At 37.6% G+C, this 107,034-nt stretch carries 161 protein-coding genes, 3 tRNA genes and 1 pseudogene (2 of these 165 only partly in view); 16 read left to right on the forward strand and 149 right to left on the reverse strand.

Going from position 1 to position 107,034, the window contains the following annotated elements:
* A protein-coding gene (gene mfd, locus BMY21_RS02185) for a transcription-repair coupling factor (RefSeq protein WP_074640452.1) crosses the window boundary here: on the reverse strand, window positions 1-991 show its beginning. It extends 2,645 nt beyond the left edge of the window; 991 of the gene's 3,636 nt are visible here — the first part of the coding sequence; the start codon lies at window positions 989-991; its stop codon lies off the left edge, out of view.
* Between the two features lie 208 nt (window positions 992-1,199).
* On the opposite strand from mfd, the gene BMY21_RS02190 reads away from it, so the two are divergent.
* From BMY21_RS02190 to BMY21_RS02220, 7 genes are all read left to right on the forward strand, one after another.
* Window positions 1,200-2,183: a hypothetical protein gene (locus BMY21_RS02190; protein WP_074640454.1), complete on the forward strand. Its 984-nt coding sequence runs from the start codon at window positions 1,200-1,202 to the stop codon at window positions 2,181-2,183.
* Window positions 2,183-2,770, forward strand: a complete 588-nt coding sequence (locus BMY21_RS02195) for a hypothetical protein (RefSeq protein WP_074640456.1) — start codon at window positions 2,183-2,185, stop codon at window positions 2,768-2,770. Before BMY21_RS02190 ends, BMY21_RS02195 begins: the two co-directional genes overlap by 1 nt.
* A complete protein-coding gene (locus BMY21_RS02200; protein ID WP_074640457.1) occupies window positions 2,754-3,170 on the forward strand; it encodes a zinc ribbon domain-containing protein in 417 nt (138 codons plus the stop codon). Before BMY21_RS02195 ends, BMY21_RS02200 begins: the two co-directional genes overlap by 17 nt.
* A gap of 46 nt (window positions 3,171-3,216) precedes the next feature.
* Window positions 3,217-3,300: transfer RNA gene (locus BMY21_RS02205), tRNA-Leu, on the forward strand.
* Between the two features lie 96 nt (window positions 3,301-3,396).
* Entirely contained in the window at window positions 3,397-4,509 is a 1,113-nt protein-coding gene (locus BMY21_RS02210) for a tyrosine-type recombinase/integrase (protein WP_074640459.1), read from the forward strand.
* A 3-nt stretch (window positions 4,510-4,512) separates the two neighbouring features.
* Window positions 4,513-5,286 (forward strand): hypothetical protein, encoded by a 774-nt coding sequence (locus tag BMY21_RS02215; protein WP_074640461.1) that lies wholly within the window; start codon window positions 4,513-4,515, stop codon window positions 5,284-5,286.
* 9 nt (window positions 5,287-5,295) lie between these two features.
* Window positions 5,296-5,826, forward strand: a complete 531-nt coding sequence (locus tag BMY21_RS02220; protein WP_074640463.1) for a hypothetical protein — start codon at window positions 5,296-5,298, stop codon at window positions 5,824-5,826.
* Window position 5,827: 1 nt separating this feature from the next.
* Here the strand turns inward: BMY21_RS02220 and BMY21_RS02225 are convergent, their stop codons facing one another.
* The 99 genes from BMY21_RS02225 to BMY21_RS02690 form a co-directional block, all read right to left on the reverse strand.
* On the reverse strand, window positions 5,828-6,241 hold the full coding sequence (locus tag BMY21_RS02225) for a CHAP domain-containing protein (protein ID WP_074640466.1): 414 nt from the start codon (window positions 6,239-6,241) through the stop codon (window positions 5,828-5,830).
* On the reverse strand, window positions 6,238-6,456 hold the full coding sequence (locus BMY21_RS02230) for a hypothetical protein (protein WP_074640468.1): 219 nt from the start codon (window positions 6,454-6,456) through the stop codon (window positions 6,238-6,240). Before BMY21_RS02230 ends, BMY21_RS02225 begins: the two co-directional genes overlap by 4 nt.
* Window positions 6,434-6,700, reverse strand: a complete 267-nt coding sequence (locus BMY21_RS02235) for a hypothetical protein (RefSeq protein ID WP_074640470.1) — start codon at window positions 6,698-6,700, stop codon at window positions 6,434-6,436. The genes BMY21_RS02230 and BMY21_RS02235 overlap by 23 nt, the downstream gene beginning before the upstream one ends.
* Before the next feature lie 11 nt (window positions 6,701-6,711).
* Entirely contained in the window at window positions 6,712-7,002 is a 291-nt protein-coding gene (locus BMY21_RS02240) for a hypothetical protein (RefSeq protein ID WP_074640472.1), read from the reverse strand.
* 314 nt (window positions 7,003-7,316) lie between these two features.
* Entirely contained in the window at window positions 7,317-7,691 is a 375-nt protein-coding gene (locus BMY21_RS02245) for a hypothetical protein (protein ID WP_074640474.1), read from the reverse strand.
* Between the two features lies 1 nt (window position 7,692).
* Window positions 7,693-8,058, reverse strand: coding sequence for a hypothetical protein (locus tag BMY21_RS02250; RefSeq protein ID WP_074640475.1), 366 nt, complete (start codon window positions 8,056-8,058; stop codon window positions 7,693-7,695).
* Complete coding sequence (locus BMY21_RS02255) at window positions 8,055-8,387, reverse strand: hypothetical protein (protein ID WP_074640477.1); 333 nt, start codon at window positions 8,385-8,387, stop codon at window positions 8,055-8,057. The genes BMY21_RS02250 and BMY21_RS02255 overlap by 4 nt, the downstream gene beginning before the upstream one ends.
* Window positions 8,388-8,516: 129 nt before the next feature.
* Complete coding sequence (locus tag BMY21_RS02260) at window positions 8,517-9,137, reverse strand: hypothetical protein (protein WP_074640479.1); 621 nt, start codon at window positions 9,135-9,137, stop codon at window positions 8,517-8,519.
* A 276-nt stretch (window positions 9,138-9,413) separates the two neighbouring features.
* A complete protein-coding gene (locus BMY21_RS02265) occupies window positions 9,414-9,845 on the reverse strand; it encodes a hypothetical protein (protein WP_074640480.1) in 432 nt (143 codons plus the stop codon).
* 126 nt (window positions 9,846-9,971) lie between these two features.
* The gene (locus tag BMY21_RS02270; RefSeq protein WP_074640482.1) at window positions 9,972-10,211 is read right to left on the reverse strand and encodes a hypothetical protein; all 240 of its coding nucleotides are present in this window, start codon (window positions 10,209-10,211) and stop codon (window positions 9,972-9,974) included.
* Window positions 10,212-10,338: 127 nt separating this feature from the next.
* On the reverse strand, window positions 10,339-10,581 hold the full coding sequence (locus BMY21_RS02275) for a hypothetical protein (protein WP_074640484.1): 243 nt from the start codon (window positions 10,579-10,581) through the stop codon (window positions 10,339-10,341).
* Window positions 10,582-10,621: 40 nt separating this feature from the next.
* Window positions 10,622-11,164: a hypothetical protein gene (locus tag BMY21_RS02280; RefSeq protein ID WP_074640486.1), complete on the reverse strand. Its 543-nt coding sequence runs from the start codon at window positions 11,162-11,164 to the stop codon at window positions 10,622-10,624.
* A 12-nt stretch (window positions 11,165-11,176) separates the two neighbouring features.
* Window positions 11,177-18,841 (reverse strand): TipJ family phage tail tip protein, encoded by a 7,665-nt coding sequence (gpJ, locus tag BMY21_RS02285; protein ID WP_074640488.1) that lies wholly within the window; start codon window positions 18,839-18,841, stop codon window positions 11,177-11,179.
* Between the two features lie 271 nt (window positions 18,842-19,112).
* Window positions 19,113-19,508 carry an NlpC/P60 family protein gene (locus BMY21_RS02290; RefSeq protein ID WP_074640490.1) on the reverse strand — a complete coding sequence of 132 codons (396 nt, stop codon included), beginning with the start codon at window positions 19,506-19,508 and terminating at the stop codon, window positions 19,113-19,115.
* A complete protein-coding gene (locus BMY21_RS02295) occupies window positions 19,490-19,969 on the reverse strand; it encodes a hypothetical protein (RefSeq protein ID WP_074640493.1) in 480 nt (159 codons plus the stop codon). The genes BMY21_RS02290 and BMY21_RS02295 overlap by 19 nt, the downstream gene beginning before the upstream one ends.
* Complete coding sequence (locus BMY21_RS02300; RefSeq protein ID WP_074640495.1) at window positions 19,966-20,319, reverse strand: hypothetical protein; 354 nt, start codon at window positions 20,317-20,319, stop codon at window positions 19,966-19,968. The genes BMY21_RS02295 and BMY21_RS02300 overlap by 4 nt, the downstream gene beginning before the upstream one ends.
* Window positions 20,319-23,294, reverse strand: coding sequence for a hypothetical protein (locus BMY21_RS02305; protein ID WP_074640497.1), 2,976 nt, complete (start codon window positions 23,292-23,294; stop codon window positions 20,319-20,321). The genes BMY21_RS02300 and BMY21_RS02305 overlap by 1 nt, the downstream gene beginning before the upstream one ends.
* 472 nt (window positions 23,295-23,766) lie before the next feature.
* A complete protein-coding gene (locus BMY21_RS02315) occupies window positions 23,767-24,204 on the reverse strand; it encodes a hypothetical protein (protein ID WP_074640502.1) in 438 nt (145 codons plus the stop codon).
* An 85-nt stretch (window positions 24,205-24,289) separates the two neighbouring features.
* Window positions 24,290-24,505: a hypothetical protein gene (locus BMY21_RS02320; protein ID WP_074640504.1), complete on the reverse strand. Its 216-nt coding sequence runs from the start codon at window positions 24,503-24,505 to the stop codon at window positions 24,290-24,292.
* A gap of 190 nt (window positions 24,506-24,695) precedes the next feature.
* Window positions 24,696-24,768 (reverse strand) — tRNA-OTHER (locus tag BMY21_RS02325).
* 149 nt (window positions 24,769-24,917) lie between these two features.
* Window positions 24,918-26,120, reverse strand: a complete 1,203-nt coding sequence (locus BMY21_RS02330; RefSeq protein ID WP_074640506.1) for a phage tail tube protein — start codon at window positions 26,118-26,120, stop codon at window positions 24,918-24,920.
* A gap of 57 nt (window positions 26,121-26,177) precedes the next feature.
* Window positions 26,178-26,627, reverse strand: coding sequence for a phage tail terminator-like protein (locus tag BMY21_RS02335; protein WP_074640508.1), 450 nt, complete (start codon window positions 26,625-26,627; stop codon window positions 26,178-26,180).
* Window positions 26,624-27,058 carry an HK97 gp10 family phage protein gene (locus BMY21_RS02340; RefSeq protein WP_074640510.1) on the reverse strand — a complete coding sequence of 145 codons (435 nt, stop codon included), beginning with the start codon at window positions 27,056-27,058 and terminating at the stop codon, window positions 26,624-26,626. The genes BMY21_RS02335 and BMY21_RS02340 overlap by 4 nt, the downstream gene beginning before the upstream one ends.
* Before the next feature lie 174 nt (window positions 27,059-27,232).
* Window positions 27,233-27,580: a hypothetical protein gene (locus tag BMY21_RS02345; RefSeq protein ID WP_074640512.1), complete on the reverse strand. Its 348-nt coding sequence runs from the start codon at window positions 27,578-27,580 to the stop codon at window positions 27,233-27,235.
* 3 nt (window positions 27,581-27,583) lie between these two features.
* Window positions 27,584-28,027 carry a hypothetical protein gene (locus tag BMY21_RS02350; protein ID WP_074640514.1) on the reverse strand — a complete coding sequence of 148 codons (444 nt, stop codon included), beginning with the start codon at window positions 28,025-28,027 and terminating at the stop codon, window positions 27,584-27,586.
* A gap of 2 nt (window positions 28,028-28,029) precedes the next feature.
* Window positions 28,030-28,548, reverse strand: coding sequence for a DnaT-like ssDNA-binding protein (locus BMY21_RS02355; protein WP_074640517.1), 519 nt, complete (start codon window positions 28,546-28,548; stop codon window positions 28,030-28,032).
* Window positions 28,549-28,563: 15 nt separating this feature from the next.
* Window positions 28,564-28,737: a hypothetical protein gene (locus tag BMY21_RS15745; RefSeq protein WP_177177695.1), complete on the reverse strand. Its 174-nt coding sequence runs from the start codon at window positions 28,735-28,737 to the stop codon at window positions 28,564-28,566.
* Between the two features lie 40 nt (window positions 28,738-28,777).
* A complete protein-coding gene (locus tag BMY21_RS02360; RefSeq protein ID WP_083379640.1) occupies window positions 28,778-29,872 on the reverse strand; it encodes a major capsid protein in 1,095 nt (364 codons plus the stop codon).
* A gap of 68 nt (window positions 29,873-29,940) precedes the next feature.
* Window positions 29,941-30,675 carry a hypothetical protein gene (locus BMY21_RS02365; RefSeq protein ID WP_074640521.1) on the reverse strand — a complete coding sequence of 245 codons (735 nt, stop codon included), beginning with the start codon at window positions 30,673-30,675 and terminating at the stop codon, window positions 29,941-29,943.
* Window positions 30,676-30,848: 173 nt separating this feature from the next.
* Window positions 30,849-31,847, reverse strand: coding sequence for a hypothetical protein (locus BMY21_RS02370; RefSeq protein ID WP_074640523.1), 999 nt, complete (start codon window positions 31,845-31,847; stop codon window positions 30,849-30,851).
* Window positions 31,848-32,114: 267 nt separating this feature from the next.
* On the reverse strand, window positions 32,115-32,342 hold the full coding sequence (locus BMY21_RS02375; protein ID WP_074640525.1) for a hypothetical protein: 228 nt from the start codon (window positions 32,340-32,342) through the stop codon (window positions 32,115-32,117).
* A complete protein-coding gene (locus tag BMY21_RS02380) occupies window positions 32,329-34,152 on the reverse strand; it encodes a structural protein (protein ID WP_074640527.1) in 1,824 nt (607 codons plus the stop codon). Before BMY21_RS02380 ends, BMY21_RS02375 begins: the two co-directional genes overlap by 14 nt.
* On the reverse strand, window positions 34,145-34,324 hold the full coding sequence (locus BMY21_RS02385; protein WP_074640531.1) for a hypothetical protein: 180 nt from the start codon (window positions 34,322-34,324) through the stop codon (window positions 34,145-34,147). Before BMY21_RS02385 ends, BMY21_RS02380 begins: the two co-directional genes overlap by 8 nt.
* Window positions 34,321-34,776: an S-ribosylhomocysteine lyase gene (locus tag BMY21_RS02390; protein ID WP_074640535.1), complete on the reverse strand. Its 456-nt coding sequence runs from the start codon at window positions 34,774-34,776 to the stop codon at window positions 34,321-34,323. The genes BMY21_RS02385 and BMY21_RS02390 overlap by 4 nt, the downstream gene beginning before the upstream one ends.
* Complete coding sequence (locus tag BMY21_RS02395; RefSeq protein ID WP_074640539.1) at window positions 34,766-35,701, reverse strand: stealth family protein; 936 nt, start codon at window positions 35,699-35,701, stop codon at window positions 34,766-34,768. The genes BMY21_RS02390 and BMY21_RS02395 overlap by 11 nt, the downstream gene beginning before the upstream one ends.
* Complete coding sequence (locus BMY21_RS02400; RefSeq protein WP_074640543.1) at window positions 35,701-37,089, reverse strand: DUF4055 domain-containing protein; 1,389 nt, start codon at window positions 37,087-37,089, stop codon at window positions 35,701-35,703. The genes BMY21_RS02395 and BMY21_RS02400 overlap by 1 nt, the downstream gene beginning before the upstream one ends.
* 40 nt (window positions 37,090-37,129) lie before the next feature.
* On the reverse strand, window positions 37,130-38,413 hold the full coding sequence (locus BMY21_RS02405) for a PBSX family phage terminase large subunit (protein ID WP_074640547.1): 1,284 nt from the start codon (window positions 38,411-38,413) through the stop codon (window positions 37,130-37,132).
* Window positions 38,403-38,768, reverse strand: a complete 366-nt coding sequence (locus BMY21_RS02410; RefSeq protein WP_074640551.1) for a terminase small subunit-like protein — start codon at window positions 38,766-38,768, stop codon at window positions 38,403-38,405. Before BMY21_RS02410 ends, BMY21_RS02405 begins: the two co-directional genes overlap by 11 nt.
* Before the next feature lie 35 nt (window positions 38,769-38,803).
* The gene (locus BMY21_RS02415; RefSeq protein ID WP_074640554.1) at window positions 38,804-39,421 is read right to left on the reverse strand and encodes a class I SAM-dependent methyltransferase; all 618 of its coding nucleotides are present in this window, start codon (window positions 39,419-39,421) and stop codon (window positions 38,804-38,806) included.
* Window positions 39,414-40,013 (reverse strand): hypothetical protein, encoded by a 600-nt coding sequence (locus BMY21_RS02420; protein WP_074640558.1) that lies wholly within the window; start codon window positions 40,011-40,013, stop codon window positions 39,414-39,416. Before BMY21_RS02420 ends, BMY21_RS02415 begins: the two co-directional genes overlap by 8 nt.
* Before the next feature lie 2 nt (window positions 40,014-40,015).
* Window positions 40,016-40,699, reverse strand: coding sequence for an IbrB-like domain-containing protein (locus tag BMY21_RS02425; RefSeq protein WP_083379641.1), 684 nt, complete (start codon window positions 40,697-40,699; stop codon window positions 40,016-40,018).
* Between the two features lie 2 nt (window positions 40,700-40,701).
* The gene (locus BMY21_RS02430) at window positions 40,702-41,835 is read right to left on the reverse strand and encodes a phosphoadenosine phosphosulfate reductase domain-containing protein (protein ID WP_074640562.1); all 1,134 of its coding nucleotides are present in this window, start codon (window positions 41,833-41,835) and stop codon (window positions 40,702-40,704) included.
* On the reverse strand, window positions 41,832-42,392 hold the full coding sequence (locus BMY21_RS02435; RefSeq protein ID WP_074640564.1) for a methyltransferase domain-containing protein: 561 nt from the start codon (window positions 42,390-42,392) through the stop codon (window positions 41,832-41,834). The genes BMY21_RS02430 and BMY21_RS02435 overlap by 4 nt, the downstream gene beginning before the upstream one ends.
* Window positions 42,389-43,234 (reverse strand): ParB N-terminal domain-containing protein, encoded by an 846-nt coding sequence (locus BMY21_RS02440; RefSeq protein WP_074640566.1) that lies wholly within the window; start codon window positions 43,232-43,234, stop codon window positions 42,389-42,391. The genes BMY21_RS02435 and BMY21_RS02440 overlap by 4 nt, the downstream gene beginning before the upstream one ends.
* 1 nt (window position 43,235) lies before the next feature.
* Window positions 43,236-43,892 (reverse strand): ParB N-terminal domain-containing protein, encoded by a 657-nt coding sequence (locus BMY21_RS02445; RefSeq protein WP_074640567.1) that lies wholly within the window; start codon window positions 43,890-43,892, stop codon window positions 43,236-43,238.
* On the reverse strand, window positions 43,889-44,509 hold the full coding sequence (locus tag BMY21_RS02450; RefSeq protein ID WP_074640569.1) for a hypothetical protein: 621 nt from the start codon (window positions 44,507-44,509) through the stop codon (window positions 43,889-43,891). The genes BMY21_RS02445 and BMY21_RS02450 overlap by 4 nt, the downstream gene beginning before the upstream one ends.
* A gap of 116 nt (window positions 44,510-44,625) precedes the next feature.
* Complete coding sequence (locus BMY21_RS02455) at window positions 44,626-45,306, reverse strand: hypothetical protein (protein WP_074640571.1); 681 nt, start codon at window positions 45,304-45,306, stop codon at window positions 44,626-44,628.
* Window positions 45,307-46,014 carry a hypothetical protein gene (locus BMY21_RS02460; protein WP_074640573.1) on the reverse strand — a complete coding sequence of 236 codons (708 nt, stop codon included), beginning with the start codon at window positions 46,012-46,014 and terminating at the stop codon, window positions 45,307-45,309.
* Complete coding sequence (locus tag BMY21_RS02465; protein ID WP_074640574.1) at window positions 46,011-46,190, reverse strand: hypothetical protein; 180 nt, start codon at window positions 46,188-46,190, stop codon at window positions 46,011-46,013. The genes BMY21_RS02460 and BMY21_RS02465 overlap by 4 nt, the downstream gene beginning before the upstream one ends.
* Before the next feature lie 16 nt (window positions 46,191-46,206).
* Window positions 46,207-46,506 (reverse strand): hypothetical protein, encoded by a 300-nt coding sequence (locus tag BMY21_RS02470; protein WP_074640576.1) that lies wholly within the window; start codon window positions 46,504-46,506, stop codon window positions 46,207-46,209.
* On the reverse strand, window positions 46,499-46,987 hold the full coding sequence (locus BMY21_RS02475; RefSeq protein ID WP_074640578.1) for a DUF3846 domain-containing protein: 489 nt from the start codon (window positions 46,985-46,987) through the stop codon (window positions 46,499-46,501). The genes BMY21_RS02470 and BMY21_RS02475 overlap by 8 nt, the downstream gene beginning before the upstream one ends.
* Before the next feature lie 10 nt (window positions 46,988-46,997).
* Complete coding sequence (locus BMY21_RS15750) at window positions 46,998-47,150, reverse strand: hypothetical protein (RefSeq protein ID WP_177177696.1); 153 nt, start codon at window positions 47,148-47,150, stop codon at window positions 46,998-47,000.
* A complete protein-coding gene (locus BMY21_RS02480; protein ID WP_074640580.1) occupies window positions 47,150-47,986 on the reverse strand; it encodes a DUF7192 family protein in 837 nt (278 codons plus the stop codon). Before BMY21_RS02480 ends, BMY21_RS15750 begins: the two co-directional genes overlap by 1 nt.
* 10 nt (window positions 47,987-47,996) lie before the next feature.
* Complete coding sequence (locus tag BMY21_RS02485) at window positions 47,997-49,100, reverse strand: AAA family ATPase (RefSeq protein ID WP_177177697.1); 1,104 nt, start codon at window positions 49,098-49,100, stop codon at window positions 47,997-47,999.
* A gap of 26 nt (window positions 49,101-49,126) precedes the next feature.
* Window positions 49,127-49,369, reverse strand: coding sequence for a hypothetical protein (locus tag BMY21_RS02490; protein WP_074640583.1), 243 nt, complete (start codon window positions 49,367-49,369; stop codon window positions 49,127-49,129).
* 139 nt (window positions 49,370-49,508) lie between these two features.
* Window positions 49,509-49,742, reverse strand: coding sequence for a hypothetical protein (locus BMY21_RS02495; protein ID WP_074640585.1), 234 nt, complete (start codon window positions 49,740-49,742; stop codon window positions 49,509-49,511).
* A complete protein-coding gene (locus BMY21_RS16005; RefSeq protein ID WP_256210225.1) occupies window positions 49,739-49,861 on the reverse strand; it encodes a hypothetical protein in 123 nt (40 codons plus the stop codon). The genes BMY21_RS02495 and BMY21_RS16005 overlap by 4 nt, the downstream gene beginning before the upstream one ends.
* A 90-nt stretch (window positions 49,862-49,951) precedes the next feature.
* Complete coding sequence (locus tag BMY21_RS02500) at window positions 49,952-50,218, reverse strand: hypothetical protein (RefSeq protein ID WP_074640587.1); 267 nt, start codon at window positions 50,216-50,218, stop codon at window positions 49,952-49,954.
* The gene (locus BMY21_RS02505) at window positions 50,215-50,613 is read right to left on the reverse strand and encodes a hypothetical protein (RefSeq protein ID WP_074640589.1); all 399 of its coding nucleotides are present in this window, start codon (window positions 50,611-50,613) and stop codon (window positions 50,215-50,217) included. The genes BMY21_RS02500 and BMY21_RS02505 overlap by 4 nt, the downstream gene beginning before the upstream one ends.
* Window positions 50,613-51,260 carry a hypothetical protein gene (locus tag BMY21_RS02510; protein WP_074640590.1) on the reverse strand — a complete coding sequence of 216 codons (648 nt, stop codon included), beginning with the start codon at window positions 51,258-51,260 and terminating at the stop codon, window positions 50,613-50,615. Before BMY21_RS02510 ends, BMY21_RS02505 begins: the two co-directional genes overlap by 1 nt.
* Before the next feature lie 12 nt (window positions 51,261-51,272).
* The gene (locus BMY21_RS15755; protein ID WP_177177698.1) at window positions 51,273-51,449 is read right to left on the reverse strand and encodes a hypothetical protein; all 177 of its coding nucleotides are present in this window, start codon (window positions 51,447-51,449) and stop codon (window positions 51,273-51,275) included.
* Window positions 51,450-51,465: 16 nt separating this feature from the next.
* Window positions 51,466-51,717: a hypothetical protein gene (locus BMY21_RS02515; protein ID WP_074640592.1), complete on the reverse strand. Its 252-nt coding sequence runs from the start codon at window positions 51,715-51,717 to the stop codon at window positions 51,466-51,468.
* The gene (locus tag BMY21_RS02520) at window positions 51,718-52,080 is read right to left on the reverse strand and encodes a hypothetical protein (protein WP_074640593.1); all 363 of its coding nucleotides are present in this window, start codon (window positions 52,078-52,080) and stop codon (window positions 51,718-51,720) included.
* Window positions 52,081-52,533, reverse strand: a complete 453-nt coding sequence (locus tag BMY21_RS02525) for a hypothetical protein (RefSeq protein WP_074640595.1) — start codon at window positions 52,531-52,533, stop codon at window positions 52,081-52,083.
* A gap of 2 nt (window positions 52,534-52,535) precedes the next feature.
* The gene (locus BMY21_RS02530) at window positions 52,536-52,751 is read right to left on the reverse strand and encodes a hypothetical protein (RefSeq protein WP_074640597.1); all 216 of its coding nucleotides are present in this window, start codon (window positions 52,749-52,751) and stop codon (window positions 52,536-52,538) included.
* Window positions 52,752-52,765: 14 nt separating this feature from the next.
* Complete coding sequence (locus BMY21_RS15760) at window positions 52,766-52,942, reverse strand: hypothetical protein (protein ID WP_177177699.1); 177 nt, start codon at window positions 52,940-52,942, stop codon at window positions 52,766-52,768.
* Window positions 52,943-53,275 (reverse strand): hypothetical protein, encoded by a 333-nt coding sequence (locus BMY21_RS02535; RefSeq protein ID WP_074640598.1) that lies wholly within the window; start codon window positions 53,273-53,275, stop codon window positions 52,943-52,945.
* 304 nt (window positions 53,276-53,579) lie between these two features.
* The gene (locus BMY21_RS02545) at window positions 53,580-53,762 is read right to left on the reverse strand and encodes a hypothetical protein (protein WP_074640600.1); all 183 of its coding nucleotides are present in this window, start codon (window positions 53,760-53,762) and stop codon (window positions 53,580-53,582) included.
* A complete protein-coding gene (locus tag BMY21_RS02550; protein WP_143064147.1) occupies window positions 53,759-54,187 on the reverse strand; it encodes a hypothetical protein in 429 nt (142 codons plus the stop codon). The genes BMY21_RS02545 and BMY21_RS02550 overlap by 4 nt, the downstream gene beginning before the upstream one ends.
* Window positions 54,188-54,194: 7 nt before the next feature.
* Window positions 54,195-54,680 (reverse strand): hypothetical protein, encoded by a 486-nt coding sequence (locus tag BMY21_RS02555; RefSeq protein WP_074640603.1) that lies wholly within the window; start codon window positions 54,678-54,680, stop codon window positions 54,195-54,197.
* 21 nt (window positions 54,681-54,701) lie between these two features.
* Entirely contained in the window at window positions 54,702-54,920 is a 219-nt protein-coding gene (locus BMY21_RS02560; RefSeq protein ID WP_074640605.1) for a hypothetical protein, read from the reverse strand.
* A complete protein-coding gene (locus BMY21_RS02565; protein WP_074640607.1) occupies window positions 54,917-55,180 on the reverse strand; it encodes a hypothetical protein in 264 nt (87 codons plus the stop codon). Before BMY21_RS02565 ends, BMY21_RS02560 begins: the two co-directional genes overlap by 4 nt.
* Before the next feature lie 10 nt (window positions 55,181-55,190).
* Window positions 55,191-55,475 carry a hypothetical protein gene (locus BMY21_RS02570; protein ID WP_074640609.1) on the reverse strand — a complete coding sequence of 95 codons (285 nt, stop codon included), beginning with the start codon at window positions 55,473-55,475 and terminating at the stop codon, window positions 55,191-55,193.
* On the reverse strand, window positions 55,472-55,681 hold the full coding sequence (locus BMY21_RS02575; RefSeq protein WP_074640611.1) for a hypothetical protein: 210 nt from the start codon (window positions 55,679-55,681) through the stop codon (window positions 55,472-55,474). Before BMY21_RS02575 ends, BMY21_RS02570 begins: the two co-directional genes overlap by 4 nt.
* Window positions 55,666-55,836, reverse strand: coding sequence for a hypothetical protein (locus BMY21_RS15765; protein WP_177177700.1), 171 nt, complete (start codon window positions 55,834-55,836; stop codon window positions 55,666-55,668). Before BMY21_RS15765 ends, BMY21_RS02575 begins: the two co-directional genes overlap by 16 nt.
* 114 nt (window positions 55,837-55,950) lie before the next feature.
* Window positions 55,951-56,157: a hypothetical protein gene (locus BMY21_RS02580; protein ID WP_074640613.1), complete on the reverse strand. Its 207-nt coding sequence runs from the start codon at window positions 56,155-56,157 to the stop codon at window positions 55,951-55,953.
* Window positions 56,150-56,803: an ATP-binding protein gene (locus tag BMY21_RS02585; RefSeq protein WP_177177701.1), complete on the reverse strand. Its 654-nt coding sequence runs from the start codon at window positions 56,801-56,803 to the stop codon at window positions 56,150-56,152. Before BMY21_RS02585 ends, BMY21_RS02580 begins: the two co-directional genes overlap by 8 nt.
* A 23-nt stretch (window positions 56,804-56,826) precedes the next feature.
* Entirely contained in the window at window positions 56,827-57,480 is a 654-nt protein-coding gene (locus tag BMY21_RS02590) for a DNA replication protein (protein ID WP_143064148.1), read from the reverse strand.
* Between the two features lie 286 nt (window positions 57,481-57,766).
* Window positions 57,767-58,111, reverse strand: coding sequence for a hypothetical protein (locus BMY21_RS02595; RefSeq protein ID WP_083379642.1), 345 nt, complete (start codon window positions 58,109-58,111; stop codon window positions 57,767-57,769).
* 11 nt (window positions 58,112-58,122) lie between these two features.
* Window positions 58,123-58,401, reverse strand: a complete 279-nt coding sequence (locus tag BMY21_RS02600) for a hypothetical protein (protein WP_074640619.1) — start codon at window positions 58,399-58,401, stop codon at window positions 58,123-58,125.
* 114 nt (window positions 58,402-58,515) lie between these two features.
* Complete coding sequence (locus BMY21_RS02605) at window positions 58,516-58,698, reverse strand: hypothetical protein (protein WP_074640621.1); 183 nt, start codon at window positions 58,696-58,698, stop codon at window positions 58,516-58,518.
* On the reverse strand, window positions 58,699-58,947 hold the full coding sequence (locus BMY21_RS02610; protein ID WP_074640623.1) for a hypothetical protein: 249 nt from the start codon (window positions 58,945-58,947) through the stop codon (window positions 58,699-58,701).
* Window positions 58,944-59,075 carry a hypothetical protein gene (locus tag BMY21_RS16010; RefSeq protein ID WP_256210226.1) on the reverse strand — a complete coding sequence of 44 codons (132 nt, stop codon included), beginning with the start codon at window positions 59,073-59,075 and terminating at the stop codon, window positions 58,944-58,946. The genes BMY21_RS02610 and BMY21_RS16010 overlap by 4 nt, the downstream gene beginning before the upstream one ends.
* 9 nt (window positions 59,076-59,084) lie before the next feature.
* Window positions 59,085-59,369, reverse strand: a complete 285-nt coding sequence (locus BMY21_RS02615) for a hypothetical protein (protein WP_074640625.1) — start codon at window positions 59,367-59,369, stop codon at window positions 59,085-59,087.
* Entirely contained in the window at window positions 59,366-59,563 is a 198-nt protein-coding gene (locus BMY21_RS02620) for a hypothetical protein (RefSeq protein WP_074640627.1), read from the reverse strand. The genes BMY21_RS02615 and BMY21_RS02620 overlap by 4 nt, the downstream gene beginning before the upstream one ends.
* Before the next feature lie 10 nt (window positions 59,564-59,573).
* A complete protein-coding gene (locus BMY21_RS02625; protein ID WP_074640629.1) occupies window positions 59,574-60,008 on the reverse strand; it encodes a hypothetical protein in 435 nt (144 codons plus the stop codon).
* A complete protein-coding gene (locus tag BMY21_RS02630) occupies window positions 60,001-60,342 on the reverse strand; it encodes a single-stranded DNA-binding protein (protein WP_074640631.1) in 342 nt (113 codons plus the stop codon). Before BMY21_RS02630 ends, BMY21_RS02625 begins: the two co-directional genes overlap by 8 nt.
* Window positions 60,343-60,351: 9 nt before the next feature.
* Entirely contained in the window at window positions 60,352-60,660 is a 309-nt protein-coding gene (locus BMY21_RS02635; protein WP_074640632.1) for a hypothetical protein, read from the reverse strand.
* Window positions 60,657-60,962, reverse strand: coding sequence for a hypothetical protein (locus BMY21_RS02640; protein WP_074640634.1), 306 nt, complete (start codon window positions 60,960-60,962; stop codon window positions 60,657-60,659). The genes BMY21_RS02635 and BMY21_RS02640 overlap by 4 nt, the downstream gene beginning before the upstream one ends.
* 1 nt (window position 60,963) lies before the next feature.
* The gene (locus BMY21_RS15770; RefSeq protein WP_177177702.1) at window positions 60,964-61,116 is read right to left on the reverse strand and encodes a hypothetical protein; all 153 of its coding nucleotides are present in this window, start codon (window positions 61,114-61,116) and stop codon (window positions 60,964-60,966) included.
* Entirely contained in the window at window positions 61,116-61,397 is a 282-nt protein-coding gene (locus BMY21_RS02645; protein ID WP_074640636.1) for a hypothetical protein, read from the reverse strand. Before BMY21_RS02645 ends, BMY21_RS15770 begins: the two co-directional genes overlap by 1 nt.
* A complete protein-coding gene (locus BMY21_RS02650; protein ID WP_074640637.1) occupies window positions 61,397-61,678 on the reverse strand; it encodes a hypothetical protein in 282 nt (93 codons plus the stop codon). The genes BMY21_RS02645 and BMY21_RS02650 overlap by 1 nt, the downstream gene beginning before the upstream one ends.
* A complete protein-coding gene (locus tag BMY21_RS02655; RefSeq protein WP_074640639.1) occupies window positions 61,678-61,944 on the reverse strand; it encodes a hypothetical protein in 267 nt (88 codons plus the stop codon). Before BMY21_RS02655 ends, BMY21_RS02650 begins: the two co-directional genes overlap by 1 nt.
* Window positions 61,944-62,417 (reverse strand): hypothetical protein, encoded by a 474-nt coding sequence (locus BMY21_RS02660; RefSeq protein ID WP_074640641.1) that lies wholly within the window; start codon window positions 62,415-62,417, stop codon window positions 61,944-61,946. The genes BMY21_RS02655 and BMY21_RS02660 overlap by 1 nt, the downstream gene beginning before the upstream one ends.
* Before the next feature lie 3 nt (window positions 62,418-62,420).
* The gene (locus BMY21_RS02665) at window positions 62,421-62,717 is read right to left on the reverse strand and encodes a helix-turn-helix transcriptional regulator (protein ID WP_074640643.1); all 297 of its coding nucleotides are present in this window, start codon (window positions 62,715-62,717) and stop codon (window positions 62,421-62,423) included.
* 9 nt (window positions 62,718-62,726) lie between these two features.
* Window positions 62,727-63,182, reverse strand: coding sequence for a hypothetical protein (locus tag BMY21_RS02670; RefSeq protein ID WP_074640644.1), 456 nt, complete (start codon window positions 63,180-63,182; stop codon window positions 62,727-62,729).
* A gap of 212 nt (window positions 63,183-63,394) precedes the next feature.
* Complete coding sequence (locus BMY21_RS02680; protein ID WP_074640647.1) at window positions 63,395-63,604, reverse strand: hypothetical protein; 210 nt, start codon at window positions 63,602-63,604, stop codon at window positions 63,395-63,397.
* Entirely contained in the window at window positions 63,604-63,810 is a 207-nt protein-coding gene (locus BMY21_RS02685) for a hypothetical protein (protein WP_074640649.1), read from the reverse strand. The genes BMY21_RS02680 and BMY21_RS02685 overlap by 1 nt, the downstream gene beginning before the upstream one ends.
* 43 nt (window positions 63,811-63,853) lie before the next feature.
* Entirely contained in the window at window positions 63,854-64,135 is a 282-nt protein-coding gene (locus tag BMY21_RS02690; protein WP_074640651.1) for a hypothetical protein, read from the reverse strand.
* 178 nt (window positions 64,136-64,313) lie between these two features.
* Here BMY21_RS02690 and BMY21_RS02695 point away from each other — a divergent pair, with 178 nt between their 5' ends.
* A complete protein-coding gene (locus BMY21_RS02695) occupies window positions 64,314-64,631 on the forward strand; it encodes a helix-turn-helix domain-containing protein (RefSeq protein ID WP_074640652.1) in 318 nt (105 codons plus the stop codon).
* On the opposite strand, the gene BMY21_RS15635 is transcribed toward BMY21_RS02695, so the two are convergent.
* The 26 genes and pseudogenes from BMY21_RS15635 to BMY21_RS16020 all read right to left on the reverse strand — a co-directional run bounded on the left by BMY21_RS15635 (window position 64,621) and on the right by BMY21_RS16020 (window position 75,504).
* Window positions 64,621-64,818 carry a hypothetical protein gene (locus tag BMY21_RS15635; protein WP_143064149.1) on the reverse strand — a complete coding sequence of 66 codons (198 nt, stop codon included), beginning with the start codon at window positions 64,816-64,818 and terminating at the stop codon, window positions 64,621-64,623. The genes BMY21_RS02695 and BMY21_RS15635 overlap by 11 nt on opposite strands.
* On the reverse strand, window positions 64,811-65,356 hold the full coding sequence (locus BMY21_RS02700) for a hypothetical protein (RefSeq protein ID WP_218141022.1): 546 nt from the start codon (window positions 65,354-65,356) through the stop codon (window positions 64,811-64,813). The genes BMY21_RS15635 and BMY21_RS02700 overlap by 8 nt, the downstream gene beginning before the upstream one ends.
* A gap of 19 nt (window positions 65,357-65,375) precedes the next feature.
* On the reverse strand, window positions 65,376-65,582 hold the full coding sequence (locus BMY21_RS02705; RefSeq protein ID WP_074640656.1) for a hypothetical protein: 207 nt from the start codon (window positions 65,580-65,582) through the stop codon (window positions 65,376-65,378).
* Entirely contained in the window at window positions 65,579-65,836 is a 258-nt protein-coding gene (locus BMY21_RS02710) for a hypothetical protein (RefSeq protein WP_074640657.1), read from the reverse strand. Before BMY21_RS02710 ends, BMY21_RS02705 begins: the two co-directional genes overlap by 4 nt.
* Complete coding sequence (locus BMY21_RS02715; protein ID WP_143064150.1) at window positions 65,836-66,279, reverse strand: hypothetical protein; 444 nt, start codon at window positions 66,277-66,279, stop codon at window positions 65,836-65,838. The genes BMY21_RS02710 and BMY21_RS02715 overlap by 1 nt, the downstream gene beginning before the upstream one ends.
* A gap of 134 nt (window positions 66,280-66,413) precedes the next feature.
* A complete protein-coding gene (locus BMY21_RS02725) occupies window positions 66,414-66,761 on the reverse strand; it encodes a hypothetical protein (RefSeq protein WP_074640662.1) in 348 nt (115 codons plus the stop codon).
* The gene (locus BMY21_RS02730; protein ID WP_074640664.1) at window positions 66,761-67,003 is read right to left on the reverse strand and encodes a hypothetical protein; all 243 of its coding nucleotides are present in this window, start codon (window positions 67,001-67,003) and stop codon (window positions 66,761-66,763) included. The genes BMY21_RS02725 and BMY21_RS02730 overlap by 1 nt, the downstream gene beginning before the upstream one ends.
* Window positions 67,003-67,221: a hypothetical protein gene (locus BMY21_RS02735; protein WP_074640666.1), complete on the reverse strand. Its 219-nt coding sequence runs from the start codon at window positions 67,219-67,221 to the stop codon at window positions 67,003-67,005. Before BMY21_RS02735 ends, BMY21_RS02730 begins: the two co-directional genes overlap by 1 nt.
* Entirely contained in the window at window positions 67,218-67,361 is a 144-nt protein-coding gene (locus BMY21_RS15775) for a hypothetical protein (protein WP_177177703.1), read from the reverse strand. The genes BMY21_RS02735 and BMY21_RS15775 overlap by 4 nt, the downstream gene beginning before the upstream one ends.
* Before the next feature lie 8 nt (window positions 67,362-67,369).
* The gene (locus BMY21_RS02740; RefSeq protein WP_074640668.1) at window positions 67,370-67,852 is read right to left on the reverse strand and encodes a hypothetical protein; all 483 of its coding nucleotides are present in this window, start codon (window positions 67,850-67,852) and stop codon (window positions 67,370-67,372) included.
* A complete protein-coding gene (locus tag BMY21_RS16015) occupies window positions 67,849-67,971 on the reverse strand; it encodes a hypothetical protein (protein ID WP_256210227.1) in 123 nt (40 codons plus the stop codon). The genes BMY21_RS02740 and BMY21_RS16015 overlap by 4 nt, the downstream gene beginning before the upstream one ends.
* A gap of 12 nt (window positions 67,972-67,983) precedes the next feature.
* Window positions 67,984-68,262: pseudogene (locus BMY21_RS16120) on the reverse strand (recombination protein NinG); the annotation flags it as partial.
* Complete coding sequence (locus tag BMY21_RS02750) at window positions 68,237-68,923, reverse strand: hypothetical protein (RefSeq protein ID WP_074640671.1); 687 nt, start codon at window positions 68,921-68,923, stop codon at window positions 68,237-68,239. The gene BMY21_RS02750 and the pseudogene BMY21_RS16120, both read right to left, overlap by 26 nt.
* Entirely contained in the window at window positions 68,923-70,128 is a 1,206-nt protein-coding gene (locus tag BMY21_RS02755) for a PcfJ domain-containing protein (RefSeq protein ID WP_074640673.1), read from the reverse strand. The genes BMY21_RS02750 and BMY21_RS02755 overlap by 1 nt, the downstream gene beginning before the upstream one ends.
* Window positions 70,129-70,137: 9 nt before the next feature.
* Window positions 70,138-70,497, reverse strand: a complete 360-nt coding sequence (locus tag BMY21_RS02760; RefSeq protein WP_074640675.1) for a Cas9 inhibitor AcrIIA9 family protein — start codon at window positions 70,495-70,497, stop codon at window positions 70,138-70,140.
* Window positions 70,498-70,649: 152 nt separating this feature from the next.
* Window positions 70,650-70,713: transfer RNA gene (locus BMY21_RS02765), tRNA-OTHER, on the reverse strand.
* A 332-nt stretch (window positions 70,714-71,045) separates the two neighbouring features.
* Window positions 71,046-71,576, reverse strand: coding sequence for a single-stranded DNA-binding protein (locus BMY21_RS02770; protein WP_074640676.1), 531 nt, complete (start codon window positions 71,574-71,576; stop codon window positions 71,046-71,048).
* A gap of 8 nt (window positions 71,577-71,584) precedes the next feature.
* Entirely contained in the window at window positions 71,585-71,794 is a 210-nt protein-coding gene (locus BMY21_RS02775; protein WP_074640678.1) for a hypothetical protein, read from the reverse strand.
* 12 nt (window positions 71,795-71,806) lie between these two features.
* Complete coding sequence (locus BMY21_RS02780; RefSeq protein WP_074640680.1) at window positions 71,807-72,112, reverse strand: hypothetical protein; 306 nt, start codon at window positions 72,110-72,112, stop codon at window positions 71,807-71,809.
* Window positions 72,113-72,425: 313 nt separating this feature from the next.
* The gene (locus tag BMY21_RS02785) at window positions 72,426-73,343 is read right to left on the reverse strand and encodes a DUF1351 domain-containing protein (protein WP_074640681.1); all 918 of its coding nucleotides are present in this window, start codon (window positions 73,341-73,343) and stop codon (window positions 72,426-72,428) included.
* Entirely contained in the window at window positions 73,340-74,101 is a 762-nt protein-coding gene (locus BMY21_RS02790) for a RecT family recombinase (RefSeq protein ID WP_074640683.1), read from the reverse strand. Before BMY21_RS02790 ends, BMY21_RS02785 begins: the two co-directional genes overlap by 4 nt.
* The gene (locus tag BMY21_RS02795) at window positions 74,101-74,313 is read right to left on the reverse strand and encodes a hypothetical protein (protein ID WP_074640684.1); all 213 of its coding nucleotides are present in this window, start codon (window positions 74,311-74,313) and stop codon (window positions 74,101-74,103) included. Before BMY21_RS02795 ends, BMY21_RS02790 begins: the two co-directional genes overlap by 1 nt.
* A gap of 1 nt (window position 74,314) precedes the next feature.
* Window positions 74,315-74,644, reverse strand: coding sequence for a hypothetical protein (locus BMY21_RS02800; protein ID WP_074640686.1), 330 nt, complete (start codon window positions 74,642-74,644; stop codon window positions 74,315-74,317).
* Between the two features lie 133 nt (window positions 74,645-74,777).
* On the reverse strand, window positions 74,778-75,119 hold the full coding sequence (locus tag BMY21_RS02805) for a VRR-NUC domain-containing protein (RefSeq protein ID WP_083379643.1): 342 nt from the start codon (window positions 75,117-75,119) through the stop codon (window positions 74,778-74,780).
* Window positions 75,110-75,388 (reverse strand): helix-turn-helix domain-containing protein, encoded by a 279-nt coding sequence (locus BMY21_RS02810; RefSeq protein ID WP_074640687.1) that lies wholly within the window; start codon window positions 75,386-75,388, stop codon window positions 75,110-75,112. The genes BMY21_RS02805 and BMY21_RS02810 overlap by 10 nt, the downstream gene beginning before the upstream one ends.
* Complete coding sequence (locus BMY21_RS16020; RefSeq protein ID WP_256210228.1) at window positions 75,370-75,504, reverse strand: hypothetical protein; 135 nt, start codon at window positions 75,502-75,504, stop codon at window positions 75,370-75,372. Before BMY21_RS16020 ends, BMY21_RS02810 begins: the two co-directional genes overlap by 19 nt.
* Window positions 75,505-75,750: 246 nt before the next feature.
* Between BMY21_RS16020 and BMY21_RS02815 the strand changes: the two genes are divergently transcribed.
* Both BMY21_RS02815 and BMY21_RS02820 read left to right on the forward strand, forming a co-directional pair.
* Window positions 75,751-76,371: a LexA family transcriptional regulator gene (locus BMY21_RS02815; protein ID WP_074640689.1), complete on the forward strand. Its 621-nt coding sequence runs from the start codon at window positions 75,751-75,753 to the stop codon at window positions 76,369-76,371.
* 166 nt (window positions 76,372-76,537) lie between these two features.
* Window positions 76,538-77,470, forward strand: a complete 933-nt coding sequence (locus BMY21_RS02820) for a hypothetical protein (protein WP_074640690.1) — start codon at window positions 76,538-76,540, stop codon at window positions 77,468-77,470.
* Between the two features lie 116 nt (window positions 77,471-77,586).
* Here the strand turns inward: BMY21_RS02820 and BMY21_RS02825 are convergent, their stop codons facing one another.
* Genes BMY21_RS02825 through BMY21_RS02860 form a run of 8 tightly spaced genes read right to left on the reverse strand, consistent with a single transcriptional unit; the run spans window position 77,587 to window position 85,188 of the window.
* Window positions 77,587-78,321: a pseudouridine synthase gene (locus tag BMY21_RS02825; protein WP_074640692.1), complete on the reverse strand. Its 735-nt coding sequence runs from the start codon at window positions 78,319-78,321 to the stop codon at window positions 77,587-77,589.
* Entirely contained in the window at window positions 78,318-79,382 is a 1,065-nt protein-coding gene (locus BMY21_RS02830; protein ID WP_074640694.1) for an RluA family pseudouridine synthase, read from the reverse strand. Before BMY21_RS02830 ends, BMY21_RS02825 begins: the two co-directional genes overlap by 4 nt.
* Window positions 79,382-79,888: a DUF8521 domain-containing protein gene (locus BMY21_RS02835; RefSeq protein WP_074640695.1), complete on the reverse strand. Its 507-nt coding sequence runs from the start codon at window positions 79,886-79,888 to the stop codon at window positions 79,382-79,384. Before BMY21_RS02835 ends, BMY21_RS02830 begins: the two co-directional genes overlap by 1 nt.
* On the reverse strand, window positions 79,885-80,607 hold the full coding sequence (locus BMY21_RS02840) for a YggS family pyridoxal phosphate-dependent enzyme (RefSeq protein ID WP_074640697.1): 723 nt from the start codon (window positions 80,605-80,607) through the stop codon (window positions 79,885-79,887). The genes BMY21_RS02835 and BMY21_RS02840 overlap by 4 nt, the downstream gene beginning before the upstream one ends.
* Complete coding sequence (gene rsmA / locus BMY21_RS02845) at window positions 80,604-81,464, reverse strand: 16S rRNA (adenine(1518)-N(6)/adenine(1519)-N(6))-dimethyltransferase RsmA (RefSeq protein ID WP_074640699.1); 861 nt, start codon at window positions 81,462-81,464, stop codon at window positions 80,604-80,606. Before rsmA ends, BMY21_RS02840 begins: the two co-directional genes overlap by 4 nt.
* Window position 81,465: 1 nt before the next feature.
* Window positions 81,466-82,752, reverse strand: a complete 1,287-nt coding sequence (locus BMY21_RS02850; protein ID WP_074640700.1) for a ComEC/Rec2 family competence protein — start codon at window positions 82,750-82,752, stop codon at window positions 81,466-81,468.
* Window positions 82,743-83,915 carry a HEAT repeat domain-containing protein gene (locus BMY21_RS02855; RefSeq protein ID WP_074640702.1) on the reverse strand — a complete coding sequence of 391 codons (1,173 nt, stop codon included), beginning with the start codon at window positions 83,913-83,915 and terminating at the stop codon, window positions 82,743-82,745. The genes BMY21_RS02850 and BMY21_RS02855 overlap by 10 nt, the downstream gene beginning before the upstream one ends.
* 28 nt (window positions 83,916-83,943) lie before the next feature.
* A complete protein-coding gene (locus tag BMY21_RS02860; RefSeq protein WP_143064151.1) occupies window positions 83,944-85,188 on the reverse strand; it encodes a flagellar brake protein in 1,245 nt (414 codons plus the stop codon).
* Between the two features lie 91 nt (window positions 85,189-85,279).
* Here BMY21_RS02860 and BMY21_RS02865 point away from each other — a divergent pair, with 91 nt between their 5' ends.
* Complete coding sequence (locus BMY21_RS02865; protein ID WP_083379645.1) at window positions 85,280-85,942, forward strand: CPBP family intramembrane glutamic endopeptidase; 663 nt, start codon at window positions 85,280-85,282, stop codon at window positions 85,940-85,942.
* Here BMY21_RS02865 and BMY21_RS02870 read toward each other — a convergent pair.
* From BMY21_RS02870 to BMY21_RS02895, 7 genes are all read right to left on the reverse strand, one after another.
* Complete coding sequence (locus BMY21_RS02870) at window positions 85,912-86,847, reverse strand: DUF4340 domain-containing protein (RefSeq protein ID WP_074640707.1); 936 nt, start codon at window positions 86,845-86,847, stop codon at window positions 85,912-85,914. The genes BMY21_RS02865 and BMY21_RS02870 overlap by 31 nt on opposite strands.
* The gene (locus tag BMY21_RS02875; RefSeq protein ID WP_074640709.1) at window positions 86,828-89,086 is read right to left on the reverse strand and encodes a GldG family protein; all 2,259 of its coding nucleotides are present in this window, start codon (window positions 89,084-89,086) and stop codon (window positions 86,828-86,830) included. The genes BMY21_RS02870 and BMY21_RS02875 overlap by 20 nt, the downstream gene beginning before the upstream one ends.
* Window positions 89,086-89,829 (reverse strand): ABC transporter ATP-binding protein, encoded by a 744-nt coding sequence (locus BMY21_RS02880; protein ID WP_074640710.1) that lies wholly within the window; start codon window positions 89,827-89,829, stop codon window positions 89,086-89,088. Before BMY21_RS02880 ends, BMY21_RS02875 begins: the two co-directional genes overlap by 1 nt.
* 33 nt (window positions 89,830-89,862) lie before the next feature.
* Window positions 89,863-90,789, reverse strand: a complete 927-nt coding sequence (locus tag BMY21_RS02885) for a ribonuclease Z (protein ID WP_074640712.1) — start codon at window positions 90,787-90,789, stop codon at window positions 89,863-89,865.
* Window positions 90,790-90,928: 139 nt separating this feature from the next.
* Window positions 90,929-91,048, reverse strand: coding sequence for an HD domain-containing phosphohydrolase (locus BMY21_RS16125; RefSeq protein ID WP_369665163.1), 120 nt, complete (start codon window positions 91,046-91,048; stop codon window positions 90,929-90,931).
* A gap of 60 nt (window positions 91,049-91,108) precedes the next feature.
* Window positions 91,109-92,455, reverse strand: a complete 1,347-nt coding sequence (locus BMY21_RS02890) for an MATE family efflux transporter (RefSeq protein ID WP_074640714.1) — start codon at window positions 92,453-92,455, stop codon at window positions 91,109-91,111.
* Window positions 92,455-92,679: a hypothetical protein gene (locus BMY21_RS02895; protein WP_074640715.1), complete on the reverse strand. Its 225-nt coding sequence runs from the start codon at window positions 92,677-92,679 to the stop codon at window positions 92,455-92,457. The genes BMY21_RS02890 and BMY21_RS02895 overlap by 1 nt, the downstream gene beginning before the upstream one ends.
* Before the next feature lie 111 nt (window positions 92,680-92,790).
* Between BMY21_RS02895 and BMY21_RS02900 the strand changes: the two genes are divergently transcribed.
* Genes BMY21_RS02900 through BMY21_RS02915 form a run of 4 tightly spaced genes read left to right on the forward strand, consistent with a single transcriptional unit; the run spans window position 92,791 to window position 97,599 of the window.
* A complete protein-coding gene (locus BMY21_RS02900) occupies window positions 92,791-93,744 on the forward strand; it encodes an AAA family ATPase (RefSeq protein ID WP_074640717.1) in 954 nt (317 codons plus the stop codon).
* 3 nt (window positions 93,745-93,747) lie between these two features.
* Window positions 93,748-94,836, forward strand: coding sequence for a DUF58 domain-containing protein (locus BMY21_RS02905; RefSeq protein ID WP_074640718.1), 1,089 nt, complete (start codon window positions 93,748-93,750; stop codon window positions 94,834-94,836).
* A complete protein-coding gene (locus tag BMY21_RS02910; protein WP_074640720.1) occupies window positions 94,820-96,247 on the forward strand; it encodes a hypothetical protein in 1,428 nt (475 codons plus the stop codon). The genes BMY21_RS02905 and BMY21_RS02910 overlap by 17 nt, the downstream gene beginning before the upstream one ends.
* Entirely contained in the window at window positions 96,238-97,599 is a 1,362-nt protein-coding gene (locus BMY21_RS02915; protein ID WP_074640722.1) for an ATP-grasp domain-containing protein, read from the forward strand. Before BMY21_RS02910 ends, BMY21_RS02915 begins: the two co-directional genes overlap by 10 nt.
* Here the strand turns inward: BMY21_RS02915 and BMY21_RS02920 are convergent.
* The 6 genes from BMY21_RS02920 to BMY21_RS02945 form a co-directional block, all read right to left on the reverse strand.
* Window positions 97,553-98,419, reverse strand: a complete 867-nt coding sequence (locus tag BMY21_RS02920; RefSeq protein ID WP_074640724.1) for a DUF5718 family protein — start codon at window positions 98,417-98,419, stop codon at window positions 97,553-97,555. The genes BMY21_RS02915 and BMY21_RS02920 overlap by 47 nt on opposite strands.
* 1 nt (window position 98,420) lies before the next feature.
* On the reverse strand, window positions 98,421-99,698 hold the full coding sequence (locus BMY21_RS02925) for a lipid II:glycine glycyltransferase FemX (protein WP_074640725.1): 1,278 nt from the start codon (window positions 99,696-99,698) through the stop codon (window positions 98,421-98,423).
* A gap of 1 nt (window position 99,699) precedes the next feature.
* The gene (nadE, locus tag BMY21_RS02930; protein ID WP_074640727.1) at window positions 99,700-100,449 is read right to left on the reverse strand and encodes an NAD(+) synthase; all 750 of its coding nucleotides are present in this window, start codon (window positions 100,447-100,449) and stop codon (window positions 99,700-99,702) included.
* A 40-nt stretch (window positions 100,450-100,489) separates the two neighbouring features.
* The gene (gene metG, locus BMY21_RS02935; protein ID WP_074640729.1) at window positions 100,490-102,808 is read right to left on the reverse strand and encodes a methionine--tRNA ligase; all 2,319 of its coding nucleotides are present in this window, start codon (window positions 102,806-102,808) and stop codon (window positions 100,490-100,492) included.
* 168 nt (window positions 102,809-102,976) lie between these two features.
* Window positions 102,977-103,402, reverse strand: coding sequence for a hypothetical protein (locus tag BMY21_RS02940; RefSeq protein WP_074640731.1), 426 nt, complete (start codon window positions 103,400-103,402; stop codon window positions 102,977-102,979).
* 163 nt (window positions 103,403-103,565) lie between these two features.
* Complete coding sequence (locus tag BMY21_RS02945; RefSeq protein WP_074640732.1) at window positions 103,566-104,648, reverse strand: Fic family protein; 1,083 nt, start codon at window positions 104,646-104,648, stop codon at window positions 103,566-103,568.
* 254 nt (window positions 104,649-104,902) lie between these two features.
* Here BMY21_RS02945 and BMY21_RS02950 point away from each other — a divergent pair, with 254 nt between their 5' ends.
* Window positions 104,903-105,781, forward strand: a complete 879-nt coding sequence (locus tag BMY21_RS02950) for a hypothetical protein (RefSeq protein WP_074640734.1) — start codon at window positions 104,903-104,905, stop codon at window positions 105,779-105,781.
* Between the two features lie 87 nt (window positions 105,782-105,868).
* On the opposite strand, the gene BMY21_RS02955 is transcribed toward BMY21_RS02950, so the two are convergent.
* Both BMY21_RS02955 and BMY21_RS02960 read right to left on the reverse strand, forming a co-directional pair.
* Window positions 105,869-106,807 carry a DUF2971 domain-containing protein gene (locus BMY21_RS02955; protein WP_074640736.1) on the reverse strand — a complete coding sequence of 313 codons (939 nt, stop codon included), beginning with the start codon at window positions 106,805-106,807 and terminating at the stop codon, window positions 105,869-105,871.
* A gap of 37 nt (window positions 106,808-106,844) precedes the next feature.
* Window positions 106,845-107,034, reverse strand: the 3' end of a protein-coding gene (locus BMY21_RS02960) for a hypothetical protein (protein ID WP_074640737.1). It continues 314 nt past the right edge of the window; the window shows 190 of its 504 coding nt (coding positions 315-504); its start codon lies beyond the right edge, outside the window; it ends in the stop codon at window positions 106,845-106,847.

Below are 107,034 nucleotides of genomic sequence, written 5' to 3' on the forward strand. Positions count from 1 at the left end.
TAAGGCCTGTAAGAAGGTTCTTGAGATATTCCTGGGCTGTTTCTGTAAGCGGAAGATGTACGGAAAAATCACTTGGAGCACCTACGCCGGCGCATGCTGCAAATTCTGATGTACCAGCCCCATCTTCTTTGATGGCTGTTGCCTGGTATTCATCCATGCGCTCTCGGGCCTTTTCAATAATTTCAGGAGTCCACAGTACTTCCTTTGTCGGATAAATTAAAAGATCTTTTTTTGAACCTACTGTAGCCTGTGTATCTGCTTCAAACTCTTTGAATGATTCAATTTCATCAAAATCAAAAATAACACGGCTGGCATGTTCATCACACGGAAGGAAGATATCAAGAACTTCACCGCGTAAACTGAACTCTCCGCGAACATTTACCTTTGGAACGCGGGTATAGCCCATTGCAGCAAGCTTCTGAGCAATATTTGTAGTATCAAGTTTATCACCCTTGTTCAACTTAAAAGAAAGCTTCTGCAGGTATTCTGGAGATGGCAGCGGCGACATAAAAGCTCGCTGTGTAAAAATGAAAATGCGTGGAGTTTCGTGGAACCGAATTGATGATTTTTTAGATAGCAGTTTTGAAAGAACTCCGGCACGTTTTCCAAAAGTAACTGAACCGCGTGCTGCAGGACGGTATGGAACTGTTCCCCAGTCAGGGAAAATATGAACTTCTGCTTCTTCATAAATGGCAGCAAAGTCACCGGCTATATCGCGGGCATCGGCTTCTGTAGGAACAACGATAATCAGATCAGATGAAAATACTTTATACGAAGGTGAGCTTTTGCTTGAGGCTGAATACTGAGCAGCCTGTAGCGCTTTTACATGATTTGAACGGCAAACTTCTGCTGTAAAGAGACTGAAAAGGCTTCCGTGCAAACCTTCAATATTGAGTGGAAAAGAAGTGTTTTCATCAAAAAAAGCCTGTGCTGTGTTGCGGATTTCGCTCTGATTATGCAATATTTCGTCTATAGAAGTTAATGATTTCATTTTTATTTACCGATGATTATATAGTAAAAGAAAAAACTTTCTTTTAAAGGGTAAGATAAAAACTGTCGAAATGTCGCCAGTTTTTATCTTTCAAAGTTTGCGTTGCAAACTTTATATATATTGCACATTCTCACTTTGTTACGAATGTGCTTAAAAAGACAATTCGGAAATTGAAATTTCCTCATTGTCTTTTTAGTGGAGTAATACGTTGAAAATTCGTAAACTGTTTTCTATTATATCAGTTCTTTTTGTTATTGGACAAGTAGCACTTTTTGCCGAAGATGAGCGTACTGTACAAGATTATTCTAATGCTGCTGTTTCAATCAAATATTATAACCGCTCAGTTTATTACCCGGGAAATGCTGATGAAGCTCCAATATTTGTGCATATCACAATCAAAAATAATGGTTCTGAAACTCTGCGTTTTAAGCTGGCAGATGATCGTTCATTCAGTATGGATTTCAACGCTTATACTGTAAAGAACAGCCGCCTTGAGCAGACTGAAAATATTATTGAAAAGCGTACAACAAATCAGACTGTTTACTTCCGTGAACTTGCCCTTGAACAGGGAGAAGAATATTCTTTCGTTGAAAATGTAAAGAACTTCATTAAGGTTGAAGAACCTTCTGTTTATTATCTTGAGCTTTTCTTCTATCCGGAACTTTATAAATCAAAATATCTTACTTTGAAATCAAACAGACTTACTCTTGAAGTTCGCCCTTCTCCATCTGCTGCTTCTTCAAACTTTGTAGCAGTAAAGAATGAATCAGTTGAACTTTTAAAGCCTGAAAACATTTCTCCTGATAAGGTTGTTGAACAGACAATTATTGCACGTCAGAAATCACTCTGGGATCAGTACTTCCTGTACATGGATGTTGAATCTTTGATTCAGAGAAATCCTTCCCTCAAGAAAAAGTATATTACAGTTTCTGCTGAAGAGCGCTCTAGAATGATTCAGGCATTTAAGGGTGATTTGATGCAGGCTCGTATTGAAAATGATATCGTTGCAGTTCCAGAAAGTTTCCAGATTGAAAAAACAACTTATTCTCCAACAGAAGGAAGCGTAACTGTAATTGAATGGTTTAAGTACCCTAATTTCAGCGAAAAGAAACGTTATACATATAAAGTAAAACAGCATGAAGGAATCTGGAAGATTTATGATTATACTGTTGTAAATCTTGGTACAGAATAATGAAAGCACTTGTTATTTCAGACAGAGAAGAAATAATCAATCATGTAACACCTCTCCTTAAGGAAAAAGACTTTGATTTAATCCATTACAGATGGATTATCAAAGCTCTTGATAATATTGAAGAGATTCAGCCGGAGATAATTGTACTTAGTGCAATGGAGTATCCTCGTCATTGGAAAACTCTTGCCGGTTTTGTTCAGAGTGGAATTGGTGGAAATGATGTAAAGTTATATCTTTATGATAAAGAACCTCTTTCTACTGAAGATGCAAAAAAAGCATATGATTTGGGAATTCTTTCATTTGAAGAAAACTTTAATCAGAATGAAAAGACTCCTGCTGCTTTTGTAAATGTTGAAGTTGCATTGAATGAAACTCTCAGTCGATTTAAATTTTATGATGCAAAATATTATCCGGAAACAAACTGTATTTTGTTCAACACTGCTCCGGAAAATGTTGAAAATAAATTTATAAAATATATAAGCATGTATGATGGAAATAAGGTTTCATCGTTTAGTGGTGAATTAAAAATGAATGACGATGATAATTTCTGTATTTATGTAAAAGACTATTATGAAAAAGAGATCTAAATCAAAAGAAGCCAAGTTTTTCTGCGAAAGCTGCGGCTCAGAAGTTCCAAGAAACTCAAAAACCTGCCCTACCTGTGGAAAGTTTTTTGCCTCGGTAAGATGTCCTCAGTGCGGAAGAATCGGCAGTAATGAAGATTTCAAAAACGGTTGTCCAACCTGCGGATATGCTGTAAATCCGGATTCTGATATAGCACGTGGAAATTATAATTTTTCTGGTGCTGGTTTAAATGGCAGAAACAAAGGAAAAAACAGATATGGTGTAAACGGTCTCTTAGGTCTTTCCAGAAGAAATAATGCCTCGAGAGGCGGTTATGTTGAATCAGGATTGCCAGTATGGGTTTATATTGTGTGTCTGTTGATTCTTGCAGCTCTGTGTGTTGGCTTATACAGCTGTCTGTAATCTTGACTAAAAAGCCCGATTTCGTTAATATTTAATAACATTTTTAGCCCGGGTGGCGGAATTGGTAGACGCGCTTGGTTCAGGTCCAAGTGTCCTTACGGTCATAGGAGTTCAAGTCTCCTCTCGGGTATTTGCTAAATCGTTAGAATACAATAAGTTAAGTCTACTTGTGAGGAGCATTGACAGCACAGTGTAAGCAAATCTTGTTTTGGAGTGCTCGGACAAAATGAGAGTTACAGAACCTTATACAATATTTCCTCGAACTCTTTCCTCTGGTAAAACTGTTTATTACTACCAATTCCGTGATGATAAAGGACATCGTTCTTCCGCTAAGTCTACTGGCTGTACTACCATATCTTCTGCAAAAAGATTCTGTCAAAAACTGTACAACGAAGGTGCTTTCAAAAAGGATTCTTCATTATCTTTCTCTGTATATACACAGGATTTCTTTTCTGAACATTCTCGCTACTACAAGTGGAAGGTTGCGAACAAAGAACGGATCTCGCGCGAAACAATGTTGGCTTATGATAAGTTCTTGCGGAATCAACTTATTCCTTTTTTTTCTGATTATAAAATTACCGCCATTAAGCGTTCTGATGTAAAAGAATGGGTAATTTGGGCTAATGATAAATGGTCTCCAAAAACAGTAAACTCTGCACAGACTGTACTGAACCTAATATTCAAGCAAGCCATAGATGAAGAAATAATCGAGAACAATCCTTGCTACAATCTGTCATTCCGCACAATTCAGAAGAAACATCGTGAATTACTTACTATCGAAGAAGTAAGAGATTTGTACAACAATGGAAAATGGTGGTATGACAACAAACTTATATTTCTGCTAGATATAATTACAGGAATGAGAATATCAGAAGTAGTCGCTCTTCAGTCAGAAGACATCCATGATAACTACATTGACGTAAAACACTCATACTCAAGACAGTTCGGTTTAGGCTCAACAAAGACTAATGAGTGCCGTTTCGTACCAATTCCTACCGAACTTGCGAAAACACTACGGTTACGCAGAGGATTTTTGTTCATAAATCACGAAGGTCAGAACATTGGTAAGCCTCTAAATATAAACTCGTTCTACACTAACCTAACAGAAAATTACACTTATTGCGGAATCGATTATAAATCTCGCGGACTAACAGTACATACTAATAGAGATTTTTACAATACTTATTTGGAATCGGAAAATGTGCCCGAACCAAAAATACGTGCCGTTATTGGACACAAAGACAGTTCAATGACTAACCTTTACACATATTGGAAACCCGATATGTTCTCGGAAGTTTACTCTGCACAAGAGAAACTATACCGAATAATCACGGAGTAATTTATGCCAAGGACTAACAAAATTATCGACGCATCTCTTGATGAAGTACAGACTGCAAAAGAGTCTGCAATCGCTCTAGTACAAGGAAGTGTTGTTCAGCAGACTGCAGAAGATTTGTTCTACACAGACAACCTTGAGGAAGTAGAAAACGGTCTTAAGAGCCTAAACGAGTTCTCAAACAAGGCTTGGTTGCTATCGTCTATTATTTTATACACAGTTATCTATAACAAGGAATTATACACAGATTCAGGATTGTTTTGGGATGAATACGCAAAACAGGCTCAAGAACGCATCGGAATCGACCCGCGCGATGTTTCAGAACAGTTATCTTCCGCAAGGTTCTTTATTCAGCATCACGCAGAATTGGAGAGACAGGGATTTGACCCAAGTGGAAACAACCGTAAACTTGCAAGAGCAGAACTTGCTACTGAATTATCTGGTGATGTACACGCTGTAATTAAACACTTAGTAAATGATTCATGGCGTGACTTCAAGGCTTGGTATTCTTCATTTAAGACAAAAGCAATTGAAGCACCAAATGATATTAAACGACCTGACATTGAAGTAAAAGGCAAGAAAGTTTACATACAAGGTGTAGAGGCTATAAAAGTTTCTGAAAAGATTCCGCAGCAAGATAAGGAGCGTTTGGAAAAATATATAAGTCAGATCTTCGAGGCTATGAGAAAAGGTCTTGAACCTGCTATTGTTCAGTGTTACGATGAAAAAGAAGCTCGAGTCCTCACAAAACTTCGTGATAAATATAGACAAGGAAAATAAGGAGCATTTATGAAAAAACTATTTATCGGAATACTGTGTATCTCTCTGTTATCGTGTAAATCTCCACATAATAGCACTGTAGAGCCTCCGTCAGAAGAACAAACAGCAATCCCTAGAAGTGAATGGGATTCAGACAATATTGCGTTTGAAAACACATCTAAAATTACTACAACAAATAGTTTTTATCCTAGAACAGAAGGCACTTCGGGAATTATAGGTAGTTATTATTTATCAGAAGAACGCTATGAAGGAATGACTGGTGCAGAGTTTACATATCAATACGACTTTTATGATAACGGTTATTGCCATATTAAAAAGACAGGATGGAATACAAAAGCGTTTACAACACCATTCTCAAGCGAAGGTACTCACAGATATAAAATTATAAAGTTCGCAGATGATTATTACAAAGTATCATACCTTTCTGATAATGGTGTCGTAAAATCAAGTGAGTTTTTCCAAGTGTCTAATGACGGTTTGCACCTAACCTATGCAATAAACAGAGACGGTGTTCTGATTTACGCAAATCAGAACGATTAAATTACTTCCACAAGCAACCACGGAGATTTTCTCTACTTCTAAAAGCAAACTTAACTCCGTCTTGCTTGAAACCGTCTTGTTCCAATACGATAAAATACTTAGTATTGTAAATTGCAATAAGAATTGCTACGTGCCCGTACTTGTTGGTTTTACTGCTATTCCAAATTAAAATATCCCCACGGCTGTAATCGGCAAGTGCGGAATCTACAGTAACATTCAAATTGGTGCATTTATCGAAAATATCCTTTGCACCACCATCAGCACCAAGAGCAGGAAATTGCTCAACACCGTAAACATCGTGAATATACTGGCGAGCCAAATCAACACATTGAAATGAACCGTCTCCCTTAAAATCCTTATCCTTATAATCTACTTTCTTCCCAAGATAAGTGTTAATAAATGTGGTCAATGTCATTCTTCTACCTTTCCATACAATTCTTTATCGTGTTTAATTGTTGCCTCGAGTTTTGAATACTCTAAATAGAACTCTGCAAGCAAATCAACAGACTCTTTCGGGATGTTCCAAGACTCATCTTCGTTGATTGTTCTTTCAAGAGCAGGGAATTTTGGACAGTCGTAATTAGGAATTACATATTTATAAACGACCTTAACGCTTTGGCAAGATGTCATCAGCAGACAACTTACCACTGTGCAAATCATCAATTTTTTCATTGGTTTCTTCCTCTTTCTGATGCTTAAACTGTTCTGATTTCCGATAAAGGTCGAACTCTTCTAACAGTCCATTATAGGCTTCTGTTTTTCTGTCCAATCGGTCTTTCAATTCTTTATTCTTGTTTCTCTGACAAATAAATAATATCAACACTACAAGAAACAAACCTAATAAAACCAATATAGCAATAACAGATGCAGACATAAGCACCCCCTTTATTTCTTTTCTTTTTCTTCCAATTTGGTCTCAACTCTTACCAACGATTTCTGAATATCAGTAAGAGTGAGCATAATTGCATCGATACTTTTATCGGTAGACTTTCTTTCTTCTTCGATTTTTGCCTGTAATGTTTTATGGTCGTTGCAAAACTTAGATGTCTTTTCTTCCACGTCTTTTTCCAATTGTTCAAGTTTTGAAGTGAGTTTTGCCCCTTTCCAAACAAGGGCTAAAACTGGAAGTAAATAAATGACAGTACCAATTACATTGGTTAATACTTCACCGTTCATTTTTCGCCCCCGTCACTTTCACTACTCTCATTCTTGGTAAATAACTTTTGGAAGGTCTTAAATACAGTATCGTAGAAAATCGTTGCTCCCGATACTCCGATAATTCCATAAAGAATCTTCTCTGGCAAATAAAAAGCGATAAGCACCATACAGACACCAACCAAAATGGTTACAAGTGTCCAAACACGCTTACCGCCTTTCTGTATAAGATTCTTAATGATTTCTGTTACACCTACTGTCGCAAGTGCGATTAAAAGTAACTCTGAATAATTGCTTTACCCACCTCTGCAATTATTCTACATCATAATCTTTTACTACGCAACCGAAACTGGTTCGTTTGAAAGATATGATATAATTTTATCAACATCAGCAGATGTAATTTTAATCACACAATCTTTCGGAGCAAACATAGGAATTTTCGGAATTGTAATTGAATATGAATCATATTCGTTCAGCACATTTTTTAATGTCTTTGCGAAAACATCAATATCATACATTCCGTCTTGTTCTTTGATTACACTTGAAACAACAGGACTTTCAAGAAAATAATCGAGAATATCTTGATTCTCTCTCAATGCTTTCTTTGCCATACATAGTGAAAACTTAGAATGTTTATCATCAATGTCATTTATCAAATCGTTGTGAATAAACTTTACAAGTGCATCTGCTATCTGTTTCTTAGTATACATACTACACCTCCGTCTTTACAAGTTTAAGCATCTTCTGACGTTCTTCTTCAAGTCTGTTCAGATGCTCTCTCTCGCTTTCATCAGCCTTTACAAGATGTTTTTTTATAAGGATTCCTGCGTGTCGCAATTCGTCATGTGCCATTTCTTTGTACTGCACATCGTTTGTCTGCTGATACAGTTCCCAATAATTTCTTGCTCCGTCAAGTTCTTCCTCAACATCATCTTCAAGTTCTTCGCAAGCCATAAGCAACTGACCGATAAACAGCGCTTTCATAAAAGTCCTTGAATATGGGTCATATGCGTTTTCGAAGTCTATTTGAGATAATGCTTCTTTGAAATCTTCTTTCAGAACCTCAACGCATTTCATACGCAAACTCTCCTAAACTTTCTTCCGAAAAATTGGATAATCTGAAAATGGCTTGGATCAGATAAATACTGACAGCGAATTACTGTTCTTGATGTCAGCGGATAAGGTCTAAGATAGTTACCGTTACCGTTCATCAAATCGCCCGTCACTGTTCCGTTTGTAATTGTAATCTGCGTTCCGTCTGTTCCGTCTGGAATTGCAGTCGCAAGAAGTACATCAATAATCTGTCCGTTTTCAATTTCAGCAGTTGCAGGAAGTGTGATAGTAGTTACTCCACCTGTGGTTGCAACTGTTGTCGCTCTGTATCTTGGAATACAAGGGTCTATCATAAGCCCTCCCAAAAAATAAGGGAAGTTTACCTCTAATTTCAGCAAACTTCCCTTAATGTATATGTCTACGCTTATACAAGCGGAATCGTCACCTTTAAGGGAATTGAACTATTTCCAAAATGGGAACAGTTAGTTGTAAAGCGGATAACCGTTGCATCCGCAATTGTTGCAGAATGGACTACCACCTGCCGAGTAAGTTGTTGCATTTGGATAGCGTACTACGTTACAGAGTGCGTTCTGCATTTCCAACTGGTTTACTCTGCCCTGTAATGCTTCAATCTTGTTCTGTGCAAGAACATCAAGAATCTTCTGGGTCTGTGCGGTTGTTACAGCGTTGATACTTGCTGTGTTCATAGCACCGTCATAGCGATTCTGTCCGAATCCTTCTGACATCTGCAATTTCAAGTCACCGTTCAACTGGCACTGATTTGCGATTGCCTGTGATACACCTGCGTTTACACCTGCGATGTCTCTTGCAAGTTCAGAATACTTGTCTCCAAGATTTGTAACTACATCGTGGTAAACGTTGTTGGTTGCTGACAGGATTTCTCTCTGATTTGCGGTTGTATTCTGTGCATCAAAACCTCTCTGCATATCAGCACTTAGAGCATTGGTGTTACCATTTCCACCGAAACCGAAACCACCGTTACCCATAAGCAAAGCAAAGATAAGGAAAGCCCAAATAAATCCAGAGCCACCGAATCCGTCACCTCCGAACATCATTGGTGAGCCATTGTCACTTACTGTCATAAGCACCTCCTTTTATATTAAGTTTTTATTTGACCGTCATTTGACTGTAACTTGCTTGTACTGTCAAAATGGGGCAAAAATACCGTGTTTTCGGGGCATTTTAGGGCAAAATACAGTAAATCTTATTTGACTGTCATTTGCTTTTCCAACGTAAAATATGACTTTTTCAGTTGTAAAGGATTTCTTTACAACTGAATTCCGAAGTTACTTGCAAACTGCTTCAAGTCGATTCCTCGCTCTTTTGCAAGGTTCATACAAGTCTGTTTCATATCATTCTCACTTTTTCCGCCAACCATTTCCTGCATCTTTTGGAAAGCCTGTGGATTTTGCTTCATCATTTGGTTCATTCGGTTTTGCAACTGTTGAGTAAGGAACTGGTTCGGATTTTGCATAGCCGACATCATTTGAAACGGATTTATCATTTAGTCCTCCAATAAAGTTTTCTATTTTTGTCAGTCGTGTATTGATTTCTTCAAGTGGGTCTTTTGGTGGTTTCTGTTCTTCGATTGCATATACAAAGAAATCAGCCTGTCCATTGTTGTTCAATTTCTTCAAGTAGATTTTTCCTGTACTTGTATCTACGAACAGATTTGTAGATACTGCATCAATCATAGATGCTTTTGCTTCTTCGATATTCGTAACGAAACGAGAATTAAGTTGTGGTTGTGGTGGCGGAAACGGTAACCACTGTTGCTGATATGGGTACATAATCACCTCTCGATGATTATGCTATCACTATTGAGTTATTAAGAAATGCTGAATAACTGCTTAAATTATGCCGATAAATTACTGTCTTAGGTTTGAATTGGGTTTTCATTTTCCAAAGACATTGGGCTATGCAGTTTGTATAGCCCTTTCTATTTTATCACGAATCAAATACAGTTCTTCGCATATAACCCTTTCACTGAATCCAAGTGTATCTGCAATAAAACCAATGTTCTGCCTTTTCAGATAAAACATTTCAAAGATTCGTGTCTGCCTATCTGACAAAACAATCTTTTCTAACAAGTCATTTACATCTGCTCTTGTAGCAGTCTTAAACCAAACATTTATTTTCCTAACTGTTGCACTCATTTACAACACCTCCCATTATAACAGTAAATCAAAACTGATTAGGAAGGTAGTTGAATTGACTTGAATCGCAACTTGAATTGTTATTTAAGCAAGATGTTTAATATAAAATAACTAACAGCCTTTAAGATTATTGGGTATTATCGTTATTTTCAACGGTTTGTTCAGATTCAGAATTACTACTTTCTTGATGAATAACACTTCCCTGCTCATCAATAACCATTGTGAGTGAATAAGTTACTTTAGGATTTGCAAGAACACTCGCTCTTATCTGATGAAACAGCATAAGAGCATCCTCATACTTTTCTTTCACAGTAATAGCGTTTGCTCTTTGTCCTTCTACTGTTGCAGTTTCAAAAACAAAATAGGTCATAGTTTATTCCTCCTAATATTTTATTATGCTCTCCACTGTACTATGGAGATACACTGCTCGTAAGTATTATATAATCAGTTACACTACTATCAAAAGTTCTTTGTATAGTTTTAGTGTATGAAGTTCCATCAATTGTAAGTGTAATGTTTGCTTCTGCTGAAACGGTTGATGGAGTCTCAATTCCACTCGATGTGATTGACTGATTTATTGTATGTGAACCAAACGTACCTACTATATTTAGAGGTTGTTGAAATGTTACTCCGCCAACTATGTATAGTCCCAATTTATAGTAGGCAAAAAAACCTGTCTTAGTAACACTCATTCGTACACAACCAACCGTTGAGTAAATATTATTCTTTGTAGTCTTGAAATCTCTCAAACTGCTTAACTGTAAACCTGTTAAGTTAAGGTCAGGTTGTGTAGCACTTACATCAACTGCATTGAAATATCTGATACCGTCACTCGTTTTAACAGCCAATGCTCTTGACGTATCAGTCAATTCTGATTTAGCAGTATGACCGAATATTTTATGAGTAGTTCCACTTTTCCGATAGCATAAAGGATGTAAAAAATCAACTGCCATATTTTCACCTCTCTACTCAATCCAAATATCGCCATTAGCAGGAGAACTTGGTGCGGATGTTCTGATTTTGTTTGCAGTTGTAGCAGTTGCAACTGTCTGTGAACCAATATTATCTGCCGTGATAAAGTTCTTCCAAGCAGTCCAAGTTCCACCTGCTTCAGCTCTATATTGAGGAACTCCTGTTGCTGAGTCTGGTAAAAACATCTGTGCTCCCCAACCACCATTATTATCCCAAGACATATGAATAATATGACCATCAGTTGCTGGTTTTTCTGTAGTCATTGTGCTGGTTGCCAAAAAATGTGTAAGAGAACCATTTGTTGATTTTGGATAAAGGTTTGCGGTTGTGGGTCGCATTGTTTCACCTTTTGTCCAAGTTGATGTTGCAGCATTTCTAGCATTGGTTACAAAATATTCTGTATCAATGTAATAATAAGAACCATTATATCTGCACAGATAAGTTCCTGCTGGAAGCGTCTTATTTGATGAACTAGAAACAAGATTGTTTATGTAAATATTCTTTGCACCTGTTGAGTTTACATTAAGCGTAATTACTCCGTTATAAGAGTTAGCGTTAGTAAATGTAATAGGGAATGTTGCACCACTTGCTAATACGAAACCACGCATACTTGCAACCTTTGCTTGTTCTGTACTTGCAGTTGTACAATATGCAGTTCCTCTTGTAAAATCTGCACTTGAAGAGTTACCTGAACACGAACCCGAAGAACCTGTTATATTGCCAGCATAATTTACATTTTTGGTAATAGATGTACCTACAACAGCTGTGACATAAGTATTAGGAAAGGTTACAGTTCTGTTTGAAGCTCTGTCTGATACGTCTCCTGTAGACGCATATTTTATAACAGTATTATATCTATGATAATTTCCTGTAATTTTGCCATAAAGTCTTATTCTGAACTTATTTGTATCAAAAACTTCATAAGTTGCAGTAAGGTCTGCATTTGAATATCTTCCTACACAGTTAAATATTGCTGTGCTAACAGTAGCGTTACTTCCTCGAACAAAGACATAGAAATCTGATATTGTAACTGTTCCTATTTTATCTGAAATAACTGTACCTTCCATACTTATACTATGATTTCCACTTGCAGCAGCTCCTTCAAGCCTTGCAATTTCATAATAACCACTGCTGTATGTATTACTTGAATATACAGTTCCAAAATAGGGAACATTTGAACCAAGAATATCACCACTTATTGTTGCACTTGAACCTGTAATTGCCCCTGCCTGCGAAATACTTGCAGTTGTTGTTCCACTGCTATTTTTTACTGTAAAAGAGCCATATAAAGTTTCTGCAATTGCAGAAGCAGTTGAACCAATTGTCAATGCAATAGACTGTATCTTTGATTTGATGTAGTTCCATAAAGCACTCATAGGTCTACGGTGATATGTTGTTATAGTAGTACCACCGTTAACATATTGTGAAACATAGTAATCATTATCTGTTGGAGTAGAACTACCTGTATCAAGAGCGTTGATAAAAGCATTGCAAGCGTCTTTTGCAGTAGTCTGTCCTGTGCCACCATTCGCAACAGGAAGTGTACCGCTTACACCGATACTCTCTGCATTTGCAGAGCCGTCAAAACTCTGTGCACTAGTTGAGCCAAGTGCTACTTTAAGGTTTCTAGCAGTTTCAAGTTTCTCTGCGGTTTCTGATCCTGCACCAGACTGCCCTTTGAGATAATCAAATGTAAATACTGGTGCTTCGGCTGTTCCGCTTTGAGTTACTGTTGGAGTTCCAACTTCGTTAATATGAGCACCTGCTACTGCAGTAATTTGAGGAGTTGCACCTGCATCTCCTTTGTCACCTTTGTCTCCTTTGTCACCTTTTGCACCTTGCGAACTTGACGTAATAAGGTTGCCATATTCATCAAACTCCAAAGTAGCACCAGATTCAAGAACGTACCTGTATGTTCTAAATTCAGAATCATATAAGATTTTTGTAAATCCTATTCCTGTTCCGTAAGTGTTTCTTCCTGTAACAGTTTCGTAAGGATAGAGATATGCTTTTAAGAACTCCACCGAATACAAAGTATAATAATCATAATAAACAACTTGACTATTATGATTTACATAAGCATTTAAGTAAATCATACTAATATACTGATACACAGAAACCATAGGATTACTTGGTTTAGGAATAGTTATATTTCTTGAACCTTCAAAAACAACATTACCTATAACTGTATACCAAGTATGTATTTCTGGAGTTGTATTTTCAAAATCTATACTTGCTACAATAATGTTATTTACATCGATAAGTTCTTGATTAAGATATATTGCATTTATTTGAAATTTAAGCCAAGCAACACAATCAATTGAATTAGAATGGAAAGGAACTGCAAAAGTCTTATCAGAAATAAAAGAATTGATGTCAATATTTATTGCACTGTCAAAAGGTGTTTTGTATACGTCAAGATGTATAATGCTTGCTGAATAATGCTCATCATTCCAATACTGCCAACTATTCCAAGTTACATCACTTAGCGTTATTACACCAACAACAACTGCATATGTATCAGAATATACCTCATTTTCTTCTTCAAGAAGTTTACAATCTCCATAAATATATAATTTTCCAGAATCCCCAATAATTGTACATGGGTGAGTCATTTCACTTTCACTAAAGAATGCTTCTCTTCCATTAAAAACTGCATAATAACCACTCCAAGTAGTAGTTCCAGAAGTAGATATTCTTATTATATATTGCATCGTTAAACTACTACTTCCAGAAACAAGAATATAAAAATATCCATCATAAGCCCCTACAGAATTTACTGTTAGATTGGAAAAGTCGTTTTCTAAGTCAATATCTGTTACAAAAACAGAAGATGGATTTAATATATTAACTACACATAGTTTATCTTGATTGTTACGAGCTAAAACATAATTATCAAGTTCAAATGGTAATGGGAAAGTTATTGACTGATTTAAACCTTGTAAAGTTTCTATTCTTTGAGTAGAAATGTTAAACAAAAGCCAAGTAACTTCTGTTGACAAATCAAAGCCTATATACACTTTAGAAGAAGTTCCGTAAATTTTATGGAAATATAATTCTTCTGTATCGTGTAATTGGTATTCATCAACAACAGATTCATTTTTATAAACTTTGAGTTTTTTTGAAGAACCAATACTTACTCTATATACATCAGAAGAATTAGGAAGGCTAAAATAGTAAGCATGGCTAAGTGTTTCAGAACTAATTGTTTTTGACTGTCCAGACTTATATGTTCCTTCCTCAACCATAATCGAGTTACCTTCGCTCGATGTTTGGAAGATTATGTTTTCATCTTCATCGTATACTGTAAAAGCGTTTCCGTTTACTGTAACATCACCTGTCGCACTTACTCGGAAATCGTTAATTACGAAGTCGATGTCATATTCTCCTGTCGGAACTCCGTTTTCAATTTGTGGTGTAACTTGAATATACTGATGTTCACCACCAACACGGAAAGAACCTTTTCTTAAGAGCGTGTGTTCATCTATTACTGTATCATTTACAGCCCAATAGTTGTACTGGTCGCCTTGCATAGCACCGTCAGTAATATATCCAAGGTTTGCTGATAAGGCGGCGAGTTCTTCAACGAAAATCTGCTGAACTCCTAATGCACCGTCTAAGCGGACTTTTTCTCCTTGATTATTAAGTTCCCAAGCCTTTACAACGTCTTGTGCAGAAGTTGCTCTTGCTTCAATGTAAGTAATAGAACTCCAAGAACTTTCAGCGAGAATTGTCTTTGCTTTAATGCGGTAAGCATAAAGAGTGTGAACACTTGCGTTTGGCTGTCCGTAAAGTGGTACGCTGAATGAAACGGTAGTTCCTGTTGCAACATTAAGTTTTTCACCTTCGTTTCCTTGCTTGTAGTTATCCAAACTTTCATAAGGATTCAAGCCAAGTGCAGGTGCATACCAAACCAATTCTGACGGATCTGTGATAGGTGTATAAACATTGTTCACTAATTTATACGCTTTTGCAACTTGTATGAGAACTCCTTGACTTCCGTAGATATTATTCTGTTCTGTCCAACGAAGTGTAACACTTCTGCCCGAAGATGTGATATTCAATGTAGGAGTTGTCGGAGTGTAACCAAGATAGCCTGTAACATCTGGGTGTACAACAGCACTGTCAGAATAGCCTGCTTCATTTTTCTCTCTTACTTTTATGCTAAGAGCCTGTACTGTTGCGGTAAGCATTGGCTGAATAGCATACTGATACGATTCGAGAGTTACATCTGATGCTACTAAAGTGTTATCTACATAAATATCGAAGAACTTAGTGCCGTAACTTTCTGTGTCTGCAACAAGAGGAATCTCAATATATTTTTCATAAGCCTTTGGAGCGATTACAGGAGTTGCAATCTCCCAAGTCTTATAATAAGTATCATCAAGAGTATAAGTATTCTGTGTCTGCGTATACGCTTCGGATGTTGCGGTTACAGAGAATATCCAATCATCTTCGATGTCATCAATCTCTGGATAGCCGTCATTTTCTCTATCGAAGTAATAGTAATATGTAAGACTGCGAGTTCCTGTAATTTTCTGTGTTCCGTTTACACTTGCGCTGAATGAAGGTGTTCCGTAGAAATCTCCACTTAAAGACCACTTCAATTCGATGTAATCTTCGAACGGAGTTGCTGTAAGTGTTGGAGCATTAAAGTGCCAAGTTTTATAATGAGTCTTATCATAAGTTGCATTTGCAGAAGTTGCAGACAATCCCGACTGATTAGACACAGTAACAGTAAAGTTCCAAGCACTTGTATCAAAATCGCTCTTTTCTGGATATTCGTTATTCTCTCTGTTGAAATTATAACGATATGAGAATCCTCCAATGCCCTGTGCGATTACAACACCGTTTCTTTTTATTGTGTACAGATTTACACCGAATACACTACTTGTATCACAACTCCAAGTGATATTGATATAATCTCTATACGGAGTTGCTGTAACATTTATCGGTGCGGTCGGTTGCCAAGTAAGATAGTGAGTAAGGTCGAGAGTAACATTTACCCAATCAGAATAATGTCCGTACACATTCATTGTTCTGATTCTTATTGACCAATTCGAGAGTTGAGAGGTTGTAGGATAACCGTCTGTGCTTCGGTCAAAAATATAATCATAGAATGTTTCAGAAGTTACAAAAGTCTGAACTACATTATTCGGTTTTGTTATTTCAACGAGGTAATTCTTTACACTATCATTAAGAGTAGCACCGCCATTTTCCCATTTAACAGAGATTCCGCTTTCCTTTGCAACGGCAGTAGCATTTGACGGAGCAACTGGTGTAGCAGTTCCACCATTTTCGATTATTCCAATGGTTTCTCCAATGGCATTTGCAAGGTCTGATTGTGAAGCAGGAGTACTTACATCTCCGTAATTTATAGGAAGTCCGCTCTGATTTGGGAGAGTGGTTTTCGGATCAAAGTCGTCTACAACAATACTATCTGCATCATAAATCTGTTCATTATAAGGAATGAGCGTTAATTCATAAGTTCCGTCACCATTTTCTTTCTTTCCGAAACAGAGAGTTTCAATTGTTTCTGTTCCATAGAGTCCGAATGATAATACTGCTCCTTCTTCTATAATGCTATTTGCAGTTTCAGCACTATCGAACATAAGTACATTGTGCTCTCCCGATGCAGAGAATCTAGCAAGTTTTTTCTTTATGATTACAGGTTCTCCGTTTGTGTTTACACCGTTTATTTGAACACCATAATTTTCGTTTACATGAGCAACTGTGAACTTTACATCGGTTTTAATACCTGTAATGAGGTTGTTATCGTTCTTGATAAGTTCTACAACTTCTCCACCCTCTCCGATACCAACGCTGATTATAGGGCTTTGAATTGTTATAAGACTACCAATTTCAGCAAGTGAACCTTCGGTAGTTACCTTTGCTTGAAGGGTTTCTGGTCTTAATTTCTTACAAGCCTGCTGATATAAACTTAATGCCTTTGCGTGATATGGGTCTGAAATATATGGCATTTCTACATTCTCAAGAACATCAGAACTTGACAAGGCAGGACTTCCGTAAGGTTTTACTGCAATTGTATCTTGCTGATAATAATTCAACGCAGAAATGTACTTTACACTCTGACCGTCTGGAAGTACATCAAAACTCTTTGTCAGTGTAAGCGATAACAAGTTGTTATTATTCAAAGTAAGCAGAGGTATAGACTGTGGCTTATCGGTATAAATACCGTACTTCTTTCCGTTGAGGATAATAAAACTCTTTGCGGTCTGTAAAATAGTGTTTACAAGGTCGATTGTTTTTGTACTATTTAATACAGCACCGTCACAATAATGACGTTTATCGGAAATGCCTCCTGCAAATGTCCTTGTTTCTTCACAGAGTTCATACAGTTCTCCAAACTGCTGTAAGTCGATTTTGTTTGACTCCATATAATCAATACCTTCTGTGAGATTGTATCTGTATATAGGGTCTTTATAATCTCCTGTCATTACCATTAAAGAAAGTGATGCTGGGTTTCGTGTCGGCGCTAGAGTTTTGCTCCACCCTGTTCCATCGAATGTTCTTGCCTTTGAAGTAGCGACGAGATTTATTTTATCAAAATTACTCTGTAAATCATCAGTTACCTTAATAGAGAATCCAAGTCTTGCAGTCTTGTTTCTTTCTCTTTCATTCATAGGTGCTTGTCTTTCATAACTTGTTGATTGACCTTCCCAATCTGTTTTTGAATAATCATAGCACCAACTTCGAATTGCAGTAAAATAACACTTGTCTATTATCTGTGCAGAATCTGTAGTTGAAGGATTACAACGAGAGATTCTGAACTCGATTACCTTCGATTCACAAGTCTTTATATCACTCTTTGGGAACGCAATACGGTAAACATATCTTAAGGTTTTTGCCTTTTGGTTTTTGAATACCATATATCCGTGTTCTTGGTCGTAGATACCTCTGTTTGTAGATTCTGACATCTTCCACTTCTGACCCACGTTATCACCTACAATCCAAGTGTTCCCGTTATCAAGAGAATACTCGATTTTTACATCAACTTCTGCATCCTGTTTTTCACCCTTATCGTTATATCCGATAAGACCTGCAAAAGACACTTCGAGTTCTACTATATTTGCATATCGGGCAGAGAACGCATAAACATAATTTGCATTTCCTTCTACATTCTTAAGTTCTGCATTAAAGTTCTCTTGTACAACTTTCTGATTATACAAAGATACTTCGTTCGCTCCCTGCTGTATTTCAAGTTGAGTGTAACTTGATTTTTCTGGGTCTACTTCGCCTGTAACTGGATCAATGTATTCATAAGGATATTTTTCTGATGTAATTTCAAGAGCACCGTTCTCAACATTTCCTATATTACTTGCAAGAACTTCGTTTCCTATACTTACATCTTTTATATCGAGGTTGTTATATCCGATTAAATACAGACAGTGATATATCATATTTTCACCGTCTTCTCCACTTATTGTTGTGTAAGGCTTTCCAATTACATAAGGAACAAAATAAGTCTTTCCTAAAATAAGAGGTATACACTTTCCTAAAGCACTCTGATTCTTCGAGCCTTGTATTGAAGGAAGATTTTCTATTTCTTCTTGATTGTTAGCAGTATCTACATCTGGAGTAAGCCATTTTTTCAATCCTTCTTTAAGTAATTCAGCGAACCCCTTGCCTGTTACCATTCTAACAACAAGTTCACTAACACCAAGAACAGCAACTCCAATAAGTGTAGCATAAATAAGCGAAGCAACAGAAATAGTTCCGACTGCACTTGGGTACTGTCTTATAACACAAGTATCACCGTCTTTAAGTTTATAGTCTTTTTCCTTGCGGATTCCGTTTACAAAGATTACAGAGTTTTCAAGATCAACGTCTGTAATTGCTTCACAAAGACAGAGAGGTGTGCTGATTTTTACGACTTCTGATTTAGGCTCAAATGGATTCTTAATTACTTCAACAATTGCTTGGCTTGTAGTACCCCTCTATTCTGTTTTCCCACCTATGCAACGGTTCAATTTTTACACCCTCTTTAGTAGCGTGGATAAATAAACCGTGTTCAAGGTAAACTCCCGTATGTGTGGGTTCGTTTATTATTTTGATTACTATTATACACAATTCTTGCGGATAAGCCAACTTTTCATATTTAACTTTTTGTATCATTTCAAGAAAAACTGATTCGTACTGTTCTGGATTGTCATAGTCTACATCTGGAAGATACATTCCGTGTATTTTGTAAACTTCAATATCAATTCCATAACAATCAAAACCTTCTTTGGTTCTTCCGTGGATTTTATAAGGACATCCAACTAATTCTTTTATTTTTTCGTAATTTATACTAGTCCTGGACATACTCTATCATTACAAACATCATAAGGAACTTTAATGTCGAATAAATCATCAAACTTCATAGTCCACTGAATAATTGTTTCATTCAAAACTGCATTTGTAAGAATGAACTCCATATCTTCAATCGGTTCGATAACATCAGAACCATTATTATATTCAATTGTGGCTACAAATCTAATTGTTGCTCTTACTTTTGCAGAACGGATCTTATCAACCCAAAACTGGTCTACGGAAGAAATACTGATAGAAGCATCTGTAAATCCTGTGCTTGTCTGTTCTGGCAAACTTATTTTGAAAAATCCTGCCAAGAACGTATGTTCCTCAAAGACTACATCTTCATCAGTGTTTGCGTAGCGATATATTACTACATTTCCTTCATTGTCAGTATAAGTAATCTCAATGAGATACGGAAACTTAGCCTGTATCACCATCTTTTCCATTAAAAGTTTTGCAGTTCTTGTCATACTTCCTCCCAATCCATAGTACAAGTTATAAGTTTTCCACTTGTTTGAGAATACTGCGGTGCTCCGTCAGAAGTGAATCTGTATTCAGCATTTCCACTTCCGTCAATCTTAGGAAACTCAAAAGACAGAGTTCCGAACTTAATTGTATTCTTATACCAATAACTAAAATACAGATATTCGTCATAGGTAAAAATCATCGTTACGCTAAAAGGTCTTTTGGCAAGGCTGTGAGCCATTCGTCTTTTTGTTTTACCACTTAATGTTTCATCAGAGATAAAACCTGTTATTTCAGACCAAGTTGTATCTCTTCTTGCCAACTGATTTACATGAGAATCCCAAGCCTGTGCCATTATAACCTCCTACCGTCTACTCTCTGTTTCTGCATTGCAAAAGCGTTATCCCAACCATTAAAACCATTTGCAACATCACTCGCAATCTTCTTGCTGATTGTAATGAGCATTTCATTTACGCCATTATTATTTCTCTGCTGAACATCAACATCGGTATTTGCATAGTTGTTTACCACAACTTTTACTGCACCTTTGCCGAGTCCTTCAGGATTCTTTGTTGCAATAATAGTATCTTCGGGATGAGTACTGAAATTACCTTTTGGTGTAATTATCATATCATTTACAGGTGTTGCTCTTGATACATAATCTTTAAGAGTAAATGCGTTAATTTCAGATTTCTTCTTAAGATAATACTCTTCCTGTTCCTTAATTGCCTTTGCAAGGTCTTTATACTGCTGATTAAGTTCTTTGAGAAGTTCAAGTTGTTTCTCTTGTTCATTTGCCTCTGATGACCCCTCTGCAAGAGAACTTATAAATCCCGATGCAATACCACTTGCTCCACCAAGAGCAAATAAAGCGAGAGCGCCTGGCACTCCTGCCCAACCAGACTGTGCAATTAAGTTGACACCTGCTTGAATACAGGTAATTGCGAGGCTCTTTGTTATCTGTGAAACGAGTTGTGCAAACTGTTTCTTTAATGCGTCTCCTACGCTTGCTCCTTTTGCGAGAGCATCGCCGATTGCTGTAAATCCGTCTATCAAGGCATTTGGAATCTGTGTCTTTGCAATGTCCATAAGAGTACTTGCAAATAAATCAGCATTAGTTTTTGATATACCGATTTTCTCAAAGTATTCAGAAACCTGTCCTTCAAGATAACCCCAAATATCAGACTGTTTTTTCTTCTCATCAGTTAATTGCTTTTCCCAATAAAGAAGTGCTTCGGCTTGGTTTTCTGTGTACCCTTCCGACATAAGAGCCTTTATTTCAGCCTGTTTCTTTAACTCACCTGTCTGGTCTTTGAGGATTGCAAGTTCTTCTCTATATGATTCCAATTGAGCAATAGTAGCCTCTTGTTGTGCGCTATACTGCAAATCTTTCATCTTGTTTGTAGTACCCTCATCAGCACCCCACAATCCCGAATCACGCATAGCTTTGATTACAGAGTTTATCTTCTCAAGTTTCTGTTCTGCGAGATCCAATTTGCTTATATTGATAAGTCCTGCGTCAGAGAATGACTTCATATTTGTCATTTCCTTTTCAAGTTTTTCCTTGAATTTAGCAACAGCAGTAGCACCTTTTTCAATAGCACCATCATATACTTCTTCGTTAGTGAATCCCATCGCATTTTGCAATACTTTCTGCCATTCAGAGAGATTTTCAAGCTTAATTTTAATCTTTACTTCTTTAAGTTGCTTATTGAGATATTCAATCGTCTTGTCAATTTCTGGCTTATTCTTTGCATAACTGATTACATTTCCATCATTATCAAATTGTCCATTGAGTTCTTTTAATTTCTTCTCATAAGCCTGTACAGTTTTAACGTTATCTTCAAGAGCAATTTTCTCTTTTTCGTGTTTAGAGATAGTTCCATTAAACAATTCATCAACTTGGTCTTTAAGTTCGGTGATATTGAACTTCTCAACTTGAGATTCCCAAAATGAAACAACACGAGCCTGTTCTTCTATCGACCTATTTGTATGTGCAACGGCTTCTTGCCATTTATTTACTTCTTCTTGTGCTTTCTTTAATTTCTTTTCATATCCTGTAAGTCCGCCACCACCATCTTTTCTCATTTTTTCTTCAAGCAAACTTACATTCTTGTGTGCCTCTTGTAGTTTTTCATTAAAAGTAGCAAGATTGCTCTTATACCCATCAAGAATAGCAGTTTCATTTTGAAGATTCTGTTTGCGATTATTCTTATTAACTCCAACATTCAGTAAGTTATAATCTGTTCCCATTGCCTTTTTTGCATCTTCTACAGCCTTCGCCATTTTTGCGGTTTCTTCTGCAGCCTCCGCAGTACTCTTTTTATAAGACTTTACAGCAACGGCTATTCCTGCAATTACACCTGCTCCAACAGCCAACGCTAAAGTTGCAGGGTTGAGAATTGCCTTAAGAACTACAGTTTTCTTTAACTCGGTATTTAATTTGATTATTGCACCAACAAGTCCAACTCCGATTACGGTTACAAGGGAAGAAATAACCGCAACAAGTCCACCTTGTAGAAGTGCTTTCATTACAGGATTGCTATTCCACTCAAGTAATTTATCAGAGAGGTTTCCTATCTTTTCTTTGAGGACATCGAGGATAGCCTTGTAAGCATCTGCAATTCCCGATACTTCGGCAAAGTTTACAGTCATTTCCTTAAAGTAGTCAGAAATGAACCCTTCCTTACCTTCGATAGTTTTATTGATGTTGTCCATAGCATTATAGAACTGACCTGCTTTTCCTGTGGTTTCATCTACGGCAGAAGTCATATTCTTAAATGCCTTGGTAATATCCTTTGCGGTGGCAGTTCCCGTAACGCCCATTTTCTTCAACATATCATAGATAGGAACGCCACGCATAGCCAACTGTTGCAACTGCATAGCAGATGCCTTTCCTGTACTGTTGATTTTAGAATAGATAGTTACGAGATCCGCGAACTTGTTTTTGTCTCCCTGTACAACGTTTCCGAGCATTACCAACTTATCTTTAATGGTGTCTACATCTACACCGACGTTAGCCATCTGTGTAAACGCACCTGTAAGTTCATCAACACCGAAAGTTGTTTCATTAGAGAGTTTTCGAAGTTCCTCGAACTTTGCTTTACCTACATCTGCATCGTGGAAGAATGTAGTAAGACCCATTTCAAGTTCTTCGAAGTGTGAGAAGTTACCAATAGCGGTCTTAAACGCACTAGTCATTCCTTTAATAGTTGCAACAAGTGAAGTAACACCTGCAACTGCCGCGAGAGTAGACGGGCTAAGCGCCCTCATCGCATCATCAAGATTACCCGTAACCTTTTCAGAGTTACTTGCAGTCTTGTTGAACATATCTAAATCGCCTGTAGCCTTTACTACTCCCTTAGAATCTATCTCAAGAACTAATCTACTGATGTCATTTGCGCTTTGGCTTCCTCCTCAACACGAATGTCTTCTTCGGCTTCATCTTCCATTTGCTTGATTTTTGCGTCCGCCCAATTGTTACACTTCAAGATGAAGTCTATTTCTATCTGCCTAAACTTTATATTCCTAATTATAGCATACGAGTTAATATCTGTCCAAGTCATTACTTCGTGACAATGGTTGTATATCTCAAGAAACGAATTATATATGAACAAAAAATAAACAGGAACATTTGGCTCTCTCAAGTAATCGAAGTCACTAGATTCGTCAAAACATTCCTGTCCTATATCTCGTATTAAGTCGTTTCTATCTTCCGCATTGGTTCTAAAAACAGTTCTATTACTCGCTGTTCGATGTGCTGTCGGATAATGTAGGAAGAAAAACTGCTCAATTGCCTCTTTTAGTTCTCCTTCCCTTCCGATAAAAAATTAGAACGTTCGTTAGAAGTCTTGATTACCCATTCTTTAAGAGCAGGAATCTTTTCAAGAAGATATGTATACGATTTTTTATCACAACCAATTGTTTTTCCATTGAGAACAATTGGTTCATCAGTTACGTCTTTCTTATCCCAATCGTATGTCCAAACTCCGCCAATACGAATAAGAGCACCTTCAATGCTGGTCAAAAGTTCAGTTACATCGTCATCATCAAGTCCGTCTTTATCTTTTTTGCCAAATCCGAACTTTCTAAGTTTTGCGTTTTCATACTCCTGTACTACATCCGAATCTCCGCCGTAAACTTTTACTGCAATAGGAAGTTTTCTTCCTTCGAGTTTTACGGGAATTACTACACCTTCATCAGCATTGTCTTTTGTTGCAAATGCGCTTAAATCTGCCATATACGCTTGTTTCCTCCAATTTAATGATTTTACATTATACTCGCCCATAAGATGCGTTATACACAAGATATGGGCTTATACAGACTTATTTCTTTTCAAGTTTTTTCTGCTCACCGTCTGGAATAAAGCGAGCACAAATACCAAGTACAGCACCACCAAGAATGGTTACTGAACCTGCAATTGCTGTTGATGTCTTTGGGTCAAGTTTTCCTGTTACTCCAAGATAAGCAAAGATACCGTCAGAGATAACTTCAAGACCTGTTACAATTGCTGTAATCAAATCAAATACATTCTTTGTCATTTTAATCTCCTCCTAAAATGAGATTCTGTCTGTCCAATGCCAACCGTCTTTCCGATTTGCCATTATGAGTTTTATATGACCAGAACCTTGTGGTTCTATGGAAGTTCTCGGACTTAGCACCGAGCATCGAGGATAGAGAGCCTCGACTACACTATGCACTTCCACCTACAGAACTTGAAAACTGTAGAAATAGCGGAGGAGGGATTCGAACCCCCGACATTGTGGCAAGCGCCCACCTAAGCTACCAACTGCTTCACTCCGCGATGTAGGAGAGTTTTTATATAGACTGCACTCACAAAAGCCATTCGGTTTAATCAGCCGATAGATTCGACATATCAAACTTGCTACGACCCATTCGGATTTTCACAAATCAAGTCTTAGAAACGGCTCATTAAGGCGAGCCGTTCAACCTTTATTCAATAGTTACTGTACAACTCTGGTTTGCACTTGCTGTTGTACTTCCTGTAGCAGAAGCATTTGTATTTGTAGCAACAACCTTGTAAACACCGCTTTCTGTTGCTGTGTAAGTAGCATCGTCTGCTTCGCTGATTGCAACATTATCCTTGTACCACTGATAACTGATTGTTCCACCGTCTGTTACTGTTGCAGTACCGTCAAGTGTTACTGATGTTTCATCAGTAGTATCTTCCAACTCATTTGTGAAAGTTGGTGTTTCAGCATCTACTGGTGTTTCAGCAGTCACAACGTCTTTCTCAAGTTTCAAGTCAGTAGCACTGTTTACCTTGAATGGAACAGAGAACTGCAATTTGTTTCCGTTCTTGCTTTCTGTTGGAGCACCAAGGTGAACGTTCAAAGTAAGTGTGTAAGAGTAAGTTATTTCTCCAACTGTTCTTTCTACCTTTACCTGTAATACCTTGTCCTTTCCGTCTACTGCATCGTTGTAAATCTCATGTCCGAGTTCATCAACGTTATAAACATCGAATGTTCCTTCAATTACGAAGTCTCCAAGAGAGTTCTCAATTGATTCTTCTTCAAACAGAGCAGGTGTTCTTTCGAGGTTGTTGTTGATTGTGATATTCATACTTGGTGACTGACGAACAGCCACAAGTGATGATGTAGTATCACCGTATTTCAACCAACCTTTCTTTGTAAGGAATGATTTTCCTGTATTTGCACTTCCATAAGTAACAGTTCTGTTATCATAAGAAGTAGGCTCGGAAAATACTTTCTTAGGGTTATTAGAACCCATAAGATTCCAAGTCAGTTTTACAAAGGCATCAGTCGCAAAGTCCATTGTGAGTTGGTTTACATACATTTTTGTGTACATCTGCCAAGCAAGCGGTGTCTGTGGATATTTCTTAACCATTAAGAAAGCCTTTACAGCATCACCAAGAGTAAGTGAACTTTTTCCGTTGTTTGGTGTTGTCCAATCGTTACAGAAAGCACCCGCGAACAAATCATCCTGTTCACCGTCTACATTCCATTCTGTTCCAATATCACCAGCATTTGATTCTGTGCCGACTTCTGGGGTTGAAGGAATACGTGAATCAGGCAGAATAATATCTGATGCGATTTCTTCCGATGTTCCTGCAACCGAATTGTCTGATACACGTCTTGGAGTAAGTGCAATTGCACCACTTCCCGAAGTAATCAAACCAAGATAGGTTGTAAAATAAGTCTTAATTTTGTTTGTAATAGCGTTACTGCTTTGCTACTCCTTATCAATATCGGCTTCCCAATCAATTGCAACTTGCAACCGATAACTGTCGCCAACACTTCCTTTTGTTGATATGTAAACCCTCATTATGTCTACATACTCTATTTCAGCATCATTGAATAACTTTGCTATCCAACGGTACTTTTCAGATACTTCGTATTCCTTAACATCTTCTGGCGAATAAATATCGACATACATAACTCCTGTAAACCGATACTGTGATCCGCCAATAGCAACGATTGAAGAGTCAGACGGTTCGTTGCTTAAGAAGGTTAAGTCAAACCAACGTTTATCTTCTGGCTCTGAAAACACTCCATTTGGGAAATGTACGTTCTCGTAATCTCCACTGTTGTCGTTTTTCAAAACCAAGTATTCAATACCGCTAAAAGCATTAAGAGTTTTGAAATGGTCAAATAACTTTTCTTGTATATCTAACTCTGTCATTTCTTCACGCTCCTAACCGCGGCATTAAATATATTCTCGTTATTCGCAAGGGTAACACCAATCATTCCGTTTGGAGCTTGCTTCGAATAACCTCCCACAGTCTTTCCACTTCCATTTTTAGGTGGATTTGGATAACCGCCGTATTCCAACTTCTCGATATACTCAAGATTGTTGGTTATAAATATAGATTCATCTCCTTGCGGATCTGGCATCTGACTCTTTGGTTTTGGACTTTTTCTTTTCTCCTCAACCTTTCCACTCGCAGGACTTCCGACAGTTACCTGCCAATTTCCCCTTGCACGACCAGTATCAACTGGTGTCTTTCGGACTATGGAACTGTACAGAGCAAACGCATAAGACTTGCGGACTTCTTTTATTTCCACTTCTTTCGCCTTTGCATATTTTTTCAAATCCATAGACCAACTACCCATTATTTCTTTCTCCTATGAAATAATATCTTCATAGCAAATAAGAATCGGTATTTGAACGAACTGTTCAGAAGTTCTCTTGCCAAATCTTCGGCAACCTTCTTCTTGCTGACTGCATAATTACTTGCAATCTCGTTCATCTACTTTCTTACTTGTCTAGCCTGTTTGCCACTCATATTACCTCGCGTGAATCATCACGAATATATCTACAGAACCGTCTACATTCATAGGGTCTGCATTAAGTACTGTATAATTTCTGCCACCAAAATTTACTGTATCATTTGTTACAGGTCTTTTTGGTAACTGCGCCATAAACAGAGCATCACCGTATTTTACGTTTGTTCCGTCTATGTCTTTAATAGAGAAACTTCTCTGAATCGCTACTCCCGAAAACTCTTCTCCGCCGTCTGTATATGTGTTCGTAGTCTTGTCGTATATTTTATTACCCGAACGCTTTATTTTTATGGCACTTCCGTACTTATCAAGTTTGGAATATGCCTTGTTTGCATACTTGGTATAGTCCATAGGCTATTTCTTTCCCTTGAACTTTCTGTCATGGTCGAACATAACACTTCTAATATCAGTAACATCTTTTACTGTAAGGTTAGCATTGTTTGGAATGAGAAGATATTTCTTACCAACTTTTGCCATTGTTCCATATTCGGTTTTAGAAGTATACTCTTTCAAACGAGTTGTTCTTCCGTTTACAACTACTAAACTTCCTTTAGTAGAACTTTCTCTATTTACAAAGTCATACTTTGCACTCAAGTCTGGAAGTTTTGAAATCACATTCTCTACCTGTGCCTGGCTTTTTATTTTCCCCTGTTTGTATTGTTCAACGATTTCACTTGCTGTTGGAGCTTTGTTTCCTTCGTTAATATCCTTACCAGTTTCTCTGTGGAAAGCCTGTGCTACTGATTCACCATCTTTTATATATACGTGAGTACCTTTTACGGTTATCCATCTTCCCATATCTATACCCTCTGTACCTTACCACTAATAATAGAATGTTTAGAACCGTCTCTAAACAAGCCTCTTAATTTTGTATTGATTGAATCATAGAGTGTGGTACTTGCAATCGCTTCGGATTTATCACTCTTTGCGTAAGTAAATGAAAGTGTGGTGATTGTTTCTGATGTAACATCACCATTCTCATTCTTTGTTTGAAATAATTCAGTACCTTTTGATACAAGAATTGCGGCGTCACATACTGCCTGTTTAAGACAAGTTGGAACTCCAACAACATCCTGCCCTTCATAATCTTTAAGTTCAATTCTTGGGAATCTTAAAGACTGTTCTGTGTGAGCCTTTTTTCCGTACCACTGATAGATGTTATCTATGAAGTCAGTAGCACGGATTAAAGACTGTTCTTTCTTACTGTTTGTAAGAGAATCCCACCCTGTAACGCCACGGTCTGAAAAATAATCATTTGCAAACTCGACAGTTACATAACTATCTGCGTTATATTTTCCTGTTCCATCTTCAACAATCATTTTTCAGTCCTCTTTCTACTGGCGTTTTGTTTTAGCCTGTGATTTTGATTCACCTTCTGCTTCGTCTTTCTTTGCCTTTGGTTCATCTTCTACGAAGTTGTACCCCTGTGCTTTAGCCGTTGCGATAGTTTCAGGTGAATCATAAATGTCGGCAATAATATTGCCTTTGAACATCTTTACTGTTGCCATTAAAAACTCCTAGACCGCCTCTTTCGAGACGGTCGGAAAGCTAGCCGAGAAGTGCGATAGAGTTCTCTGGCTTAATATTCTTGAATCCCCAAGCAGTACCGATTGTAACGGTTGTCTGATATGGAGCACCCCAAACAGCAAGTTCGTATGGAATACCTGTAAGTGGGTCTGTGATAATTGCACGGTCAAGTGCATTATCTCCCTTACTTGGTACGAATGGAACACGGCTTGCCATAATGATAGAACCACGAGAGAATACGCTGTTTGGAGCGTAATTCTGTACAGTGATTGCAGCATCATTAGCAACGTCTGCTTTAAGAGCAGTCTGCAGTTTAAGAGTTGTTCCACCTGTAGCAACATCTTCTGCAACAGCATAGAGAGTTGTGTCAGAACCGAACTTAACAAGGTCACCCTTCTTGAATGTACCTTCACCTGTGTCCATTGTAACCTGTGTTGCACCTTCTGATGCTCCACCGTTTACAAGGTAGCCACTTGCAGTACCCTTTGCGTGACGCATACCTGCTGATTCGCGGATTGTGAATCCGAACAAATCACCAAGAATACCACGGCGGAGAAGGTCTCCTGTACCTGCTTCATTAACCTTCTGCAAGTGTTCAATATTGCGGAGGTTACGACCAGATGTTGTATTAAGGATAGCCTGTAATTCTCCAAGAGGAGCACCAACATCTTCGAGGTTCTTAAGAGCATCTGTAAGAATGCTTGTGTTTGATGCAAATGGATTTGTACCAATTGTACCAAGTACACTTCCCTCGTTTACAGCAGAGATAACTGCCTCTTCACAAGCGTCTGCTTCCATTTCATTACGAAGTCCGCGGATTCTCTGTGCATACTGTTCAACCTGAATTGGGTCAAGCATACCAGAACCACTAACGCCAGCCTCGCCTTCTCCTGTCCAAACGATAGGCTTACCACGACGGATCTTCTGGATTGTTACACCTACTGTCTCGATTGTATCGAGGTCTGCTGTAGGAGTTACACCTTCTCTGATATCCTCGTTATCTCCCATAGGAGTAATTGGGATTTCAACCATCTGTCCTTTCTTAACAGAACTTGCCTTTGCACTGATGATAGTTGCAGGAATCATACCGATTGGCTCTGCATTTACCTTATTCAATGCTTCATAAAATACTGGAATTACCGAGTCTAATTCGTGTGCGCTTAGCGTCTCCTTTTATTGAAGGTTTACCCTTCGATTTTTCCACCCTTTCTAAAGAAGTCCTGTACTGCGGTTGGATTTTCAGCCTGCATCTTACTGAACTCTTCACGGGTCATTGTTTTAGCACCCGACTGAACGCCTGTATCACCCCTTGCTCCGCCTCCTGTAGAAGTGTTTGCAATATAGGCTTTACCTTCTGGTGTCATACTGAATGCCTTAATAACATCCTCAACAGAACGATTGTCCTTGTTAAGGAACTTAATACCACCGTCTACTTCTGTCGGTTCGAAGCTGTTCAACATTCGAATACGAGCAATGAAACCTTCTTTGAGACCAGGGACGAACTCAAGTCCTTCAAGCCCTTTCTCAAATGCCTTTTCCTCAAGTGATGAAATGTGCTGTGCCAAGTAGTAATCACGCTGTTTTGTAATTTCCTCGATGTCACCATCGAACTTGGTCTGCATTTCAGCAAGTTTAGTGTTGTAATACTCCTCTGCTTTCTTGTCGCCTGCAGTTGCTTTTTCAAGCAATCCATTCAGTTCGGCAATCTTAGATTCGTACCCACTCTTCTCTGTTTCGAAACTAGCAATCTGTTCTTTGAACTTCTGCTCTTTTCCCAACAATTCATCACGCTTTTTTACCAATCCGACTGTAGCCGCATTAGTATCAGCCTCGTGTTCGGCAAGAATCTGCTTAATTTTATCTTCAGCAGACACTTCCTCGTTTCCCAACAATCCCGTCAGAAACTCTTCATTTAACATAGATTTTTTCTCCCATTAGGATAAGATATGATTTTTCGGCTTTGCCTATGCCTGTGGCAATTCTTCATTTCTACCTACAATAATAAATCCACATATTTCATTTGTCAATAGTTCGCACGTGCGAAGAATAAAAGAGGCGGACTTTTACATCCGCCTTTAAATAGTTTTTTCTCCTATTCTGATATCTGCCACAGAGTAAAATCTTTTGTAGAATCACGTGTATATGCTAAAGTAATTGTGGTTTCATCTCGTTCCCAACTTATTTCAAATTCGGTTTCTGAAACACGTGTATATGCATAATCGTCCATAATAAGGGTTCCTATACTGCCTGAGCCTGTGATTATATCTCCCATAAGCATTTTGGTAGTAGATGCTTCAGTTCTATCAGTAGGTGAAATATCTGCCGATAGATAACTATAAGTAAATTCTTCGGGGTATTCACTGTTTACTACTTTCCAAGCATACGCAGTAGCAGTACCACCACTAGGACTTGGACTTAATGGAATGTCACCTTCTGAATATCTATCAAAAGTAACGTCATCAAGAGAAGGTTCATCAATAGTGATTGCATCATCTTCATAAGTAACAACTTTATAGTCCATAGTTGGTGGACAAGGTATTCCGCCCTCACCTGAACATATAATAACAGTATCATCAACAGAAGGTGTAGGACTCGTTGTGTAAACAACATATCCGCCAGAACTTGACCAACAGTACAGTGTAGCAAGGTCTCCACTTCCTCCGCTTGGAATATTTTCAAGCGTTATAGTGGTTTTCTCCATAGCGTCTTTATTTGCAGAAGGAGTAATCTCAATAGGTTCACTGTACTGTGATACATCAATTGTTGCTGTCTTGTTTGATTCAAGTACAGGGATTCCTGCCAATGTTACCGTGGCTTTATCCATTACATCCTTGTTTGCAGACGGAGTAATTTCTACTGGTGATACATATTCTGAAACGTCAATTGTGGCAGTTTTATTTGTTTCGTGTACTGGGAGCGGTACAGCGGTTGTAACAGTAACCCTTTCCATTCCATCCTTCCCTGTACTTGGCTGAACTACTGTTGTACCGTTCGTTGTAATGCTGACACTCTTATTACTTTCGAGATCCGCACCGCCTTCATATTTCTGTATCTGTTTCTTTAAGAAACCTGCTAATGCAACATTATTCATAAGTCATCTCCTATAGTGGATTCCAAGTCTTACTCTGACCGTGGAATACATACAAATCGCCTGTGTCCAAAACAAAAGCAGAACTTCCTGCACTGCAATCTGTTGGCAACTTTGATATATCTGCACTATACAACTGGAAGTTTTCTTGGCTATTTCCACTTCCGCCTACCGATTCAATTGAGCCTAAATCAACACCGTTTCGTATGCTTGGGCTACCTCCATTTAATTTGAATTATAAGACACACTTGTATTATAAACAAGCGCAATTTATGAAATATGATTGTTTATCTGATTCCAACCAATCTCGTAACAATCAACAAAACTCTGTGGTAATTCAATTTCCAATGCCTCTGACAATCTTTCTAATTTTGGCAGATTATCCTTCTCTACGTCATAACAAGATGATTTGATTCCTGTTTCTTCATACTGCTTGAGGCTGTTCTTTATTTCCCCAATCTGATTATCTATTTTTGCCTTGAGTTCACTTTGTTTCATAATAAATAACTCCTTCAATCATCTTGACTATATCAGTTGGAAGTTTTTCAATACCCATCCTATACATTGTAAACACTTCTGCAAAAAATTCAAATGCGTTTCTATTACCGTATTCTGATATAAGATTCTTCATAACAGCAGTATCTTTTAGAGATTTGAACATATCATTTACTTTACCAACTTCTTCAAGCATTGAAGCAATTTGCTGTTTTGTTTTCCCTCTAGTAAAATATCCAAAGTTGTTAAGACCAATTCGGAAATCTGATAACAAATGACCATATTCGTGAGTAACTGTAGATTCAACACTTAATTGTCTATAACCAACATTACCACGCATGAACTTACTCTTGTATTCTGCTTCACGTAGAAGATCCGTAAAATATTCCTTTTGTAACTTCATAAGAGGTTCTTTGATATGCTCATCACAATATGCAATCTGTTTCTTATAATGTTCTATATCACTCTTACACATTACTGCCCATTCGCTCGGAGTTGGAGTAATTTTTTTCGACATCTGCTTTTCAATATACAAAATATCTCCATAAGTCTTTCCTGTTTCTCCCTTCGGAAGTGACTTAAACTCGATTGACTTAATTACAGGAATAGGATATTTACTCTGCAATCTTGTGTATTCATCTATTGTCCTCTTTACAACATCAACTTCTGTGTCGCTCGGAATCACAACTTCTTCGGCAAATACTTTTAGTTTGTTAGTCAGTTGTTCAACTTTCTTGTCACTTAATTCAGACATAAGTTTACCAACTTTACCACCATTGATTACACCACCAATCCTTGAACTCATAGTCTTAAGAGATATTGTTTTTCCGTCATCAATAAACTGTCCAACATTCTTGTCTCTCTTGTATAGCTCATACCTTGTTTTACCAAGCACTTCCTTCTGCGTTTCCTCGTCCTGTTTTCCGAGCCAATCATTGAAGGTTACTCTTTCAACGTATCCGTCTTTTGAGGCTCTTGTTTCTCCCTCGATGTAGAAGTAAGGAATGATAATACAGCGACATCCACGATGCCTTGGAAGTAATGGTGCGTCCTTGAGACTCTTGAATAATTTCCCATCATCGTTGCCACATACAATACAAGTTCTTGAATCCAATGTTGCGAGGTATTCATATTTATACTCTGTTTCTCCGTCTCCAAAATACTGCTCGTTTTCCTCAAATACTCTGTTTCGTGTTTCATTTGCAAATGATTGAAGAAGTGTTCTAGTGTTACCGTATATTGAATTGCGTAATGAGTTTATAGCACCTGGCTTTTTGAGTTTACTTGAAGGTGTAAGCCCGCCCATAACATTCTTCACAATCTCATCAGTAGGCATACCTGTCAAATATCCTGCTCTTACTGCGGAATCCCAAGTATTAAACAATCCGTCTTCAATTCCATTCAGATAACTGTCATAAGTAAATCCATCTGTCACTGGCTTGAACATTACTGCGGTCTTTATCTGTTCTACTGTTGGATAAATCAAGTTGACCTTGTTACCCTTCTTTATACTCCGCATATAAGGCTTTGAGAGTTCGAGAAGATGTTTCTGTTTCTTAAGTTCGTAATCTATAAGACCATCGATGTCTGTATTGTCTGCTACATTTTTCTTAACTTCCTTAGACACTTCTCTAAGTTTCTTGGCAATATCATGGTAACGTTTCTTGGTAGATACTTCGGAAGTTCTCTTGAGATACTTAGCAATTTCTTTATCAGCATCATCAAATAACTTAATTATCTCGTTGGCTTGACCATTCTTATACTTCTCAAAATCGATTGCGTACTTGATTACACCGTTCTCTAACTTATTCATTACACATCTCCCACTCTTCTTCTGTGAATGGCTTTCCTTGTTCATAATCTCCACACAGAGTTCTCTCTGTATAGGTGAATAAAGGCTCAACCAAACAAAAACCTATTGGCAGATTGTCGTCTTTTGTACAATCTACCCACTTCTCGCACGATTTACAGAGAACCTTACTCAACAGCGATACCCCTTCTTTTCTGTTCCTTCAAGCCATTCAGAGGCTCGTTTCTTTGCTCCATTAAGGTCATGGTCACGATAGTTTCCACATTCAACTTCATTTACAGCAGGGATCTCCTTATTCCATACTGCAACTTTCTCGAGAACATTTCTGAATACACAGTAAATGTCATACTCTGTATATTCTCCATAACAGATGAAATAAAACCCTGTACGGCAACCCATAGGTGACAAATCTATTACTCCACCAATCTCATCTCGAATAGTTTCTGCCATAAGATGCTCAAGAGTGTGGATTTCTCCTGTTCCCATACAATCCTTATTTGGCTGGCAGAATCTTATGTCATACTTGCTTACAACAACTCCGTTTTGACGTTTCATACTTGCCAATCTTACATAAGGTGCTTCCACTTTTGTGTGATCCAAATTAAAACTTTCCACTTTATAACTCATATTTACTCCTTTTTGGAAACTTCTTCCCTAATACTTCGTAGATTACTGAATAAACGCTGAAATCTGTTTTTGAATTATCATTCAGTACAGTCTCTCTGTAACCCTCATTTATCAAAACCTTTACTATCATAGGAAGGTCTTGTTTTGTCGTAGCACAATATCTGTGCCTGTATTTTGAATCTGTCTTACAAACTCCTGCGCCCATAGCACAGAATGAAAACAGATATTGATTAAAGTTCTTGTATTCTCTGAAACTAGATACTGATTCAAGTATTTCATCTTTGTATCTTTCATATACAGAGTTACAAAAACTCTTAATCATTGGCGCGGAGATATGTGGTACTTGTGGGTACTCCGTATCTCCTATCAACCTAAAACATCTGCTCGGATAATGTTTCCTCGCAAACTCATAACTGTTACGTGCTATCTGAAAGTAATGTTCCTTACGCTGTTTTGGAGAACCAATATTGATTATCTCCAACTTGTTCTTTGCTTTTACTGAACCGTCATAATCTTCATAGAAGAAGTCATCTGGCGTCAGCACTCCGTTCGGCAAAAAGTCATCATTCGAGTAAATGTAATACTCGGATAAATCCTTAATCAGATGCACGAACATTTCTATTGCACAAGAGTTGAACGTAGGCAAAAATTCCTTTGGAATGAACTCCTTATGTTCAACTACTGTAACAGTTTCTGTATTCATCCATTCGGGTACTTGGGTCTTATCGTGTACAATGATAAATACCTTTCGTACCCACGGCATATATCGTTCAGTAGCACGAAGTTTATAACGAAGTAATTCACCGTCAGCATAATAACGTTGCTTATCATCGTTATAAACTCGTCCTGTGGCTTTCTGCCAATCAGTCTGCCACTGTTCCTTTCTGCAATCCACATAAGGAAACACAACATCGATGCGATTCATTACTCATCCTCATTTGGAATTGGAATCCTACTCTTCTGTTCCTCATCAATTTCTGCCTGTTCTTCCTCGAATGTCTTATCAGATGCAATAATCTCACCTTCTTGGAGATTTCTGAACATAGTCTTCTTAGAGATTGCTCCCTGTTGCCAAGCAGCGACATACTGTGCAAGGTCACTTGCAGAGAGTGCAGAAACATCGTAGTCTGTATTGAATATTACTTGGTGTTTATCTTCTGGAACTTCCTTGCTAGATGACCATTCAAGATAAATCTTCAATAACTTGGTGAATACGATTGAGAAGTTGTTCGCAATATCAGCAAGGATAGAGTTCTCACCTGCTCTGTGGATTCGTGCAGTTTCTGCAGATTCTACTCCTTTACGCTCCTGTGAGATAATCCTTGCTCCAAGGATAGCCATACGCTCTTCATCAGCGTTCATTGCATTTGCCAACTGATTACATCCGCTACCGCTGAACTCAAGATATTGCATACTTGCACCTGCTGGAAGATTTTGAACAACTGAACCACCAAGTTTAAGAGGTTCTGAAGCAACTTCTACTCCATTTACCAATACAGTTGGAACATCTGCTCCCTGTGTCCAAGGTGTAGGAACGCCTGTCCAATGCAAACCATTTTCGTAGTCTGCTGACTTGCGATAGTGAGAAAGGTTTACGTTGATTAAGTCCTCAAGAATAGGCTCTTGTGGATAATCTGATGTTGATAGGAAATAGAATGGGATGTAATTGAATCTCTTACCTTTGATTTTTGGCTCTACTTTGTCGATTACTACATCTCTGTCATTGTAGAGAATCTGTACATAGTAGCCGTTCTCGTCAATCTTGCATACACGGTAATTGTTCCTCTGTTCAAGGGTAAAATCTGCCTTTACAACCTCTGTTTTCTCTCGGAAGATAACAAAGTCAAGATACTGCTTTCTACCGTCACTAGCCCAATGCCAATTGATGATGGACTCTGCCTTGTAATAGGTCATATACGCAGAAAGATTTGCATCCTCAAAATCTTTCTGACTTCTTACATTCTCCATTTTTGGCATATCAACTAATACACCACCCCATGCAGTAGTAAGAAAGTCCTTTACTGTTTCAGAACAGAACTGATTAAGTGAGTGACCTTTTCCGTCTACGTTTTCAAGATACTTTTCAAATCCGTCTGGAATCTGTGTGATGATAGGCTTACGGTTTATCATACCGCTTAAGCCATCAAGTGTTCTTCCTGTTGCGTTGAAGAACTGCGCCCTCATTATGTAAGCATTGTAGTCAGCATCATCCATTCCCGATGCTCTTGGAAGATAACGTTCCTTGCGATACTTGATGTAAGTTTCACCACCAACTGCATCGCGACATTTCTCCCACTTCTTAATGAACTTCATATAAGAACTACAACAATTCTGAATACTGCTTGGCTTCCTCCTAGATACCTATTACCCTTCCCTGTGACATTCTTACTCTATCCAAATCTTCACAACCATATCGTAAAGCGTCTGGAATATGAGAGAAAGCGTGTTCAGGGTTATTTGTTACGCAATCTGTCTTGCTATCTCGTTTCCAACAATAGTTAGAGAACGCTTCGATAGTATTCGGACAGTTTTTGCTATGTATTACAATGTGATAGTCCTGTAGTTTTTGTATACCTCCAAGCACAGAACCACTTCCCTTACGACAGCCATGAAGTCCAACCAACCCAAGTTTCTTCAACTCATTGATTGTTCGAGGATCTTCACTATCTCCCGAAATCATCGCATTTCTGAATCCCGCAGCAATCAACTCTCTTGCAATAGCAGAGTTTTCCATTGTTACTGCATAGAACTCATAATAAATATATATAATCTTGTTGAACGTATCACAATACGCACCAACAAAAGCTGTAGGGTCATTATAACCGAAATCCATACCATTGCAAGAAACAAATTTAATTGGCTGTCTTAATACCTCTTGAATATTAAACTCTTTTACTTCCCAATTGTCATAAACAAGTCCGTCTGCAACACCCCAATCACCGAGTCCTTCAATGCGATAACGGCGCGGATTCTGTGTTTTCATAAGTTCAAACAACGCACGGTCATCATCACCCAAGAACTCGTTACATTTATAATTGGTTGTAAGTGCAAGGATATCATCGTGCTTGAAGTCAAAGAATCGTTTCTTAAGCCAATGTCTATCACTCCAAGGGTTGAATGTAAGCGTTATCTGCTTAAACAACGGCGCGGGTAATTCACCACGAATAGACATATCAATCTTGTTGAAATCTGCTTCACTGTTTACTTGGTATGCCTCTTCAAACCACACCCAACACAACTGTCCTTCATCGGCAACGATAGAGGTAATACCCATTACATCGTCCATACCTCGGAAGTATATTTTCTGTCCACTCGGCTTATATGTAAGGGTGTAACTTCCCTTCATTACTTTCCAAAGATGACGTACTCCTAACTGCTCCATAGCCCATATCAACTGGGCTCTTGTAGACTGTTTATTAAGGTATACGTGCTTTCGGATAACGAGAACATTCGGCTTGAGTCCGTACTTGTGATAGAACTCCATCATCTTGTATATATACCAAAGGGCAGTCGTACAGGATTTCTTACTTCCTCGACTGCCTTTTACCACTCGGTAGCGACCTTTGAAGTTCCAAAACTCGTCATAACCTCCACCGACTACATCAGAGAGTTTTACGACCCTTCGCTCATTCTCCATCTTTCCCTATATCATCAACGAACATCGGACTTGTAATAGATATTGCACTTTCTGATTCAATCTGTGTTCTGTCGCTCCACTTAAATCTGTTCTTCATATTGAATATCCAAGTAACTGCATTTATCTTCTGTGTTCCCAAAGAACCTGCTCTTCCAAGTTTCTCCCACCAAGCCTCTGACAGTTCCAAACCTCTCTGATATGCTTCATTAAAGCGTTTATGCTCTTTACACCATCTGTAGAAGGTATCTCTTGAGATTCCCATATTTGCACATACTTCAATTACAGATTCACCGTTTTCGAACATAGCAGGGAGTTGTTCAGCATATTCTTTCTTATAAGTACTTAATCTTGCCATTTTTGCCTCCTTACTCTTTATAGGTGTCAGATAATTTATACACTCTTCTCAAGTTTCTCAATTGTTCTGTCCAAGCGTCCTTGGTTCAGTTCATTACCATAGAATGACAGTCCGTGTTCAATTGCATATCTTGCGGTATATCCTAAACCACAGCAAGGGTCAGTGATTGTCATACCTTCCTTTGCGAATGGTTCAAGTGCTTCCAATAGAGACTTGTAACCTTTTGTGTGATATACCTTCTGACGATAGTCGAATGTAAGATTGAGATTACCTGTCTTAGAGAATACGTTGAGTATCATAGGTCTTGCGGGCGAGCCGTACATCATTTCGATTTGAGCCTCCTGTTTAAGACCGTGACACATAGCAATCTCTACCAACTGCTGATTCCACTTAATTCCGTATTCTACGAAGATTGGTGCGTCATCTTTAGTATACTTTACTGCGACATCGAAGAATCTCTGTAAGAACTTAAGAAGGTCTGTTTTCTTCTTTTCTGCGCCCGTCATCTTGTTATTCAAAGTCTGCCAAAACTCAAGATTTCCCCAAGGTGGATCTGAATAAAAGATGTCTATTTTCTTATCACCATAGAGTTCATCGAGGTTATCGAATATATCTCCACATCTTACCTTATGGCGTCCTATTTCCTTAATCATTTTGTGCCTCCACATCATCAATAAAAAACTTACTCTGCCTGTTTGTTGGTCGTGGACCGAGAGTAGATTTGAAATCCAAATGCTGTACCAAGAACGGTACTTGCATCCAATATTTGAGTTTCATTTTACCAAGAACGTAGCCAATATAAGTATCAGAAGGATATGTCCATACTGAATACTTAGTTTTATACCATTCACGGAATTGTGCAACATTTTCTGGCTTGATAATTTCATCACATACTGCCTTTGGGAAGTAATTGCACTGATTCCATTGATAACGGCTTCCTGCGCGATATTCTGAATGCAGTGCAGTGCGTGAACAAGCTGATTCGAACATAGAGATTACTTCATTCGGGCGAGATGCAATAAGTTCTTCACAGCGTGTCTGAAAGTTCTTACACAACTGTACGTCATCTTCGAGTAATACTACTCCGTCAGCATCAGTTTTGAAGATGTTTACAAAACGCTCAAACAACCCTTCTCTGCCACTCATAATAACATTCAGCGGAGGCAACTGTGATTTCATAATAGCCACATTGTCGATTCTCTGCTGATTGTTTTCAGTACATAATACTTTATATTCGATATTCATACTTACTTCCTTCCTGTCCACTTGTATTCATCTGTGTTCTCATAGATTTCGCCATAGTGCTTTTCCTCTTGGATCTGTTTTTCTGTTTTCCAAGACTGTCCGTACTGTGCTTTTTCGAAGAGTTTTGCAAAGCCTGTTACATACTTAAGTTTTACAATCTCCTCTTTCTCCATTCCAAGTTCTTTACAGATATCTGCGTCAGACCATCCATTCTGTAACATATTGAATACAAGGTTACTCATACCTGTTACGGCGTGGCTTCCTCTTGCTCTATTATGGCGGACTGTGGCAGCCATACGTTCGTTCATTGTTTTATTGAGAACTACGATAGGCAAACAACCGTGATTGCGCTCGAGGATGTCCTTCTGTGTTTTACAAACGAAATAGCGGTGGAATCCGTCAACAATTACATACTTATCCTTTTCTTTATCGTATACGGTAACTACTGGCTGTGTATACCCATCTTCTTTAATTGAGATATACAATAACTGCATTTCCTTCTTTGCAACAGAGTTAGGATTGTAGTCATTTGGAGTTACCTTTTCGATTGGCACCCATATTACGTTATCAATAGGCTGTGATTTGTATTCTGACAGTTCAGCACAAACCTTGCGGATCTCGTTGATTACGGCAACCTTGTCCTTACTTCCATTTACAAGTTTAGTAATATCATCTTTTACACTCATTCTTATTCTCCTTTCTTATTTTCGTTTATGATTACCTTATGTTTTTCACGCAACCAAGCACGATACTTAGGGTTTGTATAAACATTCTCAATTGTTGTGAAATAGTAATCATCAAGAAGTATGCACTTTACGAAAGTCTGTGCAAAACCGTCAATCTCTGGGTGTCCTTCAAAATCAAGCATAAGTTTAAGGTACTTGTTTCTGAAAGCAAGTCGATGTTCTTCTTTTACGAGGTGGTCGATAAGATAAAGTACATATTCATTCCAACCACTGAACATAGAAGGATAAGTTTCGGGAACACATCGTGCGATAGAACAGTGTTTTTCAGTGTTTACTCCGTGAAGTCTTTCTACTGCCTTGTTCCAAGTGTCAGGCTCAAGTTCCTGTAAATACGAAAGCGATTTAAGTGCGGTTTCGTGGTTGAGGTTAGAAACACGCATTTTTGGCATCGGTACACCTTTTGCATACATAAAATTATAGATTCCGTTATAGTCGCACTTGTTGTCAAAAATAAACTTCCAAATATCTCGGTAAGACCAATCGTACAGAGGATAGAACGTTACTTTTGCACAGTTCTCTTCCCACTTGTCGATATGTCCATATGTGATGTCTTTCCAACATCTGCGTGATGTACAAGCCAATACACGCTTTGGAGTTTCTTCTCCGCGGACACCACCGATATTGGCACAGTCTTTACCCTCAAACATTTTTGCTTGTACAGCACCAAATATTTCGTGGAATCGCATAGTACCAAAGGTATTTTCCTTAATAGCACAAGGCTCTTTTTCACGCATCCATTTTCCGCCCTCTTCCCAACACCAAAGCCATTCAGAATCGTGACTTGTAGCATTGAAGATTTTCATAGGCATCTGCAACCAAATAGGCTCTACTTCTGGTCTGCTCATAACACGACGGACATAATCTACGGTGTGTTGCCACTCGATTTCCTGGTCTATGAACAGTACTTTGAGAGGAAGTCTGTTTCTCTGTCTTGCTACGGCAAGGCACAATTCGAGAACTACAGTTGAATCCTTTCCGCCAGAAAACGATACAACAATATTTTCGAAATCATCGAAGATTCTATTGATGCGTTTAATGGCAGCGTCAAAAACGTTCTCTTCCATATAGATTTTCATAATTTGCCACTCACTATTACATAATTATTAAACTCCTCATAAGAGAAGTTCTTAGATAATTTGCGGAGATACTTCTTATATGCAGAAAATCCGTAAATCTTAATCTTATTGTGTCCAAGCGAATGTGCAATTGGTGTATAGCCATCTTTGGCAAACATCAAAAACACTTCCGCGCCATTATTTGCTATATTCTTAATTTTGGTTATTGCTCTTGGTTTGATATAAGATGGACTGTTGTAAAGGCTTACGATAGTGTCATATTTTTCAGACATATCCATTTCTTCAAACTTACAACACTGACATTTTTTATCACCATATTTAAGAATAAGTTTTTTCAACATCTTAAAACAAGGGTCTACACCATTGTAATCATAGGCGAACTCTGGAACTTTTTTGTATTTATACAAATCAATCAAAAGTCCTGTTCCGCAACCAATGTCAAGAACCTTTCCATTTGCAGGAACTTTTTTTGCAACTTCATAATCCTCTTCTCTGTACTTTGCAGATGAAAAAAAGTTGTCGTAGTTATCTGCTATTTCGTCATAATCTGCTTTCACTGTGCTAAAATCTCCTGTATCTGTTCCATTGTAAGTTCAAACTGTGAATAGCAGAATGGACAAGTGAATGGCACTTTGTCTGTTGTTGGTGTAGAAGGATTTTGAACGGTTGTTACTTCTTCTGATGTCACACCTTCTTCTGGCTCAAAAATCTCAAATGGTGATGGCTCTGCGGTTTCAGAAGCGGTTTCGAATGATTCTCCGAACTGTGGTGTTTCCATGCTCTGCTGTGAATCAGCCCAAGTTTGTTCTACGCTACCGTCATTTCCTTTGAATATATCTTCTGTTGGATGTTGAGAAACACTTCCACCAATCTGCAGAGATGATGAAGGCATACTTGGCTGAATTGGTGGTACAGATGTCTGCGGTGCAGATCCGCCAATAACCATTGCATTACCCTTGCGAACCAAATCTCCCTTGGATTCAAAAGAGAAGTTAATTTTATCCATATGAATATTAAGGTCGTTCAAGTTAATTTTACAGTCTTTTGCGAAGAAGTTCAGAGAACCTTCGGTAATCTTTCCATAACGAGAGTTTACCTGTAAAACCTTCTCTTTTGCCTCTTCTTCATCTTTTGCATCAACAAAAACAACTGGAATGTTATCAAGGATAAATCCTTCATCTTTCAACTGCTTAAGAGCAAGATAACGAGCCTTTCCATCAAGAATAACATTGTGGTTTTTCCAAACAAAAATCGGAAAAAGGAATCCATTCTCTTTCATTGAATCCTTAAGTCGCTCAATATCGTGGCTTGTTCTGTTTTTTATATCTGATGCAAACGCTGTAATTTCAGCCAATGTCAATGTATCTTTTGTTTTACACTTATTAAGAATAGGTTTCATTCTACCAACCTCCACCAATCTTCATTAAAAGGTCATCCCTTTTTATACTCATTGTCTTGCCACAACAAGGACACTTAAATGAACACAACTGACTTGCAATTGCCTTGCGGTCGTTTTCAACCTTTTCTTGAATCCAATCATTGTACTCGTTGATTGTAGCCTCTGACGGAGAAGAATCTGCAAATGTAGGCATATGGTCGATAGTTGTCTTAATAGGCTCTTTGACAACTACTGGCTTAATTTCCTTAAGTTCCTGTTCAAAACGGATATCGATTGATTTGAAATCAAAGTTCATACCCTTAGAGAACTGAACAAAAGAATTGTTTGTAATATCACCAAAACGCGAGTTAATACGAAGCAATTTTTCTTTTGCATCATTGTCATTTTCGGCTGTGATATAAACTACTGGAAGCGGTGGGATTTCATATCCTTCTTTTTCGAGTTCATTTAATGCCAACTCTCTTCCGTGTCCATCAAGAATGTAATTCCAATTCTTATTCTTCCAAACGAAGAACGGGAAACTGAATCCATACTTAATAATTGATTTCTTTACTTTATCAACATCCTGTTCATCACGGAACTTCAACTTTCCCTGAAACTTAGTAAGTTGATGAAGGTCAAGAAAATCGCCTGTACTACAAGTAATTGCTATTTTCATTTTTCATGCTCCCTTTTCTTTTCTGCATTATCATAATCAAACATTGGACTAATTCGTATTGGGCGACTTCCACAAACTACGCTCTTGTTTTCTTCGTGCCCCGCAAGATTAGGAACAGTAACAAATATACTGTCATAGCCGTAACGTTCAAGAAATCTTCTAAAGAACAAATCATCGGCTTGCATTTTCATATATTTGTTATAAGCACTTACTGTTTTACATTCATCAGTAAGAAAGAACTCCAAAAAACCTTGCGAAATCTTTTTTGGAATGTATGTACACAACATCCACCCCGCCTCTTTTGCAGGGTAAAAACCTTCTTTATCAATTATTTTATCACCATTGTACTCTGTTTTCCCTTTAAGGAATGGCGTTGAAAATACGATTACATTGTCGGGGTGTTGTTTCACCACGGCTCTGCACTTTCCCATAAAATCTTTGCAAAGGAGAATATCGTCTTGAATATATACGGCATCATCGTCCGCCAATTCAATTGCTTTCAGAAAACTCCAAATGCAACCATTATGATTTACGTCATTTACAATAATTGGTTGATATAACAATCGTTCAAGGTATGACGTATTTCTTTCTGGAACTTTGCGAATTACAAACTTCATTTTCCACCCGAAATACTTAGTTTGGTAGTAGTTTTTGGCAAAAAAAATGCTACACTAGATATATTTAGTGTAGCATCGGTATAAAAAATTGTCAAATAGTTCGCACGTGCGAAATGCTAGATTCTGTCAAGCCAATAGATTTTTGGCATTCGTTTTGGGTCATCGATAAGACCTCTATTCATCACCCAAGTTGTATTCATAGGATCTCCCATTGTCCAATACTGCATATCATCAACACATAATACAGTATAAACAGTCTTGAGCATCTTCTGACGTTCACCATACTTTCTGATAAACATAGCCCAACGTTCAAACTCTGCTCTATTCTTTTTGCAAGAATCACAGAATCCACTGCACTTTCCATCTTCTTTCTTTTTCCAACAAGGATAATTGATGATGTACTGATGTGGACAAAAATCTTTCATTGTAGAAGAAGACTTCCAATAATTTCGCGCAATATACGCCTTAAACTCACTCATTTCTGCCATCGAAGGTCTTGGATGGTCGGGAGGCAATTCACCCCTTACATTTGGTTGAGGTAAACAAGAAGTTGCTAATTCTTCCTGTGTTTGTTTTACCTCAAATACATATTCCTCACAATAACTCTGCTCTTGAAATCCACCAATAATTACTCTCTCAACATCTTCCTTTTGATTGACGAAGAGCACTTGGCAAACGAGACCTTTCTTTTCATATGCTGGCTTTAATCGCTGACTGTGTTCTACATTCATATTACCTTCTACGATTGTAGGAATACCGTCATCAAATAAGTCAGGTGTCAGATCCTTAAGTTTCATTTACGCTCCTTTCTTTTTATTATCGTCATGTTTTGCAGTAAAGATTTCAACATAATCTTTATAAAGACCACTTTTTTCAAGATAATTCATTACATCTTTTATTCGCTTTTCAAGAACCCACAAGTTTTCTTCCTGTCTCATTTCGAACTCTACTTCGTGGACATCGCGAGGAATCCTTGACTCTTTATAATCAGCAACGAGATATTCAAAAGTGTTTATTCCCGTACAAAGAGAATACATATAATGCTGACTACGTTTTACATAATGATAACCACCTTTGTACTTTCCTGTAGTCTTAATATCGATAATTTTATTTGGGAACATAATATCTGCATAGCCAAATAAATGGAACTCTTTGTCTCCGAATTGAACGTCTTTCATAACGGGAACTTGCTGTTGCCCATTACGACATTTCTGCGCAATTTTTAATGTCGGATAAACAGCAATGTCGACATCATAGCCTTTTACTCCTCTCGCCTCGTACCACTGTCTTGCATACATTTTGAACTGTTCGTCATTTAAATTATTGCAGTTCTGACAGACAAGATTTTCAAAATCAATTCCTCTCTGACACGCTTCGGAAGTTGGTCGCTCCTCTCGTTTTATCATTGCGATAAACTCTTGAACCGCTCTGTCCTTCCAATCTTTTGGACAAGATATAAGCCAATCATAACTGTCCAATAAACTACTTGTGATTAAATATTTCATTCAGCCTCCTCACCTATTTCTTGCAAATCATAATAATTTCTTGAATAATTTTTACCGATAAGCCAATATAGTTTTTCTTTTGCTTCATCTTCGTCTTTCGCCCAAAACTCGATAACCATTCCTTTTTTTGTAACTTCATCAGAAATATCTGCTTTATACTTTTTTAAGTCTAACAACTTGCCCCTCCATTTTCTACATTACAGAAGATTCCATATCTACATCGCAGTAGTTTCCGTAGAATAAAATATTGAACTCGTCTTCGTCTGTCCAAACTCCATTTTCATCACAAACCTGTGCACATTCATAAAGTTTATCAACAATAGAATCCTCAAGTTCTCTTACTTTATCTACGGTTATATCAAATCGTTCTGCAATTCCCTTGAAAGTAAAAATACGATTTCCCGAAGTTGTTCCTGCACAACCTTTTACAACCATATAATTTGCTATGGCTTCAACAAAAAGTTCTTCTTTAATTGCATAAGGCTTATTCATATTCTGCTCCTATCAACACAGACAAGATATGAGTCTTATCCTCATCATCAACCATAGCAGTACAGAACCTTTTCTTGAGATCCTCAATCTGCTCATCAGTGAGAGAACTAAGATTATCTTCTTCATCGTGATTACAAATCAAAGCATTTCCGACCAACATTGGCTGGTGATTACTGTCAAAAACACTTGGAATTGCAGGTTGTCTGTACAATCCTTCGTCATCTACGACGAAATCATACCAATTGTCTCCGACCTTTCTCTCTGTAACGTCGATAAGCTCACAATCGCATAATTTATACAGATTATCAAGAGTGTCTTCGAACTCAACAACATTTACCCCTTTCATTTTGTAAACATCTATCAACAGTCCTTTGATAACAGGTTTTCCTGTGCCTGTTTCAAGTTCATAATAATCTTGAAGGACAATATTTTCTGCCTCAGAAAGTTTTTCTTTTACCTTTTCACAAGTTTCTTCTTTCATTACAAACCTCCTATTTTCCTATAAAATAATAAGCATCTGACACAGCCTGTTCTTCTTTTCTGTTCATTACCATACAGAACATACAAGCATCACCTTCTCCGTAAAAATCTGCTACCAAAGTAACATCGCCACCGTGCCTTACATACACCTTGTATTTCTTCATTACTTTCCTCCTTTCTTTTCAAGTAATATTCCTTTTTCCAAAGCCAACTTTTCTGCATCAAATCCACATCGCTTACAGTCATAATAAGTGATGTAAACTGAACCTTTTTCGTTCATCTTGAACTTATCTCTGAACGCATTTTCCATAGCACCTGCCTGTAATGCGTATCCATACCCTTTGCTAAATCTTTTTTCTGTACACTTAGGAAATGTTTCCAACCACTTAAACCCTTGTCGTCTAAACATAGCAGTATGCGCAATCGGATAAGCCATTTTCTGCAGATTGAACGGTTGCTGATAATCTTTTATCTCTATCCCACAGCCATAAACTGAATTATTGCAATGAGATACAATAGGCATTATATCAATCTTTACTCTGATTCCTATTTTCTCAAGCAATATGCACAACTTCAAAACTGCCATTCCAGACTTCATCAATTCCTCACTTGTCTGATTGCAATTTCCTGTGTTATTGAAGTAGATGTGCATAAACTTCTTTTCAATCTTCTTTCTTGGAGTATTTGCCCACATCGCTTTCGGAACTCCTTTTATTGCAGCGGGTACTATCGGTGCAAATCCTGCCATATTTGGTTTATGTTTTACACATATCCTTTCTACTTGTTTGGAATACTTCTGCAATTCAGTTTTCATATCATCTACTTTCGCAGACCAACCTTTTGCAAGTAAATCTTCTGCAATTTCAAATGTTTTAGTTCCACTCCAAGAACTGATTTGTTGACTTGAATGATTATAACGCATAACTTCATTGGTTTTTCTGCTGTTTATTATATTGTCAAACTCATAAATGCTCTTAAACTTCTCAAACTGCAAATCCATGACCTACCTCCTACGCTGTAAGTTCGAACTCCTGCTGTTCTGGAATCTTCCACTTTACATTCTCACCTTTGCACGCTCTGTAGTACAAGTTATTTTTATCAATCATATTGTTCAGAATGTTCTGCAAGTCATCATCTGCCATTGTTCGAATCAAGCAATCTCTCATAACTTCTTTCAGCGTCAATTCACCTTTCATACTAACAATCTGCTTTAAGTTTCGATAACTTACTATAACCAAGATTCCGTTCTTTTCTGTCTGTCTGCGGAACGCATCAATGAAATCGACCAATTCTTCATCACCTTCCGCAATACTCATTTCAACCTGTCTGTTGTAATCAACACGGATTGGAACGAATCGGTTCAGTGTTGAAGCATCCAACTGCTCACCAAGATACTGTTCGTCAGAACCTGTTCCTATTGTGTTAGTTGCACTCATAAACACAAGTGCCTTAAACTCAAGGTGTTCGTCGTTCGGGAACGTGAACTCTTTCTTATCCAACGCTTCATTGAATATCTTCAAAACCTCACCGTCTGAACAATCCATTTCATCAAACAAGAACACCGCTTTACGACCCTCGGCTACTGCCTTACAAGCATCATAAAACGGTGTTTTCACAAACCTCGAATTGGCATCTACAAACCCTGTCAGTCCGTACTCATTCTTTACGGCATTGACTTCATAGAACTCTGCATCGAATAACTCGGCAACCTTTCTTGCCAAGAAACCTTTTCCTGTTCCCGCAGGACCAACCATTTGAACATTGTTTCCTTTCTTTGCATACGAAACAATCTTGTTGAACACTGGCGGTAACGTTACATTTGACTTTTGCTTATCAGCAAGCATCATCTTTGGCTTTGGCTTCAAGTCATAATCATCAGCCAATCTCTTCACCACTGAATCTGCAATCCTTTTTGCAATCTGTTCATCTTCCATTTCATTCCCCTTGTATTCGATTGGATAAGATATAAACCTACCCATAGATTTGCCGAAGTAGATAGAACCTTCCTTCTGAAGTTCCCTCAAAACATCCCATACTTTGTGAGATGTTGTTCCAAGCCTATCTGCAATCTCTGCAGCCGTGATTCCGTTTCCCTTGTCTCTTACGACTTCCAATACATCTTCTTTCATTACCAACCTCCTTAGCAATAAACAACCACACACCAAGAGTTAGAGTCATTTTCATCACCTTGCCAAATCATAAAGTCGATTACGTGTTCAGTGAGAACTTTTCGAATACTCTCAAGATAACCTTCTAAAATAACCTTTGCTTTTTCAGAAAGCATACAGAAGTGCAATTCACCGCCGTAATTTACGGACTCCCATTCTTCTCCAAGTACTGACAATGTGTTTTGCATTGCTTCGAACAACTCGTTATCTTTCATTCCTTACCACCTTACTTCGCACGTGCGAAGATTTTTTATAAGTTATAATTTAGTTTATGATTCTATTATAACGTGTCGGTGGTCTTCTGTCAAGCGAAAGAAGAAAATATAATTCTGTTATAACTGTATTGCACGAAGGTTACGCAGTTTGTATTTTGAAGGATTTTTCTGTAATTTTCTTATCAAGAGAGTCAAAGAAGTAATCAATATAATTCGTCATAACCTCAAGTTTCGCTTGATTAGAAACAAGGGTTTCTAAGGCACTTAAAGCAGATCCCGATAGCCTGGTCTTTACTTCAAGTATTTCATTCCACTGTTCTTCAGAAAGTGAATAAAGTGGCATCGCTTTTTGTAATAACTCACGGTTCGTCATTTCTTCACTTCCTTGCTAAGTTCTTCAATCAGTATTTGCTTTGCTTCTTCGTATAACTTAGAACCTTTTGGAAGTGTTTCTGCGTATTCCCAGAGTGCTTTTAATTCCTGCTTATCCATAATAGACCTCCTTTGTCACAAGGTCTATTATCGGGTCAGTTTACTACGGTAGCAACTTGAAGTCGCTTGAATTGCACTTGAATCGTGTCTTTAATCGAGGTTTTCACCACCGTTGTAAGGTAGTGCACGCAATTTTCCTAGAATCTTCTGATGTGCTTCATCGCCATAAGCACCTTCAAGAATATGTTTAGCTTGTCTTTCAGTGAACGGCAAAGCCTTTTCTAAATCATCAACATCACAATAATCTCCAACAGTTACAGAAAATGGTTCTACGCTATCAGTTCTGCGAAGAGTTCGTGCTTCACCTATATAATATTCGCCACCGTCATATTTAAGAATAAACAGTTTCTCTTTCATTGTTCCTTCTCCCATAATTCCCATTTGCTCTTTGTTTTCAAACATTCAAACTCGTCATCATAACTCATAAGATTACACTTTAATTCGTCACCCCAAAAACTATGATGTTTACAGTTTTCACAGCATTTTAATTTCTGAACCAATATTTCGAGTTCGACATTTCTTTGACAAAGAATCATAGACTGGTTAGCCAAGTTCTCATTACTTTTTTCGAGTTCTTTAATGCGTTCTTTCAGAAGTTTTATTGCTTCGGTTTCTGGAAGGTCACATACTACAGGATTGCAAGTAGCGTGTAACATCTGTTCCATAACTTTATTTGCTTCTTCCTGTCCTTTAATAAAACCGTCTCTTAGACCTTCTTCATAAGTCTTTAGTCTTTCAATAGCGTCACTCATTACTCGCTCTCCTTTTCTTTTGCGTATTTTGCCATTAACTCCTCTGTCGTTTCACAGAGATTTCTTTCTCTTGCTGACTTCATCTTTGCGGTGATAGTCTGCGGTGAGTACAAGTCGATTTCTTTCTGCATTTTGCCCTGTAACTTCAAGTCGAGAATCTGTCTTTCAGAATCAGTCAGATTTAGTTTCTCTGGCTTATGGATTGCAAAGACATAGTTCATCTTGGTATAAAACATCACGCAGTAAATCAAGTGAATCGCAAACGGAGTTATACCAAGTCGCTTCATCGTGTAAGCAACGAATACGTTTACAAGATAAATCCACGGTGCTACTTTTCTCAACTTAGGGTCTGCACCCATAGCAACTAACATAAAGAATATCGTTGCGTAGTTGTAGAAGTTGTTGATATAGACAAGAGTACAGGCAAAGATTACCAAACTCCAAGCAAGCCCTTTTCTTCCAAACAGAAAGATAAACAGAGCAATTAGTCCGCATCCACCTGCTCTAAGATACCAGTAATATTCAATATCTCCTACCTTCCATTCGTAAACGTGTAAGCCGATTAGAACGATATGAAGTAACATTATCAGAGCAAGTTGCTTATCGTTCTTTAATAATTCTATTCTGTTGCGTAACCACTTAAACATTACTTAGTCTCCTTATGACTTTAATATTCTTTTAATCTGTTTTAATAGTTCTTCTAACTGTTCTTCATCCCAGTTTGTAGCACCGTCTAATGCTAAGTCACAAACATTATCTATTTGTTTTACTTTTTCCATTATTTTTTTATTTTCTTCTTGTAAATTGTGTATTATGTTTTTTTCTTCCTCTGTCATAAAACACCTCAATTATTTATCGGCAGGTTCTTCTTTCCAAAATATTCTTTTTATAAATGATATATCCACCTCTTACAGAGTTCTCACTACAAGAGTAAGATTGTGCAAGGATAAGATAATCAGCAGATTCTTCAAGAAGGAATCCAACTGTTTCAATCGGCTTGATTTCGTCTTTAAGATTTTTTACATCTTCAACATCCTGCCACCTGTCTGCAAGTAATGAATAACCAGAATCAATCCATTTTACATAAACAATATGGTCTGTCATTTACTTTGTCTCCATTCTAAAATAATCATAAGGAAGTTCTTTTAGAATCTTTACATTTCGTAACAAAGGTTCATTATCAGCACCTTTTCCAACCTCGTCACCAGTTACAACAAATATCTTTGTATTTTTATCGCATCCGCAACAATCATCTGGAAATGCTGAACTTGAAAAATCTCCGTGAGTACAGGAATTAGCGTGTAATGGTGCTACCAAGTGATAACCGTCTGAAAGTTTTATAGCGTTCCAAACCGAAACCCCTTCCTCGTAACCAATACATTTATATCCGTCTCCAACAATACCATTACCGATTTTACTTTTCTCATTTTCTGGGATTTTTCCAAATCGTATATATAACCCATTCATTTACTTTTCCTCCTTCCATTTTTCAAACATCTTTTCAGCCTGTATATAAGCACAGTTCGGAACACACATTTCTGAATCTGGATTTACTGTGTAATAGATTGCGTAAGCGATAGCATCTACCATATCGTGTTTTAGATACAAAAAGTTCGGTTTCTTATTTTCCTTCTTACCCAATTCCGCTTCGATTTCATCTCTACCAAAGTTACCTTGTGACAAGATGTTTTCGAGTTCTACTTCATAATCTTCTGCAAGTCGTAGGTTCTGCATAATCTCACGGTGGGATTTCATTGTAGGGTGATTATCTGCAATATGTCGCATACCTTTGGTTAGTTTAGTAAGAACTCCGAGCGATTTATAAAGATAACTGATTGCATTTGTCAGTTGCTTATGTGTAATTAAAAGTTCTTCATCAATAACTTTGTTGCGTTCTTTTTCAAAATCTAAATCTGTCATTCTTAATCTCCTACCTCAAACTTACTGTCATAGTACCAACAACACATCTTGCAGGAATTACTGTCATCCCATTGTCCGTCACTGTCAAAATGTCCTGTATCATAACCACCTTTTGCCTTGTAAATCTTACACATCTTACAAGGGTCTATTACTAAAGGAATATCATTTATATATCCTTCATAACTTTCTAATTGATTTTTTAGTTCTGTCTTTGCCATTTCTATTCAACCTCTTAATACACAATCTCGATATAACTTTCCTGTCCATTTTTACTGAACTCTGTTTGAAAAGTTGCTGATTCAGTTTCGTATTGTGTACGTTTATTTCTTTGTCGCAGATAAATCTTACAATCTGGTGAACCAAACTTTTCAGCCATTTCAACTGCTTTCTTCAAATCTTCTAAAGTCATTTATTCACTCTCCTTTAGTTCTGGAAGTACAATTTCTTTCCAAGCGATAACATCAGTAATGGAACACCAAGAACCTCTACTGACCCATTCATTATGATTTGTAAGACGTTTTACATCGCAGTCTCCTCTCGGAAAAACAACCAAAACATCTTTATAAAGTTCTGGTAATTCGTCTTTCACATAATGCCATTCATTAGCCTTGTTAAAGCCGAATTCTGCACCTTTTAGAAAACCGTCATACCGACCACATTTTAAGACTTCAATCTGCTCTTTAGTTAATAATTTTTTTTCATATCCTGTTGTCGCATATTCTTCTGCTTCTTTCTCAAACATAGTTACTCCTTCTTTACAAAATCCACTAAATACTTACAACCAAATTGTGAATGTCCTTTACTTCGATTACACTCTGCACACTTGTGAGTATGTTCATAACAACAATCTTCGCAATTCTGCCAAACATCAACCATACATTTAATGCAATCTCTTTTTAGTTTTCTTCCGTCTTTTGTATTATTGCAATAAACCATAATTTACTCCTTCATAAAATCAATAAAACAGGTTATCCACATATAGACACCCAATACTATTACAATAATTGGAAATAAAGCAATCGAAAGAACTGCGTATAATATCTTTATCATTTTTCCACCTCGCTATCTATAACGCAACTTAATTTCACATTTCTTCGGGTATATTTTTTTCGTATTGTTTTGCAACCTTCCTTGAACTTTAGATACAAGTAATGGCTATCTTCCCAATAACGTACAACATCCTTGTTTTCTTCTTCTCCACCTGTTCGGTAATCAACTATTACTGTCATTTTTCCACCTCGCTATCTTTAAGGAATTGCTCTGCCTTGTCTTGTATGCTCTTAAAACTCGGACATTTGCTATTACCTTGCCAATTCGCCCACTTTACAAACTCTTTAATAATTTCTTTTGCTTTGGTGAGTTGTTGCGTTTTTAAATTTGACGCTTTTTGAAGTTCAGGAGTAAGCAAATTGATAGCATTAAGTCTTGCCCTCAATCCTGCGTTTTCTTCTTGCAATTCCTTAATATACTGTATCTTTTGTGTAAGGCATTTATTCTCGTATTCCTTCTGACAGATAAAACCACCTTTGTTTTCGGGACAATTTTTACAAGAGAGCAAAACGCTGATTTTTTCTTCAAGTTCGGCATTTTCCTTGTAGATTTCACATTCTGACTTATAGCCACAATGTTTGCAATTATTATATTTACAACTCATTTTTCTTTTATCTCCTCGGTTCTTCATAATATTTCATTCCATTTGAAACGAGATAAAACATTACTGCTTCTTTATTTTCAAACCACTTGATTGTATTACACTTTGGTAACGCACCTTGTACTGAATAATCAATCTTCCATTCAGTATCGAAAAGATTTTTATATGCAAACCATTTATGGTCGCTATCTCTTTCATCAACAGGAAGATAACACTTCATTTTCTCAATCTGTGCTTGCAGATTAGATATTATTTCGTTCTTCTGCCAAAACATTTTGTCATAGTCTGTCTCTGCCTGTGACAATTTTTTATTAAGTTCCTTTAATTCAAGTTCACGACCTTCTAACTGATAAGAAACATTTTCAAGTTTGTTTTCAAGGTCTGAATAACAGTCAATATAACCGTCATAAAATGAACCATACGATAAACCTTGATTTCTTTTTGAACATACTGAATATCTATTATCTATATGCAATTTCAATTCTTCTTTATTCATTTTTCTTTTATCTCCTTAAAACTATTTCAATAAATCTTTCAAAACTTCTTTATCGTCTATACAAACCTTAATCAAGAAATCTTCATACCTTGCTAAAGACTGATACTTGTTGCCTAATACGTCTGTAATTATTGCTCGCTCAAAACAGAAATCTTCCTTTCTTTTTTCTACTTTAAGTATAAGAGAAACATTCAAGTCTACAATTTCATCGTCTTTATCAAAAACTTTAACAAACGTCATTTTTCTTTTATCTCCCATTTTTTACAGTTACGACAACATTCAGAAGGTTTCATTCCTTTACCTTGCTCTGCTAGTTCTATTAAGCACTGCTGATAATTCTTGCAGTTACACCAATTTTTCATTTTCTCAATCTGTGCTTCTAACTCTCGCACTTTTTCATCGTGCTTTCTTTTTTCCATTTCTTCACAATAATCAAACTCTTTGTCTGTCATCTTCCTAACTCCTTTGTTTAAGTCTGACCAAGTTGGTAAATCTTTCATTACCTACCTCCTAATCTGGTTCAAACTCGTGCTCTTTGAACTCAACGTCATACAACTTTTCCCTAACCTGTTTTTTCATTTCATCAGTAATTTCTACTGGATCTTTTGAATAATCGTCATACGCTTTTACATATTCAACTTCATCAATTGTGAAGTCTCCGTCGGGTGGTTCGCATCCGTAACCCCAAGAATCTCCGCTACTGTACCACCCTGTTGCTTCTGCTCTGACATCAACATCAATGTCACCTTCATCGGTGTACAGTGTAACAGTTCCGTAATAATACATATTACTCATTTCTGCTCTCCTTCCAAAACCAGATATTCAATGAACTTCACATCCTGTGCTGTCAAACGCTGTTTCTTCTGCATTTCTTCAATTTCTGCTCGTTCAAGTGCCAACCGATTTTCAATTTCATCAAGTCTGTTTTTTACACATATAAAAGTTCCAACGAAGAATGTTATCAACAAGAACGTAAGAACTATCATTACCTTTTCTGCCAAGTTTCCCCTCCATCTAATGAACACAGTTTTGTTTTTTCTGTATCGGTAATCATAATCGTATCACCGTAGAAACATACATCGAGATAGTGAATACCACTTTCTTTTATGATGTTCAAAATCTCTGTAGTTTTCTCTTTCAGCAAATCTTCGTTCATTTCAACACCCCATATTTCGTTTTATTACCAACATCTATTTCATAGAGCAATACTCCGTGATTTTCGCACTTAATTAAAAATGCGTTAGTAAGGCTATACCCCATTTTTGATGCTTCACTCTTCGTCATTTCCTTCTGTTTCAGAACTTCCACAAGTTCCAGCTCTTTCTTCGTCAGATAATGTTCCCACATCATTCTTACCTTTTTTGAAAAACGCTTCCATTCCAAACTCTACTCCAACTGCAACAGAGATAACAATTGCACACACAAAGAATAGAAACAAAACTAACACCAAAAATGTTTTGATAATAACACTAAGCATACTTCCTCCTTGATTTACGTTTGCTTTCCCAATCAAAAGTCAACGTTGTACACACTTCTGTAAATCTGTCGAAAACAGCAGTTCCCAAAAAGTTTACAAACGATTTTTTCGATGCGTTAGTTACAAGAACTGTCGGTTTATTGTTTTCATATCTCATACAGATTATCTGCATCAACACAAACTTTTCTGTCGTATCATTTACAAAGTATTTGCAGCACTCATCAATTACAAGCATATCTACTTTAGAATAATGTCTGATAAGTTCCTCTCGGTTCATATCAACCTTATAACCTGTCGCCGAATCATACTTCATACACAGCATTGACGATGTGATATATTCACCACCACATTCTCGAATAATGGAACAAGCAAGATGCGACTTTCCCGTTCCATTATTCCCACACAAAACTAACATTCTATTGTACGGATTCTTCGCAAAATCCATTACTGTTTTCAACGCACTTCCATTAAGTGCCGTTTCTTCATAAGTAGCAAAACTTTCACAAAAAAACTTCTCGGGAACTCCACTCTCCTTATATTTCTTATATCTATCTTCATTTCGAAACTTCTCTTGCATCGCATCGTATGCACATATCTTTTCTTCTGTTTCTTCTTGAGGCAAGATTGTATCCAACCCCTTAAACATTGGAAATGTTTTCATAACAACTCCTAGAAATCAACCTCTCCGACATCTGAATCATTATCTATTCTTCCGTCAGTTGCATTTATCAATTGTGCCAACATACCTGCTGAAAGAATTGTTGTAAGCACATACCCTTTTGAAACAATAAACTTATTGTCTATGGATCTGCGAACAGCATCTAAAATCTTTTCAAGACCATATTTTTCAATACAATCTTTTGTCAATTTTCTACTCTGTGCCCAATTCACTATTGGTTTTTCACTTTTTACAACTCCTCTTTCATAAAGTTGCTGATAGTTCAAAGCATACTCTTTTTCGACTCTTTCAATATCATTCTTTGGAACTCTCTCGGTTAATGGAACTCTCTGTGGCGTTTCTGCAACCTTTACTGGCTGATTGCATTTATACGCGCCTGTTTTTTCAACCTCTAAAGTTGATTTTTCGTTCAGATACTTTGTTTCTGTGTATCTATCACTACGAAGATAATTGTTTATTCTCCAATGGCGAATAACAACAATTCCACTGTCGAACGGAATCAAGAAGAACTTTGCAATAAGAATCTTCAAATCATCTTCACTTGCCATACATTGTCGCATTATCGCTTTTGGCGAATCGACAAAGCCATCATCATCTGCAACCATATTTAATGTAAAATACAGACATCTCGCTGTTGCTGGCATATCCAAAAATGCGTCAGACAACACAATCGACTTTGCAAACATACGTCTATTTGCCGTAGGTCATCTACCTCCCTGTCATTTTTGACATATTACTTTATTAAAACAAAAATCCTTGATTCAACAGACTGCGGTTGGTAATTCCGATAACTCCCAAAGAAACTAAAGAGTTAATTCAATCTGCTGAACCAAGGATTCTGCACAGTTTCTTTGTTTGTATTTAAGGTTTACCAGACCTTATCTGTAGTATATCACTTACTCATTATGGTGTATAGTTCGCACGTGCGAATTATTGCTTAAAATCCATTATTGATTGATACAACTCATAAAGCATTTCTTCACACGCTTTCATATCGTTATAAACATCAATCATTTCGTATGGTGCTCCATTTTTTCCGTGTCCGTTATCATCAAGCCATAAATACGCTTCATAACTTGGGTCGTAACTGTCGTAGTATTCACGCAACTTATCTTCAATTTCTCCAAGAGTTTTATATTCAAGTTCTACATTAAAATCTTGTCCTGCTGGAGAATACTGGCTGAACATTACTAACTTAGTTCCACCTTCGTTTTTATCCCAAGTTACAGTCCAGCCAAGTTCTTCTGCAATCTTTTCAATTTTTGCTTTTGTCATTATAAATCTCCTTACCAAGCAATTCTTATTGAACTATGCTTTGGACAATTGGCTTCAAATCCGTTCTGTTCAAAATATTTAAGCACTTCTTCAATTTCAATTTTAGAAGGACAAGGACACTCGTGTTTCCAACAATTGCAAGATACATCACTCCACCATTTGTGAATAAATCTAACTCCGCCATTAGATGCTGTTTCTTTAACCAATCTTTCACAATTTTCAATCACCTTACTTACAACATCTTTTCTTATTGTAGATGCTTGTAAGTTTCTAATTTCATCTGCTGTCATTATTTTTTCTCCTTTGCTTTGTATCTGCACTTTTTCTTGTCACCATAACAACTTGCATATTTATATTCCACTTTACAAATTGAACAAGTCGAATAAGTAGGTGGTTCATAATACTTACAAGGTTTCTTTTTGTTCATCTTTATTGTCCTCTATCTTTCTTTCCCAATATAACTTCGATATAATCGAATCCAACCTTACTCCAAGTGGTGAATATGAAATGACGTGTCGCTTTCGTTCAGACAGTATCATAAGCACCAAATCTACATCTGATTTTTCTTCGAGTTCTTTTTTAGTCATTTAGTCCTCCCAAACTTCCAACATTCCGTATTCGAGAATGTCATGCAAATCTGAATGCCTACACCCGATGTAATTACCATTAAGCCAATCTTTGAACATTCGTTCATTTCCAATTTTCATATTACCTTTCTTAACCTGTTCTTTTACTTCTTTACGGAGTTTCCTAATAGAAGTGGTAACAAGAATGATGTCTCTTGAACTGTACTCTTTCCAAGCATTACAACTCGAAAGGACATAAATGTTTTTCATTTTCCCTCCCTCTTCTTAAGCCAATCACTGTACTTAAGAGGTTTGAGTTTCATTCCTCTCATAATTTTCTCATACGCGCAATATTCTTTTAATGTCTGGCTAATATAACTCTTTTCTTCTCTCTTCATAACAACCACTTATGGATATGTATATCCGTATGCTTTACGAACCTTCTTATAACGGCTTTTGTTTCGTTTTCTTAATTCTGTGTTTTCATTTAGTCTATCCTCAATCCAGGTTGCCAAGAACCAAAGACTGTTTACACCATCTTCTAGTGCAGAACCAACTCCAACAACACCTTCATAATCAAGATGTTGTTCGTCTTTACAGTATTCATTGATTGCTAACACAACGTTCATTCGGATCTTCTGAACTTCTGACAACTGTGTAGTCAAAACGTCTCTTAATTGTTCTGTATTCATTTAATCTCCTCAAATGTAATGCAATCTACACAATCAACTGTCATTGTTACTTCCGCAATTTCTGATGCTGTATTTGCTTTTTCGACGTCAGTGAATACTGTTGCATCATAATCGTGTACATACCAACCTTTGCTACTGGCATTCCAATAAGCCTTGTCGCCATTCATATACCTTCCAACTACTCTGTACTTCATTACTAACTCCTTAAACAGCGTACTTAATTTCCTGCTTGCTACTCCACTTTTCCATCATTGGTTTAACAAGTGTCTCAATACAGGTATTTGTTACAACAACTGTTTCTTTATCATTCTTATCCCATTCGCGATTAAGAATACACAGCCCATCGACATCGATACGACTGATTGTTTTTTTGTACACACCGAAGTGGTCGAATGTGCTAATATCGAAACTAAAATCGTCATTCTGCTCTCTATCAGTCTCTTTTAGAACACTACCTACATCGTGACTGTAACTATTTTTAACCGTGTAATAAGTCTTACCCTTTGTGAAAGTATGATAAAAGTATCTCCACTGTTCTGACAAAAGCCAATTTATAAGTTCATTCATCGAGCCAAACATTTCGTTATACTTTTCATATCTGTTTCCATAGATATGATTTGTTACATAAACCTTAATCATTATTTTTCTCCTTCATAATTTTATACTCAATATGTTCTGCAATAATCACAACCTTTGAATGAGACTTACCAGTGCTGTCTCTCCAACACTCCTGTTTCATTCTTCCAACAACTCTGATTTCACGATTAAGAATCGCGTTCCTTTTTACATTTTCTGCCATATTCCCATAGCATAAGATTTCAAAGTGACTTACCTCTGTCTGCATCTGGTTGTTTCTGTCTCTGTACTGACGAGCCACTCCAATCTCGAAATCTGCACTTGGAACTCCAAGCTCATGAAATGCTACTTCTCTTGTAACATTTCCTTCAATAATCAAACTATTCATCTGGTCCATATTTACCTCCTATGAAACCTGTAAAACATAATCTGCTATAAACATCATCTTTGGATTCTTGCTTGTACCTTTCTGCCAAGACTCAAGATGACCCGATAGAGACACTTCCTTATTCATTGCAATACCCTTTTTCTTTGCTTCTTCCCAAACATTCTTCTGCATTATGCAGGAAAACTTTAAGATACTTGAAGAATATGTGTTATCAATACGATTTGCTTTTCCTTCAATCTTCACACTACCAGCGAACTCCCCACTTAATTCTTTCAAGTAATAAACTCTTCCTGTAACTGACCAATCATTCATTGACATATAATTCATTTAACAACCTCCTCTGAAAGTATTCGCATAAGTTTCAATATTGAATCAGAAGAACCATATACGATTTTTACGCCGCACTCATCATCTTCTTCAGTTATATCAGTAACAGCCATTACGATTCCAAATCTTGCAAGTTTCAACTCATCGTGGTACTCATCTACAAGATTTTTTATTTTGTTTGCAAATTCAATTGCAATTTCATCTTTTACTTTTATAGATTTCATTATTCTCGAGATAATCATATCTTTATCTATTTCATCATAAGTTCCGTCTTCAATCTTTTTTCTTAACGATTCTTCCATCTTATTCCTCCTCTACTTTAATGATGTGATACTCGCAGTTATCCAATCCATAAATCTTTATACATTCTTCGACAGAACTAACGATACATTCCTGTTTATGAAACTTGCCATCGAAACAATACTCATCACGATACTCAAACCATACATGAACCATTATTTTGCCTCCAAGTATATGAAGAAGTCTGAATTATCTTCAAAACGGATCATAAATTGCATCCTATAACATTCAGATTTTTCGCGTTTATCAACAGACATCAGTCTTATTTCGTTTATCTGATATATCCAATACTCCTTAAAAACTTTTGTGAACACTTCTGCTTTCACCGTTTCGCCAAAACCAAGTTCAGCAAGTTTCTTTTTTCCTTCTTTTACTTCTTCTGCAATTTCCTTGCTTTTTGTTTCATAACTTTCTTCAAGTGATTCCATTCTAGTCATTAGAAATCCTCCTCATCTTCAAGTTCATATTCATCTTCAATTGTGTCATCATCCATTTCGATTTCGTAATCATCGTCATCATCGTCGTCATCGCAACGTTCATTACACTTATCAATCATATCTGCTGACACACACAACAAGTGGTTGTAATCTGAACTCATCGCATCCTTAAGATATGCGTCAATTTCTTCTTTTGTGAAGTTACACTCTTTCATTGCTCTCTGTGTGTACCCCATAACGCTATATGCGTTTCCGTCAATTCCTACTAAACAATAACTCATTATTCTTCCTCCTCGGCTAATCGTTTGTAATATTCGTTTTCTGCTTCAATATCTCTAGTGTCATATGTTCTATACATTGTTTCTGCTTCAAAATATTCTTTCACTAAAGATTCCAACTTTTGCTCGAACTCACCAAGAATCTTATTCTCGATTAGATGTTCTGACATATTTTCATCAAGTTCAACTTTGACTGTGATAATCGGCATCATTCCAACTGACCTATCACCAATATCTTCAATAAAGATTGTGAACTTATCATCACCCATTACGACACCTCCTTTTCCTTCACAACTTCAACTCCCCACTTGGCGCGGATGTCATTCATCTTATTGTGAGAGTAAATGTGCTTTTTCTTTGTGCCACTGTAAACCCAAGCCTTTTTGCTTGCAGAGAACCAAAATCCAAGTTCTTTCAGTTGGTCTTTGTACTCTTTAGATTCAAAACACCAAATCCACTGACCGATTATTTCAATACGCATATTGAAGTCGATTACCTTATTAAGAACATCTTTGAACGTATCTTTACTGAAGTCATAATGGATTTTCTGTTTCTCTACTGGAAGTTCCTTGTTTTCCTCATCAATTCTCTTGTTGAGTTCTACTCCAAATCTTTCAAGCAATTCCACATACTGCTCATCAATTTCTTTCTTGATGTCAGCATCAGACTTCCAACGCTTAAGAAGATTAAGGTATTCGCCTTTCAACTGTTCAATTGATTCTGCACTTCCAAACCATTCCATTGTCTACCTCCTTATTTGAGCCGTCTTATTCAGCCCTAATTTCTTTAATCTGTTATATACGGTATCAACTGTTATGTTGTGCTCGTAAGCAATTTCTTTTGGGGTCTTTATCTTGATGTCTTCTTCAAGTTCCCAATCAGTTATCTTTTGAACTATTATTTGATGCCTAACACACCATTTCCAAAATGTGATTTTCTTCAACCCATAATAATCTGCAATCTGTTGTGCACTCATTCTGCAAATCATTTGCTGAACTTCTACAGGTTTTAGGTGTGCCGTCTTGTACTCAACCATTCCCATAACATCACCTCACAAATAAGGATCTTCAATTCTCGAACCAACTTTTACGATGTCTGCAAGAGGGATTTTTAATCCACAATCATAGGTTTTTACCTCGTTATGCTCATTTATAAAAATCTCTGTCACAATCACCAGAAAACTATTTTCAAACGTATCATTAAACTCATATCGATAATGCAACGCGCATTTCTTAATAAGTTTACCTCTTTCTCTGAAAGTAATCATTTCAAGACCGTGGCTTGCACCTTGTTGCTGGAATAAATCAGGATGTTTGTAAGTAAGTTCTTGCCACTTGAAACTTCGTTTCATAAACTCGCAAAACTTGATGTAGAAATCTGATCTTGTAGGATTTTTGTTCTTATATTCAGTCCACCAACTTACTACCTCATTATCTTTACTATCGTAACAAGCTCCAATGAAGAAATCGGTAGGAGTTGCAGTCTCTAAAGTTACTGGTTTATACATTGTGACTAACCTCCATTATCTTTAAGAGTTTGTAGTAATTTCTTTTCTTGCCACAACTTTTTTCACAAATAACAAGTCTGATATATGGACTTTCGATTTTTGGTGATTTCAAACATTTTCTTGCTTTGTCAAGATTCTTAGGTACTGTCTCAAAAAATCCAACCCAACGATACAAATTACAATCAAAATATTCAGTTCTCAATACTTGCATCTCACCCCTCCACAACAGATTCTTTTAATTTTTTCATAAGTTCATTAACTTTCTGAATTACAATCTGAGGTTCATCACCACCGATATTTCTATCCCACATATCATTAGCCATATCGATTAGTGCCTCTCTGATTTCTTCGATTTTTTCACACTTTGTTTTGTGCATCCAATTTTCTTCAAGGGTTTCAAGATTCTTAATAATCTCATCCATTAGGCAACCTCCTCGAAGAAATCTTCGTAGAAGATTCGTGTTCCTAAGAACTGAACGTAGAGACCGTCTTTGCAATCTCTAACAACGCGGTCAAACACATACTGTTTTCCGTTGTACTCAACGTCAAACCTTACTGTGTTTCCTTCGTAGAACTTTGAAATGTCACATTTGATTTTCATTTCACATACAAACGCTTTCATTTCCATACGTTTCTCCTTGCGGGGCATTTGCACCGACTTAATTTATTTATTACTCGAAGTCTGCTTCGGGATAATATTCTTTTACAATTTCAGTTACGACTTCTTCGTAGAGGTCGCAGGCTGGGTAGAAATCTCCATCGCTTTCGGATAACTTACATTCAGTTTCCACTACATCGATTACTCCATCCATCAACCAACCTTTTGCTTCGTTTGCGTTATAATCTCCGAATTTCATATCACCTTCAGAGCCATAACTTTCAATTTCCTTGATTTGTTCTCTTACTGAATTAGTGATTATCTTTCTAAGTTCTTCTTTTCTTGACTGCTCCATTTGGTAGCCTCCTTGCTTTTATTCGCACGTGCGAACTTACTTTGTTCTTGTTTTGATTCAAGTTATTTTTTAATCTATGATTCTATTATAGCAGATTATAGCAGATTGTCAAGCGAAAAAAGAAAAATATTTTCTGTTTTTACTTGACAGATTACTCATACTACATTACATTAAAGGTATGAATGTAGATAAACCAAAAATTAACTTCGGAACTCGCGTTGACGAACTTCTTACAATGCGTAACATTTCTGCAAGAGATTTCTATACAGCAATTGGTATTGCACCACAAGCATATTACGATTGGAAGAAGAAAGACCAAGTTCCGTATGCAACGACCGCACTTAAAGTAGCAAACTACTTTGGAGTTACAGTTGAGTATCTGATTACTGGCGAAACAGATAACCCACTTCAGAAAAAAGTCGAAGAATTACAAAAACGCAATTTGGAGCTCGCCAACAAACTGCGTGTAATTGCTGACGAACTCGCTACTTCTTAGTTCTTTTCAAATGAGTCAAATGGTAATAGCCACATTCCTTGCAGTAATATTTTCTGCAGGGAATGGTTTTACCACGATGATTCCACTTAAAATGAGTATTTTTGAAATAGTGGATCTGCTCGCCAGCCTCTCGTTCTGTATAACATCTTTTTCCTGTAGCGTTGCAATAAGTATAAACCTCACTCACAATGAGTCTCCTTGAACCATTTGTTATAAGCGTCATATCTGCCTTGAATTGAAAGTAAATCTATTTCTTCTTTACTTTCTTCACACCAATTCAAGAACGCAAACCACAAACCGCAACAATTCGGCTCACTACAACCACAACGATATACACAATGAGGTACAAGGACATCTGCTTCAAGAGGATATACTTTTGAAAGTTCAATCTTAAAATCCTCTGCCAACAATCTTGCCTCATCAGTAGCCTTTCGACACAACCTCTTGCGAAAAGAATCAATCAGATTCTGTTCGTTTGCCCAACCGATATAATCAACTGGCGCATCCTGTCGCGCAGCATTTCTGTCGTAGTCGCCCTGTCTATCGTTTCGCTGACTTGAGATAGTTTTTTCAAACTTATGTCTGCTCCATTCAGTTGAAACCCAATATTTTATATTATCCCACTTCCAATAAAACTCTATCTGACGTATTGGAGAATGTTCAGAAATAAGCAACTTCTTCTTAAACTCCACAGAGGCTTCATTATCAGTGAACTCCTTTCGCATTGAACTTCTACAGCAATTTTTAATCAGTTTCCAATCTACTATGGATTTTAGAAAGTGTGTCATTTAATACTCCTTTTACGTTATCATTTTCTTTAATCATTTCTTCCGCAAGTTCTTTCTTTCCAATATCTCTACCTGCATTAAAGGCTCGTCTTGCATACAAAGCATCTTCTTCTCCAATAGGCTTCCCATATGCTGATTCATACCACTCCTCGAAAGTTGTCATTCAATACCACCTCTCTGAATCAAACCACTTACCTTTTCTTGTGCCTGGCGCTTTACTGCCTCCGATTCAACCTGTTTTATTTTTGACTTAAGTCCTTTAAGCATAGAAACAAGACTGTCGCAATAAACACAAAGTTCATCGGAATCAGCCTCAAAGTCATCAACATTTTTTGCAAGTTCATTAAACACTTGGAATATTCCGCTATCGTGAAAATAGTTTCCAATAGGTGTGTTTTCAATCTGTGATAATTTCATTATCTGTCCTCCCTAAATAAATAACCGTCCTCTGCAGCGATTCTATAAAGCACTTCAATCAGCACCGAAAGTTCTTTTGTATTCGCTGTTGCTATACTTGCAGGAATTGTCTTTCCTGTTGTTGAAAAAGGAATCTCTATCGCTCTCCAAAGACCTTCATCCATAGCGCGATACTTAACTACTTCTGCAACCTCTTGTTTTGTCATTCCGCGGAATCTTCCGTATTCAGTACACATAGCAAAAAACTTTCCAAGTTCCTTTTGTGTCTTAGGCTTATACGGCGGTGATAACTCAACTTCAACATACGAATTATATTTCTGCTGACACCAAGAAATAATATCATTTATAGATGTCTTCAGTGCATGTTCATTTATTTCAAGTAAAAGCATTCCGTCTTTAACAGACCAGCTTTCAACCCTCATCACTGCCATCGCTTTTTCCATTACCCACCTCAATTACAAAATAAATTTTCCCACACACTTCAAGTCTGCGGATCTCGCCAATTTCATAATATGAATCCAAAATCTTAATCATTACTTTTTTATCAGCGTCACCACCGTGCCCAATATCCTGTAACTTATTTGTCAGTTTTTGTATTATCATTTATTTTTACCTCAACTTCTTTGAACTTTAATTTCAAATCATTCTTCTCAACTCTCACTTTTGTAAGTTCTCCTTCAAGAATATCAACGATAATTTGTTTTATTTTACCTTGGTTTTCAAAGAAAATTTTATCAGTGATTCTATCAAGAGGCAGGTTCTTACCTTCCTGCTCATATTTATACTGTCTAATTCCATCTGTAACACAACCAAGCATTATATCAATAGGTAAATCAATTACCCGAGAGAGTTCAGTCTCATTGTCTTCTAAATCTTTGATAGATTTATACAGCCTTGTAATTTTCTCATATTGATTTTCAGTCATTACCACACTCCGTTTTCAATTACTTTATAGATATTTGCGAACAAACGACCTTTTACGCGGTCCACTTCTTCATAGAGTTCCAAGATATTCTTCTTAAAATCTTCAATTGCATCCTCTTTTGTTTTTCCGTGTCCTTCGTGCCCGAACATGTCAATGCTTATTGCGATGTCAGATGCACAATGAAACCCAGCCCTCCAACCGTCTTTTTCTTCGGTTACTTCTATTTTCAATTCTTCATCCATTACTTATTCTCCTTAATTACAATTCTTTCGTGCCACGGTTTTTCCATTGGCAGTTCTATTGTCAAACTTCCACGCATTTTTCTTTTCTGCTTGAAGTGTTCCTTTCGGTCTTTCTTCTTTTGATTTTTACTTCGAGTATCTGGAAACAAATCATCAATAGAATCAGAACGAACTACTGGCTGACCGTTTAAGGTGATTTTCCAATCATTCAGATTCATTTCTTCTTCCTTTTCTGGATATACCAAATCAATTCAATAATCAAAACGAAAACAACAAACATTCCGATTATCACAAACGGATGCTTAATCAAAAACTCCATTTGTGTAAGGTGGATATAATCGCTGATTATTTGTTTCATTATTCCTCCTAATACATAGTTGCAGTAATTGTATTACCTTCTTTCAAAATAAGTTTTCCTTCTTTGAAATCAACATCATCCTTAATTACAGTCCACAAAAGATAAGGTGTCATCACTCTTTTATTTGCAATCCAATTTTCAATACGTCTGTAAGCAAGAAGATTTGGTTCACCGTCTTTTTCATAAATACAAGAAAGAAGTTCTTTTGGAAGCAACGAACTTAAAGCGTCAATATCTGTAAGTTCATCAAAAGACTTTTCTATATCTTCATCTTTTATAGGATCGTAATGGTTCATCATTATATCCTTGAGAAATCCAAGAGAATCTTTTGTTACTACATCCATAAGTGCCTGTGGGTCTTTTATTTCAATTACACCAAAAGTACCGCCATTCCATTTAGCACCTTGTTTTGTAAGTTCTTCTTTTGTTCTTGGAAACATTTCATTATTACCGTAAATCTGCACACCATTTACATAAAATCTGTTACTCATTGTAATTTCTCCTCAATCAATTTCTGCAATTCATCCAACTTATCAGCATTACACAATCTGATAATCTCGGCTTTCAAATCGTCATCGTACTTGATGTAACGGTGTCGCAGAACTTCCATTTTCTCCAAGTCCTGCTTGTGATGTTCCTCAAGCCAACCTTGATAACTGATTAAGTTATCTCCGTACTTCCATACGTTGTGATGTTTCCAATGATGCTTTGAACATTGAGTGTATGCGTTTGGCGGATAAAACCTTAATGCAGGATTCGAACCAACGGTAAAGAAGTGACTACACTCCAATTGACCGTAGCAAGGCTCGTAATCTTTTATCATACATCTGCAATCCCTTCTTTTGATTGCGTTATTAAATGCTGTCTGAACTTTTTCAATAGGTATCTTGTGTCTGCGCATTTTCTCCCTCGTTTTTCAAATATCCTTCAACATCTGACACAGCCTTCAATTTTTCAATAGCAACAGAGAATACAATCTTAGGTCTGTAATCTTCGGGATATGTAAACCGTTCGTACTCTCGTTTACAATACGCAACTCCTGCCGCTTGAAAACCTCCATTATCAACCAACACTACTGGAAGATGACCTTTCTCAAAATCTTCCCACTTTGGAAATATCAATCCTTCCCACGCAAATGAACAATTTGACTGCAACCATTCAGGCTTATTTGAAACTTCTACATAACAACCCATTACAATTCCACTCCTTTTTCCATTTTTTTCTGTAAGCTCTTTTACGACCGCTTCGTGCATATCATTTGCTTCATTGTCTATATATCCTTTTTTGTGCAACTTCAAAGCACCATTACTTTCAAAGAATATTTCTCTTGAAACATCAGCATCTTTATACTCACCACTTGCATCATCAACATAAAACGCCATTGTTTCGTAATGTCGTTTAAGACCTATTTCTTCAAGTTTTCCATTCAGATACATCGCTCCGACAGTAGAAACAACAACTTTTATATCACCACATTCAAGAAGTGTATTTCTTCTGAACTTACAACTCTCCGCACATATAAAATGCCCTGCCCAACCCCTTTCTGTTCTTTTGACTTCCATTACGCAACCTCCTTTAGTTCGAGCCATTTATTCATAACTGCCTTTACCTTTGGACTTGGAAGACAATTACCTCTGTCGTGTTCATCTGCATAGAACTGTCCGATTTTATTGCCCTTAAACAACTGTGCGGTAGCAATCGGTTTTCCGTTCTTTCTGATAAACACAAGTACACATTTTTTATTGATTACATCCGAAACATAATCACAGGCAATTAAACATTGATGTAGCACATCTGCCTGTTCTTTGATTTCCTCAACCGTTTCTGGAACATATACACAATAGCCGTCTATGTCCATTTTGTACTTGAGCCATTTCTTTACAGCCTTTGAATACTTCTCTTGTTTAATCTTAAGTTTCTCAATTGCTACAAGTTCCTTAATACGATTTATTTCCTCGCGAAGTTCATCGTGCTTTTTCTGCAAGTCTTTCGGATAAAGCCAATACTCACTTTTAATATCGTGTGTACTCTCTTTAAGCATCTTGTAGTAATCTCGATAAAGGAACACAGTCCTAGAATTAAGTTGCCCGATTTTCTTTAGATACTTGTATACATCGTACCTAACCTTAGAATAGATAAAACAGAAATGATGATACTCTGCATACTCTTCTTCTGACAGTTTGTATTTCAGAATTGTCTGAATCTCGCTTAGATTAAGTCTCTTACTGCTTTCGTGGGTTCGGATATAATTCACGATCTCCTTGCGTTTCTTTTCTGTCTGTTTCCAAAATCTCAAGTTCAATGCTACGCACTCAAATCCTGCAGAAAGTAGAAATTCAACTTCTTTATGTTCTTTCCAAATACGCAACGCAATCATTGTTTTTGCAAGAGTTGATTTCCACTTGTTGAGAACCCACTTAAACTCTGGATATTTGCTTAATATCACGGCGCGGTCTTTTTCAGAAATAATATCAGAATACCAACGGAACACTTTCACTGTTGACGCATCTCCCCACTTTTCTAAGTTCTGTTCAAAAGTACAAGTTCCATTGTTGTATAAAGAAACGACATCTTTCGGAAACGCAACTCTATATCCACTATACCCATTGTAGTAGAGATTTCGACACTCGCTATCACCGTTTTCCCATTCACGATAAATGTCGAGTTTGCGGTGGCTTTCTGCTTTTCTCTTTGGATATGCGGTTACTATACGAACAACTTCACCTTTGACAATTTTAAGGCGGTCTGAATAATCACATACATACATATCAGTCTCCTAGAAAAAGTCAAAGAACAACTGACCATTGCTGTCTTGGGTTTTCTTGACAACTGATACGTCTTTCTTTTCTACAACAACTGGCTCTGCCTTAGTCTTAATTTCTGTTACAACTTTCTTTTCTGCCTCTTTTGGAAGAACCTCAAGGTAATAATCTCTTGCCCACTTAAATACAATTGCATATTCAATCATTGCACATTGACCTACTGCCTTTTTTCGTGCTTCAGATGTAATGTACTTAAAACAATCCTTAATCTTGCTCGGAACATATAAAGTACGAAGTGCTTCGTCTTTCTGAATCTGTTCCTCCAAGTAACGTTTTACCACTTCTTCCTGTGGATTTAATTTTTCATCAGCCATTAAATAACTCCTTAAGCGTTTTCGATTTCACTCCATACGGAATGATGCAGTTTCTCTCCGACTTCTGACAACGCATAATGTCGGAGACTACCCTGTTTCGCGGTAGTAGTTTAGCCTCGCTGTCGCCGTGGGAAGGTGTAGCGACAGTTTTACTGCGACAGCAGGATTCGAACCTGCGGAATAAAAGACGTTGCCTTACCGCTTGGCTATGTCGCAGAGAACGGCATCAGACTGTGTGGGAATCTGAATTGGGGACAGAACACAGTCTTAGCCGATATGGAAGTGGCGAGGACTTGAACCTCACTCGGATTTGTACACAATCCTATACCAATTGGCTACTAACCCACTTCCGAAAAGTTTTACATATTTACCAAAATCACCGCAATTATCATCGCAGTCATAAATCCACAACAGAAACTCCAAAAACTAAACACCATTTGTGGATTCTTCTTTCTTCGATATATTTTTCTATCACTCATTTTCTTTTCCTCCCACTATAGAACCCCCGAACACATCCAATAAAAATCTGAACCTGTTCGGGGATCTGATTAGAACGGAATGTCTTCAGGGAAATCGCTCCCAAAATCATTGTTCGGCTGATAACCAACGTTATTCTGCGGTTGCTGATTCTGTGGAGCAGGTGTAAACTGTGGAGTTCCACTCTGCTGATATCCGTTGTTCTGATACTGCTGATTCTGATAACCATTCTGACTATTCTGTTGACCGTCTTTCTTGCTACCAAGCAACCAAACCTGTTGAGCATGAATAGCAATCTTTGACTTCTTTTCACCCGTCTGTTTATCTTCCCAACGCTCTTGTTTCAGAATACCCTCAACGAGAATCTGCTGACCTTTCAGAAGATATGGTTTCAAGTTTTCTGCAGTCTTGCCCCAAATCGAAATATCGAAGTAACTTACTTCGTCAGCGTAACTTCCGTCTGGCTGTTTCTTACTTCTGTTTACGGCAATTGAAACATTTGCTCTCGCAGTTCCATTTCCAATATAACCGAAATCTCTTTCGTTACTTCCCAAGTCTCTTGTAAGACGACCAATCAATTTGACATCATTTAAGTCTGTCATTATTCCTCCTAAACAATTGCATACAATGTTACTTGACTCATCATAATAGCACCTTCGATTGTTCTTACCAATCTTTTATGAGCCTCCTCAAGTGGTGCTTCCTTATTTTCATTCGCCCATTTTTCGAATGTCTTAGCTGATACCTCTGCAAACTTTGTTATCATTTCTGACATGTGCTCTGCTTTTTCCATACTCTCTTTGTTTTCTTCTTCAGCCATTGGTAGACCTCCTTAATATCCACGCGAATAGGTAAAATAACTTTTTTCAAGACGTTTACGATTCAGTACAACTTCGGGTGTAGGTTTTAAGGTTTCATCTTTCTCCTGTATCTTTCTACGGCATCTTCCAACACTTTCGATTGTTGGGATTCCCATTTTACGATAACTTAAAAGAAAGTTTCTTGCATTCATTGTTGACAAATCTATGTTCATTTTCGCTAACAGATTGTCATACAATAAATCATCATCCCCTCTCGTAGCAGGTTTCTGCTTTAAGATTTCCTTTACAACTGGTTCTAACTCTTTAAGTTTAGTCATATTGCCCTCCCAAAATTAAGGCTTTTTGCACAACATCTAGTACCTTTCCACAGTTATTCAAAAAGTCGATAACGAATAACCACTTCAATAACATTTGCACCGCCAGCCACGGCTACCCATCTGTACACAGAGAACTTTCGACGAACCTTTTCTCAATGTTCCAATGAATTCATTACCTTTTAATTATTACTATACCTGTGTGTCTTTCCACACCGCCAATCCAATTTGCAGGTGGCTTTCGCCAATCTTGCTCGTCCGTTTTTTACCCACGCACTACAGGTATATTTTTCCCTCATACGAGGTACTTTACTGATTAAAATGTGAGTTCCTTCACAGAATACTCAATTCCAAGAGCGTTCATTGCAGCTTTCATTTTCATTACGTCACTTTCGAAACATCTGACTGTAATTATATACTCATTGCGCTGTGGTGCTTTTGGTTTTTCCCCTCTTATGCTTGAAAGTGCCTGGTCTGCAAGGCTCGCTATCTCTTCTTTTTTACCGAAGTCTATAGCCTCTTTTGCAAGTTCTGACTGCTGACGTTCGATTTTTTCGGAGTGCTCACGCTCGGCTCTCTCCCTTGCCTCACGTTCTGCAACTTCTTTCTGTCTTTTAAGTTCTTCACCGTATTTAAGAGTATCTCCGATGTTCAGAGTCATCAGATAATGGGCTTTCAATGTGTCCGCATTTTCCAATTGCTCGATTGATTTCAAGTCTTGGTATGTACGTGCAATTATCGAGTCCATTTCCTTGATGATTTCTGATTCTTTGAAAGTCTTGTTTAACCACTTCGGATTGAATACCTTTTCAAGCGGAAACAAATCAAACTTCTTGGTCTGCCAAAACAGTTCAATAGTTTTTCGTTTCTGCTCCTTCGCTTCATTGTCACGAATCTTTACGATTTCATCCAAAGCGTTACTTGCTGACTTGATTTTTGACTCAAGATTTTTACATCTTGTCTCGAAATCTTGATAAGGCTTCATCAGTTCTTCCATAAGGGCAATTCGTGACTTCCTGATTGTCTCACTTGCCTTATTTAATTCTGCCTTATCTTTTTTTGCGAGATCAGCATCGCCTTGATACTTTTCTGGGCGATAATCTTCAAGTCGCTTATCAACCATTGCTTCCAACTGACTGATATTTGTTTCAAGACTTCCAATTGATTTTTCTGTAACTACAAGGTCTAAGGTTGTTGTCGGAACTTCTTCTGTAATCACTTCTACGCCACTCATACAGCCACCTTAATACCTTTTGCATCTAAGTACGGATAACAGCGAGATAACTTATCCGCAATTACATTTTCATCATTTCCATTAAGTGCATCACGGCAAGCATTAAGAACTTCTTCTCTCATGTCGTTGCCATACTTTTCAACAATTTTCTGAAGTTTCGCTCTGTTATCACTTATTTGTCTTGCTTCTGTGAAGTTTTCTTCGGCGCGGTACTGTTCGGCACAAGTATCGTTTACTGGTCTTAATTCTTCATCAGATGCAATGATTTTTCCTTCGGGAAGTTCATCTTCTGCGTAAGGCATACCGCCCATTTCATCGGGGAACGCAAGTCGCATACCCTGTTCAATACAAACTTTACGCATCATAAATCTTGGCATTTTCTGCCATACAGGTGAACTCTGTCGAACTTCTTCAAGAAACACTGTATGTTCAAAAGGATGTTCCCAATCCTTACGCCAAATTGTAACTTTTGCTTTTGTTCCATCGTCATTTACTTGGCACTGCCAACCATTCAGTTTTCCTGTACGCTCTGCACGTTTCAGATAAACCTCATATCCAACGATGATGTTGAACTTGTTACCATATCCGACAGCGTAGATTTCACGCTTGAACGGATTCAACTTGTACAACTGACACAACTCAAGGAACTGTGTCTGATACTGTGGTGGCAACTGTGTTCCCATGTTCTGCAACCACTCAATTGCTTTTGCCTTGAAATCAATCTGATTATCAGGCATTACAACCACTTCATTTGCCATTAAATTTCCTCCTCATCATCTATAACTTCTATACATCGTTCAGTAATACCGCCGTATGTATAATTATTATCAAACCTTAAATACACTGGCATTGTCGGATTTTGAGATTCAAGTTCTTGAAGATAATCTCTCAATTCACTCACTGTCATTGTTTTTCTAATTTGATCTTGTGGATAACCTTCTCGATTAGTCTGAATAACTACTCTCTGCATATTAGTACCCCCAAATCAGAGCCATAACAGGCTTGCACTCGAAGTTTAATTTCTTATTTTTCTTGGCTAATTCATTTCGAACGGACTCAACTTTTTTCTCAAACATCGGATAGAAGAACATCAACATCTGCAACTTTTCTTTCGGCTTAATCAACCAATTGTTACATAACTTCTCAAGCATTATTTGGAACTTTTTGAACTCTGTTTCCTCTTTCATGTACATCAGCCAATCCAAGTAGTTTGTGTAACTGAACACACTGTCTGCTTTTCTGTCTGCCAACTTCTGTTCCAACCGTTTTCCTACTTTCGGTCTTTTAAGCATTTGCTCCATCTTACTTACGCTCCTTTGTTCGCACGTGCGAACTATCTTTTGTTTGTCTGTTTAAGTTAAAACTTACTTTATGATTCAATTATAGCAGATTCTTCTATATTGTCAAGTAAAAAAAGAAAAATAATTTCTGTTTTTACTGTTTTTTTGAATACTCGTATAGTTTCTGCTCAAGGTCGTAGACAGAGTTTACGCAAATTGCAAATCCGTTATTTTTATTTATTTTATCCAAGAACTCTTTTTGTTCTTCAGAAAGTTTTCCTCCTTTTTCTCTTTTACATTCGACAGCCAAGAATTGTCCATTCGGCAATATTCCCAAAATATCAGAACTACCTTTAAGACCGAATCTAATAAACCTGTTCCCAAGTTTTGCACAGCCGACATTATTTCGCCAAACAAAAAAACCTTGAAGTCTAAGATATTCCAAACAGTCTTTAAGTACTCCGTTTTCTAATCCTTCATTTTCGCTTATAAACACCTCTTATCATCAAGATTTTCGAGCTCTTTACTGCTTATATATTTCAATGCCCCTTTATGAACACAATGAAGTTTTCCACTGTTTATAAAGCGATAGATTGTTGTTACAGAAAGCCCAGATTTTTGAGAGGCTTTTGCCACGCTAATCAGATCCCACTCTTTTTCATTTGCTGAAATTAAAGACTGAACAAGTTCTTCCTGTCGTTTCTGTGCATCAGATATAATCCTCTTTTGCTCTGACAGTTCCTTGATTATTTCTTCGACGGGCATTTACTCTCTCCTTTCTTAAAAATACGGACAAGGATTTCTGCCAATTCAGAATCTCCAACAACTGCAAACTTTACTGAATCACTGAACATTTTTTCTGTAACTTTTGGCTCATTCATATCTCACCTAAAAAAAAGCCCCCAGAGTGCTCGATTCTCTGGGGTTGAAAAATATCACCTAAAATGTGGTGAAAGAACCGAGCAAACTTTCACAACACTTTACAAATGCAATTAACAATTGCTTACTCTTTGAGAATAAAATAAGATTTAATATTTGTAAAGTGTTTTATTAACAATTACTAAATATTTTTTGCTTTTTTGCCGATAATGTGTATAATACTTACTCGGTGGGCGGAAGGAGCATTTATGACATTTTGGGAACGTGTCGAACAAGCCCTTGAACAAAACAACATTACAGAAGCAGAATTGAGCCGAAGAATAGGCGTATCTCAAGCGGGAATTACAGGTTGGAAACAGCGCGGTTCTATCCCTAGGGCTGACGTTGCTATTAAAACTGCAGAGGTTCTGAATACATCAGTTGATTACCTTGTAAATGGTTCTCTTGATACAATGCACATCAAAAAGTCAAACACTTTTCTTGTGCCAATTCTAAATCAAGAGTTATCAGCAGGTAAAGGTGAGTTATTGCCTGAAGATGACATCGCTAACGGGTTAGTTCCGATTCCATACAGACTACATAAGGAGTTCGGAAATAATTTGGCTGCGCTGCACGTACACGGTGATTCAATGAAACCAACTTTGAATGACGGTGATATGATTGTTTGTGATTCTTTGGGTTGGGATAATTCAGACGGCATTTATGCAATAAGAATGAACGGCAGTGGTTTTGTAAAACGCATACAAGTTGTAGGACAAAAAATATTGGTTATATCAGATAATCCAAAATATAAGACGTTTGAAGAATCTGTTAATTCAGATGCTATTCAAATTATTGGAAAAGTAAGATTAGTGATACAAGCATTATAGGCTCAACGAACGAAGTGAGTTGATATTGTTAACCTATCCTTTCCTTACCTATCCTTAACTGGGTTACACATTGGTATACCAAGTTTTTGCTTATTTTAACTAACCTATACTTACCTAACCTTAACTGGGTATACCGCTTGGTATACCAACAATTTTAGGAGTTTTTATGATTTATTCGGGATTTAGATTAAGAGAATCTGCGGTTGAAACAATCGATTGTACTGATTTGGCAGTAATAAAAGTTCCGACAACAGATGAGAGTGGAATCCAAGTTCAGAGTATACACTTTCACGAAGATTTAAGAGGATTAATTTGGTTTGCGGATAGCCCTGTAAAAAACATAGACCCTAAACAGTTTGTAAACAAAATTGAAACAGAATCGGTCACTTTGGAGTTTACAATCCCTGGCTATTTAGAGCCGAGTATGATTTTCACAAGTGAGCCTGTCGAGTTCTCCGATTCTGCAGACGAACCTTTATTAGATGTAATGTATTATGACTTAGACCCACAACAAAAAGGCGAATACTTAAAGTTTCTTCAAAATCCATATGAGCATACAGACATAAGTTATCTGATGTTGCTTTATCACGGACTTGAAAGACATCTTTGGGAAGGGAATTGGCGGAAGGCTGTAAATGTCATTCTTAAATTAAGATATTTTCATAAAGATAAAATATTCTTAGACCGTTCTTGTCGCGCTTTATTACTTACAGCTATAAAAAAAGATTGTGGTGAGATCGCATTGGCGTTGATTGAACAGTCACACGGAACAAATATTCCGATTACAGAATATTTTCTTTGTGCATCAAGTTTTAATCTGCATATAACAAGTACAGAAATAGTTCGCTATGCGTCTTGGTTTGGAGTAGATTCAAAATTAAACAGAAATAAGATAACTGAAAATATTAAAAAACTTGTAGGAAGAGAGTATCTGCTTGTTTCTGATGTTCTCTCTGATGAATATATTCAGAATATGCCACTAAATCTTGTAAAGATATTTGATAACACATCATTACGAGATGCGGTCTGTTCAATTCCGTTATTTAATCAAGATTATAAAATGAGAAATATTATACAAAGCCTGTGTGAGCAAATGTGATAGCAATTAAAGGCTACTCATTCATTTTTACAGATAACCATAGATAATTTTCTTGACAAAATGATTATCTACACTTATAGTACATTCTGCTATCTGTGTAGTTGTTTTTCACACACTTAAATCTTGTAGCAATTCAAGTCTCCTCTCGGGTACTCAAAAGAGATTTTAGTTGCAGAAAACAAAAGGTTTTCTGCTTTTTTTTTGTCTGAATTATACAGCTGGTCTCCGATAACCGGATAGCCTGCCCAGGCTAAATGACAGCGAACCTGATGGCGATAGCCTTCGGTGATTTCGCAGATGGCTCTGGCGCGTGTATCAGAAAGTTTTGAGATTTCAATTTTTGTTGTATAGAGTTTAGATTTTCCAAGTTTTGATAGGGCTGCTTTTCCTGATTTTTCTGTTACAGGACGTACTTCTTTTCTGCCTTCTCCGTATGGACGGAAATATGAAGTTGCGGTGATAAGTGATTCAGATGTATCAGTTTTTTCTGAAGGGATATCTGGTGGAAATCCCCCTAACCTTTCTGCGTTGTCTTTTATTATATCACATTCTGCAGAATAGGTTTTGATAAAGCGGCCGGCCTGCTGTTCGGAAATCAGAAAATCATAACATTCCTGAGAAGCCGCAATAACCATAAGCCCGTTTGTAGCCGTATCGAGGCGGTGCAAAAGCCCGTACTCAATTGCCTTTTTACCGCAAACTGTCTTAATCTCCGGAAACATCGCAATCGCCTGGGACAGCGCGTTCTGAGTATCTTCAGAGTTCAGCGGAGCTGACGGCAAACCTTTTGGTTTGTAAATTATGAGAAACGGTTTTTCGGCTGTCGGTTTGTGTATGATTTCTATGTTCATTTTTTAACAGATTGCTTCGCTTCGCTCGCAATGACGGTGCGGTTGCTGGCAAGGACGGTGCGGTTGCTCGCAATGACGGTGCGATCAAACATCTTCCGAAGCTTCTTTTCAATTTCGATAAAGCGCGATGGCGTTGGTGTGCGGAATGTATGGTAATCACAGGGAACAGCCGCCTCTCCGGCCTTACCCGCGCCAGGCAGTTTAATTTTCAACTGAACTGAATGCAGCATAAGTGTTGCATTCGGGAATTTTGAATCCGGTTTGTTGTAAACACCGTCTCCAAGAATCGGGCAGCCAAGATATTTCATATGTACACGAATTTGATGAGTACGGCCAGTCTTAAGGCGGATACGCATAAGAGAATAATTACCGTAGCAGGCAATGCAGTGGTACAAGGTTCGTGCGAACTTACCATCTTCTGTATCTGTAACAGCTTTAAAGCGGTGGCGGTTTTTAGGATCGCGGATAATTTGAGTTCGGATGTCTCCTGTTCGTGCAGGAGGTCTTCCACAGCAGATGCAGATATATTCTTTTTGAAGAGATTTGTCTTTAAACTGCTTTTGTAAGAACTCTTCGCTATCACGGTTTTTAGCGGTGATAATAATTCCAGAGGTTTCCTTATCGAGACGGTGAACAATGCCAGGGCGGCGGCGCTCAAGAATCTCTGCAGCGCTTCCTTCCTTAAGCTGTTCAACAGACTGGCGGCCCCAGTGATACAAAAGCGCGTTTACGAGAGTTCCAGTCCAGTTTCCGCAGGCTGGATGAGTTACCATTCCCTGTGCTTTATTAACGACCGTAACATTATCATCTTCATAAAGAATCTCAAGCGGAATATTTTCTGGATCTATGTTATCAGGGATGTTGTCTTCCCATTGTATGTCTATCTGGTCGCCTGCTTTTACCTTTTGTGAAAGCTTAACTTTTTTTCCGTTTACAAGAATTTCAGTCACACCGCTTTTCAGTTTTGAGCGGTTCATACCGTTTGGGAGTGATGCTATGAATTTATCGAGACGTTGCTGTTCAGGAAAATCCTGTGGAACTTTTGCACTGAAAAAAGGCATTATTCTTCAATCTCCACAACATCATCAGAATCATCATTTCTAAAATCAGAAGGCATAGGAATTACCTGTGCATCTTCATCTTCAGAAATAGGAACAACAGCTATATCATCATAATTTACCTGTTGCTTTTTCTTCTTTGAATTTCTTCTTACAATCTGAACAATTAAATCTGTTAAGCCAATACCAACACAGATTCCAAGTGAAGTAAGAATAATTCCTTTCTGTTCATCTTTGGAAAAAGAAGAACTTGAGAAAATATCTGGTTTGTATTCTTCTGCAAAATCATTTTTAGCATATCGATAGGTTGAATAAGCAAGGGTCGCATCAAGAGTTACAAAAGGAAGTGCACCTATAGTAATGATCTCAAACCGGCGGATATCCTTTAAGGTCTGAGGAAGTTCATCATCTTCATATGGTTTTGGAGTAGTATCTTCTGAAAATACAGGTAAAGCTGTATTCAAAAGTAAAGAGAAAATCAGAATTTTTGCTATAAGCTTTTTTTTCATGATTTACTGTAATCCCTTTCTCCAAAAATTGCAGTACCAACTCTAACAAGTGTTGATCCTTCTTCTATTGCAATTTCAAAATCGCCAGACATTCCCATTGAAAGTTCTGTAAGTGAAAGACTTTGATAATCCTTACGCAGGCGTTCAGAAAGCTCTCTTAATGTTATAAAAGATTTTCTGATTAAAGCTTCATCCTCTGTAAAAGGAGCCATTGTCATAAATCCCTTGGGAATTACATGCGGGAAATCTCCATTGATGATTGCTTCTATTGATTCACGAAGTGCTTTTTCTGTTGTATAGCCGGATTTTGATTCTTCTCCAGTATGATATTCAAAAAGAATTTCGATATTGCGGTTAAGCTTTGCGCACTGCTTTTCAATTTCTTTAAGCAGATCAATGCGGTCTACAGACTGAATACATGAAGCAAACTCAACTGCTTTTTTTACTTTGTTAGATTGAAGCTGTCCAATCATCTGAACTTTAATTTCCGGGTGTTGTGCAATAAGCGGAGGAAATTTTTCTGAAGCTTCCTGTACACGGTTTTCGCCGAATAATAACTGTCCGGCTTCAAAAGCTTCGACTACAGCTCCTGCAGGATGAAACTTACTGACGGCCATCAGTTTTACAGCCCCCTGTGGACGTCCGGCCTTTGTTTCTGCCTGTTCTATTCTGTTTCTGATTTTTTCAAGATTATCTTTGATGCAAATTAGTTCACTCATTTTTCACCTTCGATTACATCTGAAAGTCTAAGAAGCTCATCGAGTGAAAGAACCTCAGCTCGTTTCATAATATCAATACCAGCTTTTTCAAGACAGCTTACGGCAAGGTCATTGTTTTTTAAGAACTGAGAAAGATTATTGCGGACTGTCTTACGGCGTGAACTGAAAAGTGCTCTCTGCATTTTTACAAACAACGCAGGATTTTTACAGCAAGGGAAATCAGCCTTTTTAGTAAATACAACTGCACGTGAATCTACATTTGGTTTTGGCCAGAAGTTTCCGCCTGAAAGATCAAGTAAAGGTTTTACATCATAAGCCCACTGGCACAAAGCAGAAAAAGATGAATAGTCTGCACTGCCCGGTTTTGCGCACATTCTCTGTGCAACTTCTTTTTGAACTGTAAATACACAGCGTTCAAAACGTACGTTATTTTCGATTGTATCTGCGATAATTGTTGCGGCAATATTGTATGGGAGATTTCCAAAGAAGCGGTCTGGCTGCCCTGCTTTTTCAAACTGTCCCTTCCAGGTTTTAAGGACATCTCCTTCTACAATATGGAATGTATTCTTTGCTGAATAGTCTTCAAAAAACTGACTGATAAGAGAAGCAAATCCGCGGTCGATTTCAAATACAGTAAGGTCAGATCCGCGTTCAAGAATTGTGTTTGTCATTGCACCAAGGCCAGGACCTACTTCCCAAACCTTGATTCCTTCTCCAACTTCCAGAGCATCTACAAGTCGTTTTCGGGCATCTTCATTTATCAAAAAATTCTGTCCGAATTTTTTTTGCATGGAAAAGCCGTTTATATCCAGTACTTGTTTGAGTTCAGCTGGTGAATTGTAGTCAGGATGCTTCAATTTAGACTCCGCTTTTAAGACAAAAGTTTGGTACATTGGAAAATAAATTCACAATGTAAGTAATGACAGTATACTGTAAATTTATAAAAATTCCACTAGGTTTTGAAAGGATTGGAAATATAAGGCTCAGTAGAATAAGAAGAAGTCCGCTGTAAATAAAAACTGTTACAAATGGTGAAACTACTGTTGCAGAAACAATTCCAATCGGACTGAACGCGCCAAAGAGTTTGAGTGAAATTGGTGCAGTAAAGGTTTGTGCGCCTGTGGCTGCAGATAAAGAAGATGCAATTGCCTTTGGACAGAACATTGAATAAAAACGTTTGAACAGATTTGCACTTAACAGGATTCCGGCTAATGCTCCGTACGATAAAATAAATGCTGAACTGTGAATATCCTGAGGACATAATGCGCTTTGTAATAAAAATGAAAAGCATAGAATTGAAAGTAAATCAGGCTTTTTAGCACCGGCTATTGTTGCTGCAATTGTAAGCAGTGAACATATAAAGGCTCTCGACAGAGATGGAGAAAAACCTGCGAACCAGACAAAGCCAAAAAGTGCTGAGATTCGAAGGATAAAGGTAAGTTTTCTGATGCCGGCTTTATTACCGAAAAACAGTGCAATTGCAGAAAACATTGAAAGATGCATCCCGGAGAGTGCCAGTATATGGGAAAGACCGGCGCGGCGGAAAGCTTCCTGTGTCGACGGTTCAGTATATTCGCGGGCCCCGCAGAGGAGCGCCAGGAGAAGGCCGCCTCCACTGCCCCAGCCATACATTAAGCGTTTGAAGTGAAGGCGGCAAAGGGCGCGGAGATGCTGGAGGCGGCCCCGCCACGATGAAGGCCACTCGTACGCGGTGCATTCGCGGATGTAGAATACATTGTTTGTGAGACGACCACGGAAGGTACAGTGACCGCCCGCTTCGTACAGAAATGCCTGGCCGCTGTGCTTCTTCTGTGAATCAGAAAATAATTTGCCTGGAGAATATGCTTCTGCGAACTCAGCTGGTAACATTATCTTCACTCGGCCCTTTGCTGTGGACTGGAAATTGCGGGCGTCTGCGGCTTTTTCTAATGAGAAGGTTGCACTGTAGTATGAGCCGTTTCCGGTTCTTGAAGGAGATGAAAGAATTATTCCAGTGATTTCTGTGATTTGTTCTGTTTTAATCAGAGCGCGTGGAGCTGTTCTATCCGGGATATTAAATAATCCCGAATAGAAAATAAAAACGCAAATAAGTGCTGAAAGGAATACAGGTTTCTTAAAATAATTTAATGAACTGTTTACTGCCATCTGAGTCCTGACAGTGCTTCTCTGGCAGCAGTCAGAACCGATTCCTCATAATTAAGATAAGTTACAGCAAGCAGTGAATCAAATGCAGCCTTGTCGCCAATAGCACCTAAAGTATTGATTACAGCCAGTACGATTTCAGAAGCAACTGCGCTTCCATTTTCGGTCCGGCCATTCAATTCTTCAAGGTAACTGATTAACGGAGAAACAGCATCAAGCGGAGAAATATTTCTGAGCGAGGTAATTACAGTCTTAAACTGTTCTTCATTCATATTCTTTTTCTCATACAGCTTTTTTGAAAGTGCAAAGTAAGAAAGCGCTGTTGACGAGGCGCGAGTCCAGTTATTCTCACTTAAAATATTAAGTGCAGTAAGCTGAACATTGATATTCTCTGAAGAAGTTCCCGAAGAATTTTCTACTAATAATATAGACTCACTTAGAACATTTTCGGCAATTTCACAGAGATTTTTTTTGGAAATTTGAGAATTTTTTTGTGAAAGCTCAAATATAGCAACAACCTTCTTCATATCTGAGCTGTTTATGAGTTTTAACACTTCTTCCATTGCATTTGGAATAAGTGCTATTGTTGTCTTTTCGATTTCCTTTTTATACGCACTGTAAGAATTATCATATAAGAAAGCGTATAAAATTTTAAAGGATTCTTCATTTCCAATAGATTCAAGTGCAGAAATACAGGCTTTAAAAACTCCGCTGTCTGCACTCTTTATTTCTGTAGTTTTCAGATAACTGTTAAGAAGTGCTGTAAAAGAAAATGTTGGAATACAGTCTTTAAGAGCAACTATCTTTGAAATTACGGCAATCTGAACTGTGCTGCTTTTGTTGAATTCTGTAAACAGAGAAATAAAATTATCAGTAAGAATCTGCTTTTGAGTATCTGTCTGTTTTTTTACAGTTTCTGGAGAATAAGATAAAACTGCTGCTACAGCAAGTCCATCGAGATCTCTGTCATTTCCAAGGGTTTCCTTATTTTCAAGACAGAACGCAACTGCCTTTTCAGATATCCAGTCTGATTCAGCTCCCTTTGCTTCACGAACTGCTGCTGTCTTATCAGCTAAATTTCCCTTAATAAATTTAATTTTACTTGTCTGTGCAAAGAGTGTAAAAGTTACGGTTCCTAAAATAATTAGACTTATAATTCTTTTCATAATCTCACCTCTTATACCTCAATCCTGATTAAAAGACATTTATTTCGTCTGCTTTATTTGGAATATCATCAGAAGAATCAGATTTTGGTTTTGAATCCTGTGTTTCTGATGTAGAAATACTTCTGCCTGTTGCTTCTGCAAGATCTTGTGCAATTTCATTTGTTTCAGTCGCAACTGCAGCTTCAGTTTCATTTTCAGAAGGTTTATTTTCCTCTACTGTGCCTTCTGGATTCTCTGATTTCTCTGCATTCTCAGGTTTGTCAGCATTTTCTTGTGCCTGTTCCAGAGCTTCTTTTTCATCATCTTCTGTCTGCTCAAGAGCCTCCATAACTTCCTTTTCATTCTCAGGCATCATATTGTAAACAAACTTCAATACTTCATTACGCATTGAGGTTTCAATATGTGTACACTCAAAATGCAGCAGCGACTGATTCTGTTCCTCATTAAACTCAACTGTTCTTACAATACCAACCATAAGAATCAGCTTGTTCTGAATATTAAACTGAAGCTTAATTTTTACATTCTGTACACCCTTACCTCCAATTCTGATAAGAGCGCCAGCTTCAGATATATCCTCAATTAAACAACGGAAACCGTTCTGAGTTTCAATTGCATTGATATCAATCTTTTCTTTTTTGATAATATAAAGCATTCCGTAAATCTGACACTTTACACGGACAGCCTTACGCTTTTGTGTACGAACTAGATTTGAAGAATGTTTAAGGAATAATGCAGATTTACCAAGGAAGAGTCCACTCTGTGTTACTGTTGTATCAAAAACATAACGGGCATCTCCCTTACGCCATAAATAAACACTGATTACCTTGCCTACCCAGTCTTCACCGGTAAATGGAATAAGGTTTTTCTGACGTGGAACATTTATTACAAGAAAGTTTCCGTTTCCTACAATCTCAGAAACAAATACACCTTTACCAGGAAGAATAATTCGGAGAGGCTGTCCTTTATCAAGGGAATGAGTTGTTGTCATTCCTTTTTTCTCATCAGCTTCATTCTGAATCTTAGTACGGTAATTAAAAAGCTTTGTCATTAAAAGCTGATTTTTCTGATTATTATCTGCACTGGTAATGTTTGAAATCTGGGTCATGCATTTTGTAAGTGAAGGAAGGGAATAAAAAAGTGAAGTTGGCTGTTCAAGATTACATAATTCTGCAGCATTCCAGAGCATTGAAATTTCAGGAAAAGAAAAGCCGGAGTCTAACCCCGTAATAAAGAAATTGATACGTGGTTTGAAAGCTGTATAAACAGCACCCATTATTGCCAGAATAATTACTAAAATTATTAAAAACGTAACTGTGTACAAAATTCCCTCTTTTTTATTATAATATCATTATAACACAAATTATATGAAAAAGCATACTTTATTATCGGATATAGCAGTTTTTTTGCTTATTTTTTTCTTATTTATTGTACCTCCTTTCTTTGTTTCAATGGACAAAAATACAAGTCCGCTCTTTAATGGCTGGGGTTTTCCCTGGTATCAGACTTTGCTGGCGGTATTATGTATCGTAATTCTTTTTTTCTATTATGAAAAACAGAACAAAAAAACTTTAATTATAGCTCCTGTTCTAATTACATACGGAATGCTTTTTTCTGTTTCACTTTTCTGCAGATTTCTATCTGAATTTTTAAAGTCAAAAGGAATTGATTCCGGCATGTACGAAGCTGGAATAGTTTTAAAACCAGACAGTTTTATAAAGTGGATGAATTGCCTCATCTTATTCCTGACTGGTGCATTTTATGAAGAGGTGTTATACCGCTTTTATTTTATAGATATGCTTTTTTCTCTGATTACCAGAAAGAAAGTTTTCCGTTTCAGCAGATTGTTATGTGAAATTGCAGGTCTTGTAATCTTTGCTTGTGCACATTTTTATATGGGCTGGATTGCTGTTTTAAATGCAGCCATTGCTCACATCTTTTTAAGAAGATGTTATTTACACACAGGTAAACTCTGGCCGTGTGTAGTTTCTCATTTTATTTATAATGTGGTTTCTTTGATTTTGTTATAAGTCCAGCTGCTGATTTTTGAATACGAAATATAGAATGCTGATTTTGAGTCAGGCTTGAAGTATCTGGTTTTTACAAAATAGACACTTTCATTGTCTGACGGGAATATTTCAAGCGAAATACTGCTCTTGTTTCCGATTTCAATTTCTATATTTGCAGAAGCATTTGTATCATTTAGATTCTGATATTCTGATTCTGATAAAAGTCCACCATGACGCAATTCAAGAAGTTTGTTTAGGTTTGAGATTTTATTTGATTTTGGCCCTTCTGAATTATCTTTAATAAACAGTAATGCCTGCTGAATGTCATTTGTTGGAAGAATTTCAGATGAAATAATATTTGGATCTGACCAGCTTTGAACTGAGGTTGTCAGATAAACATCCAGCGAGGAATCGATTTCATAGATTTTTGTATTTTCTCCACTCATCATATAGCGGGAACTTAAAGAAAAATCCTGGTTACCGAAAAGGAGTTCCCTATAACTACCTTCATTACTGTAACTGTAACGAAGGTGAAATTCAGTGCCGTTTGTGAGTCCCAAAGAACTGTTTTTAGAGATTTTGTCTGATATTTTATACAAGTTACGAACTTTTGTAAGTTCATTCAGAAGATTATTTATATGCTCCGATGAAGCAGGAATTGAAATCTGATTGTTATTACTGGTAATGATCCAGAAATCTTCCTGTTTAGTGAATTCTATAGAGCCGGTTGAATCCTGCAGGATAATTGAGTTGATGCTGTCTTTGTATTTTTGATTTACAAGGGCTGTTTTTACCTTCTCTCTTTTATCTTGAGATGAACAGCTTTTTACAAAAGAGAGAGAATAAAGAATTACAAGAAATGCTGTAACAGCGATGAGTATTTTTGAATTTTTATTGATTTTTGAGCTATTTCTGGCGTTTAACATTAAAAAATACCCCAACTGCGATGAGTAAAAGTGGAATTATTACAAATAGAATTATGTAGGTAATCAGACGCAATGTGTTAAATTGAACTGCATCTGTCACCTTATAAAGGCTTGTATCTCTTGTAGTACGGCTTTGTAGTGCTGCCAGTTCTTCTTCCCCATTAAGTTTTAATAGAACGTTTGTAAGGAATTCAAAGTTTCTGTAGTCTCCTGAATCTCCACCGATATAGCCGTTCATAAGTGTACTTGCAAAGTACTGGTCTGGAATAACTATAATGTGAGAGTTTTCTGAATGTTCTGCATTGAAAAGCCCTTCCAGATTACCCTGGATTTCTGCTCCCAGAATCTTTGTTCCACGGTCTGTACCAGCTCCTGAAAAGCCTGAGCCTCCGTTTTCTGCAAGCAGGAAAGGATTTGTTTCAAACAGCTTTTCAGGACTGGATTTATCTTCGTCATATCCAGTGGCTGCCGAAGAACTCAGTAAATATGGAGAAACAGTCTTGTTTTCAGAATCAAGTTCAAGTGGAGTTACCCAGAATAATGTAATTCCAAGTGGAGCATTTTTCTGCTGCATAAGGACTGGCCACAACGGATAATTTAAAAGCTGTGTAGAATTATTGTCGTCTGCATACATTGTAATTCGTGCACAGGAAATATCTGATGTTATTTGTGCCGGAAAACGGATACCCCAGTTTTCAACCATTTCAATAAGATTTGTCCGTGGAGCGGCAGTAATGTACCAGCTGTTTTCAATATCTGCAACATAAGGACTAATTGCTAAAAGTGCACTGCCCTTACCGCTTAAAATATAATCTTCAATTGCAATTGCTTCTTCAATTTTTATTTCACTGTCTCCGAATACAAGAAGCGGCCCATTAGCTGATGCAAGATTTTCAGCAAATGCCGGGTCTTCAATATACAGCGGATTACAAATAAATCCCTGTGAAGAAAGCCATGGAATTACATAAGAGTAATCATCTGAAAGTGTCAGTCCGTTTCCTGCAATAATATTTACAGTACGGGCTGTTCCTGAAATAAGATGACGGAGGCGTCCATCCAAATCATATTCAAGAGTATTTGCAGCCATTGTAAAAGGAATTGTTTCTGCATTGCCCTCGTATTCAATTACGATTGCAGAATAAACTGTAAGATACTCTGTTGAAGTTCCGCTTACAGTTCGAAGCTGCTGACTTGCAATTCCGTAAGTTTCGAGCATAGAACGGATGTTAGCATCCTTATCTGGATCTTTAATAATCAGATTTATTTTATTACTTTGTGCTGCGTATTCTGTAAGGAAATCAGCTACATCACGAATCTGAGGATAAACTCTAGCGATTGCTGACGAACGGTAGTAAGTTATCTTAACCGGGCTTTCAACGCGGCTTATAAGGGCCTTTGAATATTTTGAAATTGAATAGGTTCTGTTCTGAGAAAAATCAATTCTTGTATACCAGCGGTTTGCGTTGAGCATTGTAAGCAGACAGATAACTGGAAGCAGTATATGTTTGATTTTTAGAGATGTATTGAATCGTCTGCCCTTTTTAATCTGAACAACTGAATCACTTAAAAAGATGAAAAGCGCTGCACTGCCTGCAAGCCATAAAATGTCTCTTGTATCGAAAATACCTTTTCCGGCAGCATCAAAATGCCAGGCAAAACTCAGCAGTCTGAAAAAGGAAACGAGAAATGAAGGCAGCTGTACATACAGTGCAAAAAGATGTGCTGTATTAAAAATCACAAGAATTAAAGCACTGATAATAAGGCTTGAGATTTTATTTGCAACTGTAGTCTGTATAAAACTGCATAATGCAATTACTGCGGCTCCAAAAAATATCAGACATATGAAACTGGTAAAAACTTGTCCGCCATCTGTTTTTCCATAAAGATTTACAAGAAGGACTGCAGGAATCAGAAGCAGAAGCTGAATACAAAAAAGAATAAGACGAGTCAAAAAAACTGCTGTCTGTTTGCTGAGCTCTGTGAGCGGAATAAAATCATCATAAACTGAAAAACTAAGTTTATAGCAGAGTGCAGGAATGGCAATGATACAAAGGTATGGAACGGCAGAAAAGAAAAGAACTAAATCTGTAGTGCCGCTGCCTGTAAAAAACTGTCCGCGGATAAAATAATTTATTGCTGTAATTACCGGAAACAGAATTGAGATAATCACAAAAGCCGGTGACTTTAAGCTGTTTATTAAATTATGAAGGAGAAAACTTTTGAATGTAGATTGCTTCATCACAATGCTTCTCCTTGTGTCAGTTTTATAAACGCTTCTTCAAGAGTTTTTGTTCCGGCTGATTTAGAGATTTCTTCTTCTGTTCCTTGTGCTGTTATATGGCCGCTGCTCAATATATAAATATCAGAACAAAGAGAACGTACTTCCTGCAGAATATGTGTAGACATAAGTACTGCCTTAGTCTTTGCAAGTCGTTGAATCAGCTCGCGCATCTGAATTATCTGTGCCGGATCAAGACCGCTTACAGGTTCATCGAGAATCAAGTTCGGCGGGTTGTGTATGATTGCCTGAGCAAAACTTACTCTCTGCTGCTGACCTTTTGAAAGTGTTCGAATCTTTTTGTTTAGAAACTTTTCAAGAGTGCATTCTTTGATTACCAAACTACAGGCTTCTTCAATTTTCTCTTCAGGAATACCATGGGCTTCTGCTGCATAACGAAGGAATTCACTCACCAGCATATCTTTTGGGAGTAATGGAATCTCAGGCACATAGCCGATGTATTTCATGCATAATTCAGGATTTTCATCTGTGGTAAAACGGGTTTGGTCTGGGGCTGTAATTGTAATATTTCCTTCTGTAGGAAAATGAAAGCCGCAAACAGCCTTAATAAGTGTTGTCTTTCCAGAACCATTTGGGCCTAAGAGACCTGTAATTTCCCCGTCTTTAATCTTAAGGGAAACATCTTTAACTGCGAAACCGTTTTTTACTTTATAGCTTTTTGAAAAGCTGTTCAGTTCAATCATAAATCTAATGTCATCCCGAACTTGATTCGGAATCTAGTCAATAAATGGAATATCTATATGCATTCGGTCGCGTGAGAGTTCAGCTTTTGGCCATACTGCCTGAGCTTCGTCCAGCAGCTTCTGAAGTTCCTTGTCTGTGTAGCGTGGACTATAGTGAATCATACACATGCGGCGGACATCAGCTTCTTTTGCAATTGTAGCAGCCTGAACTGCTGTCATATGTTTTTTCTCTTTAGCCTGATCTTCAAGTTCTGCTTCAAACATTCCTTCGCAGATAAGAAGGTCAGAACCGCGAACTTCATCAATAATAGAAGGCTTGAAAAGTGTATCAGTTACAAAAGAGAACTTACGTCCACTGCGTTTTTTACCCATAACCTCTTCCGGTTTGACAGTTTTTCCGTCTGGTGTAGTAACTTCAAAACCCTTCTGTAAATCAGACCAGAGAGGTCCGCAAGGAACTCCAAGTTCGCGAGCCTTATCCGGGAAGAACTCTCCAGGACGGTCTGCTTCTTCGAGTGTATAACCTACGCAGGTTTTTGTGTGTTCCAGAGGAAAGGCGCGGATATAAAAATCTTTACCAGAGTGAACAATACATGGCGCGGTGATTTCCTTTACAACTATCGGATAGTTGATATACATATCCAGAACCTTTCGGCTTGTTTCAATGTATTCCTTGATTTTTGGAGGTCCGTAAATGTAAAGAGGTTCAGTTCTATCAACCTGAGAAGAAAGCATAAGAATACCAGGAAGTCCTGTTACATGATCAGCATGTGTATGAGAAACAAAGATGGCGTCGATTTTTTTCCATTTGAGATTCAGTCGTTTAAGGCTTACCTGTGTTCCCTCTCCACCATCAAAAAGAAAAAGGTTTCCCTCGCGGCGCAGCAGCACCGAAGTCAAATGTCTATATGGTAAAGGCTGCATTCCCCCGCAGCCCAGAATAAAAGCTTCCATGTTCATAATTGTGTATAATATCAGAAATTAAGGAAAAATAAAACAGTTTAGAAAAATTATCCTATACTTCCGAATTATACATCCTCAGTACTTCCCTAACCTCATCAAGCGATTCAAGAAAGACCTCTACGCATTTCGGATCAAACTAGGTGCCGTTGCCTTGCTGGATGATTTCGATGGATTTTTCGAGGGAGAATGCGGGTTTGTAAACACGTGGAGATGACAGTGCATCAAAAACATCTGCAACTGCCATGATACGGGCCATAATCTGTTTGCCTGCAGTTGAGTGATCTTAATTTTATATTGAGTTCTTAACTTCTGCAACTTATATCTTAAGTTTCTTCATATACTTGTTATACCAGATTACATTTGCAATAAATGTCAGAATCCAGCTTATTGGATATGAAATAAAGATTGTCTGAGGTGTATGGAACTGTGGAATCAGGAAGACGGTGCATAACCAGATGATTCGGAAGATGCAGGCCCCGAGGAGCGAGGAAATTACCGGCAAAAGTGAGTGGCCGATACCGCGGATAGAGTTTGCCATTCCATCCATCATTCCGCAGAGGAAATATGTTGTAAAGATAATCCAGAGTCGTGACATTCCTGCTGAAATGACATCGGGACTTTTAGAGAAGATTCCAAGCATTTGTTTTCCAAACAAAAGGAATAATGCTCCAAGAACTCCTCCAATCACAATTATTGAGCCCTGGGAAATCCAGACAACCTTACGGATTCTATCTGTCTTTCCTGCTCCCATGTTCTGTGAACAGAATGTTAAAGCTCCCTGAGAAAATCCATTCATTGAAGTATAAATAAAACTTTCCAGGTTCACAGCAGCGGAGTTTCCTGCAATCATAGTTGCACCAAATGTATTTACGGATGACTGAATGATTACATTTGAGAAAGAGAACATGATTCCCTGAAAGCCGGCCGGCAACCCTATTTTAACGATGCGTGTAAATATCATCCGGTTGATTCGGAGCTTTCTGAGATTCAAATGAAAATCATCTGGTTCTTTTATCAAAAGAACAATTACAAGAATTGCGGCAATTATCTGTGATATAACTGTTGCAAGTCCAACACCTGCGACATCCATTTTAAGAGGAATTACAAAAATCAGATTGAGGACAAAGTTCAGAATACCTGCTCCAAGCAGAATATAAAGTGGACGCTGGGTATCTCCTTTGGCGCGGAGAATCGCACTGCCAAAGTTATAAACCATTGTGGCTGTAATTCCGCCAAAGTAGATTCTCAGATAAAGCGCCGCAAGATTCAAAACTTCTTCTGGAGCCTGCATAAAGGTAAGTATCGGTTTTGCTCCAAGTACCCCGACAACGGTGAGAATCAGTCCACTATAAATTGAAACTAAAACGGCTGTGTGGATTGTATCTCGAAGTTCATCCTGTTTTTTTGCGCCAAAATAATGAGCTACTACAACATTTGTTCCAACTGAAAGGCCCATAAAAAGATTTATGAGAAGATTTATGAGGGAACCTGTAGATCCTACTGCAGCAAGTGAATTATCCCCTGCGAAACGTCCTACTACAACTACATCAGCAGCGTTAAAAAGCAGCTGTAAGACGCTTGAGGCAATAAGTGGTATTGAAAATTTGAGGAGCTTTCCGAAAATCGGGCCCTCTGTCATATCTATCTGATTTGAACGGCTCATTAGAATATATCCAGCATATCTTTAAAAAAATGATTTTCGATTTTTGCCCTGTTGAGAAACTCACCTACAGAATCAAAACGTTCGCCTTCAAAAAGCGGTCCAAAAACAATGATTGTACTTCCATCTGCCGCTTTATCGAATGTCATGTTGTAAATCTTACCTTTATAGATAAATTCATGAGGCGTTTTGGTTTCAACAAGAAATAAAAAATCATCCTTTGTCATTGCGGATATTCTATTGAATTGCAGCCCTTGTCGCAAGGAAAATCCCTTAATTTATTTTATAAATAATTTTTTATAATGCAGTGACTTCTTCGATATGTTATAATCAAAAATATGTCAAAAATCAAAGAAGTTTCAGATAAAATTAAAGAAGAAGTATGTCAGGTTTTCAAAGGAAATACTGATGTTGTAGATATGGTACTCGCCTGCCTTTTTGCAGGTGGTCATGTACTTCTTGAAGATGTTCCGGGTACTGGAAAAACTGTTCTCGCCAAATCGGTTGCAAAAGCTTCCGGTCTTGAATTTTCGCGTATTCAGTGTACTCCAGACCTTATGCCGTCAGATGTAACAGGAAGTTCTGTCTGGCTTCCGGATTCAAAGAGTTTTGAATTCCGTGCCGGCCCTGTAATGGCATCTATCGTTCTTGTTGATGAATTAAACCGCGCAACTCCACGTACACAGTCTGCACTTCTTGAATGTATGGCTGAAAATCAGGTAAGTGTTGATGGAATCCGCCATGAACTTGAAAAGCCATTCTTTGTTCTGGCTACCGAAAATCCTGTTGAATCAGAAGGTACTTTCCCGCTTCCTGAAGCTCAGAAAGACCGTTTTATGATGACTCTTTCTATGGGCTATCCAAGCGAAGCTGAAGAAGCTGAGATTATTACTGCTCAAAGAAGTCTTATTCATCCTGTAGAAAATGTTAAGGCTGTAGTTGCTAAAAATGATATTCTTGAAGCAATGAAGGAAGCTGTAGAAATTCATGTTGATGATGCAGTTCTTTCATATCTTATTTCTCTAACAAAAGCTTCCAGAAATGATTTACGAATTGCTGCCGGAGTTTCTCCACGCGGTTCTATTGCTTTATATAAGGCTTGCCAGGCATATGCAGCTGTTAATGGACGTACGTTTGTAACTCCGGAAGACGTAAAACTTCTGGCACTTCCTGTTTTCAGAAAACGAATTATTTTAACCAGTGATTCACTTTTAAAAGGTTATACTGCTGATAAAATCATAAATGAACTGATTGAAACTGTTCCTGTTCCAGCCTTTAGAGCACATGTCTAAAATATGATCAAAGTATCTCCTCTGATATATGTTGCATCAGCTATCAGTTTACTCTTTTTCTTAGTAAGTCCATACAGACTGCTTCAGTTTGTATGTCTTTCTGTTCTGTTTGTATTTCTGATTTCTTTTCTGTATGCACTTGTTTTAAGCCGTACAATAAAAATCGAAAGAAATACAAATGAGCTGAAACTGGCTTGTAAAGAAAAATCAGAAATAACATTAACTATAAAAAACTATTCAATGCTGACAGCTCATGTCCTGTATTTTTTTGATGAGATACCCTACTTTTATATTTTTAATGAAGGCAATAAAGGCGTAATTTCTTTACGTCCTCATGAACTCAAAAAGATTGTTTATACAATTACTTCTCAGGATAGAGGTCTTTTTCATGGAGGGCCTGTAAGAATCAGAACAAGTGATCCTCTTGGTCTCTTTCTGATAAATGTTGAAGTTCCGGCTCCTATTGAAATTACCGTCCGTCCTGCAAGAATCAAACTGATTACAAATACAATTCCGGGCTTCCCTCAGGGAAATCTTAAAATAAATAATCCCTGCTATGAAGATATTACAATGCGTCGTTCAATCCGTGAGTATCAGAATGGTGATGAACAGAAGCGAATTAACTGGCGTACAAGCGCTAAGTTTGATTCTCTTTATACAAATCAATATGAAGATTCTTTTGATGCGCCGTTCTTTGTGTTTTTGAATCTTGCAGAAGATGATTATGATTTGCATAACCGTCATTATCATTCTGAAAAGGCAATTGAAATAGCTGCCTGCATTATTGAAAAGTCCCGTGTATTAAGACAGCGTTGTGGTTTTGCAGCTTATGGAACTGGATTTCCGTATTTACCGCCACGTCAGAATCAGGCAGATTGTATTCTGGATTTACTTTCTGTTATTAAAATGGAACCTGGTAAAGTTGAATATGATCCTGTAAAGAAATTTACGCATCAGTTACCCGCTGGAACTCTTGTGTTTGTGATTGGTCCAAGAGAAGTTGAATCGTACTTCTTAAAAGTTGAAGCAAATAAAGAAAATATAAATACTGTAAATACTGGTATTATGAGGAAATATGGAAAGTCGGTTTAGCAGAATTTTTGAAAGATTTTTAGTTTTCTCAACCATAGTCTCTCTGATGCTTACGGCAACCAGTGTTTTCTCTCCTGTATTAAATAATTATGAGGTTGAACGGGTTTTAATTGACTGGTTTACTTACATTTTGATTATTGGTTCTGGAATTGTATTTACGCTGGTACTTCAGATTTTTGCGCTGGAAAAGATAAAGCCGGCAATGCATCTTGTATTTATTGTATTTTATATTTTTGGAATTCTATTTCTTTGTTATATAACGGGCAAAACAAATGCGCCTTATGTGCTTATTGTAATTCTTACTGTTCAATATTTTCTGCAGGTAGGCATTAACGAACTGTTTATTTTTCATGATGCGTTTATGTATGATTGTGAAGATTATGCTGGAAAAGAACTTGAACAGTATTTATTCCACAACAATCTTTCTGCTATCGACCTGACTGAAAAAATAAAAGGACAACAGGTTATGATGTTTGCAATTTCAATTTCCATGTTTGTTGTTCTTGTTTTTGGAAAACTTTCTGAAGGATACTTTTCATTTATTACCCTCCTTCTTGTAATATTCTTTTATCTTAATGTTTTACTGTGCTGCTTTATGCTTGGCATGTTTAAGAATGATATTTTTTATGCCTTTCTTGGATTTAAGGATTATGTAAGAAACGGAAGAAAACTTTTTGGTTCAGTTTTACTTATTGCTGCTATTTCCTGTACTGCAGGTGCTTTACTTTCTTCTGATAATGCTCTTATAAAGATTGGTTATGTTCAGGAATATAAAGAAACTCATGAAAAGGAACGCTATATTCCTGAATTACCTGACTTCATTGATTTTCAAATTGAGCCTCAGTCTGAGGAAAGAATGGAACGTAATTCGCGGCCAAGCTTGATTCTGGAGTTTATTGCAGAGCTTATAAAATGGCTTGCAATTACAGGGCTTTCAATTCTCGGGCTTATATTCTTCATAAAACCATTTTTCACAAAGCATTTCCGTGTATTCTGGACAGAAGGTCATCTGTTAAAATTTCTTCGTGAGTTATGGCAGGAAATCAGGGAATTTTTCAGATATGTATTTTCAAAAAGTACAGGTTCAGATGAACAATATTCCACGGTTCAAGGAAAGAAATTCCGTGAATCAATGATGGAGTTTCTGAAAAAATCAAAACGCAGTAAGGAAAAGATTGATGAGATTGACCGTCTCACAAAACACTTCATGCGTTTAATCGATTGGGGACAGTCGCACGGCATTAAATTTACACAGACTCTCGCCCCTGCTGAATATACCGCATTGTTTAAAAATAAAACGGCAGATCTCGTCGGGCAGTTGTTTGAAAAGGCACTTTACGATAAGAATGTACTTACTGCAGAAGAAGAGAAAGTTTTTATTGCATCAATTAAGGAAATAATATGCGAATAGTTTTTTACAGCACAAACTCAAATGTATTTGATGAAGACACTTTTAAAATAAACGTAATGCCATCAAATGCATCGGCGTTTAAGGACTTTTGTGCTGTACATTCTGATGATGATTTTTTCTGTGTCACACAGAAGCCTGGAATGTTCTTGCCGGAGTTTGATAGTTCTGAGGGAGATACAAAGTCACAAATCCATTATCTGCCGCAGGAAACTGATACAGATTCATTTGTTGATTTTGTTTTATCACTAAAACCGGATCTGGCAATTGCAATGACTTTCTGGATTTCTCCTTATGACTGGCTTCCAGTGAGTGATGCAATTGTGGCTGAAAAACTTGAAGCTGCCGGAGTGAAGACTGTGTGTCATTCTGTTGAGTGCGGGCTTAATTGTTTTGATAAATGGCGTACTCATAATTTACTGGCACAGCTAGGTTTTACTGTTCCTAAGGCTGTTTTTGTTGATCATGATTTGTATTTCTGTGCGGGAAGTAATCGTGAAGTTTTGAGAAATGTTTATAAAGAAAGCGTAATGGCGCAGATTAAAAAACTCAAGCTTCCGCTGATTATAAAAGATACTACCGGGCTTAGTTCTTACGGTATGACTGTTGTGCATACTTATGGAGAGGCCGCTGGTTATCTTAATTCAAAACGAAATAATTCTAACCGCCTGATTGAAGAGTTTATTGAGGGACGTCAGTACGGACTTGAGATTTACGGAGTGCCAGGAAAGTACACTGTGCTACCTCCTTTCACTTTCAGCGTAAATCAGTATGGAATTACGAGCCCGAAACAGAGCATCAAAATTGGTCCGTGCGAATTACCTGATTCGCTTAGGGAGATGATGCTTTCTCTTGCTGAAAAACTTGAACTGCATGGCTGTGCCCAGGTGGATTTGATTTTAGATAATGACGGCAACTGGAATATCATTGAGATTAACCCAAGACTCAGCGGTATGAGTTATACGTATGCGAGCTGCTTGGGGATGAGTTTGTTTGAGATGATGTTTAGGGCTGCGGTGAATACGATGAATGATGGGGCTCATAATTTCCGTTCCCTGAGTCTGTCGAAGGGTGAAAACACCGCAGATGTAAATAAATATGTTTTAAACCTCAAACTCCCGTTGGTTTCTGAATCCCAAATGAAAGAAATCCTTAAGCTGCCGGGAGTTCGTCTTCTCAATCAAACCAATGATCTTGCTGCAAAACAGGAGCGTGAAAAAGGCTTCTGTGAATGTATTATTGTCGATGAGCAAAAATCAGTTCTGGAAAAGACTGTGGCGCGGTTGTGCGAGCTTTTCCCGGAAGATGCTATAGTTCAACAGTCTGCACTAATGCTGAAACAGTGGAATCTGTAAAATCCCCTGTCTCTGCCATTTTATGAATCTGTTCCGGTGTGTATTTAGATTCCGGATAAACAACAACTACAGCTTTGTCTCCGTTCTGCAGGAAGTTTGATTCACCCCAGGCGGTATATCGTGTTGCACCGATTGAAACCATGATTTTCTGTGGACGGCCGGCTGCTACAAGGTAGCTGTGAATATCTTCTGCAGGACCTTCGTTCTGCTGATTGTTGAATTTGTCAAGCATCCAGTCTGTGAGTTTTTTGTAGATGTAACTGTAATTGCGGACTGCGGAGTTTTCACCATAGTCGTATACTTCGCCGTTTCGGATGAGGAAACTTGCGATTCTGTAGTCGTCGAGAAGGCAGCCTTTTTCAAAGCCGTCAGCTGCTATCTGATTTTCTGAAAAGCCTTTTGTACACTCTCCCCAGTTTTTCTTTTCGCTGATTTTTTTTGCTCCCTGCTTACGGATTGAGCAGTCATTAGAAGCTCCAAAGCTGATTGGTTTGAGTTCTATGAGTGTATCGTCGTTCCATGTTGCATTGAATACGATAGCACATTCCGGTTCTATCTGAAGCTTTTCTTCGCCTTTTGGGAAAACAATGCGTTTTGGGTCAAATGGGAAGGTTGTGAGAAAATCGGGAATTACTGAAGCGTTAGAGCCCGAATTTGGCTGTTTTAACGGTAAAAATGTCGGAAAAATGGCCTTTGGAGCGTTTTGCTCAAGCGTCTTAACGTTTTTGAAGTCTGAGGCTTCTCCTGCCTGTTCGAGGTGACCTGTGAAATTTCCGGCTACACCAAAGCACGGGATATCAGTTGTATCGTAAAAGTTCATATTAGCGGCCCTTTAATTTCTTAATTACTTTCTTATGCCAGAAGGCGCGGAGTTTTTCTGCAGCGCTGTAGCAGCGGTAAACAGGTTTAAGTGGGGCGTCCCAGCTACCGGTGCGGTGGATGTTCTTACCACCGAAGTTTGCCTTGAACATGTAAAGTCCGTGCATAGGATGGTTTTCGTCCTTACCCTCTGGTGGCATTCCGTACATGTCGTAGTATTTGCTGCCGTATGCTTTTGCATCCTTCATTGCTGTCCACTGCAAAAGATGATTTGGCATGAGGTTGCGTTTATTGTTGCTGCTTGCACCGTAAAGGTAGATTGCTTCGTCGTGGCTGAAAAGTGTCATGATGGAAGCAATTTCCTCGCCTTCGTGCTCTGCGATATAGAGGCTGATTACAGGTACATCGCGGCCCTTGCTGATTTCGTCTGCAGAAGATTTAATCAGATCCAGGTAATATGATTTTGCGTGGCTTGCGTTGCCGTCTCGGGCGTTTGTAATCTTTGTCAGTTCATAAAATTTGTCTAATTTTTCAGACAAGTTGATATCATTTCCTAAGTAACGTTTTACTGTAACGCCCTTTCTTTCGCTCAAGCGGATATTGTAGCGCCACTTAGAATGCATTTTTTCGAGGATTTCGTCTTCTGTGCCTGTGAGGTCTATAAGTGTGCTGTCCGGTGGCTGGATGTCTACCGAGTTCTTTTTGAGCTTTATGCGGTCTGCATAAGCTACAGTTTTCATTCCGTAATTGAAAAGATCGCGGTCTTCAGGTGTGCTGAAAATAACATCAGGATCAAAGCGGATTGCAATTGTATTTTTAGGCAGCTCTGGTTTAAGGGCTGCTGCGAGTTCGCTGAGTAAATGTACAAACTCAATTGTCTGAGTTTCCGGAGTTATGATTTCCTGACCGGCGAGAACTGATGCATCACCTTCCTCATCAAAAGCCTTATCGAGTAATTCTTCTGAAGTACACTTATATGGCAGTTTTGGAAAAAGCGGAATGTATGCAATTGAGAATGCGCCCTTTGCGAAACTGCGGTTGAGGACGGAGAGCTCTGAATGTACGGTGGTTGAGCCTGTCGAAAACACCGTAGAACTCGGCTGCGGTTTATCACAGTCTTCGTTTTTTTCATTCAAAGGCGGCAGCGTATACTCAACTTCAAACCGTCTGTAAGTCCACCCGTGTCGTGCCTTGAACTGGCACCAGAAAGGAGTTTGTAAAAAAGTTCCGTCGTTTTCGTGGGCGGAACTTTCAATTGTTTTTATTTTAATGTCGAACATTCTATTTCCTAATCGATGGAACAAAACATGGAAGATTCAAAAGATTCTTCTTAAAATCCATCATGTTAATTCTGTTTTTGATTACGGTAACTTTTGCTTCATCCATGCCATCAGTTTTGCCTTCGGCAACGGCACGTAAATCAGCATAAGTAAAGCCCAGGTTATCTTCATCAGTTTTTCCGGACATTCCGTCTGAAGGCGCTTTATGGCAGAGTTCTTCAGGAAGCCCGAGAGAAAGTCCGAGCTCCACTACTTCATCAACATAAAGATTTGCAAGTGCTGCGAAGTCTCCAGCCCCATCGCCCCACAAAGTGAAATACCCTGCGAGGCGCTCGCTTAAGTTACCGTTATTTGAAACACGGGCATTTCCTTCCATTGCTGCAATTCCATAAAGAGTTGTCATGCGGAGGCGTGCCGGTGTGTTTGTTCTATACTGAGCCGGTACTTCATCTGCTCCAAGAGAATCCTTGATTGAGCGGGTAAGTCCGTTGTATGCATCAGCAATATTAACAGTGTAGTTTTTAATTCCAAGGAAAGCACAGAGTTTTTTAGAATCTTCAATATCAGACTGAACGCCGTTAGGCATCATAACACCGATAACACGGTCTTTACCAAGCGCGGCACAACAGAGGGCAGAAACGGTAGAAGAATCTTTACCGCCTGAAATACCAATTACTGCTTTAGTCTGCGGATTACCGTTCTTTTCAAAATAGCTGCGAATCCATTCTATTGCTTCATCTTTTAAACTCATATCAACCTCGTGTCATTGTCGGGCTTGACCCGACAATCTTTTAGCCGATTTCACTATTTACTGCATTAACAGTCTTAATTTCTTTTCCATCAGCAAGCAGTTTCTTTCCGGCAATCTGAACTACGCCGTCTTTAGCTGCAATCTGAACTGCAAAGAACTCATCGCCTGTAATCTGCTCTTTCTTTGTAGCATTTACATCAGCGCCCTCAAGAACAACCTTAGTTCCAGGAGCTGCCCAGCTGGCATCAAGAACTTCTACGCAGTCCTTGCCATCAGCATCTTTATAGTCACCAGCCAGAAGCATACCGCGGCTTTCAACACCACGCATTGTACGAGGTGCAAGGTTAGCGGCAATAATTACATGCTTACCAAGAAGGTCGCTCTCTTTGAGGTACATGCGCAAGCCCGACTGAATAGTACGAGGAGTTCCGCTTCCATCATCAAGAGTTTCAATATAAAGCTTTTCTCCTTCCGGATTAGGCTTTACATCAACAATCTTTGCAACAGTCAATTCAATATTCTTGTTGAAGAAATCAGCCTGCTGGTCAACAGGAAGTACAACCGGCTCAGCCTTCTTCTTATCAGCTTTCTTTTCTTTTTTGCCCTCGCCCTTTGCGGCATCCTTATTCTGCTTACCGCCAAACTTCTCGCGGAATGCAAGCATAGTCTTCTGATCCATTGGCTTAAAGTAAACTTCAGTTGGACCAACGGTGCTCAAACCTTCAGTCACTCCCAAATCAGCCCATGTATAACCAGGCTTTGTTTCCATTCCAACCTTGCTTTCCTGAATAGACTTACCGAAGTAGCTCATAATCTTCTGAGTATACTGAGGCATATAAGGATTCATCATAATCATCAAATCCTTAATTACATAACAGAGGTTGTGGATAAGGCTTTCAGCCACAGCAGGGTTTTCTGTACGTGCCTTCCAAGGCTCAGTTGCCTGGAACTTCTTATTACAGATATCAGAAATCTCAAACATAGTATGGAAAGCATCCTTCAAATCAGCCCACTCAAGACTTTCAGTTGCCTTAGCTTCGAGTTCGCGAACCTGCTTCCAGAGCTCTTCATCAACAGGAGCGTCAGGAATCTTTCCATCATAATATTTTGTAACAAACAGCAGAGTGCGGTTTACAAGGTTACCAAGGTTACCAATCAACTCGCCGTTGAGTTTTTCCATAAAGTCTTTCCAGGTAAACTGGTAGTCCTGCTTTTCAGGGCGGTTATAGAAAATATAGAAACGCCATGCATCAGCAGGGATTCCGCTCTCAATAGCATCAGAACCAAATACACCAATTCCAAGACTCTTAGAGAACTTACCATCCTCATAATTAAGGAACTCTGTAGAAGACATGTGGTGAAGCTTAGTCCAGTCGTGAGGAGATCCGAGCATTGTACAAGGGAATACAACAGTGTGGAAAGGAATATTGTCCTTACCGATAAACTGGAACAAATCAACCTTTTCCTTGCCCTTAGCCTCTTCGCTCTCACTTGGCAGCCACCAGCTCTTCCAGTCAAAACTCTGTTTACCGGCCTTTACAAGCTCATCAGCCAGCTGCTTTGTGATAGAAAGATATCCGATTGGCGCATTGAACCAAACGTAGAATACTTTGTTTTCATAACCAGCCTTAGGAACTGGAATACCCCACTTAAGGTCGCGGGTAATAGCGCGTTCCTGAAGACCGTCGCGGATCCATGCCTTAGTCATATTGATAGCATTGTCAGACCAGCGTCCTTCTACACTAGCCTTGTCCATCCATGCGTTGAGCTTGTCACTCATAGCAGGAAGGTCAATGTAAAGATGCTTTGTTTCGCGAACCTCAGGAGTTGAACCACAGGTGTGGCAGCGAGGCTCTTTAAGTTCGATAGGATCAAGCAGCGAACCACATTTATCACACTGGTCACCGCGAGCCTTTTCATAACCGCACTTAGGACAAGTTCCGTCAACATAGCGGTCAGCAAGGAACATATTACAGTGAGGACAGAAAAGCTGCTTGTTTACATGCTCATGAATCAGGCCGGCCTTGTCCAGATCATTAAAAAGCGCCTGTGTAATTTCAGTACACTGCTCGTTCGAAGTGCGTCCGAATTTATCAAAATTGATGTGGAACCATTCATAGATTTTTGTGTGCTCGCCATAGTAGTGATCACACAGCGCGCGAGGTTCAGTCTTCTCCTCAAGCGCCTTAGTTTCAGTTGCAGTACCGTATTCATCAACACCGCAAATGTAAAGAGTATCATACCCGCGGTTACGGCAGAATCGTGCAAAAACATCTCCCGAAAGAGACTGAATGATATTTCCCAGATGTGGAATATTATTTACGTATGGTAAAGCTGCTGTGATAAGTCGTCTGTTCATTTTTTCCCCTGAATAAATCGAAAATAATTAAATCATTATATAGAAAAAATGAGTAAAATTCAATTATAAGAGGAAAGCCTTCCCCTCGCTCGCACTTCGTTGCTCGCTACCCCTTCTAACGGGGGACACCCCCGTAACGCCCCCAGATAGTTTGCTCACAGCGCATCACTATTCATCTTCTTTCATATCAGAAGGATAATTAAAAGCCCAGGCAGTCAGGCTGAAAGCATATAAAATACAGCCAACAATTAAGTTTCCAGTAAGAATATATTGAACAAAAGCAAATAAAGCTGCAGTTTCTGCAAGACCAATTAGCATAGTAAAAAGGACAAAAACAGAAGCTGAATCATCCGCATTCTTTGTGCTTCCAATGAAACTTTTTACAAGTTTGTTTTCATAAAAGTTTTTCTGATAGATTTTTCTGGATAAAAGAATACTCAAAGTACAGGTTATAAGTCCAATAATTAAAATCAAGAGACTGACCATCTGAAAAGAATTATCAATTTCTTTACGGTTAGAATACGCAAGAAATGCATACACCACTTTTGTAAGAGGCACACCAAACCAAAGTAATTTCCACAATTTTTTATTCATACTGAACTCCTTGAGAAAGATAAAAGATATTCATTTAAGACGTTTTTAAGTTCTGTCATTACTGGCAGTGGTTCGGAAATTCCGAATCACTGAACTTTCTTCTAACTCTGATTCTTCAAAAATGACTTCTACATTTATTTATTCCGTCTTTCACATTAAGACTCTAAAGTTCACTGATTTTCCAATAACCGTTTTTATCAGCACCTACCCTTTCAATAATATTCATACTTTGCAGTTTCTTCATGTTTTCATTTATACTTTTTCTTGTAATTCCAATAATCTCAGCAAGCTCCTCCTGCGTTACAAATTGATTCTTCTTTATTTCTTCAAGAATTTTTTTCTGATTTGCAGTGAATTTTACAGTAACGTTTACAGTAACCTTTTGAGTAACTTTCTTTTCAGCCTGTTTAGAATACTTTATATGACAGTATCTGTTCTTAAGCTCATTATGCTCTCCCATCAACAGATTTCGGAAGAATCGTTCAAGAAACTCTGGATTTTCCTGTATTCCCTTCTGCAGATTGTTGTAATTTGCACGTACCAAAGCATTTCTAAAATACCAGGAATTTTCAGCAAAGATATCATTATTTACATTAAATCCAAGCGAGCGAAGATATTTGATTGTAAATACAGCCGTTGTTCTTGTGTTTCCTTCTCCAAAAGCGTGAATCTGCCAGAGACGAGAAACAAAGAAGGTAATATGTTTTACAATTTCTTCTATACTCAAATTCTTGTAATTAAAGTTTCTTTCCTGCTCAAAGTCATAATCCAGTGCCATCTTTAATTCAAATGCTGCACCATACATAACAGTATCGCCATCTAAAACCCATTCACGCTTTGAAATATCGTAATCTCTGAGCTTTCCTGCAAACTTAAAGATTCCTTCAAACAATCTTCCATGTATTGCAATTAAATGAGAAGGAGAAAAATTGAATGATTTTTCACTTATTATTTGTGCAATTCGGGAAGCAACTTTATCAGCCTCTTCCGTCCGTTCTTCGGAAGTATCGAGCCGTTCTGTTTTAGATTCATAATAAGTATCTATAAGCGATTTTGCTTCATCAAAGGTGATTTCACCTTCAATATTTCGTTTTGCAGTATCAAAAAGATATTTTGATGGAGTAAGTCCATCCACCTGCTGTAAACCTATAGCCGTTGTCCATGCATAGGTTTTATCTTTCTTAGCAGGTTCTGTATTGCGAATATATTTTTCAAAATCTAATTCATATGGATTCTTCTCAGCCATCTATGTAATTATACTGTATTAAATATAAAAAATCATCAATGATATAGACTTTGAAACGTTTGAAGAAAAATTGGAATTACCGAGAACTTTCATAGTTCAAGCATAGCACTACCTGTAGTCAGCATTGTGTAGATATGGGTCTGCAAAATGATGATGTATGTCAGTGGTTTGCTGATGAGGTTTTGAAAATATGAAATATTTAAATAACGCTTTTGTCGTGTACTTCTATAATTCCATGCAATATAATCACAAGTATGGAAAAGATTGAAGAAATTAAGCAATTAACATTAGCTCTTATGGATATACTCGGTAAAGGTTTTTGTGATGTAGTAGAACTTAGCCCAGAAAATTATCGTCAGTATAGATTCAATATTTCAAATTCAAAAGATTTTGTTCCAATTAAAAAATTCTTAAGAATCGCAACTTCAGCAATACAGAAATTTGCTAAAACTCAAAATATTCCAGATGATGGTGAAATATATTGTCGTGATACAGGTTCAGATAAATTATTAGTTCCATTTTATTTTATCGATGAATATATTCATTTGTTGTTTCGTTTAATGTCTGGACTAGAACTATCAGGACTTAAAGATTTTATTAGTATGTGTATTGCTTTTTGTAATTCCCAGGATGATAGCGAATTACAAGCACCTGATGCAACTACAGAACGTTTATTCAAAGAAGGTCTATATCCAGAGGAAGATTATAAAGCTTTTTGTGAATTTAAAAGAAGAAGTTTTAGAAAAGAATATTACTCGGTTTGTAGAGATGTTATTAATAATCGTGATAAAGAAGCCTCTTTCTTTTATTGGCCATTATGTGAAATCTCTAAAACTGTTAATACCTTTGACTGGAATGATGAGAATGAATTAGTTAGTTCTCGTACAATCGAAAGAATGAAAGGCGAAAAAGGTCCCCGTCTCTGGTCCAGTATAAGTGACGTAATTTCAATTGCAGCTTGCGATAGGTACCATAAAGAAGAAAGCACATTGAAAGAGTTTGAGATTTTCCAGGCAAGAATTCTGATGGCCTATTTTTTAGAAAATTTTGTTTATTCCAAAACCTTGCTAAAAGAATACAATCAAGCTGATTTATATCAGCTTCTAAAAGATGGTTTGAAGTACAAACTATAATTATACACCTTGTCTAATTGTTTCTAGTACGACACCATCTCTGCGCCCCCCCCAACGCCCCAGGTGTGTTCACCTAATTTATCATTACTACCGAATTTTTATTTTAGATTCAGTAATTCTAACATCGATCAATTCATTACACTTCAAAAATAAATCCAAATCTTTTTTACTCTGTTCACATTTAGGACCTAACATAACTTCTGTAATAAGTCCTTTCTTCATGATTGAACTAATATCCAAAAATCTACATGGCCGGATTTTATTGTTTATTAATTCAAATCTTAAAACATCAAGTCCAGTTTGTTTAAAAGCTGTTTTTACATCTGGGAATTGGACATTTTTATACACATCCTGTAAATGTGGAATTTTAGAAAAAGTGTCCTTTGTTATAGTATCTTCATAGGCAAGTCTAATTTCTTTTTCATCTTCCCAAGCCGTATTCTTAACAAAGTATTTCATCTGTCTATAACAATCAGAAAGAAAAGTATATCCCATATCTTTGCAAAGAAGTTCAATAGGAATCTCTGGAACTATTCTAAAGGATTTATTCCCAAAGAATTTATCAGCTAATGATTTCCAAAAATATTCTAATCGTTTTTCTTCATTATAGATTATTGGACTAATTTGAACAAAACCAGAAGCTATAAAAGCAAGCTCTTGTAGTTTTGATATATCTATCCCAATGCAAACTCCCTTTCTGGAATCTGCATATCTATCCCAATGAGCAAGATTATCATATTTTTGAGATAACGAGAAAACAAAAGGAGCAATTTCAAGATTAGCGAGTTCTTCAAATTCTTTTTTTTTAGGAAGAAATCCATTTTCATAAAAGAATTTCAAAAAGTTGTCATCATTTTTTTCGTATAACGTTTTAAAATCGCTTTCAAAATCCATTATGCTATAGGAAGCTTCTTCCATATCATTAAGACTCTGAACCCCGCTAAGTAAAAGAGAGTTATTCGTAACAATTTTATATAAAGCGGAAACAGATGTATAATGATAAAAAATATTTTTCTCTTGCTTCAAAATTATTCTCCGTATGTGAAACAGAGCTGTACATTTTCTATAAAACTTCTACAATTATTCCCACTAAATCCATACTGTATTGAATATGAAGAATATTTGCTGTATCAACATTTGTTACAAATAAGTATTTATAATCAGCGTATACAGATTTTAGTTTATTCAAAACTTTTACAATTTCGTCTCTTTGCTTTGCTCCAAAATCACGCCCTGTAGGTGTAGTAGTTTTT

The sequence above is a fragment of the Treponema bryantii genome (assembly GCF_900111035.1).
In the GTDB taxonomy this organism is placed as follows: Bacteria; Spirochaetota; Spirochaetia; order Treponematales; family Treponemataceae; genus Treponema_D; species Treponema_D bryantii_C.

Coding starts and splice junctions, on each gene's coding strand:
- BMY21_RS02195 (WP_074640456.1), top strand. CDS start 2,183: ATGAAAGCACTTGTTATTTCAGACAGAGAAGAAATAATCAATCATGTA.
- BMY21_RS02200 (WP_074640457.1), top strand. CDS start 2,754: ATGAAAAAGAGATCTAAATCAAAAGAAGCCAAGTTTTTCTGCGAAAGC.
- BMY21_RS02210 (WP_074640459.1), top strand. CDS start 3,397: ATGAGAGTTACAGAACCTTATACAATATTTCCTCGAACTCTTTCCTCT.
- BMY21_RS02215 (WP_074640461.1), top strand. CDS start 4,513: ATGCCAAGGACTAACAAAATTATCGACGCATCTCTTGATGAAGTACAG.
- BMY21_RS02220 (WP_074640463.1), top strand. CDS start 5,296: ATGAAAAAACTATTTATCGGAATACTGTGTATCTCTCTGTTATCGTGT.
- BMY21_RS02225 (WP_074640466.1), bottom strand. CDS start 6,241: ATGACATTGACCACATTTATTAACACTTATCTTGGGAAGAAAGTAGAT.
- BMY21_RS02230 (WP_074640468.1), bottom strand. CDS start 6,456: ATGACATCTTGCCAAAGCGTTAAGGTCGTTTATAAATATGTAATTCCT.
- BMY21_RS02235 (WP_074640470.1), bottom strand. CDS start 6,700: ATGTCTGCATCTGTTATTGCTATATTGGTTTTATTAGGTTTGTTTCTT.
- BMY21_RS02240 (WP_074640472.1), bottom strand. CDS start 7,002: ATGAACGGTGAAGTATTAACCAATGTAATTGGTACTGTCATTTATTTA.
- BMY21_RS02245 (WP_074640474.1), bottom strand. CDS start 7,691: ATGTATACTAAGAAACAGATAGCAGATGCACTTGTAAAGTTTATTCAC.
- BMY21_RS02250 (WP_074640475.1), bottom strand. CDS start 8,058: ATGAAATGCGTTGAGGTTCTGAAAGAAGATTTCAAAGAAGCATTATCT.
- BMY21_RS02255 (WP_074640477.1), bottom strand. CDS start 8,387: ATGATAGACCCTTGTATTCCAAGATACAGAGCGACAACAGTTGCAACC.
- BMY21_RS02260 (WP_074640479.1), bottom strand. CDS start 9,137: ATGACAGTAAGTGACAATGGCTCACCAATGATGTTCGGAGGTGACGGA.
- BMY21_RS02265 (WP_074640480.1), bottom strand. CDS start 9,845: ATGTACCCATATCAGCAACAGTGGTTACCGTTTCCGCCACCACAACCA.
- BMY21_RS02270 (WP_074640482.1), bottom strand. CDS start 10,211: ATGAGTGCAACAGTTAGGAAAATAAATGTTTGGTTTAAGACTGCTACA.
- BMY21_RS02275 (WP_074640484.1), bottom strand. CDS start 10,581: ATGACCTATTTTGTTTTTGAAACTGCAACAGTAGAAGGACAAAGAGCA.
- BMY21_RS02280 (WP_074640486.1), bottom strand. CDS start 11,164: ATGGCAGTTGATTTTTTACATCCTTTATGCTATCGGAAAAGTGGAACT.
- gpJ (WP_074640488.1), bottom strand. CDS start 18,841: ATGGTAACAGGCAAGGGGTTCGCTGAATTACTTAAAGAAGGATTGAAA.
- BMY21_RS02290 (WP_074640490.1), bottom strand. CDS start 19,508: ATGTCCAGGACTAGTATAAATTACGAAAAAATAAAAGAATTAGTTGGA.
- BMY21_RS02295 (WP_074640493.1), bottom strand. CDS start 19,969: ATGACAAGAACTGCAAAACTTTTAATGGAAAAGATGGTGATACAGGCT.
- BMY21_RS02300 (WP_074640495.1), bottom strand. CDS start 20,319: ATGGCACAGGCTTGGGATTCTCATGTAAATCAGTTGGCAAGAAGAGAT.
- BMY21_RS02305 (WP_074640497.1), bottom strand. CDS start 23,294: ATGTTCAACAAGACTGCAAGTAACTCTGAAAAGGTTACGGGTAATCTT.
- BMY21_RS02315 (WP_074640502.1), bottom strand. CDS start 24,204: ATGGCAGATTTAAGCGCATTTGCAACAAAAGACAATGCTGATGAAGGT.
- BMY21_RS02320 (WP_074640504.1), bottom strand. CDS start 24,505: ATGACAAAGAATGTATTTGATTTGATTACAGCAATTGTAACAGGTCTT.
- BMY21_RS02335 (WP_074640508.1), bottom strand. CDS start 26,627: ATGACAGAGTTAGATATACAAGAAAAGTTATTTGACCATTTCAAAACT.
- BMY21_RS02340 (WP_074640510.1), bottom strand. CDS start 27,058: ATGGGTAGTTGGTCTATGGATTTGAAAAAATATGCAAAGGCGAAAGAA.
- BMY21_RS02345 (WP_074640512.1), bottom strand. CDS start 27,580: ATGGACTATACCAAGTATGCAAACAAGGCATATTCCAAACTTGATAAG.
- BMY21_RS02350 (WP_074640514.1), bottom strand. CDS start 28,027: ATGGGAAGATGGATAACCGTAAAAGGTACTCACGTATATATAAAAGAT.
- BMY21_RS02355 (WP_074640517.1), bottom strand. CDS start 28,548: ATGATTGTTGAAGATGGAACAGGAAAATATAACGCAGATAGTTATGTA.
- BMY21_RS15745 (WP_177177695.1), bottom strand. CDS start 28,737: ATGGCAACAGTAAAGATGTTCAAAGGCAATATTATTGCCGACATTTAT.
- BMY21_RS02365 (WP_074640521.1), bottom strand. CDS start 30,675: ATGTTAAATGAAGAGTTTCTGACGGGATTGTTGGGAAACGAGGAAGTG.
- BMY21_RS02370 (WP_074640523.1), bottom strand. CDS start 31,847: ATGAATAATGTTGCATTAGCAGGTTTCTTAAAGAAACAGATACAGAAA.
- BMY21_RS02375 (WP_074640525.1), bottom strand. CDS start 32,342: ATGAAACAAAGTGAACTCAAGGCAAAAATAGATAATCAGATTGGGGAA.
- BMY21_RS02380 (WP_074640527.1), bottom strand. CDS start 34,152: ATGAATAAGTTAGAGAACGGTGTAATCAAGTACGCAATCGATTTTGAG.
- BMY21_RS02390 (WP_074640535.1), bottom strand. CDS start 34,776: ATGAGTTATAAAGTGGAAAGTTTTAATTTGGATCACACAAAAGTGGAA.
- BMY21_RS02395 (WP_074640539.1), bottom strand. CDS start 35,701: ATGAATCGCATCGATGTTGTGTTTCCTTATGTGGATTGCAGAAAGGAA.
- BMY21_RS02400 (WP_074640543.1), bottom strand. CDS start 37,089: ATGAAGTTCATTAAGAAGTGGGAGAAATGTCGCGATGCAGTTGGTGGT.
- BMY21_RS02405 (WP_074640547.1), bottom strand. CDS start 38,413: ATGGAGAATGAGCGAAGGGTCGTAAAACTCTCTGATGTAGTCGGTGGA.
- BMY21_RS02410 (WP_074640551.1), bottom strand. CDS start 38,768: ATGGCAAGATTAAGTACTTATAAGAAAGAATATGCTGAACAACTCCCT.
- BMY21_RS02415 (WP_074640554.1), bottom strand. CDS start 39,421: ATGATTAAGGAAATAGGACGCCATAAGGTAAGATGTGGAGATATATTC.
- BMY21_RS02420 (WP_074640558.1), bottom strand. CDS start 40,013: ATGAATATCGAATATAAAGTATTATGTACTGAAAACAATCAGCAGAGA.
- BMY21_RS02425 (WP_083379641.1), bottom strand. CDS start 40,699: ATGAGTGTAAAAGATGATATTACTAAACTTGTAAATGGAAGTAAGGAC.
- BMY21_RS02430 (WP_074640562.1), bottom strand. CDS start 41,835: ATGAAAATCTATATGGAAGAGAACGTTTTTGACGCTGCCATTAAACGC.
- BMY21_RS02440 (WP_074640566.1), bottom strand. CDS start 43,234: ATGAAACCTATTCTTAATAAGTGTAAAACAAAAGATACATTGACATTG.
- BMY21_RS02445 (WP_074640567.1), bottom strand. CDS start 43,892: ATGAAAATAGCAATTACTTGTAGTACAGGCGATTTTCTTGACCTTCAT.
- BMY21_RS02450 (WP_074640569.1), bottom strand. CDS start 44,509: ATGAAGTTTGTAATTCGCAAAGTTCCAGAAAGAAATACGTCATACCTT.
- BMY21_RS02455 (WP_074640571.1), bottom strand. CDS start 45,306: ATGAAACTTAAGGATCTGACACCTGACTTATTTGATGACGGTATTCCT.
- BMY21_RS02460 (WP_074640573.1), bottom strand. CDS start 46,014: ATGAAATATTTAATCACAAGTAGTTTATTGGACAGTTATGATTGGCTT.
- BMY21_RS02470 (WP_074640576.1), bottom strand. CDS start 46,506: ATGAATAAGCCTTATGCAATTAAAGAAGAACTTTTTGTTGAAGCCATA.
- BMY21_RS02475 (WP_074640578.1), bottom strand. CDS start 46,987: ATGAAAGAAGAAACTTGTGAAAAGGTAAAAGAAAAACTTTCTGAGGCA.
- BMY21_RS15750 (WP_177177696.1), bottom strand. CDS start 47,150: ATGAAGAAATACAAGGTGTATGTAAGGCACGGTGGCGATGTTACTTTG.
- BMY21_RS02480 (WP_074640580.1), bottom strand. CDS start 47,986: ATGGATTTGCAGTTTGAGAAGTTTAAGAGCATTTATGAGTTTGACAAT.
- BMY21_RS02490 (WP_074640583.1), bottom strand. CDS start 49,369: ATGAAAGATAACGAGTTGTTCGAAGCAATGCAAAACACATTGTCAGTA.
- BMY21_RS02495 (WP_074640585.1), bottom strand. CDS start 49,742: ATGACGAACCGTGAGTTATTACAAAAAGCGATGCCACTTTATTCACTT.
- BMY21_RS16005 (WP_256210225.1), bottom strand. CDS start 49,861: ATGGATAAGCAGGAATTAAAAGCACTCTGGGAATACGCAGAAACACTT.
- BMY21_RS02500 (WP_074640587.1), bottom strand. CDS start 50,218: ATGAAAGAGAAACTGTTTATTCTTAAATATGACGGTGGCGAATATTAT.
- BMY21_RS02505 (WP_074640589.1), bottom strand. CDS start 50,613: ATGAGTGACGCTATTGAAAGACTAAAGACTTATGAAGAAGGTCTAAGA.
- BMY21_RS02510 (WP_074640590.1), bottom strand. CDS start 51,260: ATGTTTAAGTGGTTACGCAACAGAATAGAATTATTAAAGAACGATAAG.
- BMY21_RS15755 (WP_177177698.1), bottom strand. CDS start 51,449: ATGACAGAGGAAGAAAAAAACATAATACACAATTTACAAGAAGAAAAT.
- BMY21_RS02515 (WP_074640592.1), bottom strand. CDS start 51,717: ATGACAGACCATATTGTTTATGTAAAATGGATTGATTCTGGTTATTCA.
- BMY21_RS02520 (WP_074640593.1), bottom strand. CDS start 52,080: ATGAATGGGTTATATATACGATTTGGAAAAATCCCAGAAAATGAGAAA.
- BMY21_RS02525 (WP_074640595.1), bottom strand. CDS start 52,533: ATGACAGATTTAGATTTTGAAAAAGAACGCAACAAAGTTATTGATGAA.
- BMY21_RS02530 (WP_074640597.1), bottom strand. CDS start 52,751: ATGGCAAAGACAGAACTAAAAAATCAATTAGAAAGTTATGAAGGATAT.
- BMY21_RS15760 (WP_177177699.1), bottom strand. CDS start 52,942: ATGACTTTAGAAGATTTGAAGAAAGCAGTTGAAATGGCTGAAAAGTTT.
- BMY21_RS02535 (WP_074640598.1), bottom strand. CDS start 53,275: ATGTTTGAGAAAGAAGCAGAAGAATATGCGACAACAGGATATGAAAAA.
- BMY21_RS02545 (WP_074640600.1), bottom strand. CDS start 53,762: ATGACAGTAATAGTTGATTACCGAACAGGTGGAGAAGAAGAAAACAAG.
- BMY21_RS02550 (WP_143064147.1), bottom strand. CDS start 54,187: ATGAGTTGTAAATATAATAATTGCAAACATTGTGGCTATAAGTCAGAA.
- BMY21_RS02555 (WP_074640603.1), bottom strand. CDS start 54,680: ATGAATAAAGAAGAATTGAAATTGCATATAGATAATAGATATTCAGTA.
- BMY21_RS02560 (WP_074640605.1), bottom strand. CDS start 54,920: ATGACGTTTGTTAAAGTTTTTGATAAAGACGATGAAATTGTAGACTTG.
- BMY21_RS02565 (WP_074640607.1), bottom strand. CDS start 55,180: ATGAAAGATTTACCAACTTGGTCAGACTTAAACAAAGGAGTTAGGAAG.
- BMY21_RS02570 (WP_074640609.1), bottom strand. CDS start 55,475: ATGAGTAATATGTATTATTACGGAACTGTTACACTGTACACCGATGAA.
- BMY21_RS15765 (WP_177177700.1), bottom strand. CDS start 55,836: ATGAACGAAGATTTGCTGAAAGAGAAAACTACAGAGATTTTGAACATC.
- BMY21_RS02580 (WP_074640613.1), bottom strand. CDS start 56,157: ATGCTTAGTGTTATTATCAAAACATTTTTGGTGTTAGTTTTGTTTCTA.
- BMY21_RS02585 (WP_177177701.1), bottom strand. CDS start 56,803: ATGTTTAAGGGGTTGGATACAATCTTGCCTCAAGAAGAAACAGAAGAA.
- BMY21_RS02590 (WP_143064148.1), bottom strand. CDS start 57,480: ATGCCAGCAACAGCGAGATGTCTGTATTTTACATTAAATATGGTTGCA.
- BMY21_RS02595 (WP_083379642.1), bottom strand. CDS start 58,111: ATGACAAAAGCAAAAATTGAAAAGATTGCAGAAGAACTTGGCTGGACT.
- BMY21_RS02600 (WP_074640619.1), bottom strand. CDS start 58,401: ATGACAGCAGATGAAATTAGAAACTTACAAGCATCTACAATAAGAAAA.
- BMY21_RS02605 (WP_074640621.1), bottom strand. CDS start 58,698: ATGACTAAAAAAGAACTCGAAGAAAAATCAGATGTAGATTTGGTGCTT.
- BMY21_RS02610 (WP_074640623.1), bottom strand. CDS start 58,947: ATGAAAAACATTTATGTCCTTTCGAGTTGTAATGCTTGGAAAGAGTAC.
- BMY21_RS16010 (WP_256210226.1), bottom strand. CDS start 59,075: ATGAAGAGAGAAGAAAAGAGTTATATTAGCCAGACATTAAAAGAATAT.
- BMY21_RS02615 (WP_074640625.1), bottom strand. CDS start 59,369: ATGAATACAGAACAATTAAGAGACGTTTTGACTACACAGTTGTCAGAA.
- BMY21_RS02620 (WP_074640627.1), bottom strand. CDS start 59,563: ATGAAGTACAGAGTAGTTGGAAGGTATATGAATGGCGACAAGGCTTAT.
- BMY21_RS02625 (WP_074640629.1), bottom strand. CDS start 60,008: ATGATTAAGGTTTATGTAACAAATCATATCTATGGAAACAGATATGAA.
- BMY21_RS02630 (WP_074640631.1), bottom strand. CDS start 60,342: ATGGACCAGATGAATAGTTTGATTATTGAAGGAAATGTTACAAGAGAA.
- BMY21_RS02635 (WP_074640632.1), bottom strand. CDS start 60,660: ATGAATTATATGTCAATGAATGATTGGTCAGTTACAGGAAGAGTTTAT.
- BMY21_RS02640 (WP_074640634.1), bottom strand. CDS start 60,962: ATGGAAGAATCGTTAAGAAAAAAGATTGAAGACGGAACTTATGATGAA.
- BMY21_RS15770 (WP_177177702.1), bottom strand. CDS start 61,116: ATGGTTCATGTATGGTTTGAGTATCGTGATGAGTATTGTTTCGATGGC.
- BMY21_RS02645 (WP_074640636.1), bottom strand. CDS start 61,397: ATGACTAGAATGGAATCACTTGAAGAAAGTTATGAAACAAAAAGCAAG.
- BMY21_RS02650 (WP_074640637.1), bottom strand. CDS start 61,678: ATGAGTTATTGTTTAGTAGGAATTGACGGAAACGCATATAGCGTTATG.
- BMY21_RS02655 (WP_074640639.1), bottom strand. CDS start 61,944: ATGGGTGATGATAAGTTCACAATCTTTATTGAAGATATTGGTGATAGG.
- BMY21_RS02660 (WP_074640641.1), bottom strand. CDS start 62,417: ATGGAATGGTTTGGAAGTGCAGAATCAATTGAACAGTTGAAAGGCGAA.
- BMY21_RS02665 (WP_074640643.1), bottom strand. CDS start 62,717: ATGGGAATGGTTGAGTACAAGACGGCACACCTAAAACCTGTAGAAGTT.
- BMY21_RS02670 (WP_074640644.1), bottom strand. CDS start 63,182: ATGTATAAACCAGTAACTTTAGAGACTGCAACTCCTACCGATTTCTTC.
- BMY21_RS02680 (WP_074640647.1), bottom strand. CDS start 63,604: ATGGATGAGATTATTAAGAATCTTGAAACCCTTGAAGAAAATTGGATG.
- BMY21_RS02685 (WP_074640649.1), bottom strand. CDS start 63,810: ATGGAAATGAAAGCGTTTGTATGTGAAATGAAAATCAAATGTGACATT.
- BMY21_RS02690 (WP_074640651.1), bottom strand. CDS start 64,135: ATGGAGCAGTCAAGAAAAGAAGAACTTAGAAAGATAATCACTAATTCA.
- BMY21_RS02695 (WP_074640652.1), top strand. CDS start 64,314: ATGAATGTAGATAAACCAAAAATTAACTTCGGAACTCGCGTTGACGAA.
- BMY21_RS02700 (WP_218141022.1), bottom strand. CDS start 65,356: ATGCGAAAGGAGTTCACTGATAATGAAGCCTCTGTGGAGTTTAAGAAG.
- BMY21_RS02705 (WP_074640656.1), bottom strand. CDS start 65,582: ATGACAACTTTCGAGGAGTGGTATGAATCAGCATATGGGAAGCCTATT.
- BMY21_RS02710 (WP_074640657.1), bottom strand. CDS start 65,836: ATGAAATTATCACAGATTGAAAACACACCTATTGGAAACTATTTTCAC.
- BMY21_RS02715 (WP_143064150.1), bottom strand. CDS start 66,279: ATGGAAAAAGCGATGGCAGTGATGAGGGTTGAAAGCTGGTCTGTTAAA.
- BMY21_RS02725 (WP_074640662.1), bottom strand. CDS start 66,761: ATGACTGAAAATCAATATGAGAAAATTACAAGGCTGTATAAATCTATC.
- BMY21_RS02730 (WP_074640664.1), bottom strand. CDS start 67,003: ATGGATGAAGAATTGAAAATAGAAGTAACCGAAGAAAAAGACGGTTGG.
- BMY21_RS02735 (WP_074640666.1), bottom strand. CDS start 67,221: ATGAATCTGAATGATTGGAAAATCACCTTAAACGGTCAGCCAGTAGTT.
- BMY21_RS15775 (WP_177177703.1), bottom strand. CDS start 67,361: ATGAAACAAATAATCAGCGATTATATCCACCTTACACAAATGGAGTTT.
- BMY21_RS02740 (WP_074640668.1), bottom strand. CDS start 67,852: ATGAGTAACAGATTTTATGTAAATGGTGTGCAGATTTACGGTAATAAT.
- BMY21_RS16015 (WP_256210227.1), bottom strand. CDS start 67,971: ATGGAAGTTCTGCGACACCGTTACATCAAGTACGATGACGATTTGAAA.
- BMY21_RS02750 (WP_074640671.1), bottom strand. CDS start 68,923: ATGGAAGTCAAAAGAACAGAAAGGGGTTGGGCAGGGCATTTTATATGT.
- BMY21_RS02755 (WP_074640673.1), bottom strand. CDS start 70,128: ATGTATGTATGTGATTATTCAGACCGCCTTAAAATTGTCAAAGGTGAA.
- BMY21_RS02760 (WP_074640675.1), bottom strand. CDS start 70,497: ATGGCTGATGAAAAATTAAATCCACAGGAAGAAGTGGTAAAACGTTAC.
- BMY21_RS02770 (WP_074640676.1), bottom strand. CDS start 71,576: ATGACAGACTTAAATGATGTCAAATTGATTGGTCGTCTTACAAGAGAC.
- BMY21_RS02775 (WP_074640678.1), bottom strand. CDS start 71,794: ATGGCTGAAGAAGAAAACAAAGAGAGTATGGAAAAAGCAGAGCACATG.
- BMY21_RS02780 (WP_074640680.1), bottom strand. CDS start 72,112: ATGACTAAACTTAAAGAGTTAGAACCAGTTGTAAAGGAAATCTTAAAG.
- BMY21_RS02785 (WP_074640681.1), bottom strand. CDS start 73,343: ATGAGTGGCGTAGAAGTGATTACAGAAGAAGTTCCGACAACAACCTTA.
- BMY21_RS02790 (WP_074640683.1), bottom strand. CDS start 74,101: ATGGCAAATGAAGTGGTTGTAATGCCTGATAATCAGATTGATTTCAAG.
- BMY21_RS02795 (WP_074640684.1), bottom strand. CDS start 74,313: ATGCAGAGAGTAGTTATTCAGACTAATCGAGAAGGTTATCCACAAGAT.
- BMY21_RS02800 (WP_074640686.1), bottom strand. CDS start 74,644: ATGGAGCAAATGCTTAAAAGACCGAAAGTAGGAAAACGGTTGGAACAG.
- BMY21_RS02810 (WP_074640687.1), bottom strand. CDS start 75,388: ATGCCCGTCGAAGAAATAATCAAGGAACTGTCAGAGCAAAAGAGGATT.
- BMY21_RS16020 (WP_256210228.1), bottom strand. CDS start 75,504: ATGAATGAGCCAAAAGTTACAGAAAAAATGTTCAGTGATTCAGTAAAG.
- BMY21_RS02815 (WP_074640689.1), top strand. CDS start 75,751: ATGACATTTTGGGAACGTGTCGAACAAGCCCTTGAACAAAACAACATT.
- BMY21_RS02820 (WP_074640690.1), top strand. CDS start 76,538: ATGATTTATTCGGGATTTAGATTAAGAGAATCTGCGGTTGAAACAATC.
- BMY21_RS02825 (WP_074640692.1), bottom strand. CDS start 78,321: ATGAACATAGAAATCATACACAAACCGACAGCCGAAAAACCGTTTCTC.
- BMY21_RS02830 (WP_074640694.1), bottom strand. CDS start 79,382: ATGCCTTTTTTCAGTGCAAAAGTTCCACAGGATTTTCCTGAACAGCAA.
- BMY21_RS02835 (WP_074640695.1), bottom strand. CDS start 79,888: ATGAAAAAAAAGCTTATAGCAAAAATTCTGATTTTCTCTTTACTTTTG.
- BMY21_RS02840 (WP_074640697.1), bottom strand. CDS start 80,607: ATGAGTGAACTAATTTGCATCAAAGATAATCTTGAAAAAATCAGAAAC.
- BMY21_RS02850 (WP_074640700.1), bottom strand. CDS start 82,752: ATGGCAGTAAACAGTTCATTAAATTATTTTAAGAAACCTGTATTCCTT.
- BMY21_RS02855 (WP_074640702.1), bottom strand. CDS start 83,915: ATGAAAAGAATTATAAGTCTAATTATTTTAGGAACCGTAACTTTTACA.
- BMY21_RS02860 (WP_143064151.1), bottom strand. CDS start 85,188: ATGGGTGCTGTTTATACAGCTTTCAAACCACGTATCAATTTCTTTATT.
- BMY21_RS02865 (WP_083379645.1), top strand. CDS start 85,280: ATGAAAAAGCATACTTTATTATCGGATATAGCAGTTTTTTTGCTTATT.
- BMY21_RS02870 (WP_074640707.1), bottom strand. CDS start 86,847: ATGTTAAACGCCAGAAATAGCTCAAAAATCAATAAAAATTCAAAAATA.
- BMY21_RS02875 (WP_074640709.1), bottom strand. CDS start 89,086: ATGAAGCAATCTACATTCAAAAGTTTTCTCCTTCATAATTTAATAAAC.
- BMY21_RS02880 (WP_074640710.1), bottom strand. CDS start 89,829: ATGATTGAACTGAACAGCTTTTCAAAAAGCTATAAAGTAAAAAACGGT.
- BMY21_RS02885 (WP_074640712.1), bottom strand. CDS start 90,789: ATGAACATGGAAGCTTTTATTCTGGGCTGCGGGGGAATGCAGCCTTTA.
- BMY21_RS16125 (WP_369665163.1), bottom strand. CDS start 91,048: ATGGCCCGTATCATGGCAGTTGCAGATGTTTTTGATGCACTGTCATCT.
- BMY21_RS02890 (WP_074640714.1), bottom strand. CDS start 92,455: ATGAGCCGTTCAAATCAGATAGATATGACAGAGGGCCCGATTTTCGGA.
- BMY21_RS02895 (WP_074640715.1), bottom strand. CDS start 92,679: ATGACAAAGGATGATTTTTTATTTCTTGTTGAAACCAAAACGCCTCAT.
- BMY21_RS02900 (WP_074640717.1), top strand. CDS start 92,791: ATGTCAAAAATCAAAGAAGTTTCAGATAAAATTAAAGAAGAAGTATGT.
- BMY21_RS02905 (WP_074640718.1), top strand. CDS start 93,748: ATGATCAAAGTATCTCCTCTGATATATGTTGCATCAGCTATCAGTTTA.
- BMY21_RS02910 (WP_074640720.1), top strand. CDS start 94,820: ATGGAAAGTCGGTTTAGCAGAATTTTTGAAAGATTTTTAGTTTTCTCA.
- BMY21_RS02915 (WP_074640722.1), top strand. CDS start 96,238: ATGCGAATAGTTTTTTACAGCACAAACTCAAATGTATTTGATGAAGAC.
- BMY21_RS02920 (WP_074640724.1), bottom strand. CDS start 98,419: ATGAACTTTTACGATACAACTGATATCCCGTGCTTTGGTGTAGCCGGA.
- BMY21_RS02925 (WP_074640725.1), bottom strand. CDS start 99,698: ATGTTCGACATTAAAATAAAAACAATTGAAAGTTCCGCCCACGAAAAC.
- nadE (WP_074640727.1), bottom strand. CDS start 100,449: ATGAGTTTAAAAGATGAAGCAATAGAATGGATTCGCAGCTATTTTGAA.
- metG (WP_074640729.1), bottom strand. CDS start 102,808: ATGAACAGACGACTTATCACAGCAGCTTTACCATACGTAAATAATATT.
- BMY21_RS02940 (WP_074640731.1), bottom strand. CDS start 103,402: ATGAATAAAAAATTGTGGAAATTACTTTGGTTTGGTGTGCCTCTTACA.
- BMY21_RS02945 (WP_074640732.1), bottom strand. CDS start 104,648: ATGGCTGAGAAGAATCCATATGAATTAGATTTTGAAAAATATATTCGC.
- BMY21_RS02950 (WP_074640734.1), top strand. CDS start 104,903: ATGGAAAAGATTGAAGAAATTAAGCAATTAACATTAGCTCTTATGGAT.